The sequence below is a fragment of the Shewanella sp. DW31 genome (assembly GCF_015767295.1).
GTDB classification, from domain to species: domain Bacteria; phylum Pseudomonadota; class Gammaproteobacteria; order Enterobacterales; family Shewanellaceae; genus Shewanella; species Shewanella oncorhynchi.
Genome location: NZ_JADWMP020000006.1, coordinates 1 through 115,343 on the forward strand (window position 1 = coordinate 1; position 115,343 = coordinate 115,343).

Below are 115,343 nucleotides of genomic sequence, written 5' to 3' on the forward strand. Positions count from 1 at the left end.
GAGCGGTAGTTCAGTTGGTTAGAATACCGGCCTGTCACGCCGGGGGTCGCGGGTTCGAGTCCCGTCCGCTCCGCCAACATTTCGATAAGCCCTAACAGCAATGTTAGGGCTTTTTCGTATCTGGAATTTATCTATTTCAATCGTTGCGTCCGTCCCGTCTAACAACATCCCTGCTTAACAGCCCAGCTCAGCATCCATGCCTCTCGTTCATGAGCTCATCGCTGCGCGATATTTCACCCGCCAACATAAAGATGAAAGCTTCTACAGCAATGTAGAGGTTTTTTTCGTTGTGGAAAAATTAACATTATTGGTGATATCTCAAGCTGTTATTCGTTCAATTGTCCAAATTTCGTACTGCCTACTACTGTTTGCCTGATTGAATATTAACCTCTTTTCGCTTAATAAATGCTCTGGCTCACAAGGTTACAACTGTTTCTTGTCATTTTTAGCTGCTTAATAGGGCTTATTTAGGTGTGTTTATTGTTAAGCAAATACTTAAATTCCAAGAATGATTGAAATTGAATTATTTGCCCCAAGATAGTCATAAGTGCTGCAGTTTTGTAGCGTCCATCACTGAGGTCAATGCCATGCTTTATGATTTAACGGTTGTACAATTTAGCAAGATGCTGAAAAATTTAAGCGTTATTCTTGAAAAGGGCGAATGCTTCGCAAACCTCAAGAAAGTCGATATGGCGGTGCTATTAAACTCACGCTTAGCGCCGGATCAATTTAATCTTATTCGCCAAGTTCAAATTGCCTGCGATACTGCCAAAATTGGCGTGGCACGTTTGACCGATAACTTAGATACAGTGCCAAAGCACGATGATAGCGAGACGACGCTGGCTGAGTTGCAAGCGCGTATTAGCTCGGTTTTGGATTATTTAGCGACGTTTAAAGCGGATGATTTTGCTAATGCGGCCACGATCCATGTCTCACAACCACGATGGGAAGGAAAATATCTTACAGGTTATGAGTTTGCCATTGAGCACGCTATTCCGAACATTTACTTCCATGTAACAACAGCCTACGCGATTTTGCGCCACAACGGTGTTGAAATTGGCAAGAAAGATTACCTCGGCGCTATGCCATATAAGTCGTAAATCTAGGCTAGATGTAGTACTGTTGCGTAGCCTAATTGTTGCGCAGCAGCGCTTTGCCGCTCGAGCTTACCAACCTTTCTGCATTACTACCTGTTCTTTCTCTACCTATGTTATGCCGCTTTGTCGCCGGGAAATTTAGGACTCGTTAGGGTTATGTTGCGTCGATGAAGTCAATCAATACTCAGTTTTTCATTTCGACCTTATGTCTCGATCGTCTTCATCCTATCAGCATGTATTTAATCTTGTTGGCTTAGGTGAATGATATGGACCGTAAGTTTATGAGTCGCCAAATTATCTGTTACTTAAATAGTGAATGGCGAATTGACTCATTATAGATGACCTGTTTTTTCGTCTAGAGCAGGGATTTACTGGAAGAGCCTATTTAAGGTTCTAATTAAAGGAGTTAGCTATGTCTATCGAATCTCAAGCCGTCGAGAGTCCTACGGATGCAACGACAACTGATTTACCGATGAAGAGCAAGAAAGCCAAAAAAGCCGCCATTACTAGTGGTTTGCGCCTAAAAGACAAGTTGACCCAAGACACTCGCCGCCGAATTGAAATTCTGCACGAGCAACGCCAATTATCCAATCGTTTCGGCGTGGATATAGAAATTGACTAAAGCCTTTGGCTTGTCGCTAAGTATTGGATATCACATTTAGATATTTAGCCCGCATGTACAGCTTCACGACGTCCGTCGTGAAGCTTGCTCTCTTAACTTAGCAACTTTGCTGACTCAATTCATACTCCATAATCGTGACCATCTCGCCTTTATAATCTTCATGTGAAATCATTGACCAACCCAGCGCTCGATAAAAATCGGCTTTATCTGCAGTAAATAAATAGATTTTCTGTAAACGAATCGCTCTAGCATGCTCAATGACGGCATTGACTAGCAACTTACCTAATCCTTTATTTCGATGGTTTGCATTCACATACACATTGGCAAGCCAAGGGCTTAAGTCAGTTCGGCTGTCCATATCTGCGACGATTAATGAAGATGATCCCATCACTTGATTTTCCTGTTCGCAGATAAACATCTTGGGGATGGCGGCGTCAGTTAAATACTCGTTCATTTCCTCAATCAGCGTAGTGACGGTGGCATCCGCAGAACTCAAATGTGCCCATGCTTGATGATGCCACTCCGCCAATTGTGGAATGTGTTGCGGGGCCGATTTTAGGTCGATAACTTTCATATAAATCTCTAGACTGATTGGGGAAAGGGGTTTGAATGGGCAAATTATACCCTCTATTGGCTTGCATGAACTCAGTGGGCACAAGCCGAGTGAGTATACCGTTTAATTCGGGAGCGGCAGAAATACGCTGGCTTTAAGTCCGCCTTGTTTCGCATGGCTAAAACCGAGTTCGCCTTGATAACTGTCGACGATATCTTTGCAGATAGATAATCCTAAACCATGGCCTTGGATGCTTTCATCTAGCCGAATGCCGCGCTCAATGATAACGGACAGCGCGGCATCGGAGACACCTTCGCCATCATCACTCACTTCTATCCCATAGCCAGTAGCTGGCACGTTTTGCTGACTGATATGGATCTCAATATTTTTGCGACCATGCTTGCAGGCATTATCCAGCAAGTTGCCTAAGAGTTCGAGTAAGTCATCCCGATCAAACGGCATTACTAAGCCGCTCGTGTAATGGCTGTGAATAATGCGGTCTGGGTAAATGCGCTGCATTACTTGAATCAGCGGCGCAAGATCGTCATCGAGCACGGTATAACGCCCTGGAGTGGACAGGCCGACAATCTTAGTGCGCTTAAGCTCTCTCTCGATGATGTGGTGCAGGCTTGCGAGCACTTTACTGCCCTCACTTCGCTGTTCTGGTGGAAGGCTTTCTAGGTAGGACTGCAGCCCTTGTAACGGACGTTTCATTTCGTGGGCTAAGTTACCCAAGGCATTACGGGAGCGTTGTACTCGCTGGCCCAATTGATTAACTAAGCGATCTATCTCTTCGATCAGCGGGACTATCTCGCTTGGCACTTGGTCAGGATTGATTTCTTGCCCTTGGGTGCGCATTTGCCGGATAGCTTCTGGCATCTGCTCTAAGGGTTTAAAACCGCGTTTAAGTAATTGATACTGTGCTATTAATAGAATGACAATCGTGAGCAACACGGCTGCGCTGGCAAAGGCTAAAAACTGCACTTGGGTTTGTTCAAGCGAGCTAATATCTTCTGTCACCCACAGAGTAACTAATTGATCATCTTTGATAACGGCCTGACTGAACATCAGCCAGTGTTCTTTGCTGACAAACTCAGTGGCTTGGTGTTGCTCACCAGCGGTCAGTTTTGGCATGTTCACGTTATGGTCGAAAAGGGATCGTGAACGCAGAGTTTGCTCGCCGATTTGAATTGCAAAATAATGCCCAGAATTAACCCTGTGGTACACATTGGGTAAACGGTCGGTGGTGAGCGCCCATGTGCCATCGGGATTGTGATTCAGGGCGGAGATCAGGCTGTCGGCATCGTGTTGTAGACGCGAGGCAACAAAGTCTTGGGTTAATATTTGGATACCTTGGTATAAGAAATACAGTAACAGCACCATGGCAAAGGTGAGCGTGATCAGCAGATTGCGCGTCAGATAACCCTTGAGTGAATACACGCCTTTACTCCTTGAGTCGATAACCTTGGCCGCGGCGGGTTTCGATATAATCCTTGCCTAAGCGCTGGCGCAGGCGGTTGACGTACACTTCGATGACATTGCTGTCTTTGATTTGATCTTCTTCGTAAATGCGTTCACTGAGCTCTGACTTAGAGACGATTTTGCTGGGATTGACCATTAAGTAATGCAGCAGACGATATTCAATCTTAGTCAGCTCTATCACTGCACCATCAACATTAGTGACGGCTTGTTTGTCGACATCGAGGGAGACGCCTGCATGCTGCAACACATTGTCGGCACGGCCAAAGTGGCGGCGGATCAACACTTCGAGCCTTGCGAGTAGTTCTTCAATGTGAAAAGGCTTGCCGAGGTAATCATCGGCACCCGCCTTGAGGCCATCGACCCGCTCGTGCCACGCATCACGTGCGGTGAGGATCAGCACTGGCATGGCTAAGCCTTTTTGTCGCCATTGGCCGAGGACTTGTAAACCGGGTTTGCCGGGTAAACCGAGATCGAGGATCACGGCTTCGAAGTTTTCTTCTTCGCCTAAAAAGGCGCCATCAATACCGTTATCGGCGTGCTCGACGGTATAACCCGCCTTGTTAAGGGCGGGAATCAGGCGCGCGACCAGATCGGTATCATCTTCAATCAATAGCAAACGCATCAGTCGACCTTTTCCTTTAGCCACTCGCCGGTTTTGGCGTCAATTTTGATTTCATACACTATGCCATCGTCACGGAGGATCTCGAGCTCGTAGATGATCCTGCCATGTTTTTGTTCGACTTCTAAGTCCAGCAGCCGCCCCTGCAGGCGTGATTCGTAACGTTGCATTATGGTGTCAAAGGGCAAAACCTTGCCCTCCTTAACCCACTCGACCACCTTGCTGGAAAGATCATCGTCGTGGGCATCAGTGCTTGGACTGCTAATCATCCCAGCGGCCAAAACCAGGAATATTAACGGTATCTTCATCGAATATGCCCTTCTCTGCGAGGTTGTGACAATTGCTGCATTGACTGAATGAGCCGACTTTGGGGTTATCTTGCACCATACGTCTTGGGATCTCATCGTGTTTGCCAATAAAAAATGCCTGTTCTGTGATCTTCTGCGGCCCAGACCCTACGAGCAGCGGCGTGCTGTTTTTCATCACCTTACCATTTTGCGCCGCATGTTGAACCAGATATTCCTCAATTCTAGCAGTGACTTGAGGATCTAGACTGGCGTTGTCACCAAAGTGATTATCAAGATTTGCGGTAATGGCGCGCCACTTGTCGGCGGGGAGTAAGTTCGCGGGATAAGCCATGTGGCAGCTGCCACATTCTGCCGTATATTCCGCATTTTGTGGAACAGCGCGGCTGAGCTCGCGGCCATCGTCGGCATAGCCTGTGCCGGTTAAGGTTAGGCTGATGCCGATAACGCCAATGGCTAATGCCGCAGCTGTGAGTGATGAACCTAAGAACCAGCTAATAGGGTGTGCTTGTTGAGTCATGACATCTTCCTTTTTGTGCCGTTACCTTCTGTGGAAGGTATTGAAATTAATTGATCTCATTGAATGAGTTATAAAGTCGAAATTTGGCGGTTATTGCAGGCTTAACCAGAGTAAAGCATCGCCTTTTTCCTGTGGCGTGCAGTCGCGTTTAAAGGTCCAGTTACAGTTACGGGTAAACCATTTCTCGATTTTGGCTGAGTCGGTTAACCGATCTGCGGTAATCGACGGCGCCATAGGGTCAATGGGTTTACGGGTATTTTGGTGCATCCCCATGTCGGTGACTTTAGCGGTATGACAACTGGCGCAGCTGCGACCGTCCATGTCCTGTAGCCAAAGCTTTTGTCCTGCGGCGGCGGTAAAGGGTCCAGCGCCTTGGGCTTGATAGCTTTGCAACTGCGTGCCAATACGCTCGGCGCTAAGTGGCAGGCTTTGCACTTTACTGTTGGCGGCGCTAACGCTGAGGCTAGTCAGCAGCAAGGTGGCAATTGCGACTGTGGCAAGGCGACTCGTATTCGTGTGTCTGGTGAATTTGTTCATAGGGCATTCCTTTTGGGCTTGATGTCTTGTGGCTAAGCAAAATGGCTAATGGATTAATCTTTTTGTTCCACAGGGCGTTGTTTCTTGCCCGTGACCATGGCTCTGACTAAGTTTTCTTTGTGTAACAGGCTGCTGACGATGACGCCGCCAACATGGATGACCACAAGGAACACGGTGAAGTTGGCAAAGAATTCATGGACTTCTTTTATGGCGCCTTCAGGCCAAGTGGCGAAAAAGCTCGTAGCTAATGGGCCGTGTCCGTCGGTGGCGTACAGCGCCATGCCTGAGAATCCCGCGATGGCTATGCTGGCAATCAAGGCCACTATCATCATTGCCCCAGCGGGGTTATGGCCTATGTAGTCTTTGGCTTTGCCCGTGACGAGTCCTTTGAGGTACACCAGCACTTCTTTAGGGCGAGTGATAAAGTTGCTAAAGCGCGCATTGTGGGTACCCATCACGCCCCAGAGCAGGCGAAACACCAGTAAAATTAAGATGCTATAACCTGCGTAACTGTGGATGGTCATCCACTCGTCTTCGCCTTCAGTGAGGTAGGCTAAGGCAAAAAAGCCGACGAGTGACCAATGGAATATGCGGATCAACAGGTCCCAGACTTTGATGGTTTGCAGTGTGTTTGATGACATGATGTGACGCTCCTAAGTGGGTTTAGGTGTAGGCTACTTAACCCAAACTTAAACCTCGCTTAAATTTTGAGGCGCGAACATTTATTCGAATTGATAGGCTTGAGTGGCGCGGTTGCTCGGGTGGTGAGCCTTAAATGTCAACGAAAACTCACTTGTTAACCTATTGGTATTACGGTAGATTCTGCCACCTCAATCGAGTGAAGGGATTAACTTATTTATGTCTACCGCCGTTATTCGCGCTTTTATCAGCCGCAATCCGAGTCGTAAATCCTTTTGTATTTATGCCGTTTTATTATTTTTGACTGAAGTCTTAATCGCTTTATATGCACCTGCGGGTTTTATTCGTGGTTTTGTGGGCGATGTACTAGTAGTGATCTTACTGTTTTGTATGGTGCGGGCTGTCGTTCCGGTTGACAGCCCAGCAGAAAAGTCCCTAGCACAAAACACAGGCGAGGGCATGAAGCGTTTTTTTCAAACTCCTTGGTTGGCGTTTTCGGTATTGCTGTTTGCCTTTGCTATCGAGTTTGGTCAGTATTGGGGTTTAGTCGACAAGCTAGGCTTGGGCGGAAATCGCTTGGCGCGAATAGTGATAGGCAGCCATTTTGATCCACTCGATCTCGTGGCGTATTTTGTCGGCTATTTGATCTTACTGGGCTGTTATTGGAAAAGCCGTCAGTCCTAGTGCTTTGAATCCGCAAGAGTTGCGTGACGTGTATTTTCGCAGATAGACGAGATAAGTGGGGTTAGGGATGCAACCGATAACGGGGTTTTCACTGCTAACAGAGCATGCCGATGGGGTTGAGCCTCATCCACTGAAAATGCCTCTGTATTTTAATGGCCAACCTACTCACACTTTTATTGCAGGCCTAGTGATTGAAGCCCAATATCGCTGCGTTTTATCCAATAAAACCTTGGGGTATTTGGTCATCACTTCTTTCGATTGTCCCTTCGAAGAATCGACCGAGTTTAGTCTGCTTGATGAAGGGTTTAAGCTCATTGCGACAACCTCTTTGGCGCAAATGTACGATTCTTTTCTGCTTTATGCCCATTGGCCTATGACGGATAACCGACTGAGATTGCACTATTATGGTCAGTTTGTGCTGGATTTAGTGATGACAACGGGCAGTTCTTGGTTACCTTTTCAGCCAAAACTTAAACTGGTTGAAGTTATCGATCCCCAAAGCGATCCACAAACAGCCTCCTCTCTTGCTGAATTAGCTCAGCGTTTAGCGCGGATTGATAATATAAACTGAGTGAGGTTTGAATTAAATTCAGTTAAAAAAGAAAGGGCTATTCGCCCTTTCATGTTTATCACTTGTATCGATTACTCATGCGGAAAGTTTAATAAGCTTGCTTGCAAAGACGTTTAAAAACCGAAATAAAAGCTTCCTCACATCAGCTTGTTTGAGCCCCAAAAACCTTAGAAGAAACCTAAAGGATTCACATCGTAACTCACCAAGAGATTCTTGGTATTTTGATAGTGGTTGAGCATCATCTTATGGGTTTCGCGGCCGATGCCGGATTTTTTGTATCCACCAAAGGCGGCATGGGCTGGATAGGCGTGATAACAGTTAATCCACACGCGGCCCGCTTGAATGCCACGTCCCATGCGTTGAGCCGTGTTCATGTCCCGTGTCCACACACCAGCGCCTAGGCCGTACTCAGTATCGTTCGCGATCGCTAAGGCTTCGGCTTCATCTTTAAAAGTGGTGACCGAAATGACGGGGCCGAAGATCTCTTCTTGGAAGATACGCATCTTATTGTGGCCTTTCATAATCGTCGGGCTGATATAATAACCTTCGCTTTGACCGCCATCGAGTTGGCAAAGTGTGCCGCCCAATAGTACTTCTGCACCTTCAGCCTTACCTATGGCTAAGTAACTTAAGATTTTATCGAATTGCTCTTTAGAGGCTTGAGCGCCGACTTGAGTGTCGGTATCTAAGGGATCGCCTTGTTTAATGGTTTGCGCGCGGGCGAGCACTTTTTCGATAAAGCGATCGAAAATCGATTCTTGGACTAGCACCCGAGATGGGCAAGTACAGACTTCACCTTGGTTAAAGAAGGCCAGCAACATACCTTCGACGGCTTTATTTAAATATTCGTCCTCATGGTCCATCACATCGGCAAAAAACACGTTAGGCGACTTACCGCCAAGCTCAACGGTCGATGGAATTAAGGATTCGGCGGCGCATTTTAAAATGTGATAGCCAATTTCGGTGGAGCCCGTAAAGGCCAATTTAGCGATGCGTTTGCTGGTGGCCAAAGCTTGTCCTGCTTCGGCGCCAAAGCCGTTGACTACGTTAAGAATACCCGCGGGTAATAGGTCTTCAATCAGCTCGAGCAAGACCAGAATCGAGACTGGCGTCTGCTCCGCAGGCTTGAGTACCACACAGTTACCCGCCGCTAGCGCAGGTGCGATTTTCCATGCGGCCATTAAGAGTGGAAAGTTCCAAGGAATGATCTGGCCGACCACGCCTAAAGGCTCTGGGAAGTGATAACTGACTGTGTTGCCATCGATATCGGCAGCGCTGCCTTCCTGTGCGCGGATACAACCCGCAAAGTAGCGGAAGTGATCGACGAATAAGGGCAAGTCGGCATTTAAGGTTTCACGCACCGCTTTACCGTTTTCCCAGGTTTCGGCAACGGCTAAGTATTCGAGATTTTGCTCGACCCGATCGGCAATGCGCAGTAACAGGTTTGAGCGTTCGGTAACTGAGGTTTTACCCCATGCTTCTTTCGCTGCGTGAGCGGCATCTAAGGCTAATTCAATATCTTGGGCATCGGAGCGTGGGATTTGGCAAAAGTTTTGGCCATTCACGGGGGAGCGATTGTCGAAGTATTTACCATTGACTGGGGCGACCCATTTTCCGCCGATAAAGTTGGCGTATTTTTCTTTGAAGTTAACGATTGCGCCTGCGGTTCCGGGTTGAGCATAAATCATAGAATCATTCCTTCTTGTGGATGGCATGCTGGGCGTTGGCGATTTTTACGCTCTTGGCTTCAGCAAGGGAGTCTTGTTGATGCATCTCTGCTGGATGTCTTTTTAAATATTTTTCGTTTTGCTTTAAGCCAATCCTATTGATTGGCTTAGTGTTCTCTTATGCAACACCTGAGGCTTGCATACCAAGGGTGCATCGCAAGGAGAGTGCCAAACTGGCAGGAGTTGTACACTTGTTGTGCTAACAGTATGATGAAAAGCTAATTTTGCAGATTTGAATAAGTATGGGCACTCAGGGAGAGAAGTGTGTCCTGTGGTTACTTTGTCATTGAGTGGCACACAGCAATTGTGCTGAAACGGAACACAGCTCGGGGGAGCACGGCTATGGCAGTTAAACCGCATTTACCATCGACACAGGCGTGGTTGGCCGATTCGTGGCAGCGCAGCATTGGCGCTGGCTTGTCAGAATTTCAGTTACCCCAAGAGCTTAGGCTCGACGCCAGCGAACTAAAGCAGAAACATGAGCAATATCAAATGCTCATTGCATTAGTGCAATCCCATGCTTTGCCCTTGTTCAATCAGTTGATGGCGCATTCTAATAGCCGACTCTTGCTCTCCGATGCCGAGGGTTATGTGCTTAGGCACTGGGGCGTGAGCCGCTACTCCACAAAACTGGCGGACGTGGCTTTGGATATCGGGGTGAATTGGCTCGAACAGCACAAAGGCACCAATGCGATAGGGACGGCACTCACCGCCAAGCAAGCAGTATCTGTAGTGGGTGAGCAGCATTTTATTCGTCAGAATCGTTTTATGAGTTGCACCGCCTGCCCAATATTTTCCCCCCAAGGTGAGATGCTCGGGGTGATAGATATCACCAGCGAGCAGCAAAGACACACTCAGCAGACGCTGATGTTAGTGTCGAGTTTGGCGCAGCAGGTCGAGACCGCGCTCTTGTGTCACTTGCCCGATAGCCGTTATCGAATCGATTTAGCGGCGCAGCCAAATTTACTGAATTCGGGTTGGCAGGGCATAGTGATTGCCGATAGTGATGGTCGCATTGTGGGGTGCAATCCCATGGCGAAACAATTGCTTAGTCATGCCAAGGTTGGCGATTCCGTCGAGCAGTACTTAGGCGATAATTGGAGCCGTGCGGGTGGCTTTAATCAGCATTTAGACTTGCATCTACAGACTCAGCCCTTAAATATTCCCAGCATCAAGAGTCGGGTAGCGACTAGTAATAAATCGCTTAATCAACTGGGCGTGCGGTTTCGCGACCCTCAACTTGAGCGCGCATGGCAACATGCCAATAAGGTGATCACCAAGCAAATTCCGCTGTTAGTGCTCGGTGAAACTGGCGTCGGTAAAGAGCAGTTTGTTAAAAAACTCCACGCCCAGAGCGCGCGTCGCACCGAGCCTTTAGTGGCGGTGAACTGCGCGGCATTGCCTGCCGAGTTAGTCGAATCTGAACTCTTTGGTTATCAGGCGGGCGCGTTTACTGGGGCAAATCGTACTGGATTTATCGGTAAAATTCGCCAAGCCCACGGCGGTTTTTTGTTTTTAGATGAAATTGGCGAAATGCCGCTGGCAGCCCAGAGTCGTTTACTCAGAGTATTGCAAGAGCGCGAAGTGGTACCCGTTGGCAGTAATCAAAGCTTTAAAGTCGATATCCAAATCATTGCCGCAACCCATATGGATTTAGAACAACAGGTGACTCAAGGGCTGTTTCGGCAGGATCTGTTCTACCGACTCAATGGCTTGCAAGTGCGCTTGCCTGCGCTGCGGGAGCGGCTGGATATCGAGCGTATTATCCATAAATTGCATCGTAAACATCATATCGCTGCGCAGGATATCTGCCCAGAACTGTTAGGGAAAATGATGCAATACGACTGGCCGGGGAATTTGCGTGAGCTGGATAACCTCATGCAAGTCGCTTGCTTGATGGCTGAAGGCGATGACACTTTAACTTGGCAGCATTTACCTGATTATCTGGCGGCCAAACTCACATGCGAGCCGTTAAAAGTAGACCTGTTACAAGCTGCATCTTTATGTGATGAATTTAAAGAGGTAAGCCGTCAATGTTCTGCATCACCCCTGCAAAGTGGTAAGTTCGCTGTGGAGCCAAATGCCACAAAGGCTCAATCGGATTCCCTAAATGAGGCGATTTATAGCAATGTGCTGCAGGCATACCAAGCCTGTAATGGCAATGTGAGCCAATGCGCTAAGCGTTTAGGGATCAGCCGTAATGCCTTGTACCGGCGATTAAAAAAGATGAGGCTTAAGGATTAATGCTAGCTTACGGCTCTTGTTGCGAAGCTCAATCAATCGCCAAATATCTCTTCATCACCCCACGTTTATCCACTTCGCAATAGACTAAAACCGAGAGGTTTTAGTCCACAATATCTAGCTTCAGTATCTGACAATGTGACTTTTTGTTGTTGCCAATTTATGTCTAATAGGTTTTATTGATTCGTATAATCGATAAAGATCGTTTCTTCTAATTACAAATTCAGAACTATACTGCGGGCAGGCAGAAAAGAGCTTGGCGTTATGCATAGAAGAGGAACTGTTATGCATCTTACTAAAAGCCTTTTAATTATTTCTATGGGTCTGACATTGAATGTACAGGCTCAAACTTTACCAACAAATACCCTGACACGTGACAATGGTGCACCTGTGGGTGATAACCAAAACTCGGCCACAGCGGGCAGTAATGGCAGCGTGTTATTGCAAGATGTGCAGCTTATCCAGAAGCTACAACGCTTTGCCCGTGAACGTATTCCTGAGCGTGTCGTCCACGCCAGAGGCACAGGTGTCCATGGTGAGTTTGTATCGAGTGGCGATTTTAGTAACCTAACCCAAGCGGCACCCTTTGCACAAAAAGGTAAAGTGACGCCCGTATTTGTGCGCTTTTCTACTGTGATCCACTCGAAAGGTTCGCCAGAAACGCTGCGTGATCCCCGTGGGTTTGCGACCAAATTTTATTCGGACCAAGGTAACTGGGACTTAGTCGGTAATAACTTACCCGTATTCTTCATTCGCGATGCGATCAAGTTTCCTGACATGGTGCATTCACTCAAACCATCGCCAGTGACCAATATGCAAGATCCGAATCGTTTCTTCGATTTTTTCAGTCACGAAGCGGGTTCAACCCATATGTTGACTCAGGTTTACAGTAACTTAGGTGTACCTGCCAGTTATCGTGAAATGGACGGTTTCGGTGTGCATGCGTACAAATTTGTGAATCGAGATAACCAAGTTAAATACGTGAAATTTAACTGGAAGAGTCTGCAAGGTGTTAAAGGCTTACGTCCCGATGAAGTGGTTAAAGTCCAAGGGCAAAACTTTAACCATTTAACTGATGATCTTTATAGTGAGATCAACAAGGGTAACTATCCTAAGTGGGATCTGTACGTTCAATTACTCGACCCGACTGAGCTTAATAAGTTTGATTACAACCCGTTAGATGCCACTAAGGTGTGGCTAGATGTGCCAGAACAAAAAGTGGGCACTATGACGCTGAACCGCATGCCTGCAAACTTCTTCCAAGAGACTGAGCAGGCGGCATTTGCGCCATCGAATTTGATCCCAGGGATTGAGCCGTCGGAAGACAGATTACTGCAAGGCCGTATGTTCTCCTACGCCGATACTCAGCTGTATCGACTCGGCGCGAATTTGTCGCAATTGCCGATTAATAAACCCTTAGTGGCGGTGGCAAACCACAACCAAGAAGGTGCGGGCAATATGGGGCATACCCAGTCCGATGTGAACTATCAACCGAGCGTACATTTAGCCTTGGCCGAAGATAATCGTTATCGTGCGGTAACAACTGCGCTGACGGGGACTGTGCAACAAACGGCTATTAGCAAGCAGGATAACTTTAGCCAAGCGGGCGTCTTTTATCGCAGCTTGAGCAAGCAAGATAGAGCAGATCTGATCACTAACTTGGCCGGAGACTTAGGCAAAGTGAACGATGCCAATGTGAAACATCAGATGCTCAGTCACTTTTATCGTGCAGACCCAGAGTTTGGCGAGCGTTTAACCAAGGCCGTAAAGGGTGATCTGGCCGAGGTTAAACAGCGTTCAATCTGATTTTGTTATTTTTAGGACTGTTTGGGTCGCAGAGATTTGCGCGTTAACAGTCCGAACCTAGTAAGTCCCGCAAGACGTAAACAAGCTCTTTTCTGCCCAGTTTAAGAGGGCGTCTTGCGGGCATTTCGTCACGTCTCATTGTTTAAATCTCTATTTTAGCTGTGCTGGGAGCCATTGATGAAACACACTATTGCTATCTTATTATTGATTATTGTGGCCCTGAGTATGTCGGTGGCAATGGGGGCGGGTTCGCTTCAAGCGCCATTGGTTACATCCACAACTGTCAGTCAAACGGACGAGCCCGATACCGCACAAGTACAATTGCTGGTGGACTACTTTTTTGCTGCAGCGCGTACCGGCGATATCACAGTGCTTGAGCATTTTCTCGATGCAGGCTTCCCTATTGACCAGAGAAATAGTCAAACCTATACCGCGCTAATGGTGGCGGCTTATAACGGCCAAGAGGCTGCAACGGATTTATTGCTTGAGCATGGTGCTAATGCTTGTTTGCAAGATAAGCGTGGTAATACGGCAATGATGGGCGCTGTGATTAAGGCCGAATTCACTATCGTAAAGCGGCTATACGCGAAAGAATGCGATGTGAACCTAACGAATAATGCCGGAATGACCTTGACTGAGTTTGCCCGCTACTGGGGTCAAAGTGGCGCTTTACAGCAAGCGAGTTTAAAGCAATAAAGACGCTAAATCTTGCTATCTCTTGCGCTCGATCACTCTTGGTCATTATCTTTAATCTGTTTAGATCTCAGCATTTACTATTAGCAATAAGTCTGCTTGTTAATGATGTCTATGCCTTTTATGGTAACTTTTTGAATATCGTTTAATACGGCTTGGCCTTCGGAGAGCGATTCATGTTTGATGCCTTACTACTGACGCAAGAAGATAAACGCACGTTTGCTCAAGTTTCACAAATTACAGAAGCTGATTTGCCAGAAGGGGAAGTCTTGGTTGATGTCGCCTATTCCTCGCTGAATTATAAAGATGGTTTAGCTGTGAGCGGTGCTGGCAAAATCATTCGTCAGTTTCCTATGGTACCAGGCATCGATTTTGCGGGCGTGGTGCGCGAATCGACTGATGCGAGATACCAAGTTGGCGATCAGGTGATTTTGACGGGCTGGGGCGTGGGCGAAAATCACTGGGGTGGAATGGCGCAAAAAGCGCGAGTTAAAGCCGACTGGCTGGTGCCCATGCCGCAAGGTTGTGATGCCGCTAAATCCATGATGATAGGCACGGCTGGGCTTACGGCTATGTTGTGCGTACAAGCGCTGCAGCAGGCTGGGGTAACACCGCAAAGTGGGGATATTCTTGTTACAGGTGCCAGTGGTGGTGTGGGTTCTGTGGCGGTGACTTTGCTCGCCAATGCTGGCTATCGTGTGGTCGCCTGCAGTGGTCGGGTTGAACAGAATGCGCCTTTATTGAAGGAGCTTGGTGCCGCAGAAGTGATTGATCGCAGTGAGCTTGAACAAGATGCTAAGCCGCTTGAGGCGCAGCGCTGGGCGGGTGTGGTCGATACCGTTGGCAACAAGATCCTCGCCAAAGCATTAGCGCAAATGCAATACGGTGGTGCAGCCGCTATCTGTGGTTTAGCGGGCGGTTTTGCATTACCAACAACCGTTATGCCGTTTATTTTACGGGGTGTGAGTTTACTGGGAATCGACTCTGTTTCTTGTCCATTTGAGAAGCGAAAATCGGCGTGGGAAGCTGTGATTAAAGCACTACCCGCACATTTTTATCAGCAAGCTTGCCAGCAGATATCATTGGCAGAGGTGCCTGATTTCGCGAATAAAATTATCCAAGGCCAAGTCACAGGGCGTGTATTAGTTAAGCTGTAATCCCGTTTCCTACGTTTTAACACGATGGCAACACTGAGGTGTTGCCAATTACGACTAATTAGTTCTGCCTCCTGTACTTGTTCTTCATATCGGCTATTTCGGCAGTGTAATCGTCACTTCAAGACCGGTTGGTACACGGTTCTCGGCTTTAATCTTACCTTTGTGGGCGGTAATCGCCGCTTCAGTGATTGCCAGCCCAAGTCCCCAGCCGCCGCTTTCTCTCTGTCTTGCCGAGTCGGGGCGGTAGAAAGGTTTAAAAATGGCATCGAGTTCGGCGGCATCTATGCCTGGACCATCGTCTTTTATGGTAACTTGTACTTGATCAGCCGTCGCACTCGCCTGCAGGTGAATATCGCTTGCGGCATAACGGATCGCGTTACGCAGTAGGTTTTCAATCGCGCGGGAAAGTGATTTAGGAAAATGCGCTAACTCAATTTCTTCATCGATATCGATAGTAATGCTTTTACCTTGCTGTTCTGCTTCAAATTCCGCATCGTCTAAAACTTGGCTCAGGGATTCTGCCAACCCTAAATGTACCTTAGTTTCGTTAGTGCTGAGCTTGACCCGCGAGAGCTCTAACAATTCACTGATAAGCTTTTCGAGTTGCTCAGCTTCATAACCTATGCGTTCCGTTTCGGTGGTCTGCTGACCTTTTTTACGGGCGAGGGCAAGGGATAACTGTAGCCGCGTCAATGGGGTGCGTAGTTCATGGGAAATATCCCCCATGAGCCGCTGCTGATTATTCACCATAGCTTCGATGGAGTCGGCCATGCTGTTAAAAGCCGTGGCGAGCTGACCAATTTCATCGTTGCGCTGAGTGGTGGACTTATCGACTCGGTGACTTAAGTCACCTTCGGCGAGGGCATTTGCACTTTTTTTTAGTGAATTTAATGCCTTACCTAAATGCCACGCGAGCAAGCCACATAATAATCCCGAAAGGAAAATCGCCAGACTTAAGGTTAATAACTTATTTTCGGCGAAGAAAAAGAACCAAGGCCGTGGATGGTTATCCGGTAGGCGGCCATAAAGTGAATAGGTTTCAGCGCCCAGATTAAATTGATAGGGACCAAACACCAGCTCATCTTTAAACTGATGGCTAATCGGTTGTTTTTCTTCATCTGCCATCAGCATAAAGCTGCGTACACCGCGACTCACCCTGTGTGTGTTGACGACTTGGCCCTGGCTGTTGACGAGATAAACTCGTAGTGGTTTGCCTTCCATGTCTCTGTGTCTTTCCCAGCGCCGAAGAAAATCGGATTCCAGTAAGGCGGGGTTTTCTTGAATGCGCTTAGCTATCGTCGATAGGACTTTTTCAAGGTGAGGTGGCAGTGGCGCACGGTCGTGATTTTGTTGCAGCAATGGTAACAGACCCACTAAGGCAATGATTAGCGAGCTGCAAAGCCAAAATCCGAGCAATAATTTGATAAATAAACGATTAGGCACAGTCGATACCGCCGTTATGGGAGCCAAATATAACCTTTGCCACGGATGGTTTTCACCCTTGGCCGACCATCGCTACGCTCGGGGAGTTTTTTACGTAGATTCGATAAATGCATGTCTAAGCTGCGATCGAAGGGCATGAGTTTTTTGCCGAGCACTTTCTCGTTTAACTCTTCTTTGTTCATCAACTCTCCAGCGTGCAGTGCTAGGGTGTGCAGCAGAGTGAATTCGGTGCCTGTGAGTATGATTAATTGCTCATTACAGTAAGCTTCTTGGCGCGATGGGTCTAAGCGTAGATCGCCAAACTCTTGGGCGGGCGCGGCATGGATTTCTTGGGTTGTTAAGTTCGAACGACGAATAATGGCGCGGATACGGGCGATTAACTCTCTGTCATTAAACGGCTTTGGCAGGTAATCGTCGGCGCCGATCTCAAGCCCAACCACGCGATCGATTTCATCGCCACGGGCGGTCAACATTAATACTGGGGTTTGTTTATGTTGGCGCAGTGCGCGTAGCACTTCAAAACCGTTTAATTTAGGTAGCATGACATCGAGTAGGATCAGATCGTAATCTGCGGTCAGTGCCAGATCTAAACCTTGTTTACCGTCGTAGGCCAAGGTTAATTGAAACCCTTCTAACTCGAGCAGTTGCCCTAGTAGCTCAGATAACCCCAGATCGTCATCGATTAATAATATCCGACTCATACTGTTCCTTAATCTCTGTAATGTGGCCTCGTATGCCTGTTTATCATAGGCACTTTTAGCGCTTTGGCTGAGTATACCTGTTTTGATGTCAATTGCTGTGTAGCAATGTAAGCCAAAGTAAAGAATAGAGTTATTGCCGCAACTTTACAGTGATTTACTCAGGCAACGCCCTCACTTACATATAGGGGTTTAGACTGGAAGGGTCGAAAGTGACTCGGCTTAAAAGGGTCGTCACTGTGTCTTATTACTTGCCATATTAAAGTTGAACCATCGAGGTTAACACTATGAAAACATTATCACCTTTGAAAGCGAGCCTGTTTGCCATTCTAGCGAGTTCTGCGGTTTTCGCGACGGCAGTTAATGCAGCACCTAAGGATGCTGGCTGCGACTTCTCTAAATCTGAATTCCATAAAGGCGACCGCATGGAACATGGCGGCCGACATATGGACCACGGTGGCATGCATCGTATGTTTGAAGGGCTCGATTTAACGGATGCCCAGAAAGCTGACGTCAAAAAGTTGTTTGCCGATCAGAAAGCCACGCGCGCTGATAATCGTCCAACGAAAGAGGAACGCTTGGCCCATCGCACTGAGATGCAGGCCTTAATTACCGCGCCTAGTTTTGATGAAACACAAGCAAAGGCACTGATGAGTGCGCAGCAAGAGCAGCGTCAAATTCAAGCCATTGAACGTATGAAGCTGCATAATCAAATATTTAATCTGCTGACACCAGAGCAGCAAGCTAAGTTTAAAGCGCGATTTGAAGCACAAGCTGGTAAAGAACCTCGCGGTTAAGCGTCTTAGCTGATATACAATAGGGTCATAGCTTCCCAAGATAGATCCCTTATGACTCAAACTTCCCAATACGATTTTTGGGTCAAACTGGCTAGCCGCGCTTCCGTGGCTACCGCTTTGATCCTTATTCTTATCAAGATGTTCGCTTGGCTTTATTCCGGCTCTGCCAGTATGTTGGCATCTTTGACGGATTCCTTTGCCGATGCTCTCGCTTCTATTATCAATTTTATTGCCATTCGTTACGCGCTTGTGCCGCCGGATCATGACCACAGATATGGCCATGGTAAGGCTGAGCCGTTAGCGTCTCTAGCGCAATCCGCCTTTATTATGGGCTCCGCATTTTTATTACTTTTCTATGGTGGCGAGCGTCTATTAACACCTGTTCCGGTTGAAAATGCCACCATAGGTGTAGTTGTTTCTATCATAGCGATTGTGATGACGTTAGCTTTAGTCATGTTGCAGAAACGCGCATTAGCGGCGACAAAAAGTACTGTGGTTGAAGCTGATTCGCTGCACTATAAATCAGATTTATTCCTTAATGGTGCGGTATTGTTGGCATTAGTATTAGCGCAATACGGTTGGTGGTGGGCTGACGGTTTATTTGCGGTAATGATTGCATTTTATATTGGTCATCAAGCCTTTGGCTTAGGTTATCGCTCAATTCAAGCCTTGTTAGACAGAGAGCTAGACGAAGAAACTCGCCAGCAAATAACGCAAATCGCGATGGAAGATCCACGGGTGCAAGGGCTGCATGATTTACGCACTCGTCAAGCAGGCAAAACTGTTTTTATTCAATTTCATTTAGAACTCGATGGCAATTTGAGTTTGAATGAAGCCCACAGTATTGCTGATACAACAGGGATAAGAGTCAAAGCCGCCTTCGAAGATGCTGAGGTGATTATTCACCAAGATCCAGTCAAACCTGAAGTCAACGAAACATAAATTAAGGGCAAGCTATGGCATGGATGCAGATGCAAAGTCACAGATGGGATCATTCCACTCGATTGATATGCCGCTATCATAGGCTATCGACTCGCTTTGAGTTGATAGCCGAATCTGTGATTTCTGACATTAGCATTCCTATGAGTACAGAAATCACGCTCCTGATGGAACAGAAACCTTCGATAGTAAATCAAGCGGATAGTACCGTATCTCCTGTGATAGCGGGGGCTTGGAGTCAGTTAGTCCTGCGTAAACATCTTTATTACTTACCGCAGAAAATTGATCTCGACATTGCTAACCAAGCTTATCGAGTCCATATTTGGCCATTATTCCTTTGGTGCACCCGTATTACTTGTGTGGCGACTAGCAGAGTTGTCGTATCCGAATGTTTGGATGTGAGAAGGCGTCGTTCCCTCATCCGTTGGCTATATGCAAGTTTTATAGGATTGTTGCGGGTGCTAAGTTAAAATCGTTAGTTGTTTCAATTTAAAAAATAATACCTACAGTAAATATGGTTTTGTTACATAACGAATAACTATAACTTCCATTTTCCGACTCAAGCTGAATCAATGCTGTATGATTTGTATTTTGATAATTTAAACCATGACACTTCTGAATTGCTTATTGTAATATCCGCGCCGTCTAATACTTTCGTTAAATCATTAGGGAATTATGATGAATAAATTATCAATTGTTGCTATCTCTTTACTATCAGCATTAGCGGCCACTCAAGTCTCTGCTGCAACCGACACTACTGGATTTTATGTGGGTGGTGCATTAAATAGAGTCACAGCTGATGCTTTTGATGGTTCAGAAACCGGTACTGGTGTAGGCGTATACGGTGGCTATAACTTCAATGAATGGTTTGGTTTAGAAGCTAACCTGTTTGCCACTGGTGACTTAGGCGATAAGGATGTTGATATTAGTGCAGGTGCATTAAGCTTCACACCTAAATTTACTGCACAAATTAATGATATTTTTTCTGCCTATGCCAAAGTGGGTATTGCATCTATGGCGGCGAATGTTGATGGCTATGGTTACGATGAAGACTTTACTGGTTTTGGTTGGACTTATGGTGTAGGTGTTAATGCCGCCGTAACAGAGCACTTAAATATCCGTGTAAGCTATGATGTCACTACAGGTGATTTAGATGCCGACCGTAGCTATTTAGGATTAAAAGATATTGACACTGATATTAAGCAATTCGCTGTAGGTATGCATTATCAATTCTAATTTTTTAGATTTGGCATATTTAATTCATGCCAATGAAAATTAATTTCAAATAGAAAGGGATGTGAAGATATCCCTTTTTATTGTTTGATATGAATAAGCTTGTATTGATATAACGAGTAGTAACGTTATTTTATCTACTCAATCCATCGACAGTTCTTTTAATTTCCGCGTTAAGGTATTTCGTCCCCAGCCTAAACGTTTCGCCGCTTCTTGTTTATGGCCTTGAGTATGGCGCAGCGCAGTTTCTAACAGTATGCGTTCGAATGCGGGCTGCACCTCAGTTAACAGATCGCTGTTTCCTTCCGAGAGTTTTTGGTCTATCCACTCAGTCAGTGCCGATTGCCAATCTTGGCTGCCTTTTGCCGTGTGGGTGACACTCACAGGGTCTTTCAGTAATTCTGGCGGTAAATCTTGGGGTAAAATTTCTTGCCCCGATGCCATTACGGTTAACCAACGACAGGTGTTTTCGAGTTGTCGGACATTACCGGGCCAAGGTAATTGGGAGAGTTTTACCGCAGTCTCCTTGGTCATGATCTTAGTTTCCACGCCAATTTCCTTTGCTGCAGAGGCGAGGAAATGGGTAGCGAGCTGGGGAATGTCCTCCCGTCTTTGTGATAGTGGCGGCAAGTGCACGCGGATCACGTTGAGGCGATGGAACAAGTCCTCTCTAAAGCCACCTTTTTGTACTAATAATTCAAGATCTTGGTGGGTCGCCGCTATGATACGCACATCGACTTGCACCGCATTATGACCTCCGACGCGGTAGAACTGACCATCGGCGAGCACTCTGAGTAATCGTGTTTGTACATCTAGCGGCATATCGCCGATTTCATCTAAAAAGAGCGTGCCACCGTTTGCTTGTTCGAAGCGACCTTGGCGCACATTGGCTGCGCCAGTGAAGGCACCTTTTTCGTGGCCGAATAGCTCAGATTCGATTAAATCCTTAGGGATCGCTGCCATGTTCAGCGCGATAAACGGCTTATCTTTACGTGGGCTGTGCTTGTGTAACGCGCCAGCCACTAACTCTTTTCCCGTACCCGATTGACCATTGATCAGCACGCTGATCGATGAGCGTGAAAGTCTGCCTATGGCGCGAAACACTTCCTGCATCGCTGGCGCTTCACCTATGATTTCGGGTGTTTTGACTTGGGTTTCTTGCGCGGGTGCAGGGCTCTGTTCAGTGGCATGGGTAAGTGCGCGCTCAACCAGAGAGATAGCCTCATCGATGTCGAAGGGTTTAGGCAGATACTCAAATGCGCCCGCTTGATAGGCACTCACTGCACTGTCTAAGTCTGAGTGCGCTGTCATAATGATCACGGGAATATGGGGATAATGCACCTGCAATCGTTCGAGCAGGCTTAAACCATCCGTGCCGGGCATACGGATGTCCGACACTATCACGTGCGGTTGCGATATTTCTAATGCCTGCCACAGGGATTCGGCGGCGGCAAAGCTGGCGGTGCTGAGCTTAGCACCTTGCAGTGCCTTTTCGAGTACCCAGCGTATCGAGCTGTCATCGTCGAGGATCCACACTTGTTCACTAATTCGCATCTTGCTTCCTCATACGGTATGGGTAGGTACTGTCGAAATTATTTAGCGCTTAAAATTGGTAATGAAATGATAAATTCTGTGTGCCCTGCGCTGGAGAGGCAATCGATCCTTCCCGAGTGTAAACGGGCAATATTATGGGCAATCGAGAGGCCTAAACCTGAACCTTGCTCACGGCTTGTCACCATAGGATAAAATAATGTGTCCATTAGCTCAGGCGGTATACCGGGGCCATTGTCGATAATCGATAGGGTTAACACTAGCTTGTGGCGCTGTGAACCTATAGTGACTTGGTGTTGAGTGCGAGTGCGGATCAAAATTTCGCCGCCCGTATGTTCAAGCGCCTGCACCGCATTTTGTAAAATGTTCAGCACAGCTTGCTGCATTTGGTCAGGATCCATCTCGATATCGGGAATGGATGGATCGTAATCCCGTTTGAGCTGAATGTTAGCGGGCAGCGCCATTTCAACTAACTTATAGACCTTTTGCACCACTTGATGGATGTTGTGCAGACTGTGCTGTGTCGGCCTTTGAGGGCCGAGCAGACGGTCCACTAAATTACGCAGCCGATCGGCCTGCTCTATGATGAGCGTAGTGAATTCCTTCAGCGCCGGATCATCCAGCTCCCGCGATAACAACTGCGCCGCACCGCGAAGGCCGCCTAAAGGATTCTTGATTTCATGGGCTAAGTTGCGCACCAAAAACTGCGCCGCTTGTTGCTGTGCATCTTGACTCAACTGCTGATGAATGCGTCTTTGTTGGTCAACTTGGCGCAGTTCGAGCAGGCTGAGTTCAGCCTCGTCATCGAGGGGAATAAGGGTTAAATCAACGGTATGATGTTGGCCATCGAGCGTGACTAGCGCTGCCGTATTGACCGTTAAGCCTTGGCTGGCTGTTACTGCATCCATTAATAGCTTGGCGTCGACACCGAGGATTTGATAATGATCAGGCAAAGTTTGTTCTATGAGTCTATGGCTACCAACACCTAATAATTGCTCTGCTGCTGCGTTGGCATAACAAGGCTTGAGATCCTTATCTATGACAAGTACAGCGGTAACTAAATGATTGAGCAGTGTCTCTTTATCCATCGACCGTTCCTAGAAATAGGGTTGCACCACTATGGTGCACCAATCTGGTGCAAGCTGCAACTTGTCTTCATCAAACGGTTTAGTCAGGAGGCGTTAATCTAACTTCATGTATTTAAAGTTTTTATACTAACTTTTACTATACAAATAGTGACATTAACGCTTAGCTGCTTGATGAAGAAATATCTTTCTTGGTGAACTTGATGCAAAGACTTTGCCGTTTTGAGTCAAAGCGTCAACGACTAAGGTATGTTCACCTCTGTCGATGTTTTTGAGTTTGAAGGTACCGCCAATTTGCGGCTGACCGACGGGGTTGCCATCGAGCTTGAGGGCCATCAAATACTGACTTTTTAGCTCTGGGGTGATAGTCGCAACGACGTCGAAATCGCCATTGTTATCTCTGACGGTTTCCTCTTCGGTCGGAGAGGTAATATTGACTTGATATTGAATAGATTCAATTGCTTGATTTGAGCTGTTTAAGTCTGTTTTGGGTAGAGGAAGGGCAATTTGATTTAAGGTCTTATCTTTTAGCTCAACGACTTGGGCATTTGGCTGCGGCTCATCGGAGTAATGGACTTTGCCATCCTTATCGACCCATTTATAAACAGTCGCTTGCGCTAACATGCTAAATAGCACTAAGCCGATGAGTGTGAGTGAACGCATGCTAAAGTCCCTGTAGCCTTGAGATAGAGTTAATCAAGATTAGTCTCTTTTACATCAAAAATCATGGTGTTTGTTGCGCTAAGTGGTTAAGGATGTCACCACAGAGAAGGTATAAAGTCGACAGAAAATGGGGAGGCAGAAACAGGGGTTAGTTAAAGTGGGTTAAGCTCGGGCACTAACATGTGCCCGAATTCGATCCATCAATTACAGGCTTGCATCGAGTTGTTTCTCGATCTCACTCGCTTTGACCCAAGCGGCATGTTGGGATAATTGAGTGGCATAGCGTTCAATGTGTTCAAATTTCGCGAGATCGCCACTGTTAGCCAGTAGCTCCACCACGAAGGACATCATTATATCCGCACCCGTGAGCTTGTCTGCAACAAGATAGGTTTTATCAGCCAACATATCATTGAAGTAATGACTAATCTTACTGACTTCCGTCGCGGCATAACCTTCAAGGAAATTGGTTTTACAACCGTCCTTTTGCACGAACATACGCAGTAACAAAGGCAGCATGGCTGAGCTTTCGGCAAAGTGTAGCCATTGCAGATAACTGACATAGTCTGCGCTGTCTCTGGCGGGGGCTAAGGAATCCGCCGCATATTTTTCAATAAGATATTCGGTGATCGCACCCGATTCGGCTATCACTTGACCGTCCATTTCGATAACGGGTGATTTGCCTAACGGATGAATTTGCTTAAGTTCGGGTGGCGCGAGAAAAGTCTGGCTATCACGTTGATAACTTTTAATTTCATAGGGTTGACCGAGTTCCTCTAGCAACCAGATGATACGTTTAGAGCGTGATTTATTGAGATGGTGCAAGGTGATCATGGGCTTTCCTTTGGACAGTGAGAGTACATTTTGGCTATCGCACCATTATGGTGCGATAGCTCTTTTTAACGTATTTAGCACACTTGTGCGCCTGTCTTTGTTCATTTCAAGCTGAGCGTCGCGTATTTATCGCTTAGCCTCTCGCATTCAATTGCGCAACTATGGTTTCGGCTACGGCTTCGGATGATCCCGGATTTTGGCCTGTGATCAAATGGCCATCTGCGACGACAAAGCTTGTCCAGTCATCACCTTTGACATAATTGCCACCATTTTTCTTCAGCATGTCTTCAACCAAAAATGGCACGACATGAGTGAGTTGCACGGCTTCTTCTTCAGAGTTGCTGAAACCGGTAACACGCTTGCCGCTGACCAATGGCTTGCCATCACTGGTTTTAGGGTGCAGCAATGCAGCAGGCGCATGACAGACGAGCCCTAGGGGTTTATTGGCTTGATAAAACTGTTCAATCAAGACGATAGAATGTTTATCTTCGGCAAGATCCCACAGTGGGCCGTGACCGCCCGGATAGAAAACCGCATCATAATCGGCTGCATTGATTTCACTTAAGCGAGTGGTATTCGCTAGCAGTGCTTGCGCCTCAGGATCTTTGCTAAAGCGCGCAGTAGCTTCGGTCTGAAAGTCTGGCTCATCACTTTTTGGATCGAGTGGTGGTTGACCGCCCAGTGGCGAGGCTAAGGTAATGTCAAAACCTTTATCTTTAAAAACATAAAAAGGTGAGGCAAATTCTTCGAGCCAAAAGCCGGTTTTTAAACCCGTATCACCGAGTTTATCGTGCGACGTGAGTACCATTAATATATTCATTTTCACACCTTTACCTAAGTTTCTCACATCAATCTGTGTGAGCTTTGGGTTTATTTCATTTGACGTTAGAGGGCTAAAGTCAAAATGTCACGGCTCATGGCTGGGTCAATATTGCCATGTTCGCCGAGTGCCACCATGCCATGCAGTTCAAGCTGTTTCACTAGGGTATCAACGTGGCTGGCATCGAGATCATAGGCAGATAAATGTGTCGGTATGCCCATGGCTTCGAAGAAAGCCTTGGTTTTTGCGATAGCGGCGTTGATACGCTCGTCATCTGTACCTGTGTTGATGTGCCACACACGGTCGGCGTACTGGAGTAGCTTTTCGCGTTTAGCCTCTTTTGTACATTTCAACAGAGCAGGCAGTACGACTGCCAATGTGCGCGCATGGTCGATATCGTAAAGTGCAGTTAGTTCATGGCCAATCATATGGGTTGCCCAGTCGTGAGGAACACCGACGCCAATCGTGCCGTTGAGTGCCATAGTGGCAACCCACATTAAGTTCGCGCGAATGTCGTAATCTTCGGGTTGAACTAGCACTTGTGGACCAAGCTCAATCAAGGTTTGTAAAAGACCTTCGGCAAATCTGTCCTGCACGGCGGCGTTAACTGGGTAAGTGAGGTATTGCTCTGTGATATGTACAAAAGCATCGACAACACCGTTGGCCACTTGGCGCTCTGGCAGAGTGAAAGTTTTTGTTGGATCGAGTATGGAGAATTGTGGATAAACCAAATCATTACGGAATGGCAGTTTAGCCTGTAGTGATTTACGGGTCACTACGCTGGCGTTGTTCATTTCGGAACCCGTCGCAGGTAAGGTTAAGACTGAGCCAAAAGGCATAGCTTGAGTCACATTGGCGCCCCAGCTAGTGAGAATGTCCCAAGGTTCGCCTTCAAATACCGCTGCAGCGGCCACAAATTTAGTGCCATCGATAACCGAACCACCGCCAACCGCGAGGAGGAAGTCGATATTCTGCTCACGCACTTGGGCGACGGCTTTCATTAAGGTTTCATAGGTTGGGTTTGGCTCAATGCCATCGAACTCGACGACGAAACGATTGCCCAATGAGTGTTTTACTTCGTCTAACGTGCCTGTTTTTCTGGCGCTGCTGCCGCCAAAGAGGATCATCACTCTAGCATCGCTCGGTACTAGGGAATCAATTTCGGCGATAGTGTCTTTACCAAAACGGATGCGGGTCGGGTTGTAATAGTTAAAATTTAGCATGGATGATGTTATTCCTATTATTACTTTAAATGAGCAGCGTTAATTGAGCTGCATTAATTAATCGCCCGTTAAATTAGTAGACCAGTCGTCTAATTTTGGGGCGTGAAAATGTATTCTTTAAAAATCTGGGCTGATCGATATCAGCAAATATTAGTTTTGAGTCGGTATTAGGTTAAAGGGCCGTTTTAGGCGTTAAAATGGATTCAGTCGTTACGAGTGCACGTTCGAGTGCCGCAGGGCTGTGGCCCAACTTGTTCATTAAGCTGGCGCCTAACCACATGTGATACAACATTTCTGCGGTCGATTGCGGATCTTGCTCGGCGATTGATCTATCGGTTATGCCCACTTGAACACAAGTCGTTAACCTCTCTATGATGCCGGCGGAACCTTTAAGTAAGGCAACACGCATAGCTTCCGATAAATCGGCCACTTCGGCGCTGAGCTTAACGACTAGACACTTTTGATCTACGCAGCCATCGGCTTGTACGTGCAACCATTGTTGCCAGTATTGCATCAAGCGTTGATGGCCTGTCAGTGTTGAGTCATTGAATAATGCGTCTAAATCTAATTGATATTTTTCAAAATAATCAGTAATAAGCGCTTCGCCAAATTGTTCTTTGGATTTGAAGTAGTGATAAAACGAGCCTTTTGGCACTTCGGCCGCCTGCAGCAGTAGGGATAAGCCGACGCTGGAGAAGCCTTTGCGTACGATCAGCTTGTAGCCGATGTCGAGAATGTGCTGGCGAGTGGATTGAGTTTCAATTTTCATGTGGGTTAGGATAAATTAAATTAGACCGGTCGTCTAGTGTTGTTTTTATCGACGATCTCAACACATTCGATTTAGTATGCTTTGCATTGTGAGTTTTACGCTGCATTGAGTCAGGTTAATAAAATTGCCAAATTGATAAATGTCAGATGGATAAGGCATGCAGATGGTGAAATGGTTCGGTAGGACAACATACTCACAGTGCTGAGATAAACCGTCACTGTGAGCGTTCGATTAACGATTGATATGAAATATTAATCGCACTGTCACTTAATCGAGATGACTAGAGATAGCTACAGCAATATTCGGCAATGGCTGTGTTACGAATTTTAAAGCTAACATTTGCAGCCAGCTCAAATTGAGTGCCTTCTCTAAACTCCTGCCATACAGAGCTCTCCGGTAACAACACCTCAAAACGGCCACTGGTGACTTCCATTATTTCGCCTTGGGAGGTTGAGAACTCATATTCCCCTGGTAATACAACACCTAAGGTCTGCTTGCTGCCATCGGCAAAAAATACGCTACGGCTAGCCACTTTGCCATCAAAGTAGATGTTGGCTTTTTTAGATACTGACACTTGCTCGAGTAAACTCATTATTAATCCTCTATAAATTGTCTTGAGATGAATTTATATGCATATTTAATAAATTTCAATGCATCATTTGTCGCATGGATGTGCGCATTCAATATAAGTTGATGCTAACGTTCGGTTTATTGCTTATTTCCCACTATATCATTTTGTTTGAAATGGTCGGTATGGCTTGGCTGTCATTTAAAGTTATTAATCATTTTTCTACTTAAAAATAATGAGTTGTCGGAATTTTAGTGAACTTTTGATGAAAATAGTCGGCACCGCTTTGTTTAGCTGAGATTCTTCTCCTATAGTTTTAAGGCAGGTTTAATTCTGCAAAGATTGAAGGAATGGAATTCGACGCGCGACAAGGAGTCTCACCATGGGTTTTACTCGTAAAATTCAGCTTATCAGTTTATTGATTGTCCTATTACCCCTCATATTTGCCACCGCAATAGTGACTTACATTGCTCGGGATGAATTGTTTGCCGAGGCTCAGTCTCGTTTAGTAGCTGTGCGTGAGATCAAGCAACGGCAGATTGTTGGTATGTTTCAGGACTTTTCCGATAACCTGCAGGCCGTCAGCGCCGTAATTGCCAGCCAAAAAAGCCTCGATACTCTTACTGACATAGATCAAACCTTGCAGTCATTAAATAAATCCCTCGGTTTTTATGACCTATTTATTATTAGTGACGATGGCACCGTTTTATATACAGTGGCGAAGGAGTCTGATTTCGGCACCAATTTGCGTACTGGACCCTTCCATGATTCGGGATTAGCACAGTTATTCAATAAGGCATTGGGATCGGCGGGCACAGTATTACTACAAGATTTTTCCGCATACGCGCCTTCAAATGGTCAACCTGCGGCATTTATTGGCCAGTCGATTCAGTTCAATCAGCAAAGATTGGTGGTGGCGGCTCAAGTATCAATCGATCGCATCAACAGAGTTATGCAAATTCGTGAGGGTATGGGGCAAAGTGGTGAAACTTATCTTATTGGCCCAAATAATCGTATGCGTTCTGATTCCTTTCTCGACCCCATTAATCGCACTGTTACGGCTTCGTTTGCGGGAACGGTAGCTCAGAATGGTGTTGATACGCTGGCGGTAAAGGAGGCGCTGGCTGGTAAATCGGGTGTGATGCAAGTGAATGATTATAAAAATAATCCCGTTTTATCCGCTTATTCTCCTGTGGTTGAGCTCGGTTTACGTTGGGGTTTGATGGCTGAAATTGATGTGAGTGAAATAGCAGCTCCCGCCTACCGTATGATGTTTATCGGCTTATCTGTTTGTGCAGCAGCCTTAGTGTTGGCGTTCGCTGCCGCTAAGTTAGTTACAGGGTTTGTATTAAAGCCGCTCGGCGGTGAGCCTGAGGACATGTGTAACTTGACCAGTATGATCGCCTCTGGCGATTTAACTCATAATTTACCGCATGTTCAAACGGATAATCACCTGATGAGTTGGTTGGCGCGGATGCAAACTAAGCTCAAAGAAATCATCAGTCAGCTGGTGGGCGTTGGGCATGAACTTGAATCTGCCGCCGAACAAAACTCTGCCGCCATGACCCAAGCCGATTGCAGTATTCAGATGCAGGCCAAAGAAACCGATATGTTGGCCACTGCAGTTGAAGAAATGAGTTATGCCGCAGCTGAAATCAGCACGAATACGATGAGATCCTCCGATGAAGTGTCCGCTTGTACCCATTCGAGTGAAATTCTTTCGCAAAACTTGGCTAGTACTCGTAAAAGCTTAAAAGTGACCTTGAGCAGTTTTGCAACGATTCATCAACAGGTGGGCAGTCTTGAGGCGGATAGTCAGAAAATCGGCTCAGTATTAGCTGTGATAAATGCGATTGCGGAACAAACTAATCTCTTGTCTCTTAATGCGGCGATTGAAGCAGCGAGAGCTGGCGAGCATGGTCGTGGATTTGCTGTGGTTGCCGATGAGGTGCGTCAGTTAGCGGTGAAGGTTCAATTAGCAACTCAGGATATTGGGCAAGTGTTAAAAGGTATTCAGCAACAGTCAGGTGTGCTGGCGTTGCATAGTGTGACTTGTTCCACTGAAGCCTCTAAAACCGCAGAAGATGCGGATGGAATGCAGACCGCGGTGGATGATATTGCTTTGCGCTTAGAAACCTTAAAGGCATTAATGATTCAAACCGCAACCGCTGCGGAAGAACAAACAACGGTTTCGGCGACGATTGCGCAGGGGATTGCTGGCTTAAGCGTGGCGGCGGAGGAAAATAGTGCTGCTATCAGCCAAGTGGCAGCGAGTACGCGGAGTCTGTTGGGGTTAGCAAATCAGCTTGGTTTAACAACGGCACAGTTTAAGGTGTAGATATTTTTCGCTGCATTTACAGTGTTCTCACCTTAGTTGGTGCTGTAAATGTGACTGAGCTGGATGTTACACATCCGCCAGAAATGGATTTCTGGCGGATATTTTTATCAGGACTTCAGTTGGTTATCCCATAAGTGAGCATTAACGTTTACGCCAAATTGTCATTTCTGAGATGGAATGTTGGAATTTACGTTTAGTCTCGCGGATCACGAAGGGGATTTCCTTCACTGCGACCAGCTCAAATTGGCCGATCAAGGTTTCGGTCAAACCATCTAAGGTGGTGAAGTTCTCTCCTTTGACTTTAACGCCACCTAACCATTTATCCTTGGGCGTATAATCTTCAAGCCAAGTGTATGGCGAGGCAATCACAAGGTATCCACCTTGATTAATTCGCTGGGCAATACTGGTTAAAAAGTGTTTAGGCTCGTTCAACCTGTCGATAAGATTTGAGGCATAAACCAAATCATAACCTGTGTAGATGGGCTTTAAATTACAGGCATCACCTTGCATAAAGTTGACCTTTTTCGCCTCAAGCTCATATCCCAGTTTTGCGAGACTCGCACTCTTAAATTCCTGTAAGTCGCCTTCGGTGCGTATGGTGTAACGTTTTTCACCTTGTTCTGTCAGCGCATAGGCCTGTTGAATAAAGCGCGCCGAGAAGTCGATACCATCAACATGATCAAACACTTTTGCCAGCTCGAAACTCGCGCGACCAACGGAGCAGCCGATATCAAGGGCTTTAGCTGTATGAGTCAATTGAATTTCACTCAGCGCTTGCTGCACACCATTGACGCAGAAGTTAGCAACCCCGAAATATTCGGCGCCATAGTGGAATTCAAGGTATTGGGAAATCAGTTCATCCGTTTCGTACACATTGACCTCGGCCATTTGAGCTGGATTTTGGGTGGATTCCACATAGCGAAAGCCCGCGTGTTGATAAAAATGTCGACGAAACGCATAGCGTGATGAAGCAATTGCCTCATTACCCGTAGAGATCCACGAGCCGCCTTTGATGAGATTATGTTTGCCATCGAAGGTTGGGGTGGAGAAATCATCGTAAAGTGGGTGTACGGCGAAACCGTCAAAACCGTCGATTGCGGTTTCTGTCCATTGCCAAACATTACCGACAATATCGAAAAAGCCATTATGTTCGAAGCGATTCACTGGGCAAGAAGAGGCGTAATAAGCCAAAGCAATATTGCCCGGTACTTCATGCCAATCGGGCGCATCGGCGGGCACATTCTCACGTAAGATGTACCACTCAGCTTCAGTTAATAGACGTATATTGCTTTGCTTTTGTTCGGCTTTCCAATTACAGAAGGCCTTAGCTTCGAGCTGATTCACTTCAACAGGCCAGTTTAATGGCAGCGGAATTTCTTCCACTAAGTTACGTTGCCACCATTTATCTTGTCTTAAGCGCCAAAAACGCGGCATTTGTGCTTGGGTATAGGCAAGCCAAGCTTGGCCTTCTTCATTCCAAAATTGGGGTGAGCGATAGCCGCCAGCCTCGACGAATGCGAGATATTCTTGATTCGAGACTAAGAATTTAGCAGCCTTAAAGTCGTTAACGTTAAATATTTTATGGCCGTACTCATTGTCCCAACCGTAGGTTTGGTCTTGTTCTGTTTTGCCTAAGGTCACCTTTTGCCCTTTTACAGCCAATAAACTGTTAGTCTCGGCAGGGGCGGTGTCTTGGCACGCAGGCCAGAGGTGGTTGGGCGCGACATATTCCAGCGGCAGTTGGCGGATGATCACCGATGAGGTTTCTAAATGAATACGCTCATGTTCAATGCCCATCAAAATTATCCAAGCTGGGCTATTTTGAGTGATAGGTAACGCTAGAGGCATTTCATCGATAACACGATTGACGACAGCACTAACTTGTTGGCGATAGCTTCGCACCTCTGCCACATCCGGCCACGGATAATGTTGTTCGTTCAAATCATCCCAAGACATCTCATCGACACCAATGGCGAACATGGATTCGAAGTTGTCGTTTACCCGTTCATCGAGAAATTTACCGAGTTTGAGTTTGTTGATATAGAAAGTGGCCGTATGGCCAAAGTAAAAGATTAACGGATGGCGCAGCCGCTCGGCTTTGAGGTAATAGGCGCTATCTTCTTGGATCAAATCATACAGAGATTCGTATAAAGCCCATGTCTGATTAAAGTATTGCTTAAGCTCTTGACGCTTTCCGGCCTCAGTTTCACCAATGAGCTTAAGGGTTTGAGGGGGTTGCGTTATGGGCTTATCCATAGACAAGTAAACTCCGTATTTATCGGCCTGCGGTGCAAGCATGGGAAGATTAATCTATCGTGTGTGACTCTATACGCGATTACTGAGCTCAGGATCACTTTGTCAGCTTAATGTGTCGGTTTGAGGCAAAGTGTTTTACAAACTAACAGAAAGACCAATTGGGTCCAACATCAGTGCTGGAGCTTAAAGCATCTCAGGTATGACCCTCTGGTTTGGGATTATCTTACAAAGAAAGTGATGCTATCCCTTACAGGGATTAAAATTATTTTATCCCTGAAGAGTATTTTCTCTGTCGGGGTTAAGGCAGAATGATCCCGTCCGTAAAATTATTATGCAGGATATAACGGGATGACAATTAACGCATTATGGATACCCGCCTGGTATGAGCTTGATCCGTCGATCGTAGTGGGTGTGACTGAGGAGTTTGTTTTTCACAAGACTGCCGCAAACGAGGCGTTAAAGTTTTACAGCGGTGCAAAGGAAAACGATGCCGTTAAGGCAACCGGAACTATTTCGGCCATTAAGCACAATGTCTTGGGGGACATTGAAAGTGTCGATGCGCAGGGGCTCGATTATACGCTTGTGTTGCAAGATGGACGGCGTTTGTTAGTCAACGCAGAGGAAAACCCTGGCTTGGTTTATGAGTGGGTTGATGACAGTTGGCAGCCTTCAGATATGGTCATTACAGATTGGACATTAACAGTACAATTTGCGTCTTTATCACCATTGACGCCAATAAAGTAATTGAAGGTTTATCGTGAGTAACTAGATGGCAAAGTGCAGTTAGCGCTCGGGATCCGAGGTTGACTGCACTTTTACTTGTTCAGCAAGTTGTTGGTATTCTTGTTTGATTTCTGCAATATAAACATCGTGAAAATTCAATTCATTAAATTCTTCTATACAGAGCTGATAACGGCGTAGCTGCTCAGATTTTTCTTCGGCGGTATCCCATATTTCCATTAGCATAGCGTTTGATTCCATTCATAAATTTAATATATGTATCCAGCATGCATTTTAACTATGTCTACTGATAATTAATCGAGTCGGCTTCAAAATGGTTACGCTTCATTTTGTCCTGAGACGTTATCTTTTCTATAAATCGATTTTAAACAAAGTGTTAGAGTTAACAGCTGTGTTATACCGTATGGGTGTATAACTTTTTTCCTCGTCTTCTTCGGGACAAATGCTTACATCAAGGCGCTGCCATATCCTTATAGTGTTTCTATCTTGATGATTGGATTGTGCCTGTGAGCATTTTGCTCTAGATTGATATTTCTTTGTTTTTATCTTCTGGCCTTGATGCTTTTTTGCCCTTTGGAGCCGTGTAATGGCTAATATTCTGTTAGTTGCCAATCTCAACTGTGATCGGATCTTACTGCTTGATAAACCTTTAAAAACGGGTGGACGTTTCCATTATCAAGATGGCGGCCAAAGGCTCGGCGGCGGTGGAGCAAATACCGGATTAGGTTTAGTCTGGGCAGGGCATAGTGTCGCGCTGGTGAGCCAAGTGGGCCGTGATGATATGGGGGATTGGCTCATTGCAGAAGCCAGTACTCAAGGGCTCGATTGTCGTTTAGTGCAGCGCCGCGCCGGTAATACATGCGAAATGCTGCTTGTAATGACGCCAGACGGCGAGCGCACTATTATTCGGCCACAAAGACCCATATTTGAATTATCTGTACCACCGAAATGGCAGCAATGGGACGCGTTGTATTTTAATACTTCCGCTGAAGGCTCTGTCAGCTGGGCAAAAACAGCTTTAGAACATTGTCTTGTGGTCGCGCAATTAGCCAAGGACGACAGACTGAGACCTTGTCATATTTTATTGGCCTCCATGAGTGATATTCAGGGGCGTTGTGATGGCGCATCTTGGGAATATGGCAAAAGCATTGGTGGCGATTGTCTGCGTTACTTTATTGTCACCGATGGTATCAATGGGGCTAAGGTTTACACGCACGATCAAGTGCAGCATGTTGCCGCTATCCCTGCCACAGTTGTTGATACCACAGGCGCGGGTGATGCCTATGCGGCAGGGTTGATCCACAGTCTCTGCATCGGCCAGTCGATTACTGAGGCCATGGCAGAAGGGGCGATTTGGGCGGCATTTGCGGTGGCAACTGATAGTTCTATTCCGGGTGAGGCACTAAAACAGTATTTAGAGGCGAAGCAAATCGCATGATAAATCTGCGGGCGAGCAGTTTGAGTCATCTTTCTGTCATACGTTCTTGCTAGAGTATGTCTTGTGGCGCATAGCTTGTCCCTTAACGTTTTCTTGTACTTTTCTCCCATTTATTGGTTAGTATGTTTTTGCCTCGTTTCCCCAACGAGGCATTTTTTTGCTCAAAATAAAGTTATTCCATCGTAGAACGCTAATACGACAGAAATCTTGTGCGGCCATGGCGCAATTGCGTTAACATTTATTCAACTAAAATAGTTATCGTTAAATTAAAATAATAAGCCACTCAAGGTGTTCTGTAGTCTTTGGAGTTGAGAATGGGCAATAACGCTTGGAATGATAAAAATAAATTTATTTGGCTTCTGTCTGTTTTGCTTTTGGTCGCCTTTTTAGTGACCAGCGGTATCAGTTACAAAGTGGCCCATGATTCACTGAGCCAACAAATAGAGAGCAATACCTTACCGCTCACAAGTGACAATATTTATTCAGAAATTCAACAGGATTTGTTACGACCCATCTTTATTTCATCCTTGATGGCGCAGGATACCTTTGTTCGGGATTGGACCTTAAGTCATGAGCAAGAGCCCGAAAAACTCATTCGTTACCTTAAGGAAATTCAAGAAAAATACGGTACTGTCACTAGCTTTTTTGTGTCTGAGAAAAGTCGAAATTATTACCATTCCACGGGCATTTTAAAACAAATCCAAGATGTAGAGCCTGACGATGCTTGGTATTTTCGAGTGCGTTCTTTACCTGAATCTGAACATTATGAGGTCAATATTGATGCCGATACGGCAGACCGCAGTAAGACAACCGTATTTGTTAACTATAAAGTTTTTGATTTTGAAGGAAAATTCATTGGTGTTACCGGTGTGGGGTTGGCGGTTGAAAAGGTTAAAGCCTTAATTGAGTTATATCAAAAGCGTTATAACCGCCGAGTGTTCTTTACCGACCGGCAAGGTAATGTCACTTTGCATGGCGATCAATATGACGGTACGGATTCGCTGCAAACGAACGTAGGGCTTGATAATTTGGCTACGCGTATTTTAACCAGCCCAAGTGCCGCCTTCAGCTATCAGAAAAATGGGAAAACGGTTTATCTCAATAGTCGCTTAGTTCCTGAGTTTAAGTGGTATTTAATTGTTGAGCAGGAGGATGCGCCACAAGAGCGGGAACTGTTAAATACGTTTTGGGGTAATTTGGCGTTAAGCCTAATGGTGACTCTAGGTATTTTATTAATCTCAAACATGACCTTAGGTCGTTATCAGCGCAAACTAGAAATTATGGCGTCTACTGATAAGCTCACTGGCGCCGCTAACCGTCAGGTGTTTGATGAGTACTTTAGGCAGGCGTTAGATAAAGCTAAGCAGACACAATCGCCGATTTCAATACTCTTGTTGGATATCGACCACTTTAAAAAAGTGAACGACAGTTATGGGCATGGGATTGGTGACTTAGTATTAAAAACCATGACTAATATGCTGCGTGGCTTACTACAACAACAGGATATTTTATGTCGCTGGGGCGGTGAAGAATTTTTAATTTTACTCCCTGAGATGGATTTATCCCGAGCGGCAGAACTGGCAGAACAGATCCGTGACCTCATTTCCCAGCGGGAAATTAAAGTGAATGGATTACACATTTCTATTACTGCCAGTATTGGTGTTGCTGAGCATCAAGTGCAAGAGCCCGCAGAGGACCTTATCAAACGTGCCGATCTGGCCTTGTATCAGGCAAAAGAAGCGGGCCGAAATCAAGTGGTGTTAAATCATTCATAGACTCTACTCGGTTCTTCTTGGCAGCAATGTTTAGCCTACCTTTGTGGGTTATGGCGCGGGTTGATTGTGTTATTGGCGTATCGCGGTTTACACTCTGACAGTAATGCGCGATAGGTCATTGATTTGGAGTTGCAGATGTCAAAGTTGTTGATTAATAAATTGTCTGGATTGTACTTAGGAACTCATCTTCAAGAAATGTCCGGTGTTGCTACGGGGATTGATGGTAAGCAAGCGGCTCAACAACTGTTAGTGCATATCGACCATGTTGAAGGGGACGCGCAGGCCGATCCAAAACACCATGGCGGCCTTGATCGCGTGCTACATCATTTCCCCCGCGAGCACTACGGCCAATATCGTCGTTGGGACTTAATCACCCAGCTCGAAGATGCGCCCAGCATGGGAGAGAACATTAGCACAGTTGGACTGAACGAAACTCAAGTCAATATTGGCGATATCTTGCAAATTGGCGCAGTAAAAGTGCAAGTGACTCAGCCGCGTTCACCTTGTTTTAAATTGAATCTGCAATTTGGTCACAGAGAATTCGCCCTCGCCATGCAGCAAAGCCAATTATGTGGTTGGTTTTATAGAATCTTAACCCCAGGGATTATTCAGTTAAACGATAGGATTGAATTAGTTGAGCGTCGTACTGATATCAGTGTTGCCGAGGCCATGTCACTCTATTTCTCGCCAACGTTTAATGCCAGTGCCTATGATCGTTTAGCTTCCTGCGAGGGATTAGCGCTGAGTTGGGTTAATAGCCTACAACGCCGCTTAGCATTACAGACAGTAGAAGATTGGCAAATGCGTTTATATGGGCCGAGTGGAAAATAAGGCTTTATATTCAAAATGATAAAACAGGGATGACCTATGATTGAACCCGTTACAAAAAGTGATAAAGATTTTGGCTTACTGGTATACGCCTCAAGTTTTATTGGATACTTAGTGCCGTTGGGCTCTATTCTTGGTCCTTTGATCATTTGGCTGATGAAGCGTGAAGAGTCCGCATTTGTTGATCAATGTGGCCGTAGTTGCTTGAACTTTAAATTGAGCCTGTTGATTTATGTGATCATCAGTGGCGTATTAGCTTTGGTCGGAATAGGTTTCATCTTTTTAGCCATACTCGGCATATTCGATTTGGTGTGCACTGTGCTGGCGATTATTAAGGCCAGCGAAGGTAAAGTGTATCGCTATCCATTAACGATTAAATTTATTGCTATGGATTAATTGCCTCTGCGAGTTAAAGAAAAACGCCTTAGATGGAAACATCTAAGGCGTTTTTTATGGCGTAAGTTTTAAGGTTTTACACCTTAAACTTGGCCACTAAGGTATCTAAGCGGTGTGACAGTTGATTCAAGGCTAAACTCGCCTGTGCCGCCGCTTGGGCAGTATTGGCAGTACGTTGAGTAATGTCATTGATTTCAGTGACGTTACGGTTTATGTCCTCCACCACTGTGGATTGTTCTTCCGTTGCCGCAGCAACTTGGATGTTCATGTCGCTGATAAGACCAATGCGATCGCTAATGCCAATTAACGATTTGCTGGCTTCATCGACGGCCACAACGCCTTCGTGGGAGCGGGTACGACTCTGGGCCATCGCATTAACCGCGCGGCTGGCTTCCGATTGCAGCTTGTCGATCATGCCTTGCACTTCATTGGTCGATGCTGCTGTGCGTGAGGCTAAGTTACGCACTTCATCGGCCACGACAGCAAATCCGCGTCCAGCTTCGCCGGCACGTGCTGCTTCAATGGCCGCGTTGAGGGCTAACAAGTTAGTCTGCTCAGAGATAGCGCGGATCACATCTAAAATACCACCGATAGATTTAGTGTGGGTCGCGAGGGACTCAATCACTTCACCCACTTGGCCAACGTCTTTTGACAATTGGTTAATGGTATCGCGGGCACGGGTTACCACAACTTGCCCGCTGCTGGCTTCAGTATCTGCATCTCTGGCGGCAACCGCAGCTTGGGCGGCATTACTGGCAATTTCGTTAACCGTCGCGCCCATTTCATTAATGGCCGTTACCACCATCATAGTGCGATCTTTCTGCTCATGGCTGTCTTCTAAGGTTTGCTGTGCCTGATTCGACACATCCTTAGCCGAGAAACCGAGCTGTTCGCTGGTTTGTGCCACTTCGATGACCGAATCTTGGATCTTGCTGATAAAGCTGTTAAATCCCTTGGCGAGTTGCGCAATTTCATCTTCACCATTAACAGGTAAGCGTTGGCGTAAGTCACCTTCACCTTCGCCTATGTCGTGGAACATGGCGGCAACTTGGGCAATAGGACGACTCACAGAACCTGCCACCACGATGGCGAGTACAATAAAGCCCGCTGCAATGATTAGCGTCCAGATTAAGATCTGATAAGCCGCTTCGGTTAATAGTGCGAATACTTCGGCCTCTGGCACCTGTGCGACTAAGTACCAATCCATAGATGCGATATAACTACTGGCAACCAGCATGTTTTCGCCATTGATTTTGGTATTGATCAGATTGAAATCACTGCGGTTTAATAATGAGCTTGAACTCGCATCCTTGTATAAGTTGCTTAGGCTGCTCTTACCAATTTGACTCGTATCGGGGTGGAGTTTTACCTCACCTTTAGCATCCACTAAGTAGACTAAACCGGTTTCTTCAATCTTAAACGAGCTCAGCAAACGCACCATGTCATCGAGTGATTTAGCAAGCCCAACTAAGCCACGACCATTGGGTTGTTGGTAGTTGATGAAGAGTTTGACTTCGCCGTTGGCCTCAGTAAATACGTTCAACATACGTTCTTGGCCACTGTCTCGGTAACCAAAAAACCAGCCATCCTGCGCAGGAGTGAGCACGCGCAGAAAACCATCCTGAGTGTAGTAGGCGGCAGTTTGTCTATCTGCGTAGGAAGCTTGCGCTAGCTTATACTGACGAGTGATGTCTTTGAGTTGGGCTACGACTTGGGGTTCTTGGGCCTGTGGTCTACCGTCTTCGAGCCATTGCAGTAACATGCGGCTACTGGCCAATTGCTCTGCAGCATTCATTAAAGTGGAAATGTCGAGATCGATCTTATTGCGAATTTGCATCATTAAGCTCGGTAATTCCGAACCTAACATCCTTTGTTGTACGACATTTTTCGCGCTACGTTGGCTTAATACGCCGACGAGTATGGTCGACAACAGTACTGCAAATGTCACTGTTAACAGAATTTTCTGCTTAATGGTGAGGTTATTAAATATCATAAATATCAATATGCCTGTGTTGGACTATTTTGAGTTATCGGTCAACGCACTCTTGTACGGTAAAAGATTATCGGACAGAAATGTTAAAAGTTAACCTTAGTCTAGGCCGGTTGCCGAATAAAACAGCGTATAGAACACTTATTTGGCCTAACCTGTTGGTCTTGCTGTAGATCTAATTATGTAGAGTATAGATGGAAATGAGATGGTGATTGAAAACGAACTCTTTTTTGTGTGGCAATTGTGGCCAATGTCGCGAGTAAGGGCAAGCAAAAAAAGTGAACTATTCGTGTAAAAGGTGAAAAAAAAGGCGCTCCATTGAGCGCCATTATTTACATTTATCATCCAAATGTTACATATTGGGGTAGTTTGGACCACCACCGCCTTCCGGTGTAACCCAAGTGATGTTTTGGCTCGGATCTTTAATGTCGCAGGTTTTGCAATGAATGCAGTTTTGCGCATTGATTACAAACTTGGGTTGACCCGCCTCTTCGACGATTTCATACACGCCTGCTGGGCAGTAACGCTGTGCTGGCTCATTAAACTGAGTCAAGTTAATGCCCAGTGGAATGCTGCTGTCCTTGAGACGTAAATGGCAGGGCTGATCTTCCTCATGATAAGTGCTCGATAGATACACTGAGGACAGTTTATCGAAGCTAAGCTTGCCATCGGGTTTTGGATAATCAATCTTGCTGTAAGCGCTCACAGGTGCCATTTGCGCATAGTCTGGGTGCTCATCACGCAGTGTGATAGGGAACTTTCCGCCAAACCAGTTTTGATCTATATAGTTGAATGCGCCGCCTAAATAGGTACCAAATTTGTGCATCGCTGGACCAAAGTTGCGGGATTTATGCAATTCTTCGTATAGCCAGCTTTCTTCAAGGTGGGTTTGGTAACAGTCGAGATCTTTACCGCCTTCAACCCCAGCCATCATGGCTTTACCTAAGGTTTCTGCTGCAACAATTCCGCTCTTCATCGCAGTGTGAGTGCCTTTGATTTTCGCAAAGTTCAACGTACCCGCGTTGCAGCCTATGATAAGACCGCCAGGAAAACTCATCTTAGGTAGCGAGTTTAAGCCGCCTTTAGTAATCGCGCGGGCGCCATAACTAAGGCGTTCGCCACCCGTTAAATACTTAGCAATCACAGGGTGGGTTTTATAGCGCTGGAATTCGTCAAATGGGCTCAGATGCGGATTTTTGTAGTTCAAATCAATAATAAGGCCGACCGCAATTTGATTATCTTCCATGTGATAAAGGAAGCCGCCACCCGATGCGCCCTCGGTTAATGGCCAGCCACCTGTGTGAACGACTTTGCCTTGTTCGTGTTGCTCGGCGGGGACTTTCCAAATTTCTTTGAAGCCTAAACCGTAATGCTGTGGTGTTTTACCATTATCTAAATGGTATTTTTCGATAAGTTGCTTGCCTAAGTGGCCGCGGCAACCTTCGGAGAAAACGGTATATTTAGCGTGCAACTCCATGCCTGGCATAAAGCTGTCTTTGGGTTCGCCATCGGCACCCACTCCCATATCACCAATCAAAATACCTTTAACGCTGTTATCGGCGTTAAATAGCAGTTCACTGGCGGCAAAGCCGGGGAATATTTCGACACCGAGTTCTTCTGCGCGATTGGCAAGCCAGCGGGACAGATTACCGACGCTGATAATAAAATTGCCGTCGTTGTGCATGGTTTTTGGCACAAAAGCATTAGGCATGACTCTGCCGTCGGTGGCTGAGCTGAGTAGGTAGATTTCGTCGTGGGTGACAGCGGTTTTTATTGGGGCATCTTTTTCGCGCCAGTCGCTGAATAGCTCGTCTAGCACTTTTGTCTCGAACACTGCGCCTGACAGAATATGCGCGCCCACTTCTGAGCCTTTTTCTACCACACAGACGGTAATTTCTTTACCTGAATCCTGTGATATTTGCATTAATCGACATGCCGTGGCCAAGCCAGCTGGACCAGCACCGACGATAACAACATCGAATTCCATTGATTCGCGTTCCATCAGTTCACCTCTTCCTTCACGTTTCCCCGATTTTTATCGAGTGTTGTAGTTTGTAAACGGGCGTTTTATTGCTTGCACCACCTTACCTGAAAATAAGATAAGGTCACAGTGGATTACGCTGCTGTTTAGTCTAATTCAATACAAATCTTTAGGTGAGGACTGTCACAGATTATTCACGCTAGCGTGATCTAGGTTAATAAATACCTGTTTAGGGGTATAGCTAGTGAGTACTTTCGGCCTATAATCACCGACGACGGTTCTCCGAGCTTGCCTGCCTAAGTCGAAAGATATGGAGGTGTAGCCGTGGTAATAATGCCACCGGGGTGGGATAAGAAATGCTCTCACCTCCCACACTTGGAAAGGTGATCATGTCTCAATTACAAGACAGCTTTGGTCGAAAATTTCACTATTTACGGATGTCAGTCACTGACGTTTGTAACTTCAAATGCAGTTACTGCCTCCCTGATGGTTATCATCCTGAAGGTAAACCAAAATTCTTATCTCTCAATGAGATAGAAAACTTAGTCTCCGCATTTAGCCAAGTCGGCACCCAAAAAATCCGCATTACAGGCGGTGAACCTACCCTGCGTAAAGACTTTACCGACATCATTCGTGTCGTCGCTGATAACCCGCGCATTCATACTATTGCGACGACCACTAATGGATATCGACTCGAAAAGCATGCCAAAGAATGGTTCGATGCTGGCTTACGTCGTATCAATGTGTCCGTGGATAGTTTAGATCCCAAAATGTTTTACCAGATCACCGGCGAAAATAAGTTTGATGAAGTGATGCGGGGGATTGATGCCGCCTTGTCAGCAGGTTTCGAGCGAGTAAAAATCAACGCCGTACTGCTTAAAGGCTTAAACGATAAAGATTTGCCACGTTTTTTACACTGGATTAAACACACGCCAATCGACCTGCGTTTTATCGAGCTGATGGAAACGGGTCTTGGTCGTGAGTATTTTGAAGCCCATCACCTAGCGGGCGCCGACATCAAAGCACAGTTACTGGCAGATGGCTGGCAATTAGATACGCCAAGTGCCTCCGATGGTCCAGCCCAAAATTTCAGCCGCAGCGATTATCAGGGCCGTATCGGCTTGATCATGCCCTATGCCAATAATTTTTGTGCTACCTGTAACCGTTTACGGGTATCTGCTAAGGGTAAATTGCACTTGTGCCTCTTTACGGAATCCGGTGTCGATTTACGTGATCTGCTACAGCATTCTAACCAGCAAGCGGAATTAATTGAGCGTCTGCACGGTCAATTAGCCCAGAAGAAAGAAACCCATTACTTGCATCAAGGCATCACAGGTGTCACTCAGCATCTTGCCTCTATTGGCGGCTAGACCTGATTTTAGGTCTGTTGCCATAGCCAATTTAGCGCGAGTATAAGCTCAATTTCCCTTGTACCCTGTTTTGACCTCAATTAAAGGATCGCTCCAATGAGCAATGTATTTACTCATATTAATGCCGATGGCAATGCCCATATGGTCGATGTAACTGAAAAAGCCGTTACCGAGCGCGAAGCCCGTGCAGAAGCTTTTATCGAGATGGCGAGCACGACACTCGAGATGATCATGAGTGGTAGCCACCACAAGGGTGATGTGTTTGCGACCGCGCGTATTGCGGGCATTCAAGCTGCGAAAAAAACCTCAGATCTTATCCCTCTCTGCCATCCGCTGATGCTAACGAAAGTTGAAGTCGATTTAGAGGCACAACCTGAACATAACCGCGTGCGTATTACTAGCCTGTGCAAGTTATCCGGCAAAACGGGCGTAGAGATGGAAGCGTTAACAGCAGCTTCAGTGGCGGCGTTAACTATCTATGACATGTGCAAGGCCGTGCAAAAAGATATGGTGATCTCCCAAGTCCGTCTGTTGGAAAAGCGTGGCGGCAAGTCGGGACATTTTAAGGTTTAGCAGATCAAAAACGAGAGAAGACTATGATTAACGTGTTGTTTTTTGCTCAAGTTCGAGAATTGTTGGGCACAGCTAAATTAAGCCTAGAGGCGAGCGAGCAGACACAAACTGCCGAAGCATTACGGGCAACGCTGGCGGCAACCGACGACAAATGGGCTAAAGTATTAACCTCTGACAAATTGCTGGTGGCGGTAAATCAGACCATTAGCCAATGGGATACACCTGTAAACGATGGTGATGAAGTCGCCTTTTTCCCACCGGTTACAGGAGGTTAATATGCGTTTATTACCTGCAGTTCGAGTGCAAGAGGTCGATTTTAGTGTTTCTGACGAATATCGCCAGCTAGCTCAAGATGATAGCGATGGTGCCGTAGTCACTTTTGTCGGCAAAGTGCGTGATTTTAACGATGGTGCCGTGGTGACAGATTTAACCTTAGAGCACTATCCGGGTATGACCGAAGCCGTGTTAGAACAAATCGTTGCCGAGGCGCGTAGCCGCTGGCCGCTCAATAAAGTGACGGTTATTCACCGTGTCGGTACTATGGCTCTGGGTGAGCAGATTGTGTTTATCGGCGTAACCAGCGCCCATCGCAAGGCCGCTTTTGCTGCTTGTGAATTCTTAATCGACTTTTTAAAAACCAAAGCGCCATTCTGGAAATTAGAAGCGGGCGAGCAAGGTAAAAGTTGGGTTGAAGCGAAAGATGCCGATGAACAAGCGGCTAAGCTATGGCAACACAAAGACTAGTCGCGTGACAGAGATACTCGTAGTCGCAACGCAGCTTGCCAGTTTAAGACCCGCGCGAATATTGCACTAAGGTGACCCAATGCAGAGTTTGACCCGTTTCTTTCATACCTGTGTTTTTGCATTACTCTGGTGCTTGGCGGTCGTGCCATCGACGAGTCGCGCGGCGGATAATACAGCGATTCCCGCAATTGCCGCTGCCTCTGATTTACGTTTTGCCCTCGATGATATTAGCCAAAAATTTACCAATGAAACTGGGCTAAAAGTAAAAATATCCTATGGGTCATCGGGCAATTTTGCTACTCAAATCCAAAATGGTGCGCCCTATGAATTATTTTTATCTGCGGATGAAAAATATATTCAGCAATTGCATAGTGCTGGCGTTGCCCGCGATGCTGGCGTGCTTTATGCCCAAGGGCAACTCGCTATTGTTGTACCTAAAACAGGTCGTTTGTCCGTTGATCCTGAACTTAAGGGGCTAGCCGAAGCACTCGCTGCAGGAAAAATTACCCGTTTTGCTATTGCTAATCCTGATCACGCTCCCTATGGCGAAAAGGCCAAAGAAGCATTGCAGTTTGTGCAGTTGTGGGATGCGATTCAACCTAAATTGATCCTTGGGGAAAATGTGTCCCAAGCAGGGCAGTTTGCGATTAGTGGTTCAACCCAGGGCGGGATTATTGCGCTCTCTTTAGCTATGTCTCCTACTTTTGCCAAACATAGTGATTACGCCATAGTGCCAGCAAAAATGCATAGTCCACTGTTTCAGCGTATGGCATTAATGGCCAAGGCGGGTGAAACAGCTCAGCATTTTTACGATTATTTAAGAGCTGATAGTGCTCGTCGTGTTTTGGCCGATTATGGTTTTGCATTGCCAGAGCAACCATGATGGATTGGCAGGCACTTTGGTTATCGGTCAAGCTGAGTGGCATCACAGTTTTAGTGTTGATTCCTTTAGCTATTTTGGCTGGACGAGCATTAGCCTATCGTCAATTTGTCGGCAAATCTTGGGTCGAGGCGCTGATCATGGTGCCCTTAGTATTACCGCCGACTGTGATTGGTTATTACTTGCTGGTGGGGCTTGGCAGTCAAAGTTGGCTCGGACAATGGATTGAGCAAGTCATGGGTCAGCAACTCGTGTTTCACTTTTCTGGTCTGGTTATCGCCTCCGTTTTAGTCAATATTCCCTTCGCAGTGCAGCCGATACAACGCGCCTTTGAAACTGTACCTAATGATGTTCGCGACGCAGCGGCTTGTTGCGGTATGAGTCGACTTAAAATTCTACTTAAAATTGAATTGCCTATGGTGTGGCCGGGTGTGCTAACGGCATTAGTTCTGTGCTTCTCCCATGTGCTTGGGGAGTTTGGCGTTGTGCTGATGATGGGAGGTAATATTGCTGGCGAGACTAAGACGATTTCGATTGCAATTTATGACAGTGTGCAATCATTCGATTTTAATGCCGCTGGCACTATGTCATTAGTCTTATTGCTGTTTGCCGTGACGGCGTTAGCACTAACAACCAGTCTATCGCGGCGTTTAGGAGGTCAGCGTGGCGCAAATCATCGCTGATCTGCAGTGTCAGATCCAAAATCATAAACACATTAAACTCAACGCCGATTTTCGCTGTAAAGCGGGTGAAGTACTTGCTGTGGTAGGGCCGTCTGGCGGTGGAAAAACCACGCTGCTACGGATGATCGCTGGGTTAAATCATCCCGATACGGGACAAATCCACTTTGGCGATCGGCCTTGGTTTGATGATAAAGCGCGTATCGCCTTAAGCCCGCAGCAACGCCATATCGGTTATATGCCGCAGCATTTTGGCTTATTTCCGAATCTCACTGCCTTAGAAAACGTAGTCGCTGGACTTGACCATATCCCCAAATCGGAGCGCATACCGCGCGCGAAAGATTGGCTCGAACGGGTCAATCTACAGGGATTACCCGATAGATTACCGGCGCATTTATCGGGCGGCCAGCGCCAGCGCGTTGCGCTTGCCAGAGCGCTTGCCCGTGAACCGTCGGTTTTGTTGCTGGATGAGCCTTTTTCTGCGGTGGACAGGGAAACCCGTGAGCGATTATACCTTGAGCTTGCGCGCCTCAAAGAGCTGTTACTCTGCCCAGTGATTATGGTCACCCACGACTTAAATGAAGCCTTACTGCTGGCTGATTCGATGATTTTGATCAGCCAAGGCAAGATGCTACAGCAAGGTGCACCTTTCGAGGTATTGTCGCGACCACGAAATGAAGCTGTGGCTAGGCAGATGGGGCTAAGAAATATTTTTGATGGTGAAGTGGTATTTCAAGACTGCACTAAAAATCTCACTTGGCTTAAATTTGGCGAGCAGCTTATTGCCTGCGACTATGGCAAAGATCGCCCTGTGGGAAGTCGAGTCCGTTGGGTTATCCCCAATCAAGGTATTCGTTTTAATTCGATATCCAAAGGGCGTTTATGCCGCAGTTTTAATAAATTAGATGTCACGATCGACGCTATGTTGGTGATGGGCGAATCCGTTCGGCTCATCTGCTACGTCACTGGCACCTCATTACAACTTAACACTGAAGTCTCGCTGCATTTTGCCCAAAAGCTTGCTCTTACTAAGGGGATGCAAACTACGGTGGCACTCAAATCCGAACAAATTCATATTTTGGAATAGCTTAGCCCTTAGTCCACCATGATAACTTTGAGTAAACCTGCCACCATATTAGGTGCGATTTCGCATTATCGTGTCTAGCTCACTTATCAATTGGGCTATTGTTGTTTGAAATTGAGCTAATTCCGCTTCAGCATTATTATTTCCCTGTTGCCTCATTTTTTCTTCGAGTATCCAAGCGTGCTCTGCTATTGATGTGAGCCCTAACATACTGATAGTTCCCGCACATCTATGGATCTTATCCGCAAGTTGAGGTGCTTTAAGTTGAATATCCTGAAGTGAGATTTCGAGCTCAGTTTTAAACATTAATAGCATTTTGCTTAATGTCTCTTCCCGACCAAAGGCATCCTCTAAAATTTTTATATCGATAAGTGCTGGTTTTGCAGAGGGTAGCCATTTCAAAAGCATTTCATACAACTCATCTAAGTGCAGTGGTTTTGCCAGTAAGTCATCCATCCCAACTGCCATGCACTTTTGTTTTTGCTCATTTAGCACGTTGGCCGTGAGTGCGATGATGGGAATATGTTGCCCCTCGATTTCCTGCGATCTCACTTGTTGGCAAAAAGTGTAGCCATCCATCACTGGCATGCGGCAATCGCATAACACTAAGTCATATTGAGTCTTTTGCATGAGGGCGAGCGCTTGGGCACCGTTATCTGCAATATCACATGTTAGGCGTAACTGTTTCAGCTGTCGCTGCACCAATATCTGATTAAGTTGATGATCTTCAACTAATAATATTTTGCATTCTGGCCAGTTAAACTTAAATTGAATATCCCTTTGCGGGGTTGAGACGATAGTATCAATCCACCCCATGTTGATGTAACAAACATCCTTCACAGCTTGCGATGTTAAGGGATTTGCATTCAATAAACATTGCTCATTTTGATATCTATAACCCAGTGCTTCATTAAAGTGAGTGCAGAGTATGTGTTGCCGATCATCCGAAGCATTATCAGTAAACAACAGGTCTGCATTGGCTTTATTCTCTGTTAATACAATGCCTAATGAAGCTAAATGCCAAGATAAAGTGTGACGTAGTTTTATATCGCCGATGGCGATATATGCTTTTAATCCCTGTAATTGCTCATCAAATTCATTCTGAGCCACCACAGGTAAGCGAATGCGTAAACCAATAAATGTGCCTAAATGAGGGGCGCTATTCAGGATGATGTCGCCGCCCATCATTTCGGCGAGTGTATGGCTAATGGCAAGGCCCAAACCTGCACCACCATAGCTACGTGTTGTCGAGACGTCAGCTTGCTCAAAAATATTGAATATTCGCGCTTGAGTCTCAGTGTTCATGCCGATACCCGTATCTTGTACGCCAATGAGTAGTAATTGTTGACCTTCTTGTTCGGCTTCAAGCTTGACTGAGACTTCAATAAACCCGCGTTCAGTGAATTTAATGGCGTTATTTACCCAGTTGAATAGGATTTGCTTTATGCGAAGACTGTCTCCTGTTACCCGTGCTGCTACGCCTTGGTCAACGTGTAAGTAGAGGCTTAAGCCTTTAGTGCGTAAATCATTCATGACCATATTAAGCGTACTATCGAGAACTTCACGCAATAGTATTGGTGTCGATTCTAGACGCATTTTTCCCATGTCTATTTTAGAAAAATCGAGAATATTATTAATGATTTGGAGGATTTCTTCCGCGCCATTACTAATGATTTGCACCATTTGTTTTTGTTCTATGCCAAGAGGGGTAAAGCTGAGTTGCTCTGCCATACCCACGAGTCCATTCATGGGCGTGCGGATCTCATGGCTCATGGCTGCGAGAAATTCAGCTTTTCTTTTAGTGGCTTGCTCGGCGTTTTCTTTTGCGATGGCTAGAGCATTTTCGACGATGCGCCGTTTATTGATTTCTTGCCTGAGTTTTAAATAGGCTATGGTTAAGCCGCCAATGAAAAGTAGTAACCCTATCGCAATCGGCAGTAGTGTTTTGAGTAAGGTGTGCCAAGAGATGCCTTCGCTGTAATTTACGGCTAGCCAAGTATTGCGGATCTGCTGTTTTTCTTTCTCACTCATACTGGAGAAAACACGGTTAATTAATGGGATAAGTGGCCAATAAGGTTCACGAACGGCAACCGCGAGTTCATCTTTATAAGGCGTTGGTGCCGCTACTCGTAATTCATCGTCAAATTTGTCGTCGATAAGCATGGTCACAACGGCCAAATTACCTATGTAAGCCGCTGCTTTGCCCTTTGCGACTAAGGTCAGGCCCTCGTCGGGATTGGCTGAAACTACAACATCGATATTCGGGTAGGCTTTTTTAATGCTTGGCAGCAGTAGATTATCTGTGATGACCACACGTTGAAAGTTCAGTTCTGACAGCCCCGCTATTCGCGGACTGTTGCGGGCAGTGGCTATAACAATAGGGAAAGACGTAAACACTTCGCTCATGTGCCAGTTTGGATATCGTGCTTTTAATCGCGTTGGAATAATGGCGAGATCAATCTCATGGTTAACGAGTGCGCTTTGGATTTCATCCCACGTTCTGGTTTTTTGTGCCGCATAATCTAGCCCTAGTTTTTCTCTAAATTGCTCAAGATAATCAGCAAGTAAACCAACCAAGATGCCTTTATTGTTAACCGAAGAGAATGGCATCCAATGACTTACAAATCCGACTCTGAGTGAAGGTAAACCTGCCAGCCATTCGCGTTCATTGGGTCTAAGTAGAAAATTACTGTGGCCTAAAAAATGAAGATCACCCATACCCAGCCAAGTCACTTCGAGAGCATTGCGCTCTTCTACACTCAGAGCCATTAAGGCGTTATCGAGTTGTGTTACAAGCAGGCTATTGTTCTTCGTGATCCCTAAATGTAAGTTTTCCATCATCAGGGGGGCTTGGGCAACGATAAGAAGTTCAGGGTGTGCACTAATGTATTGGTTAGCAACATGAAGATTACCGATATAGGCATCGGTCGTTTTATCAATGACGGAGGAAAGTGCTTGTTCTGTATTAGAAAATGTTACTTCTGTTACGGTTGGATAATGCAGTTTGACTAATTTCTCAGTCGAGAATCCTTTTTCAACGGCGATCCGAGCTTGGCCAAATTCACTCACATCGCGAAAAAATCGGCTGTCGTAACGAATAACGACAACAGTAGGGGAGGTGTAGTATGAGCGGCTAAACATAAGGCATTGAGTACGTTCAACAGTACGAAAAGCGTCAAGCAAGACATCGACTTCCCCATTGCAGCCAGCAGAATAGAGGCTCATCCAATTGGGATAAACCTTCCAGTCAATTTGGTAATTAAGATTTTTGGCGAGTAGTTGTATGAGTTCGACACTAAATCCCGTTGTTATCTGGTCATTAATTTGTTGAAAAGGTCCCCAGCCATTGGCGAGTACGCCTACTCTAATTGTTGTGGTTTTGGGCTGTTCGGCATGTGTGATAAAAGTCATGCATAGCAGGGATAAGCAACTGAAGATGCAAAGAAGTTGGTAACGCATTTTTTGAGTAGCACTCATCTCTATGACCAAAGTGTATTAAGTCTCGAAAAAAACACCGATGCCAAGTAGTATAGATAAGGCATCCATAAGTTCACATTATCACGAGGAGTTATATATGGCTTTTAAGATCATCCTTGCCGACGATCACCCTATTATACTCACTGGCGTGCGTAGTTTGATGGCTGAAATGCAGCCAAGTTGTGACATTGTTGCTGAAGCAAATAATGTTTCCGAATTATGGCGTACATTAGAACAACATGAATGTGACTTATTGATCACAGACTTTAGTATGCCTAATGATGACAATGTCGATGGTATGGCCATGATTAAACAGCTAAGACGAAAATATCCAAATTTACCCATAATAGTATTGACCCAAGTACATAATTTAGGTGTATTACAAGCGCTGTTACAGATTGGAATACAAGGCTTATTATTAAAAAAATCAGTCATTGCCGAATTAGAGAAAACAGTTAAAAAAGTATTATTAGGTTCTGTTTACATTGGCGAAACTGTCCGTGAATTATTAAATGAACAAGGTATTAATCAATATACCATCCCAGTTGAACTTTCACTGAAAGAAATAGAAGTGGTACGTTTACTGGCAAACGGCATGTCAGTGACTCAAGTTGCCAGCTATTTACACCGCAGTGTAAAAACCATAAGTACCCAAAAAACCAATGCGATGCAAAAACTCGGTTTAAAAAGTGACAGTGAATTGTTTCATTATGCACAGCAACAGGGATTATTTTAATGTTAAAATGGAGGGATTTCAGCCTCGAACATAATAGTTACATCCCCTTGGTAAGTGCTTCCTGGATATTTCATCATTTCAGTTAAGTTGGTTTTGTTAATTTCAAACAATAGCTTTCTTGCAACATTGATATATTCCCCATCTGTATTTGTAAAATGGTACTTTGATGTCGATAGCGGCACTGATTTTCCTATACCATTTATATAACTGATTTCTATATTTGTTTTGTGACTGTTTTTAATGTTTTTAAGTTGGCACTGGCCATTGTTTTGATATTGGCAATAACTCAATGAAACATCAAATGGTGCGCTAAACCAAAGCTTAAACGGCAATTCAGCTTTCAAGTTGGTGGGTGTTTTACCGCTGTTAATCCATGGTGCCCAACCTTTGGGTGGTTGCAAGATCACTTTATTGCTACCAGCAGGGAACTCAACCTTAAGTTGATGCGTGACCCTTAAGGTAAATTCTATGGTTACGTTTGAGTCTGAATAGGTTGCATCACCAAAGTCGAGATCTTTATTGCGTCCAAGGCTCAAGGTTAAGCTGCCCTTATAAGTGCCATTTTCCATTTTTAAAGGATCGGGAGGTTGCAGTTTATAACCAATATAAATCCTTTGAAGGGTGATATTCTTTGATGATGTGAATTCCGGGTTAAATTTATTGTTGTAACAAATGCCTCCAGACTGTTGGTTAGCATTTTTTATATCATAAAAATAATCTAAAATACCAATGCTTGCCCATATTTCCAATCTAAGATTGCAATCGCCTTGAACGCTATTCAACCAATATGATCCTGTATTTCCAGCTTCTTTAACTGCATTCGGAGTTTGAGATGCCCCAATTTGTGTTAGTTTGAACTTCATTTTATGTGTTGTGCTGCTCCCTTTTTTTATTAGCTCTACTGTTTTTTCACCAGAAAACTTCTGATAGGTAATAGCATGTTCGAGTTTTTGATCATTCTTTATTAATTTTTCTAATATTTTAGTCTCTACTTTTATTGCTTGTTCTTTGTCTAAAGATGCTGTGCCATTACACCAAAATTCAGGACCTGAGCTGTTTGTTGATACTGAGCAAGGGGTGGTATTAATAAACTTACTACCATTAATATCATAGGGCGCAGGTTTATATTCAGCAGTAACCTGAATGGTGGCGGCTTGTGTTAATGGGTTAAGTAATAGATATCCCATTAAAATATATAAAGTGTAACGATAGTTCACTTGGCTAGGCTCTCTGTTAATGTTTGCTGTGCCCATGCTTGGGTGTTGCAAGTGATATTGCCTAATAGCAACAGGTTCTGTTCACGTTTAACACGGTGTAAATCGAGTTCAAGGTTGCACTCTTGTATACCTTGATACTCCACTTGCAGGCTTGGGTGGCGTTCACTCATTTCAACGGCAAAAAAGCCATCGGCCTCACTCAAGCTGCGCCCCGCATGGTTGGCGATAAGCGCGCCTTTAAGTGGTAATCCCTGCTGATTCACTAAGCGGCCAATCACAGTAACAGTCTTCATGACTTTGATTTGCTGGTAACTGACGCCTCCCTTATTGAGGTGGTAGTGCAATACGCTCGGTTGGATAACCGAGGGGGTATCGTCGTAATCCTCTAAGGCGAGTTGTACGCTACCATTGCGATAGGCTGTTACTGGTACTAAATTGCGTCCGGGTTTTAAGGTAACACTGCCACCATGCTCATCTTCTGCCAGTAAAATGATGTCAGGGCTGTCTGCCATCACATCGATTATCATGCCTGCATCGTAGTTTTGGCTCTGACCAGAGAGACTGAGCTCACCCTGTTGTCCTACAGCAAGCATACTATCGAGGTTTATGCCGCCTGTGATGCCACTGTTATAGGAGGATGACTGTGCATAGGCATCGCCGCTGATTATGTCGTTATGAAAGCGGCTATTGACGGTTGCACCAACGCCATAGCTATCCGTGTTTAGTCCCATCCCTATGGTTTCAATACCACGCCAGTCTAATTGTTGTTGGTAATCAACATAGGCATGCTGTTCTTGCCCGCCAGAACGTGAAGTTCTGCTGCCTAAGCCACCACCGATTCGGCGTGTTTGATCGCCTAAGTTCATACTGAAATAAAGTGCTCCGCCTTGGTCGCGCTGACCTAAGGTGTTAATACTGCCGGGACGATCGAACGCATTTAAACTCCAACTCATTTGGCGTCCCCAGAGTTTGCCGCTGTACTGCCAACCTAAATCAATTCCTTGACCTTGCTCAGATTGATGTGACAAATAGGCCGAAACAGAGTGACCTCCGCCTAAGTTATGTTGCAGCGATACACTCGACTTTTGAGGATTAGAGTTCGTAATATCACTGCTTTGCGATTGGCTGAGTTGTTGCTGATGGCTGAGTACAAAACTACCTTGCCTGTAGCTATAAACTGCTTGCAAATCAAAATCGCTGCCCTGTTGTTCATTCATCACCCAATTACCAAAAAAGCGCAGTTGTTGGTTCCAGTCCCAATCGGCCGAAACGCTGTAGTGCCAGCCTTTATCCATAAATTGAGCCGCGGCGCCAAGGATGATCGCCGGTGTTAATAAGTAGTTTGCGAGTACCCCCGTGCTGAGTCCGCGTCTGCTTTCATCATCCCAATTCGTTATGTCTTGTAACTTTTCTCCAGCAAACAAGTTCACCCGAAAGGGTTCTTCAGTGTTTTGCCATTGAATGGGTTTGTTAATGATTTCTCGACGACGTTCAGTGACTTGGCCATCTTCTAGAATCCGAATTTCAACTTCATATATGCCAGATGGTAATACTTTAGTATCAATGGCTTGTAAGCCTGCGTTAATCTGTTGTGAGTTGATCAATTGTCCATTTTGGTAGATTTCTACCACACCTGCACGATTCGGAGTGACATAAATGGGTGTTGCACTGGCATAGGCTTGATCGACCAATAACTGATTAGAGTCACCCAACATCACCCCCATCACAGCTTGTGAGCTGCCGCTATAAATGATGGGCTGACGAACTAAACCTTGGGCATAAGGGGAGAAATACCCGAGTCGATAGAAGTGTCCTTCGTTTTGACGTTCTGTATACAACTGTTGAATAGTCGAGTTGAGTGTCTCTTCATTATTTTGAGTGACTTCACCTTCAAGTAGTGTGGTCCACTGGCCTAAACTTGCTTGGGCTTGCAAATTATAACGGCCTGCGTAATCGCTCTCATTGGATTGACTCCAATTGAGTTGTTGTCGAAATAGCGCGCCGTAGCTTCCCTGTTCAGGCAAGGCATAGTAGTGTGAGTTTGATGGCTGCTTTTCGATATTGGCCGTTAAAATAGATAATTGAGAGTTCTCCAAATTATATTCAATCGCTAATATGCCGCCCTGACAGCCTTTTGAGCACAAACCCAACTTATGTTTTTGGTTTAATTGCGCTATCCATAATTGTTGCTGACGTTCGTCAAGATCGCTTTCGCTCACGTCAACGAGTTTTAATAGTTGCACACTGGTATCGAGTCCTAACACTATTTCACCTTCGCCAAGCAATTTATTATCGATGGTGATTCTTACTGTTAATGGGGCATTAAAAAAATGCTCATAAAATCCATCAGGCAAGTCTTGATATTGCTTTAGCAGCTTGAGTGAGTCTGATGGCGTATTATTAGCTAAAGAGCAAGAGCTAAAGATTAGCGTTGCGATCAGAATCGTCAGGATCAAAGATGACAAGTGTGCTGCCTCATATCGAAAAAATGAAAAGCATGAGTCGTTAACTTGAAAATTAATAAAGCTCCCTTTGCGGGAGCTTTTTTGAAATTTAACTTAATAAATCTCTATGGTTTTTTAGGTGGTGTTTCAGATTCGAAAATCATATTGACCATACCTTGGTAGTTACCTGCGACATAGCCGCTTGCTGGGACAGTTGGAATGATCTCTAGTGCAAGGGTTTTACCCGTTTTAGCATTGTCGACATCGACTAATTCTGTCGCAGATGTCTTCAGTTCAATACCGCCCACTTTAACTGTTAGTGCAATATTATCATTGCCACTGGCGATAATGGCTGGGTTTGATAAGTAACCCGTAATAGCACCAATGGTACTTTTCACTTCTAGTTGCTTATTTAATTGATCTAGCTTTTTTGTATGGACGTTATATGCTAACTTTTGCTGGCTGTTGATCCAGTTATCATTGCCTGTTGGTTGCACAAAAAAGTTCTCTGACGGAATTTGTGCAATCACAGTGACTTGATGTTCAATCTTTTCAGCCGCAAATGAGTTCATGGCCACTAATAAGGTTATTGGGGCCGCCTTCCATATTTTCATTACAGTCTCCTTTTAGGGATGCATTAGTTACCAATAACTATGCTTTTGGTTTTATCACCTTCAATCAATTGAAAGTGATAGCTTTCGTTACTATTTTTTACCAGTTGTTTTTTTGAACCGGGTAAGATGTGCAATTTGGTCGCTGTGGAACACTCTTTGGTTTTTTTGTTACATGATTCAAAAAAATCTAAAATAATAGTTGTATTCCCGTTATTTTTTATTTCTGCGTTATTTGTGTCTTCCGTTATTTCAGTCGAGTATTTAGGTTCTTCTGGGGTGATAAATAAAAATGCCCCATAACCTGTTAGTATTTGTATTCCGGCAGTGAGTTCTTCATGCGTTTGTTCAGTTTTTTGCTCATCAAATCCATCATTGTTTTTTGGCTGCACTGGTACAAAGCGAACTCTAAAGTAACGTTCTGTGTCTTTTTTATCTAAGAATAACAATCTCGTTGCTTGTACTCCCTTGGCTGGAATAATTAAGCGAGACGGGCTAGCTATCAAGGCGCGGTTTTCTGTCTCTTGTTCAGGTACTTCATAGGGCAGGCCATTTTCATCATATTTTATTTCGTTAATCGATATTTTAATAAATGCAGTTGAATCGCCCATGTTCATTATTTTTTTCAAATAAGTGGTTTTATTGCTAGGCATATAGTCAAATAAGGTGCCTATGCTTATTTCTGCCGCAGCATAAACTTGAGAGCTATAAAAAATAATACCAAAAAGCGCTAAATATAATCGCATTATTATTGAGTTACCTTGTATTGAGTTGCCTTGATTTCATTTTTGGTTGATGTTGCTGTTAGATTGGAAAAACATTTTAGCTGTATTTTATATGGGTGATTTTTATGCGTTAATAGGAATAGTCCTATAATTAAAGTGCAGTGATTTTTTGTTTTTAGGATTTATCTGATAGAAGCGAGTGCCAATTTAGTTAAAAATAAGTCAGATATATTAATATTCTGTAGGTATCTATGCTGTCAGTTAAGCGTAAAAAAGTGAGTGAAGATATTGCAAGCTGCATTATGTCTGATGTGGTTATGCCTTTTTATCAGCCTATTATCGGGGTTGATAAAACCGTTATAGGATATGAAGCACTTGCACGCCGTTGGGATGCCAAGTGTCATGCATATACAGGTATTGATTTTTTATTGTTAGATAAAAATGCTTCTTTGCATATTGATATATGGATGTTGAGGTCGATTATCAAAGACTTACCTCGATTAGCCGATCAAGGCGTTGGCATACTGTCCATTAATTTAAATCCCATGCCATATAGTGTGACTTATCAAAATTTATTACAAATGCTGTTACTTCAAGCAAAAGTGCTGTGCATCAAAATTTGGTTTGAAGTGTTAGAACACACTTTATTAGACGATAAACAGCATGAATTGATTGAAATGTTACGGGCACGAGGAGCCAGCATCGTACTGGATGATTTTGGCACCCAAGAATGTAATTTCTTACGTATGATGGTATTGCCCTATGATGTCATCAAGTTAGACCGTTCCCTTTTGCTGCAAGCTTGTCGCTCTTCACATTCAATGCGTATGTTGACGAGCTTAGTTGAGTATTTACAGCGATTAGGAATGCAGGTTGTTTGTGAAGGTGTGGAGACTTTGACGCACATTGATGTGGCAACCTTATTGGGATGCGATTATCAACAGGGGTATGCCCATGCTATGCCTGCGCCGATTTCACACTGGGATAGTTAGGACGAATCACGCACTAGCTGCAAATTAACTGAGGCTGTTTATTTCGTTTTTCGCTTACCGAGTAATCCAATCCAAAATGTCCCTTCCAATAGCATGCCTAAGATGATGAACACCAATGCACTGGTGGCGCTGCCATAGGCATAAGCGCTTAATGCTGCTATTAATAACAAGCTTAAGCTTATCCATCGTATGACTGGTTTCATTTTCGCTCCGATTTAAAAATACCGTTACCTGACGCTAAGTTATCTGACTTTAGTCGAGGGAGATTTATTTGCCAATTCCACTTTGTAATGACACAGATAGACTAAAATACCCGCTAAAATTCAATCCTCTTGATTCTAAATGGCGAAATTGAGGGTTATCACTGAAAATGTCATGTTTAAAAATCCTCAGATGATCAAAGCTTAATCTTGTTTCCATCGGTGTTTAAGCTGGTATTAGGTAGACTTAACACATTAGCCACAAAATGATTTAGTGTTTGGCTTATCAGCGATGTAGGTGCTGTTGACGTTGGATTTCAGATCAATTGATGGCCGAACCAGAGTTAACGCTGACACAGTGTGATTCGATATCCAGTGGTAAATTGTGAGGGATTAGCTTGGAATTGTATACAGGCGCAATAGGTCCATCGACTTCTAACTGATTGTCTCATAAGATACAAACTTAGCTGATTTAAATGGAGGGGCCATGAGACTATGGTTGCTAGGATTCATGTTGGTATCTGGTGTCGCAACGGCGGCTCAGAGCATGTATTCGATGTTTGCGGGTGGAGACTATGTACCGCCGTTGAGCGTTATGCAGCAGATTGAAAAAGGGTTCTCCGGTGTGATTGCCGAATTTCATATGGAAGAGCAAGAGGGTGAATTAGTCTATCAATTTGAGTTGATTAATCCTTTAGCAAACTCTATAACGCGGTTTGAATATCGTGCCCGTGATGGTAAGTTACTGAAACAAAAGGCGAGTAAAGTAAGCGCCGATGATCTGGGTGAGGTTGAGGCAACGCGTATGATCGCGGCAAAAGATCAAACCTTTTCAGGTCTAATCATTAAGGCCACTAAAGATCATAAAGCCTTCTTAACCGAAGCAAAATTAGACCACGACTTAGGTATCAGTTACTTAGAACTTAAGCTGCTAGACGATACGGGTAAGTTTAAGTTGGCCTTTGATGTCGAAAATTTACGACCGTTACCTTTACTTAAGTGGGATTGAAATATCTAAGTCAATCGAGTGCTCACACGAGTGCTTAAGATTGAGGAGCGCAACATACAGATGAAAATACTTTTAGTTGAAGATGATGCGACGACGATTGATTACATCGTCAAAGGATTTCTTGAGCAGGGCCACAATATCGAAACGGCGAGCGATGGCCACCAAGGTCTGTCACTCGCGACGAGTAGTCAGTACGATCTCGTGATCCTTGACCGCATGTTACCTCAGCTCGATGGCTTAAAATTGCTGGCCGCCTTAAGGGCAACGGGTAATCAAACACCAGTGCTGATTTTATCCGCTTTAGCGCACGTTGATGAGCGAGTAAAAGGCTTGCGGGCAGGTGGTGACGACTATATGACTAAGCCGTTTGCTTTCTCCGAGTTATTAGTCCGCGCTGAAAAACTGATGCACCGTGGGCAATCTGTGCCTGTGACCACTGATCTCGTTGTTGGTGGTTTGAAGATGGAGTTACTGACCCGTAATGTCACTTTAGACGGGCAGGAGTTGATGCTACAGCCAAAAGAGTTCCAGTTACTTAAGTATCTGATGGAACATGCTAATCAAGTTATTAGCCGCACCTTATTGTTCGAAGCAGTGTGGGATTATCACTTCGATCCGCGCACGAACGTCATCGATGTGCATATCGCAAAATTACGCCGTAAATTTGAAGAGTTAGGCCATGGCGAGCTTATCGAAACCGTGAGGGGAGCGGGTTATCGCTTACGACAAAGGCATTAAGCCTTACCAAAGCAGCGCCTGGCGCATCACAATCGTTTTTTCGACCTTAGTGATAGTGATCATCGGGGCGTTGCTATTTGCCCTTTATCGACAGTTGATTATTGAGCAGCAGTATCAAGTGACTCAATATTTAGAGTCAGAGACCCAACGTTATCAGCAACTTGCCCTAACGGTTGATCGCCGTAGTTTTGCCGCTCAAATCCGCGCCGCCGATCCACAAACGGCCCTGATCGCTTGGCGTAATAGCTACGATATGGTCGGTGCCTTGAGCTTTATGCCCGAAGGCATGCCCATGCTGCCGCAAACGCGGGATTTTCCTATCTTAACCGGTGGCCCGGATAAGCTGCATATTCTTACTGGCGGCCTAGTGATGACCCGCTACGGCCCTGTGTTGATTGCGACCCGTACTGATAACTTAGCGACGTTAATTGATAAGTTTATCAGTGCCGCCGCGACGGCTGTCATGCTTACCGTAGTGTTGACTTTAGCGCTCGGCTATCTGTTTTCTAAGGCGATTTTACGTCGATTAGTGCAATACAACCGCTTGAGTGAACAGATTGAACGCGGTCATTATGATACCCGCTTACCCTTGAGTTGGCGTCAGGATGAGTTCGATATGTTGGCGCTGCAGTTTAATAATGTGCTGGATATTCTCGAAAATAACCTGATGGCAGTGCGTGGTGCGACCGATAATATTGCCCATGATTTACGTACTCCACTGTCACATATCCGTATTGGTATTGAAGAGTTGGCGAGTAAGCCGAGCAATGAGATTAGCGAAGGTTGCGCCATTTTGACCGAGGAGCTCGATCATTGTTTAGCGACGTTTGATGCCATGTTATCGCTCACGCGTATCGAAGAAGGTCAGCAGACACTCGATTTGCAGGAGCTAAGCCTAGCGCAACTGTGTACTGACTTATTGGATATGGCCGATGCTGTGGCTGAATCTAACGAGCAAACCTTGAGTTTATCGCTACTGACAGATCATAAGGTTTTTGGGGACAAATACTTATTATTCCAAGCCTTATATAATCTTGTCGATAATGCGATGAAGTATTCTGGCCAAGGTGCGCGGATTGAGATTATTCAGTCAGGCCCACAAATTCAGATCCGTGATAATGGCCCTGGTATTCCAGACGAGAGTAAAGAAAGAGTGTTCGAACGTTTAGTGCGCCTCGACCCTAGCCGGCATTTACAGGGCACTGGTTTAGGATTATCTATGGTCAAAGCGATTCTCTCACGGCACAATGCCAAAATTAATCTCACGGATAATCATCCTGGCTTAGTCGTCACTATTCAGTTTTAAGTCGATGATCCGCATTACAACGCCGAGTACTCCATGTATCGAATCATAGCCGATGAGGCTGATTTTATTGTTATTTCCAAATCAGCCAAAATGCATTTCCACAGTCAGGATGGGACTGCAGGCGTGGTGGCGCAGGCTGAGCAAGATTTAGGGATTAAGCTTTTTGCTGTTCATCGACTCGATACGCCCACGTCCGGTCTGTTGATTCTGGCTAAGAGCGCGGTCGCCGCCAAGCAATTTACAGAGCTGTTTACCGCCCATAAAGTGCAGAAATATTACCTCGCCCTCGCGAAAGGCAAGCCGAAGAAGAAGCAAGGCTGGGTGATTGGGGACATGGCAAAGTCGCGTCGTAGCATGTTTAAGTTACTGCGGACTAAAGAGAATCCAGCGATTACGCAGTTTTTCTCCTTGAGTGTTGGCGAGGGATTGCGTTTATATTTGCTTAAACCTCACTCAGGTAAAACCCATCAATTAAGAGTCGCCTTGGCGAGCTTAGGTGTACCCATTTTAGGGGATGATTTATACGGCGGAGAGGCCGCGGATCGGTGTTATCTGCATGCATATTGTCTGCATTTTCGCTATGGTGATGACGTGACAGGTTGGCGTGATTACGCTTATCGGGATTTGCCGACTCAAGGTGAGCATTTTGACGCTGAAGGTGTCACTGAGGCGCTAGTTTCATGGCGTGAGCCCGATACTTTGGCTTGGCCTGCGAAAGGAGATTAATCTTTGCAGCGTTATGTTGCAAAAGCCTAACAAGCTTGGCAAATACGGTCTCGGCCCTCAGATTTTGCGCGGTACATAGCTTGGTCTGCTTGAATGAGTAGTTTGTCAGGTTGGCATCCTTGATAAATCGTGGCGTAACCTAAACTGGCATGAATTTTTATCGTAACACCTTGCCAGATAAATGAATTGTCCTTAAGTACTTGATGTAATTTCTCGGCGACGACTCTGGCCGCGGGGGCATCAGTTGCGGGTAAAATTACCAGAAACTCCTCTCCACCGTGACGACATAGGGCGTCATTTTCTCGCAATACTGATCCAAACAGTCTCGCCGCCGTCAGCAGGGCGAGATCGCCCGCATCGTGCCCGTATTGATCGTTGATGTCTTTAAAATGATCAAGATCCAATAAAATCATACTGTAAGGTACTTTATCCCGCAGCCAGCGTTGATGGATATTGTTTAAAAACTTATGCATAGCACGGCGATTCCACAGGCCTGTGAGTTGGTCTCGCTCCGCTAACATGCGGATTTTACTGACAAGCCGCGTCATGGCATTACCTATCATCACGATATTGATCAATAGGGCCAGAAATACATAGAACCAAAGCACAGGTATGGCTTCTTGCGTGTGCATGGCGATAAACATCGGACTTTCTTCGGGAGAAAGCAGGGCGATGAAGATACGAATGATAAAAATACCCACCATGGCGACTAAGGGCATGACCATAGCGATGGCAACTCGATTTCCCGTATCGCGTTTGATGGCAAGATAGTTATCTCGAGTTAACATGGCGAAAATGAGCGCGGCGCAGGCTGAGAATGCGATGGCCAAAATGCGTTCGGAGCTGAAATTAGGTGGAACCAAGAGCATCACACCAGCGGTGAGTGCTAAAAGAATAAGATCCGATTTTACGCTGGGCTTGAGTCTAAAAAGCGCCTTCGTTCCCCAACGCGCTAGAATGAAGCCAAATAAAATCGCCATATCCGAGCAGAACCAAAAAAAGTAACTGGAGGCTTCTGTGCGTTGGCTGTTGAGTATGATGCCAAGGAGGACGAACAAGTTCGCCAGAGAAAAGCGCATACTGGCTTGAGTGGCAATTTTTAACGGTTGTGCAATGAGTCCCCATGCGATGGCAGCCGTGCTAGTAAGCAGGCAAATAAACTTGATGAGTAATAAGGCTTGGGGATCAAATATCATTCTTTTACTTCATATTTTTCTTTAACTATAGATGCTTTTAGGGATTTTCGGTTGGAGTTTAGTGGATATCTTAGTCTACTCTGGACAGATAATGGGTTGAATATCCTTTTTCATTTTAGGGAATGGTAAGGGCCTTCATTTAGGCTGCGGCTGGGATTATTTACGCCTTGCAAACTAAAAGGTTTGCAAATTCTGAGTCTTCCTGCGAAGTTAGATCTTGTTGATTTGCCTACAATCTCCGTTTTGAGGATGTTCTGTTATGGATACAAATAAACTACTTTTAGTCATTATTGCGATTTTATTGCCCCCAGTTGCTGTATTTTTGAAGGCGGGAGCGAGTAAAGATCTGCTAATAAACATAGTGTTATGTTTACTGTTCTGGTTCCCTGGTTTATTACACGCACTCTGGGTCGTGACCAAGGCATAATTTGCTTTCTTCCACACAATAAAAAAGCGCAATGTAATTGCGCTTTTTTATGTTTCAAAATGGGCCTTTCATTTAGAAAGGCAAGGTGTAGCCTATTGTTGCAGTACGCCCCATCCCTTTGAAATAACGATCATTTGTACCCATGGTTTGTGAGTAATAATTGAAATAATCCTTATTAAATAGATTTTGCAAACCTAGGCTCAGGGTGCCAGTGTAAAGCGGCATTGAGAAGGAAGCATCGACTGTCGTGTAGCCATCAAACTCTGCATACTTGTTGCCCGCCGCGTTTTTAAAATCGCGGTCCATGTAGTAATTGGCTTGAACGCGGGTCGACATTTCATTATCGAAGCTATGGGTCCAGAACAGGTTGATACGGTTTGGCGAAATATTTGCACCATCGAGATCGGTATCGACTTGGCTATCACCATTTGAATCGTATTCGCCCTGCTGGAAGGCGATATTCATGCCGAGATCATCATTGCTGGTAATGTAGGCGGTGACATTGGCTTCAATACCATCGATCACACTCTTTTCGCGCTTCACGTCGTAGAAACCATCACTATTTAAGGCCAAACGTGAACCAAAATCAGTGGCGGAACGATAGTAAGCTAGCTTAGCGCTTAAGTATTTACCTTGGTAATCGGCGCCGACTTCAACGTTATCTGTGACGATCGGTGTGAGCGCCAGTGAGCCATCTATGCTGGGATTGTCGCCGGGGAAGCTTTTACCATCACGCAGAATTCGGCCGATATCCGGCATGCCAAAACCTTGGTTATAGCTGGTATAAACACGAATGTCAGGAGTGATTTTATAAGAGATACCGACGTTAAATAAGGTTTCATCGAAGGTGGCTGAACCGCCCGCAATTTGCTTATTGCCTGCACCCCATAGGGTTTTGTAGTCATCGACACTTAACTCGGCATGTTCGTAACGAACACCAGTCGATAAGGTTAAATTTTCAATTAAGTCATAATCTAACTGTAAGTAAGGCGCAACGTTGTCATAGGTACTTTCGGGAACCCATGAAAAGCCAGTTTTTACTAAGTCTTGCTCAGTGGTGTCGCGGAAAAGGTCGACACCGTAGGCCGCATCAATTCCTGAGCCGGCAATATCCTTAGCGATCAAGGCGCTTTTTAAACCCCATTTAACCGAAGAGTTACGCGATTGCTCGTAGTACAAGCTTTCGCCTTTACTGCCAACACCGCATTGGATGACTTGATCGCTGCCTTCGAAGGATGGATCGTAGAAGCTATCGAAACAGCCACCGCCATAAACTGCTTTAAAATCTTGATTAAAGAGTTGCAGGCTAAGTTGTTGACCACCAATGTTGGCGTGGGTGTAAGTCAAACTTGTGGTGGTCACTTGGTTGTTGGCGGCTTCCCATGGCTGAGTTTCTTTAACTGCACCTGTGGGTACACCATTGGGCTTGTCACCTGCAACGGGCATCCAATCGCCATTGTTGTCTGCATTGTAATGGTTAACCATTAATTCAAGGCGAGACTCATCGAAGTTATGGCCAAGCTTAATGAAGAAGTCTTTACTCTGACTATCCATCGACTCGCCTTGAGTCGTGTCGACACCCACTACGTTATGATTAGCATCGTAATAGACGCCATTATTGCGGTAGCTAACCGAACCTATCATGTCGATAAATTCTGACTCGCCAGAAAACGCATAGCTAGCACCAAAGCTTAAGCCATTGGATTTCATTGAATCAGGCACTGTGACATCGAAACTAGCAACCTGTTCGCTGTCGCCTGTAGGCTTTTTAGTGATGTAGTTGATGATGCCGCCTTGGGCACCGAGACCGTGCATGGCATTGGCGCCGTGAATGATTTCGATGCGCTCAATCATGGCAGGATCTATAGTTTGTCCCTCTCTACCACCACTGCGAAGTGGGTTCGATTGAGGCACGCCGTCGATCATAATCAATGGCGGACGACCACGCAGGGTTTCACCTGTGTTACTCATCTTCTGGCGGCTCGGTGAAAAGCTAGGCGCTAAGTTACCGATAATAGTCGATAAATCTTTAGTGGTGCGGAACTGTTCTTCTAATTGGGCGCGGTCGATGATAGTGACAGTATTGGGGATCGAGCTGGGGGATTTATCCATTCGACTTGCGGTGACAGTGATTTTTTCTATGTCTTTATTTTTGTTGTTTGGACTGTTGTCGGTGGCATCTTGGGCCGCAGCGGATTGGGTTAACGCTGCTAATACGGCTAAAGCAACAAACGAGGTTTTGAATGTCATATAACTTCCTGCTAAGGGTGAATGAGTTTGTTACACCGGCTCCCTTGGCATAGGTTAATATTCCATTAAATTGTATTACAAATGATAACGATTTTTATTATTCGCGATTTTAGGGGAGGAATTACAGCTTGTCTAGTCACGCCATACAGGAAATTGCATGATTTGACGACAGTATGAATAAATTGCGACACAGCACTCGGTATCGAGAGGTTTTACCGTAAAGGACATACATATAGTGCGAGTTTATGTCGGTAAGGCATTACCTTGTTTGGCATTTGTCTTTGATTTAGGAGACCTATGCTTTAGTCGCAGGTTTGATTATTTGATTGGGCTACGCGTTTGCCTTAGTGCTTTCGATTGTCTGGCGTGTTGATGGAAGGCTATAATCGCGCCCCTTTATACCGTATCTCGCATTGGTGCCCTGATGAACCGTAAAAAGAAGATTAATCAAACCTTGAAGAGCAAGGCAAAAAAGGCCAATGCCAAACTGCAATCTAGCAATAAACCTAAATATATTGCGAAGGCAGAGAGAGAAGCATTAGCTGCGGCAGTTGAGCATGAAACCCCATCAAAAACCGCAGAACCTCAGCTTGATATTGCACTGCCAATAAGCTGATTAAAGTAAGTCGTTAAACCTATCGTGCAGTTAAATACTCGATAGGGTTTTGATAAAAGGCCTTTTTATAACCTTGGGTTGAAGTATCCATCAGCCACGGTTTAGGCAATAAGCTCAAAATGGAATAGTGCAAATGGGGCGGTTTACCTTGTGCATTACCCGTATCGCCGACAGTGCCCAAAGTGTCACCTTGGTAGGTAATCAATCCTGTGGCTGATTCAATTTGGGCTAAATGGGCAAAGTAATGAATTTGCCATTTAGGACCTAAACCAACCACCACATTTCCTCCTTTGAAGAAGTCACCTCGATACAAGATCAGCATAGGCGTTGGCGCAATCACTGCGGTGTTTTTGGCGGCGAAAATATCTATCCCCTTGTGAACGCCCGATGGACCCCAAGGTTCATACCAAAAGGTTTGGCTGTTCCAATCTTTACTGCTGGCACCTTTTACTGGGATCGCGGGTGACTCAGGGATCAGATAACCACCAAGTAGCAGTAACGTCAGTGCTAATCCAACATATTTCAATTTCATTTTTTATCCTGCATTAAGTGTTTGCGTACCTTAAGTTTTAATGAAACTCGCTAAATTCCCGCCAACTTTCAGGATATTGCAAGCGCTCAGTTTCTGAGAGTGATAGCCAATAGGGGCGCCAAAAATAGCTGCACCAAAAGTCGATATTACCTTGAAGACTGCCGAGAGTATCGGGATCGATATTGGGAAAGCTTTCCCATGGATTGGGCGGGGCAGATTTGAATCTGATTAATGCTTCTAGCAAGGGTTTGTCATTGGTCACTAAGGTTATGCACACACCCGCAAAATCGTCATATTGGTTCAGTAATACGCAGGTCGCTTGGGTTGGATGTTCGATAAAACCGTTAAAGTTGACCGTTTGCTCGGGCAATGTGTTAAAGCCTGCCTGGCTAAGTAAAGTGTTTAAGGCCTCTTTCCCTTGGTAAGTCAGCAAGCAATGCAATTGATAAGCAAAAATATCTGCTCTGTCCATAGGTACAACGAGTGGATAGGTTTGTATGATTGGCAAGCTGATATTGGGCATCTGGGCTTGATGAAAAACAGTGTGTAACTCAGTTTGTGGCCTAGATTGCTTGAGGCTATCACTATTACGCGCAAGGCGTTGTTTAATCCAAGTTAATACTGACATTATTGTTATTTCTCAGTGAACCTTACTGGGGAATGGCGTATTTGCGGATTCTGCAATCGGGGATGTTGTGATTTCCTGGGCCTGCCATCTTAACCAACCTTTTACTCGAGGCGCATCAATATACCAGAGGCCGTTTTGTTGAATTAATGCCAACCGTTCGCGTGATGGGCCAAAGGGGCCGGGATTTTGCTGGGCAATTTCAATACTGCTATCGGTAACTGAGGCAATGATCGCAACATGACCATAGGGGTTAAATATCCATGGAGAAAACACGAGTAGATCATCCTGCATAGGTTTGGTCTGACTCGCATTAGTGTATTGCCGCATAGCGCGTTTTTCATTCCACATGCCATCGCTTAACTTGTTATCAAAAAAGTCTCTAGCATGGCCTAAAGCGTCAGGCATTTTATGCTGGTAGCGTTGGTAAAAGTAGCGCTTAACAAATTCAACACATTGATATTGAATACCTAAGTTATAACCATCTATAGATAGGTTACGTCCTGAATGAGTATTAACTCCTCCGTTATAATAGATATTAACCCCGTTTAGAGTGTCGATGACTTCTCCTACTTGATGGTGGGAATTAAAGTTAATCCGAGTTATCAGACTGTAGGCACAGTATACGAGCCCCATCAGTATCGCGAAAAAAGCTAATAAAATGGATAAGCGTCTAATCATCTTTAGTACGGCAAGCTAAAAAGCGTTGTTGAGTAAGATACTTATCTCACTTTCGGGCTGCGTATTTTATGTTCTGAAGAACATGGACGTCTAGGGTATGGATTTTATATTGGCACAGGTTAATACTTTTGTGTGATCTAAGGTTATCTAAAACAAAGGCCGCATCAGCGGCCTTTGTTATTTGTGGAGGTTAGAGTAAAGCGGTTGCGAGTAGATAACCGACAGCCGATGCTGTCGCTACACCGATAAAGCCTGGAATGATAAAGCTGTGGTTAATAATGAACTTACCTATTTTAGTCGTACCTGAACGGTCAAAGCCGATACAGGCCAGATCACTTGGATAGGTTGGTAGCACGAAATAACCGTAGCTTGCAGGGAGGAAGGCGATTAAGAGTTTTGGATCGACCCCTAAGGCGAGTCCCATAGGTGCGATTGCTGTAAGTGCTGCCGCTTGGCTATTAACAAGCTTAGAGATGAGAAACAGCACTAAGGCATAGGTCCAAGGCTGGCTTTGTACTACATGGGATAGGTTTTCCTGCAGTACATCCATATGGCTGATGAAGAAAGTATCACTCATCCAAGCCACACCAAATACTGAGAAAATTGCCACCATGCCCGCTTTAAAAACGGGGCCATTAGAGATGTTGGTCGGTTTGACTTTACAGGTCATCAGAATAAAAGCACCTGCAATTAACATCATCATCTGGATCACTAAGTTCATCGAGAGTAAGGTCGACTTACCTTTAACGTCAAAGGCGGGACGCAATTCACTAAATGAACCTAACAGTACCACAGCAGCGATAGCGGTGAAGAAAATCCCCGTTGCCCAGTAAGCTTCCTTCGGATATTTTTGATTTAACAGGGTTTCGCTCTTGTCATAGATAAAGGCTCTTTGGACTGGATCTTTTATGCGTTCTTGAAATTCTTCATCTTTATCTAAATCTTTACCACGACGCAGACTCCAAAGTGCAGCAGCCATGACACCGCAAAGCGATGCTGGCACTGACACCATTAAAATTTCGAGCAGATTGTAAGCGCGGCCTACACCCTGTTGTGATGCCAGAATCGACACCATAGACACCACTGCTACCGACACAGGCGAAGCGCAAATCGCCATTTGTGAGGCGACAGAGGCCACCGCCATTGGGCGCTCTGGGCGAATATTTTTCTTCAGCGCGATATCGGAAATAATTGGGAACATGGTGTAAACCACATGGCCAGTACCGCAAAGGAAGGTCAGCGTCCACGTGGTCAGCGGCGCTAGAATCGTGATGTATTGTGGATGACGGCGCAGTAAGCGCTCGGCATACTGCATCATCACATCTAATCCACCCGCGGTTTGCAATACGGCTGCACAGCCAATGACTGCAAGTATGGTTAGCATAACTTGCACTGGCGGTTGTCCCGGCGCTAAACCGAAAACAAAAATCAGTAAAAATAAGCCAATACCGCTGATGAGGCCGAGTCCCATGCCGCCGTAGCGGGTACCTAGCAGTAGGCAGCTAAGCACTACTATAAATTCCATTAAAATCATCCGATTTACCTCTGCGGAACTTACCGCTTAGCTATTAGTTGAGTGATGAGTGTCTTCAGGAACATTCTGCGGAGTAAAAGTGTTTGAAAAATTGCGCTGGCGCATGGTGTAAATAAAAAATGGCATTAGTTTTTTCGGAAATTTGACCTAACGCTAGAAACACGTGGCGATAAGTTGCATTCTGGTTACGAGTTTTACGGATTGGGCTAACGCTTTGAGCTCACTCCGTTTAAAAGAACGATAACAATACTCAAGGATAAGCCCGTGAAACCTGCCACCTTTAATACCGAAGCCTTTGATGATTGGATCCGCAGCCGCTTTGTGGAACTCAATTCCGAGCTAGAACTGCTTTACTACCAACAAACAGATCGGGCCAATGTGCTCGATATCGGCGCAGAAGCTAAGTTGGCGCTGGAGAGCGAAGGGCGAGAGTTGATTAAAACCTTGCTCGATGAGGGGAATACTGATGAAGGTTTCGACAGTGCCTTCGATTTACTCGGCAATGTGGGCTTGTATATGGCGGCCTGTCGGCGCCATGAAATTACCGAGCCCTCGCGGGAAACAACATCGCCATTAGCTGAGGCTTCTGCGCTCGCCATGCATATTGGCGCTTCAATAGGCGTCACGCCGCGCTTTGCCACCGCACATTTAACCACGCACAATCGTGCCCACAATGGCATTTATAAGCGCTTTACCGATCTGAGCGCCGAAAAGCTGTTTGTGGATTACAACACTAAAGGCATTTTGGCCTATAAACGCGCCGCCGATGCGCTATTAAAGATCCAGCCTTTGGGCATTTCCCATCCCATCAGTCACGATTTACTGCGAGTCGCTAAACAGGCATTGCAAGATGTGATTGAGTCGAATACTCAATTATTCAACCGATTAGATACTGACCGTTTCTTTTACTGTGTTCGTCCTTACTACAAACCTTATCGGGTGGGTTCAGTAATCTATCGCGGTGCCAATGCAGGTGATTTTGCTGGAATTAATGTCATCGATTTAACGCTAGGTCTTTGTTTTGCAAACGAAGCCTCCTATTCACAAATGCTGGTGGACAAGTTTTTATACATGATGCCGGAGGATCAACAGATATTGCGCGAGTGCATGCGTCGGCCGAATTTGATGGATGACTTCCTGCAGGCAAAAGACTGCTCAACCCAAGATTGGTATCAAGAAAACTTGCGACTCTTTATCGAAGTCTGCGAATTACATGGCGAGACTGCGATTCAGCACCATAATGAGTTAGTAACTAAATATATTGCTGAGCCTTCGACAAGTATGGAGCAGCAGCATTTAGCTAAAGTTACCGCGAGTGGTCCGCCACTGCATGTGCTACTCGGCTCATTGGAGCGACTCAGAGACAGACGCGCCGCCGTTCAGCGCAGCGATATTCGGACTCGTTATTGTGATATTAAAAAACTAAAAGAGAGTTTGAGATAACACTATGTTTGAAGATTTTAAAAAGGACTTTTACCTAGCAGGTCCAGGATATCTATTAAACCATTCCGTTGGCCGGCCATTAAAATCGACCGAGCAGGTCTTTAAAGAAGCCTTTTTTGCGCCTTGGCAAGAGTCGGGGCGTGAACCTTGGGGCCAGTGGTTGGGTGTGATTGATGATTTTACCTTTGCTTTATCTAAGTTATTTAATGGCCACCAAAAGGATTTTTGCCCTCAGGTCAATCTTTCCAGTGCGCTGACTAAAATTGTCATGTCCCTCGACAGATTGAACCGCGAACACGCCGTTGTGTTAATGAGTGAGATTGATTTTCCCAGCATGGGTTTTGCCCTTAAAAAAGCGCTGCCTGCCAGTTGCGAAGTACGCTTTATTTCTAAAGGGCTCGATATCACCGACCCGAATGTGTGGGATGCGCATATCAGCCGCGATGTGGATCTGGTGTTTGTCAGCCATGCTTACTCGAATACGGGGCAGCAGGCGCCATTAGCCAATATTTTCACTATAGCCCGTGAGCGAGGTTGTTTGAGCTTAGTGGATGTAGCGCAATCGGCGGGGATTATTCCGCTGGATCTTGCGCGCCTACAACCCGATTTTTTAATCGGTTCGAGTGTGAAATGGCTCTGCGGCGGCCCTGGTGCTGCCTATCTTTGGGTTAATCCCGCCATATTGGAGAGTTGTCAGCCTAAAGATGTGGGTTGGTTTAGCCACGAGAATCCGTTCGAATTTGATATCCATGATTTTCGTTACCAGCATTCCGCACTGCGCTTTTGGGGAGGGACACCATCAATCGCGCCTTATGCCATTGCCACCCATAGCATTCATTATCTTGCTGGTTTAGGTACTCCGTTGCTGCGTAAATACAATCAGCAATTGATTGATGCTGTGGCGCAAGAGCTCGACCATGAGTTTGTGTCGCCGCGGGATACTGAAAAGCGCAGCGGCACGCTTATTCTACAGTTTGGTAAACAGCAGCATCAAATGATGACGGCATTGGCGAACGCGAATATTAGTGTCGACGCCCGCAGTATGGGGATCCGGATTTCTCCGCATATTTATAACAATATGGCTGATATCAAGTTGTTACTTGATGTGATTAAAGCAAATCGCTAACTTAAATGATTTAAAATGGCTTACTAGGCTAGGTTGTACTACGTAATTACAACTAACAAGGCACAACACTCATGGAGGCAAACCGCGACATGGTCGTTCCCGTATGCCGGCGTTAACTCACCGTCACACAGGCAACTTGAGGTTATTTATTGGGTGCGATCATGCTTAAATCTTGTAGTCATAGCGGCAGACCATGGGGCGTGGGGTGTGGAGCTTGGGATCGCTGGGCGTGATCGCTAAATCTGCAGGTAGCATAACAGTATCGATGATCAACGCACTGCTCATATCAACGAGTGTCAGCGGGATGGTAAAGAGCAGCAAGGGCGGGGCCGCCAACGCGGAGATAATCATACACTCCTCGCCATTATCAACAGCCGTTTGCACACTTGAGAAAGAATGACCCCAAGTTGAATCTTCTCCCATCCTCGACGTTATCGTTGCACATCCCGTGAGAGAACAGCACACGACCAACCAAGTCAACCAACGCATAACCACTCCATTGTTTATATGTGAAAAACTGCATTGCTTCGGTATGATCTACTCACTTGATCAACTGAGAGCGTTAGTGATGTGGAACCAGATCTGGTTTCATTTGACGCCAACCTGTTCTGTTTCAACAGCTTGGCATTCTAGCTATATGATTATATCTGTCAATTATTCATCAACAGAAACGAGATACAGCCAACCTCAATAACCTAGTTGTTATTCAAGGCATTTTAGCCAGAGCTGGTTGTAGGCAAACTGAAAGTGCATTATGTTTTTGATCTAAAATGGATGGCCGGATTTTTTGTTGATATTAGTAATACCAATAGGTCACATATGTTAAATTGTATATATTGTGAACATGAAAAATTTGAATCAGGGAAAGGCTCAGAAGAGCACGCCATTTTGTCTTCGTTAGGTGGACGAAAGCTATCTAGAAACGTTTGCTGTGAACGTTGTAATAATAGGCTAGGCAAAGCTATTGATGACGGATTATCTTCTAGGCTTAGTATCATTTCGACTTTATTGAATATAAAAACTGGTCGTAATAAGGGGGTGCCAGTTCAACAAGGTATAGTTAAATTGGGGGACGAATCCTATAACCTGTTACCTACAGGGGAGATGATTAGAGGAAAAGTCGAAAAGCAATGGAAAACAGAACTTGGGAAAACGAAGTTTCATATTGTGGCTAATACGGAAGAGCAAGCACTAAAAATTATTGAAGGTCAATTAAAGTCTCGTGGAAAATCTCTTGATGATATAGAAATGGGGACAGTAACCGAAGTTACTCAATATGGAGCTACAATTGATGGAATATTTTCATTTTGTGAAAACGATCTAAGATCAGTAGCCAAAATGGCATTAACAATGTTAGCTACTAAGGTATCACCTTCAAGGTTGCGTGGCTCTGAGTTTACTAATGTTATTAATTATATTAATGGTAGTGACTTAAACGCAGAAGATATTGTATTTTCGGATACCAACACGATTTTTCCATCTCAATATAAGGTTTCTAATATTAACCACCGTATATTTATATACTCTTCTCAAACTGAAGGTTTAGTTGTTGCTTTAGTCGAGTTATATGGTGGATTTAGGTTTAGTATATTGCTTTCTAGACAGTGGACAGGGCCTAGTATTTCTTGTTGCTATGCCATAGACCCTGTGTCACAAGATAAAATCGATTCAAACATAGAGGCTAATCTTGAATTAGAAGCTGTATTAGCTAGTCGAGGCTGCGTTATGTCGAAAGCGATTGAACAATTAAAACCTTTATTTGATCATATTAGCGCTTTAGATATTCAGCGAGAGGAGCAGCGAATTATTGATTCGGCGATGGCAAAATATGGAATAGAAGTTTTGGATGAGCATTGTGATGACGTGGTCTTCCAAACCATAGTAAAGGATCTAGTTGATATGTATTTAAAAAGGTCGAGTACGCAGAGTCGTAAATTATTCTAACAAACCTGAGATCGGTTTAACGAGCCATAACTGTAATAGCATTAAACTCCCCGTTAGTGAGGTTCAGTTGTGGCTTATTGTCTTTCAATTGATAGGCGATGAGTCCCCCAATCATATTGAGCATAAAACCATGTACGCTGCGGTGTCTAGAGTGCTCTATTTGAGAGATATTTTTTAACTGGTCGTTGATGGTTTCTATGATGAAGCGTCTCGACAGCATCGCTCTATCCCACAACGACATCGCTTTTGCTTTCATATTCTTACGCACGTTTGTCACCAGTGTGACGCCTTTCTCCAGCAATTCACTGGACAGCGCTTTACTGATATACCCTTTATCTGCATAGAGTTTGTTCATGTCACGGTGCACCATCTCGTTCACCAGTTTTGTGTCATGTACATTCGCTGGGGTCACTTTGGCTGCCACTATTCCGCCTTGATGATTCACAATCAAATGCAGCTTAAAGCCATAGAACCACCCCATGGTGCCTTTACCTCTGCACGCCAGTCCCGCCAAGGTTTTATGCCGATGAATACGTAGGTTATGGCACACTTTGATGTTAGTTGAATCAACAAATTCAATGCCAGTGGGGTCACTCTTGAGGCTGGCAAAGTAGCTGCAAAGCGGCACTAAAGCCTTGGGCATCACCTCAAGAAAGCGGGTATAGCTGAGTAAATTAGGAAAAGCAGATTTGTAGAAATGAGCCAGATAGCCGATGTAGAAGTTCTTGAAATCACGGTGGTGGGACATCTGAAAAAGTATGATGATGGTCATCACTTCGCTCATCGTCATACGGCCAGCGCGTTGACGCTTGCGTGTGCCATCGGTTAACAGCGTTTTTTCCCATTCTGGAATGAAAACAGCGCAAAAATCATCGACATCGCAAAACACTTCCACTAATTTATGCATAGGCCCTCCGGTGTGATGGGGTTTCTCTTGGTCGAAAGATCCGATCACTTGGAGGGCTATTAGTTCAACATTTCTTATCCCGAGTTCAGGTTAACAAATGTGTTGAATGAGTTTTTACATTCCTGAGATAATTCATTGTCAGCTAATGCAGCAAGGCAATCAGTACACTTCTGTCCCCAAATGAGTTAGTGAATCACTCTCCAGACTGATTCACGCTCACTCCTAAAAGCCCCATTTTCGCGCTGTTTATGGCTGTTCTGAGGCGGTTTTTTTTCCCTTAAGATGAATCAAATCTCTGGAGAACTGATTCAACAGTAGTTTGATTTCGTTGCATTATTAAAATAGCAATACAAAAAAGCCCCAACAGCAAAACTCTTGGGGCTTTTATACTTTATGCATGCATTTATACTGTGAGTAATTACATGCAGTTAGCCATTACAGGCTGTAGTACATTTCAAACTCAAGTGGGTGAGTTGTACGTGCTACGCGCTCAGCTTCTGCTGTTTTCAGTACGATATAAGATTGGATGAAATCTTCACTGAACACGCCGCCTTTTGTCAGGAACTCATGGTCAGCTTGCAGATTTTCAAGGGCGTTTTCTAATGACGTTGCCACTTGTGGGATTTCAGCCGCTTCTTCTGGAGGCAGATCGTACAGATCTTTGTCCATCGCTTCACCTGGGTGGATCTTGTTTTGGATACCGTCAAGACCCGCCATTAGTAGCGCTGCGAAACCTAAGTATGGGTTTGCATGTGGATCAGGGAAACGTGCTTCGATACGACGGCCTTTAGGGCTTGGTACCACTGGAATACGGATTGATGCAGAGCGGTTACGGGCAGAGTAGGCCAACATAACAGGTGCTTCAAAGTGTGGCACTAAACGCTTGTAAGAGTTCGTGCTTGGGTTAGTGAAAGCGTTCAGCGCGCGAGCGTGCTTGATGATACCACCTATGTAGTACAGAGCCGTTTCACTTAAACCTGCGTATTTGTCGCCAGCGAACAAGTTAACACCGTCTTTCGCCAGAGATTGGTGAACGTGCATGCCGCTACCGTTGTCACCAACGATGGGTTTAGGCATGAAAGTCGCCGTCTTACCGTAAGCGTGTGCCATGTTGTGCACTACGTACTTCAGAATCTGGATTTCATCCGCTTTCTTAGTCAAGGTGTTGAAGCGAGTTGCGATTTCGTTTTGACCTGCAGTCGCCACTTCATGGTGATGCGCTTCAACCACTTGGCCCATTTCTTCTAACACTAAACACATAGCGCTACGTAGGTCTTGTGATGAGTCAACCGGTGCAACTGGGAAGTAACCGCCTTTAACAAATGGACGGTGACCTGTGTTGCCGCCTTCGTAGCTAGTGCCTGAGTTCCAAGCCGCTTCTTTAGCGTCGATCTTAACGAAACAACCTGACATGTCAGTACCGAAACGGACATCGTCAAATAGGAAGAATTCTGGTTCTGGTCCAATCAATACAGTATCAGCGATACCAGTAGAGATCAGGTAAGCTTCTGCTTTTTTAGCAATTGAACGTGGGTCACGGTCGTAACCTGTCATAGTGCCGGGTTCAAGAATGTCACAACGGATCAGCGCTGTGGTTTCTTCGGTGAAAGGATCCAGTACGAATGTCGTTGGATCTGGCATCAGTACCATGTCTGATTCGTTAATGCCCTTCCAACCTGCGATAGAAGAACCGTCAAACATTTTGCCGTCTTCGAAGAAATCAGCATCTACCTGATGAGAAGGAATAGATACGTGCTGCTCTTTACCTTTAGTGTCGGTAAAACGTAAATCAACGAACTTAACTTCTAATTCTTCAAGTTGCTTTAAAACTGATTCAACTGACATTCTCAAGCCTCCGGTAGGGTAAAGGGATGCCCCTTCTATAATCTTTTAACTCAAGTGATTTATCTTGAGCCAAACTTACGAGCTATAAAGCGATATCCATGCCAATAATTTAACTTACTGATTAACATGGTTTAAAATCTTTGTTGCACTTAATTGGATTCGCGTGTGCACCATAATAGTGCTTTTGTCTGTGGCATTTTGGTGCATTACTCCATTTTGGTGCGCACTGAATTGATTCATGCAAACCTTAAGCTGGGATGCACAGCGATAACATGCACCGCTTATATGGCAATGAGATGGCAATGACACTTTGGCTTTCACTATCTCAGTAAGTACTGCCTCTGTGAAGCTCGCACATACTTTTAGCACAGAACGGGACTATTTATCACCGCATAACCGCCGCATAATTGTCATAAAACCACGCTAGTCTGTCCAACTATGCCACGCATTATCAATCCAATAGTGGTTTATTATCATATTATTAGGAAAGAGTTCGTTCTCATGTGCGAAATGTCTTTGCTGTTCACAGGCCAAGTGAAATCAGTGATGCGTAAAAAGGTATCCCGTGACAATGAAGTGAGTCTTAATGTCATCGGGTGTAAACGCCAACATGAACGTTAGATCAAGTGTGCCGCAGAATTTATTGCAGTGTGTTCACGTGGTAATTTCTCTGTACCTAAGTCGATTTTGCTGATGCTTAAATCGACATTAGCAGGGCTAACATTGAATACGAAAAATAGCAAATTCAGCTGCTTAACTCAGATTTTTCCTATGAATATGACAATTAAACAGAGCGTTAACTCTGGCTACAGAGGATTTCACTCAGTGGATGATTGGCAGGAATTACCCAAGGATTGGCGGATTGTTTTATAAGTGTTCAAAAATAATCCTGTGCGCCAAGGCCGCTCTGGAGTAGAATGGCACGCTTTTTATTGTGGTAGATCGAGCTAGATCACCATAACGAATTACTGAAATATCCCTATTTTTGTTTGATGGTAAGAGGTTTATCCGTGCTAGAGAATTTACGTAACATCGCCATTATTGCACACGTTGACCATGGCAAAACGACCCTGGTAGACAAGTTGCTGTCACAGTCAGGCACCCTTGCAACCCGAGGAGAAGCCACTGAGCGGGTGATGGACTCCAACGATCTTGAAAAGGAACGTGGGATCACGATTCTGGCAAAGAATACTGCCATCAAGTGGAACGACTACCGTATTAACATCGTTGATACCCCAGGCCACGCCGATTTCGGTGGTGAGGTTGAGCGTGTTCTATCTATGGTTGACTCAGTATTATTGCTGGTTGATGCCGTTGACGGTCCAATGCCACAAACTCGCTTCGTAACGAAGAAAGCGTTTGCTCAAGGCCTAAAGCCAATTGTTGTTATTAACAAAATTGACCGTCCAGGTGCACGCCCAGATTGGGTTATTGACCAAGTATTCGACCTGTTCGATAACTTAGGTGCAACTGACGAGCAGCTAGATTTCCCAATCGTCTACGCTTCTGCGTTAAACGGTTTTGCAACTTTAGATCCGGATGTAGCGAGCGATGATATGACGCCGCTGTTCCAAACTATCGTTGAAAAAGTATCTTTCCCAGATGCTGACGCCGAAGGCGCGTTCCAGATGCAAATTTCGCAAATCGACTACAACTCATACGTGGGTGTTATCGGTATCGGCCGCATCAAGCGTGGTAGCGTTAAAACTAACCAACAAGTGACTATTATTGGCGCTGATGGCAAAACTCGTAACGGTAAAATGGGCCAAGTATTAGGTTACATGGGTCTAGACCGTACTGAAGTTGAAATTGCTAACGCTGGCGACATCGTTGCTATCACTGGTTTAGGCGAGCTGAAAATTTCTGACACTATCTGTGCCGTTGGTGCAGTAGAAGCTATGCCACCTTTGACTGTTGATGAACCTACTCTGACCATGACTTTCCAAGTTAATACTTCACCTTTTGCAGGTAAAGAAGGTAAGTATGTGACTTCACGTAACATTCTGGAGCGTCTGCAAACAGAATTAGTCCACAACGTGGCACTGCGTGTTGAAGAAACAGAAAGTCCAGACCGCTTCCGTGTATCTGGCCGTGGTGAATTGCATTTATCAATCTTGATTGAAAACATGCGTCGTGAAGGTTACGAGTTAGCCGTATCACGTCCAGAAGTTATTCTGAAAACTATCGACGGTGAACTGTGTGAACCATTTGAAACGTTAACTGTTGACGTTGAAGAAGAAGATCAAGGCACAGTAATCGAGAAATTAGGTACCCGTAAAGCTGAAATGAAAGACATGCAGCTTGATGGTAAAGGTCGTGTACGTATCGACTTCATCATCCCAAGCCGTGGTTTAATCGGTTTCCAAACTGAGTTTATGACTGCGACTTCTGGTACTGGTCTAATTTATCACTCATTCGACCATTACGGTCCGCACAAAGGTGGCGATATCGGTCAACGCGCTAACGGCGTATTGATCTCTAACGCAACGGGTAAGGCATTGACCTTCGCACTGTTCGGTCTGCAAGATCGCGGTCGTCTCTTTATCGGCCACGCCGCTGAAGTATACGAAGGCCAAGTGGTTGGTATTCACGCTCGCTCAAACGATCTGACAGTTAACTGTTTGAAAGGTAAGCAGCTGACCAACATGCGTGCTTCTGGTACTGACGAAGCCCAAGTGCTGACTACGCCAATCACAATGACACTTGAGCAAGCGCTTGAGTTCATTGATGATGATGAATTAGTTGAAGTAACGCCTAAGAACATTCGTGTTCGTAAGAGACACTTGACTGAAAACGATCGTAAGCGCTTTAACCGCGGTTAATGCCAGCCTGTTGATTCAGGTGACACGCCCTTAAGGTGAGTCTATCGGTTTAAAAAGCCCTGCATAGGAAACTGTGCGGGGCTTTTTGTTAGGATAAATTGAGTAATGGGTATTAGTAGTCCTCATCCATCACCCGTATGCAATTGCGGCCAGCGGATTTTGCGCGGTAGAGGGCGGCGTCCGCTTGGCGAACGAGTTCTAAAGCATTTTGTTTGTTAGAGGGTTGCAGATAGGCGACGCCTGCGCTCACTGTTACAATCCCAAGGTCGGTATTTGCATGCGGAATGGCAATGGCTTGGATCAGTTGATGGATGTGCTGTGCTGTCTCAAGTACGGTTTGATTATCGACATTTGGTAATAGAATGACAAATTCTTCGCCGCCGTAGCGAGCGACTAATTCGCCCGCTCTGCGACCGGACTGGGACAGTGTACTCGCTAATTGTTTAAGGCAATCATCTCCGGCGAGGTGGCCATAGTGATCGTTAAATTGTTTAAAGTGGTCAATATCGAGCATGATGAGGGCCAGTGATGAATTGCTCCTTTGTCCACGACTCCACTCCGTTTGTAACATCATGTCAAATAGGCGGCGATTGCCGATATTGGTTAAACCGTCGGTATTGCTGAGTATTTCAAGTTGCCTATTGGCTTCTGCCAGTTCACTAGTTCGAGCTGTGATCATGGATTCAAGTTCGACGTTACGCTCCTCTAATCGCGCGATCGGGTAAATCTCCCCTTTGTGGGCTAAGCCGTAGGGGATGGATATGCCACTGTGGACAATCATCCAGTCGTTGTTTTCTCGGTGAAATATCAACACTAGCCGTGCTGTTTCGCGGGAAAGCATAGGATTAGGGATAGGTAAGTGGATATGGAAAAAGGCAGTCACAACCACGAGGTTGTCGGCAAGGTCTTGTAAAGAAAGATCTAACATTTCGATGTGGATTCGCTCAGGCACTTGTGCAAAGTCCTGACGAGTGATTCGCACCCACTCTTCCCTGCTGGTGACAAGCTGGTCACTGCTCCCTGCATAGCCGCTAAAGTTATCACTAAAGCGACGAGTTAGCCTGTCATCACGGGAGGCATACATCTCAATATATTCGTCAAATAACGAATGGATCAATTGCTGTCGGTCGGGTCGCATAGGTTAGCTCCGTTGGGGAACATAAAACCATTTTTCTAATATCCGTATAGGAATATTATCTGCGATAAAGTCTAGCTGTTGCCTGATTGTAATCAATTTTATGACGTATATATTAAAAATACTGTAGAGAGTGATGTAAGCCATTATCTGCAGTATGTTTTGTGAGACAAAATTTTTGCATTCACCTAATGTATCATTTAGCCCAAGTATTATTTAACACAAGCCTGCTGGGATTATTCAAAATCAGGCAAAGCTTGTTGGTATTGCTTAGCAGGGGTTGCTGATGAGAGGTTACTGGATTGCGTTAGCTGAGTGTGTCACTAGGCGGCACGTGAGGTCTTTTCTGGATAGTATTACTTGGCAGTGGCTTTATTGCTGACGCCTATCATCGCTGTGGTGCGACCGAGGACGTCGGGATACTCGATAGGACTTAGAGCCCTATCGAGTGAGCAGTCAAGCTTATGACTTAGCTTTATCTGCCAATTTTACCGCATTGACACTTTCACCTTTGAAACTGATAGTCACATTTTTCTGAGCGACTTCATTATCTTTTAGCAAAGTCTTAGTGGTTTCTGCCAGCATTGGAGAAGCTGCATTTAACGCACTAAGATCATAGGCCCAAACTTCTAGATCCGCTTCATTATAAGTACTAGCAGGCGCACCTAATTTTTCAGTGATTGTTTGCTTGGTTGAGCCTTCTTTAATGCCGAATGTATTTTTAATCGCTTCATTCGTTGCGCTGTCTAACGCATTGGTTGCCGTATCATTCACTGTGTCAGTGACAGATTGAGTTGCTGATTTAACGATTGAATCGAATGGGCCAGCATAAGCAAATAATGGCAGAGCAGTAAGAGCGATCAATAATGATTTTTTCACACAATAATTCCTTTGGTTAATACATTCCTTTATTAAATGCGCGCGAATTAGACCAGTAATTAGATTTCGTGTCAATTAAGCATCTGTTCTATATGATTTTATTTTAATCCTTTCAGATTATTCCTACTAAGTGGGTCAACCTTTAGTTGTACCTAAAGGTTTCCATTTTGAGGTTTTCTAGTCTTATCTGCTGCTGTTTTTCAATTTCGTTAGTGTTTTATTCCATCGCAATTGGATCCCATCATATGTGTCATTTTAGGTGTTCTAGTGCCCAATTCTATTAATCACTTGGATCAATTCCATGCGGATGTTGTCTGGTGTTTGGCTATGCCAGAAACCTGCTAAGTAAGCGCCCAGCGGTAGGATAAATAATGCGATAAGCACTAATGCGAGCAATCCCTTATGACCGAGTCTATGGCCTGATTTCAGCCCAAGGCCGAGGGCGGCGGATTTAGGGCAAGCCGCGACACAGCGCATGCAGGCTTGGCACTCGTCACTGCGAACCGTGGTTTTAGTGTGCACTATGATGTTTGCTGGGCAAGCGCGGGTACACTTGTCGCATTTCATCCCTTTTGCTTCGATAAGGCAGTGCTGGGTATTGCGGCGGATTTTTAATGGGCTCGCAAAGCTTAAGATCCCAAGCATTGCACCATAGGGACACAAGTAACGGCAGAATCCCTGACGACGCCATGCAGCTAAAGCGAGGATCAGCGCAAATACCAGTAGCGTGATTAGGCTGGGTGTTAGGAAGAACAATGCCATCTTCAAGTCGGCAATCTTATGATAATTACCTTCAAGATAATGGGGGATGGATTGTGCTGGCATACCAATGACTATGTAGCAAAGTGCTAGGAGTAATAGATATTTCAACATTCGCAGTGGCCAATCTAGCCAAGCGGGTGGTGTAAGCTCTGATTTAATAAAGCGTTTTCTAAAGGAATACAGATATTCCCCTGCCAGACCTAATGGGCAAGCCCAACCGCAAAATGCCCGCTTGCAGAGTAAACCTGTGAGTAATACCGCCGCTAGCATGACTGCTGCCGCAGGATGGGTTTGATCCCACAAATTGAGGCTGATAATGGCTTTAAGCTCAATGCCACCCGCAATCGGTAAAAAGGCATCGACTACGTCTGGGCGCATTAGCCAAGGTGTGATTCCTTGCTTAAGCAGTACGGTATTGATTGTGTATTGTATGGCAACCAGCAAGAGCGATAGCGCTAAAACATGTTGAGTCCCTTCACGAAGGGTATTGATTTTAATTTCACCCTTGAGTGCATCAGGCGCAAATTTATGCCCAAGTAGCATCAGTGGCAGTGCAATAAGAAGCCCGAGAGCCAGTGGCCAATAAAGACTCATTGCCACCGCACCGATACTGAGCAACAGTGTGGCGACCGCGCCCCATTTCTGGCCGCTCCAATAGCTGAGGGAGGCGAGATACATGAGTGCCAACATCAGCGTGAGTGATTCGATAAAAGTCATAGTGATGAATACAGCTAATAAGTTACAAGTACAGGCTCTGAGTGGTGAACTGAGGATAAGTTTTTGAGTAATAAGTGAAATTGTGCGTCAGATCTAAGATTCGCGCTATCAATCAATTAAAGCGCGCCATAGCTCACAAAGCTAAGTGTTTTAGTCTTGCACAAATAAAGTATGGCTTGCAGGGACAGCGTGCGAGGTCACACAAAGAATAAAAAGCCCTAGCAATTTAGTTTGCTAGGGCTTAGGCGTTCAGTGGGGTATTTGGATTAATTTTTTGATTTTTCGAGTGCTTCGATAAATTTGCTCGATTCGTTAATCGAGGTGTTCATCTCTTTAATCAGGCCAGAAATATCGGTTTGCAGACTCGCAAATTCGCTTTTAATCGCACCAATGGCTTGGGCGTTCAAGTTATGCTTGAGATACAGCATATTGTCTTTCATGGCGGTGAGTATCGGCGGCATTTTTGACTCGGCACGGCGCATACTTTTGATCAATTGTTCATAGGCTCGGCGCGTTTCTTTGAGTTTAGCTTCACTGTTGCGGCGTAGGTTGGCTTTACTGATCTCGCTAATTTCATTTTGCCACTCATCGAACAGTGCTTCGGCTACATCTTCGACTTTATTGATACGGTTGCTGACGTTGTCGGCGGCACTTTGAGCCGATTCGTATTCATCTTTGGCTCTGCTATAGGCTTTTTCTAAGTTGCCATCACTGTAATTGAGCAGTGCTTGCATTTCTTCTAGGGCAGAGCTGAACTCTTTTTGAGCATCCTGTTGGGATTTTTTCGCATCTTTAACTCTGTCGACCATAATATCGCGTTTATGGTAACCGACCTTTTCCATTGCGCCGTAGTAGGCACTCTGGCAACCACTAAGCAGGAGACTTGTGGCAATCAGCCCTGAAGCTATCAGTCTTTTCATTGGGGGTTCCGTCGCTGAATGAAATTAATTAATCGGCTTTAAATCGAGCCGCATCGATAATGCTCCACAGATGAAAGATAGCACCTATTACCGCGGGCACAATCAGCCACCAGAGGGCATAACCCACCACTGTGATAATGAAAAATAACAGTGCGGCCATTATTCTGCCTTGCAATAATTGGCCTAGCCCAGGAAAAAATAGGCTAGCAATAGCGGAAATAACGTTACCTGCAGATCCTTGTTGAGACATCAATTCACTCCTTAGACTTGTAAATTAAGTGTTTATTGTACGAAGATAACGAGTCTATACCAACAGAATCAAGAGAAACCCGTGACTAAGAAGATAGAACTGGCACAAATTCGCGCCTTATTCCTCGGGATCTGGCAATTCCTGCTGCATTTGAGACGGCGTTTAGTGGAAGATCAAATCAATATCCGCGCCGGACATTTAGCCTATGTCACACTGTTGTCACTCGTGCCTATGGTGGCGGTGACTATGTCTATGCTGTCAGCTTTTCCGGTATTTAAGGGGATACGTGGACAGATAGAAGGTTTCGTTTATCAGAATTTTTTACCCGCCGCTGGCGACACAGTGCAAGTGTATATCAATGAGTTTGTGGCCAATGCCTCTAAGGGGACTGCGGTTGGGATTGCGGCCTTAGTTGTGGTTGCCATTTTGCTGATTTCCGCCATTGATAAATCGCTCAATAACATTTGGCGTACTAAAGAGAAGCGTTCAGTGGTGGTGGCTTTTTCTATGTATTGGATGGTCATCACTTTGGGCCCGGTATTGGTGGGGGCCAGTTTGGTCGCCACTTCCTACGTGGTGTCACTGAAGGTCTTTGACGGTCAGTTGTCGGGTGTGGTGCCCGTGTTTCTTGAGCGTTTACCTATGCTTTTCTCTGTGGCGGCATTTTTATTGTTGTATATGGTGGTGCCTAATCAAAAAGTGAAGTTTCTACATGCACTATTAGGGGCGATTGTTGCCGCAATCTTGTTTGAGTTAGGTAAAAAAGCCTTTGCTTTGTATGTCACTCAGTTTCCGAGTTATGAAGCGATTTATGGTGCTTTAGCCGTGATCCCCATTATCTTTGTCTGGGTGTATTTATCGTGGATGATAGTATTACTCGGCGCGGAAATTACCGCCGCTATGCCTGAATATTTAGATTATGAGTCGATCTCAGATGATGACGAAACAGCTCTGAATGCTAAGCCTCTAGAAAATGCCTCCCAAGATAATTCCGCTGCGGTGTTAACTTCGGCTGAGGTGACGGCACTCAAGGCGGTGGCTAAATCTGAATGACTCCATTAGAGGATTATTAATGGCGATGACACTGAATGCCTGAATCCTTCCCATCTTTTATCCGTCGCGACTGGTTTAACGTTGGCAATGGTCAGCAATTGCATCTGGCGCAATACGGTAATCCACAAGGTATCCCGCTGCTGTATTTGCACGGCGGTCCAGGAGCGGGTTGTGATATCGGTGATTTAGCTTTATTTAATGGCGATCAATATTGGATTTTGCTTTTAGATCAACGCGGTTCTGGACAATCTTTACCCTTTGGCGATTTAGCAAATAACCATCTCACTGGTTTGATTAGTGATATTGAGGCGATTCGCCTTGCATTGGGTATTGAGCGTTGGTGTTTAGCTGGTGGCTCTTTTGGGGCCACATTAGGCTTAATTTACAGCGGATTATTTCCAGAGCGGGTGATTGCACAGGTACTGTGGGCGTTATTTATTCCATCCAAAGAAGGTCTCGACTGGCTCTATGGCGCTGACGGCGCGGCAAAATTGCAACCTGCTGCTTATCGACTCTTCAATGACATTTTTCCGGTTCAGTTATCGCTGATTGAATTACTGGATTCGTACCATCAAGGTTTGGCATCAGCCGATGAAAATGTGCGATACCATTTTGCGCGGCGTTGGGTGCAGTGGGAGTTGCAGCTTGCGGGGGCGAGGTTAGTGCTACCAAGGCTGTTACCCGAATCCGTATTAGCATTAGCCAATATCGAGTTACACTTTGCTCGACATAATTACTTCAATGCCATGAATGTGTTACAGCGCGTGACGCCTAGAGTGAAGGCGCGTAGTGTGTTATTGCAAGGAATGCAGGATGCGATTTGTCCAGCGGCGCTATTACGCGATTTTTTGGCTGGGTTGGAGCATGCTATTACAATTCAATCTGTTGTCGATGGCGGACATATGCTCAATAGTGAGTCTTTGTTTTTGGCGGTTACAGCAGAAATCCATGCTATGTGGTCGTGGATACATCAAAGGGAAATACAATGAAAACATTGCTCATCAGTGCCACTTTACTCGGATTAACCGCCTGTGCCGCTACGTCGCCCTCGCAAACCAGCGCGATTGACCCTGTGGTGGCTCAGGAGGTCGTGAGTGCCCCTGTCGCGCCCAAAGTTGTTGAACTCGGTGGGTTGACCAATGAAACTGCCGCTGATCGCTTGTACCAAGCGCTGATTAACGCAAATTATCTCGCCACCCAAGTTGCGCCGACTAAAGTGGCTGTGCAGTTTGGCAATAACCAATTCTTGCTTGAGCCGAGTATCAATTCGGCGGGCATTGACCGTATTTTAATGAATCGCTTCTATGCTGTGCACCCGCAATTGCAGGCTAGCCAAGAGTTGCCTGCCGTGATTGGCACCTTGAATCAGAAGCTTAATTTTGCCAAGTTTGTGTTGTTGGACCAAGGCGCAGTGATCCAAGTACAAGGTACAGTGACCTTTGCCGACCGTATTGAAATAGAAGAGTTACGTCGTTTTATGCTGTGGACGAATGGCGGCTTAGCGCAGGTCGTACAATCTTTGCCTGATGGCGTAGAGCAATATATCCGCCCGCTCCCGCTAATGCCGCAAATGGTTCCCGTTAAGCCTTAATCTAAAAGGAAAAGTTGTGATTGCGTTAATTCAAAGAGTGAGTCGCGCCAGTGTGGTGGTTGATAACCAAACCCTAGGTGAAATCAATAAAGGCTTGTTGGTTCTGCTCGGTGTCGAGCAAGAAGATACCCGCGAGAAGATGGAAAAGTTGGCGACTAAAGTCATGAGTTATCGCGTTTTTTCCGATGAAAATGGCAAGATGAATCTCAATCTAGAACAAGTCGGTGGGTCTTTGTTAGTCGTGTCACAATTTACCTTGGCTGCCGATACGGGTCGTGGCTTGAGGCCGAGTTTTTCAGGGGCGGGTACGCCGGAACAAGCTTTAGGCTTGTATGAAGAGTTTGTCGCATTCTGCCGCGCTAAGGGCGTTCATACAGAAACCGGACAGTTCGGCGCCGATATGCAAGTGTCCTTAGTCAATGATGGCCCAGTGACCTTTAATCTGCAGGTGTAGCTTCTATCGTGATGTTTATCTAGGGGTCTAGGTGATGGGGTACTAGGCATAATCAATGTCGCTTGTACCAAGGGAGTATTAAGGGAATGCACATGGATCAATTACTCATTAAATTACACCAGACTTGGCACAGTACGATCCCCGTTAGCGAGTTTATGCAGATAGTGCCACTCGATTATATCGAGGGAGAGTTTCGAGTCACAGCGCCGATGACGCCCAATCTTAATCTGCATCAGACCATGTTTGCGGGCAGCATTTATACCTTGATGACCTTAACAGGCTGGGGTGCCGTGTGGCTAAATCAACAGTTGGTGGGCGTGGCGGGTGATATTGTGCTCGCCGATGCCCATATTCGTTATCTTGCTCCTGTGACTTGTGACCCTGTGGTAAAAGTACAATGGCCAGATGTGGATCTCAGCCCGTTACAAAGGGGGCGCAGAGTTAAGGTGAAGCTGGAAGTGCAATTGTATTGTATGGATTCACTGTGTGCGGTTTTTGAAGGCCTGTATGTTAGTAAGTCGAAAGCATGAATGCGTCGAAAACAACTTAGTGTATCTGTACGTCGAAGATGACGTATAACCTTTCTAAAAAATCGAAGCTAATCTCAGATTTTATCCGCTTTATTTCTTTTTTATGGGCTAATACACTAGCGTCATAGAGTTGAGATATTCCATCTGACTCTGAGTCATTTACCTATTTTCGGAGCAGATTATGTCTAAAGTCTTAATTTTAAAATCAAGCATTCTTGGCGGTTATTCACAATCTGCCGTGTTAATTGACCACTTAGCGAGCCACTGGGAAAACCAAGGCGCCGCTATTACAGTACGTGATTTAGGCGGTAAAGACGTACTGCCTATGGTAGACGGTGAAATCGCTTCTGGGTTACGCGGTGGTGCAGAATTATCGGCACGTCAGCAAGAAATGCTCGCCTTATCAGATACCTTAGTCGCTGAATTAAAAGCGAACGATACGATTGTTATCGCTGCACCTATGTACAACTTTACGATTCCGGTTCAACTTAAAAACTGGATCGATTTTGTCGCCCGTGCCGGTGTGACTTTTACTTACACTGAAACGGGTCCAAAAGGATTAGTGGAAGGTAAACGCGCTGTGTTAGTGACGACCCGTGGCGGCGCTCACAAAGATGGCCCAACGGATCACGTTGTACCTTACTTGAAAACGGTTTTAGGCTTTATTGGTATCACTAATGTTGAAGTTGTTTACGCCGAAGCGTTGAACATGGGCCCTGAAGCCCACGACAAAGGCATGAGCGAAGCGAAACACAGTATCGATCAGCTGAAAGCTTAATTGTCCCATTGATTAGCTGAGCCATTTGATTTGGCTGAATAAATAATGCCAGCCTTTAATAGGCTGGCATTTTTGTATGTGCATTTCAGCTAAGCACGCTTTGCTTAAGTGGCTAGGTTTGAGCAACTAGACTCGAGCGGCTAGGTTTAAGTGGCACGCTAAGCTGTTTATTCGCAAAGGCTGCAGCCTTTGGCGAGGGTGCTTGTCTCAACATAACGCATCTTAGTGCTGGCTTGGTCGCGGTTACGACTGATGCTAAAGCGTGTATGGCGTTCAGTTTCAAGCGGCTTTTCAGCAGTGTTACTCTGTGTGGCTTCAAACTGTAACGCTTTGGTATGATTTGTTTTATGCATACACCACCTCGCAGATATTTAAGTCATCGCAATATACAGACTGGCCTGATTAGCGCCGTACAACCAAGGCTTAAATTAGCTCGGCTGGCAGCAGACTAAATCTTTAAGCGAACCACCATTTACTACGCAGCTAAAGCCATTGGCCTTGAGAATGTCGCAGCCCTTTTGTGCTCGAATCCCTGCGCCGCAGTAGAGCACGAAGGGATGTTGCTTATTGTCGACTTGGTGTAACCATTGGTCGAGCGTTGGCAATGGCACATTAATGGCTTGGGGCAAATGACCTGAGGCAAATTCCTCTGGTGAACGCACATCAATCACCCGTGCGCCTTGCTCAATCAATTGCCAACATTTTTCGCCCGAGTGGCTGCCGGATAACTTAGCCAGTAAAGATTGAAACATTGCATTGCCCCTACCATTAGGAAATTTTCAATAAGTTTATTCTAATGAATTGGCGAGTGCAAGCGCTGCAGATTATCGGCAGTGAATGGTTTTTGGCATTGCCGGCACTAGGCAAGTAGTTAGAGGCTAGACACATTAGCTCTTTGATAGTGAATGATGTCGTGGAATACCACGGTTTGCTCGTTTAGATTGCGATAGCCATGGGGTTTGTCGGCCGCAAATCGTACTGCTTCACCTTGCTTGAGTGGTTGCCACTCGCCATCGACTAGCACTTCCATAGTACCGCTCAAGACAATGACATGCTCAGTGACACCCGTTTCATGGGGCTCAGAAAGGCGCTGATAGTTTGGCTGCAGGGTGAGTTCAAACATCTCGAAACCGAAGCGCTCTTCAAAGGGGAAGAGTGAGGCGACTAGCATGCCGTCGGTAGCGGGTTGTTGGCGTAACTCGTCGGGCTTACGGAATACTGCGCCTTGGCACTGGGGCGTGGGTTCGAGAAAGGTCGACAGCGAGATATTGAATCCACTGGCTATTTTCCATAGCGTCGCAATGGTTGGGCTTGATTCACCGCGCTCGATTTGTCCTATCATGGCCTTACTAACGCCCGTCTCTTGGGCGGCTTTATCTAAACTCCATCCCTTTTGGTTGCGAAGTGCTTTAAGCGTGGTGGCGAGATAGCTGTTTATCGTCTGCACAATGGCCCCATCATTTTTATGAAAATTTAGTTTGTACGTTATAACGCACGGGTGTTATCTTGTCCATCTCGTACGTTATAACGCACAAAAAACTATCTTGTTCATTTTATAAGTTATAGCGCACAAAATAATGGCGACACTAATTGCAGAGAAAGGGAGTGGATATGTGGCGAGATGCAGGGAGTTTATCAAAAATATCAGCGGGTTTTATTGCGGTATTAGTGGGTTATAGCAGCTCGGCTGTGATCATCTTTCAAGCGGCGGAGGCTGTGGGTGCGACACCTGCACAGATCAGTTCATGGCTGTGGGCTTTAGGTTTGGGCATGGGCGTGACCAGCATAGGGTTATCGCTTTACTACAAGAATCCTATTCTAACGGCTTGGTCTACACCGGGCGCGGCGCTGATGGTGACTAGCCTAGCGGGGTTGAGCGTAAACCAAGCCATAGGCGCTTTTCTGGTGAGTTCGATTTTAATCACTCTTTGCGGGGTGGCGGGCTGGATGGATAAACTTATTCGTATCATGCCGCAGTCAGTCGCTTCAGCCATGTTGGCGGGGATTCTGCTGCAATTTGGCCTAGGGCTATTTCAGGCGATGCAAACCCAGCTGAGTCTAATTTTGATCATGTTGTTGGTGTTTGTCGTCGTTAAGCCTTTTGCGCCGCGTTACATCATCTTGCTGACCTTGTTGGTGGGTATAGGCATGAGTTTTCAATTAGATTTACTCAAGCTAGATGCGGTTCAGTTGCAACTGGCTATGCCAGTGTGGACCACGCCTGAGTTTTCGCTGGCGAGTGTGATTGGCGTGGCGCTACCGCTGTTTGTAGTGACTATGGCCTCGCAAAATATGCCGGGCGTTGCTGCGCTGCACGGTAATGGCTACAGGCCGCCCATTTCACCTTTGATCACGACTACAGGATTCATCGGGGTTATCCTCGCGCCCTTTGGCGGTTTTGCCTTTAACTTATCCGCCATCACAGCGGCGATTTGTATGGGTAAAGAAGCTGACCCGAATCCCGCGACCCGCTACTGGGCGGCAGTGTGGGGCGGCGTATTTTACTTTATCACTGGGTTACTCGGCGCCACTGTGGTCGGCCTGTTTTCCGCTTTACCTAAGGAATTAGTACTGGCCATCGCCGGATTAGCCCTGCTTGGCACTATCGCCAATAGCCTGACCGCCGCATTAGCTAAAACTGAAGATCGCGAAGTGGCAGTGATCACTTTTTTGGTCACGGCCTCGGGTTTTAGTGTGCTGGGCATCGGCAGCGCATTTTGGGGGCTGTTGCTTGGGTTTATTATCCATTGGTGGAACGGGCACAGAACTGTATCAGTAGTTAAGCGAGCGAATACTTAACTGCAGCAAAGCGCCTTAGAGATGAATTTCAAAGACTAAGGCGCATGTTTTTTAGATTTTCTTTGTCATAAACACACTATTGGGATCGAGTTGATAGGTGTCGAAGGGGCCGCAGCTTTCGAAGCCAAATTTGGTGTAGAGCATTCGGGCGGGGTTAAAGAAGTCCATCGAACCTGTCTCTAGACTCAGGTGTTTAATGCCTGTGGCTTTAGCATCGTTAATTAAGTGCTGCAATATTTTAGACGCTATACCTTGCTGCTTATAGGGCGCGGCGGTGCGCATGGATTTGATCTCGGCGTGCTCGGCATCTAACCATTTTAGTGCACCGCAGCCCGCTAAATTATTGCCATCCCACAGGGTCCAAAAGCGAATATTGGGCTGACGCAGGCCGTCAAGATCTAATGCGTGAACGCTTTCAGGCGGAGAGGTTGCCCGCATATCGTCGAGGTGTTCCTGCAGTAAAGCCGCAATCTCAGGCCCTTTAAGGTCATCTAAGGTGATTTTCATGGCTCTTGTGGTGGATTTCATGGCAGATCGGGTGCTCCCTATTATTGTGGCTTATCCATAATGGCGTCATCGCACTTTGTCGTCTGTTTGCCAATGCGCCATGGTGGATAAGCAAATCCTAAGCCATTAGCTAAGTCATCTCTGAGGAGTTTTAGATTGCCTTATTTTGCTCGATACCTATCGTCAAATTTTTGCAGTAAAAAATGCTGTTATCTTCTCGGTTTCCTTGTGTAGTAAAATAGTTAAACCTGATTCGATGGCGGTGATAACTTACTGCCATGTTTAAATCATTTACCCATAAAAGTTTGAATTCTAGTCTATTTGGACTTAACGGGAAGTTCGATTTTCTGCAAGGAAACGTATGCGAAATCTTCTAAAAACACAAATAGTTGCAGAGGACCTGAAGCGGCTGTACTACGAAATAAATAATTCTAGAAGGTACCCTTTTCGATTTCGACAGGCATTTGAACAGTACATATATAAAAGCCAGCAGCTAACAGAAACAATGCGTAAGGAGTTCCGCTCTCTAACAGGAAATAACTGGGCTGCAGGAGAATTTGAGGGCTGGAATGCATATACAAATATTTTAAAAGCACTGCGGAACGCCACTTATCATGGTTATCCTTTAGCCTTACACGGAACTGCTCTTGCCTTGTATCAGGGAGTTGAATTCGCTACCGATATTGAGCCCCCATCTGAGTTAGATTTTGTGCGTGGCTATCGAGTTATGGAGTCTACGTTATTCGTTGAACTACCTTTCGATGAAGAGTTATTTTCAATTAGCGCTGGCTTTCCGATAAAGAATATAACTCAAAGTGGTTCCACACATGCATTCCCACTTAAAGAATTCATAAGCTATAAGATAACATGGCGCCTTCTCGATGAAGGCGTGCGGAAAGCCACAGATAAAGCTGGAACTACAGATGCGGTCAAAATTACGTTACACAGCTATCCTGCTCTAGTTGCGTACAGCAAATATTACGCAAGTGTTCTAAATAAGAATAAAATTAACGAAGACGTCCATAGCTAAAACCGTCAACTAATGCCTTTTACTCATATGCCGTAGTTCTATTTACGGCAAAGTGGCTTGTTGAGTATGTTGTTTTTAAATTGATGGACTGACTTCGTTCGAGGTTAACAAGATATTTATTGTGAATTTTTTTAAATATTTGGCTGAATATGCCATCGTTAAATGTTAGCTCTCGTCTTTTGAACTTAAAGGCTACGTTAATGCTCGAAAGGTAGGTCATAGTGATTGGCGAGACGACCGTCCGCCCCATGGACGGGGCGGTCGAGCATCCAAGAATGGACTTGCTGCGTGTCGTCGAGCCTGTACTATGGTTAGCTTCACTCTGAACAATATCTATGTTTCATTGCCTCTTCGCCTTCGGTAACTCTCGTTTATCAACTTAGAGCCTCTAGGTTCTTTCACAGTGTAGTGAGTGATTACCATGGCAAGCCTGTATAGGTGAATATAAAAATGGCCGAGGATAAGCTCGGCCATGATTTACTCGATTAAGCGTAAAACGGGCAGGTTTAGTAGTACTTCTTTAAATAACTCTCGGCGTAGTTTTTGAGTTTTTTGTTTGAGCTTGCGGTTGCCATATTTTCAATCACATTGCGGTAAGCGGTATTCCCCGAACTAGCTAGCGCTTTTGCCATGTTGGCATAGGTATCGATGGCGAGTTTGTCATCGGCCATTAAGCGTGGTGTTTTCAATTCGTTACTGAGTACGGCTAGGATAAAATCATCGTACTGGCGGTCATCTATGATGCGTTTAGCCGCGAGACGCATTAATTCTAAATCATTGCTGCGTAGGGCATTGGCAAAGGCATTATTTTGCTGACTTTGATCGGCAGTATATTGGCTTTTGTCCGCAAGAATCGCATTCCATTTTTTATATATCGTTATGTTTTCTAAAGCTTGACCTGCGTATTTCTTGAGTTTTTTAGGATAATCACCATTAACAATCTTATTGATGGTTTCGCTGTACTTATCATTGCCTGAATAAGCTAAGCCTTTGACTAACCAAGCACTGTAGTCAATGGCATTTTTTTCAGTGGCTTGGGGCAAAGATGCGAGTAGCTTGGCTTCGAGCGCATCAAAAATGGCAGGATCGGATAAACCAGCGATGGTGAGTGATTCAATGGCTTCTTTTTGCTTGAATTGGTTATCACCCTTAAAGATTTCTTGATAGGTTTCAACCGTATATTCCTGAGACAATAAAGGCGAGCTTAATAAACTGATGCTAAGCAGCATACCTGCAAACAGTGGTTTCATGGTGATATCCTTATGTGGTTTTTATATGTTGTTATTGGGCCCAGCGTTTAAAAATCAGCGAGGTATTAATGCCGCCAAAGGCGAAATTATTACTCATCACATAATCTGTGTCGATTGGGCGCAGTTCGTTACGGATATAGTCCAAATCAGCGCATTGTGGGTCGATACTTTCAAGATTGAGTGTCGGCGCAAACCAGCCCGCATTCATCATCTCAATACTCACCCAAGCTTCTAACGCGCCGCATGCGCCTAAGGTGTGGCCCGTGTAGCTTTTAAGGGATGAAATCGGCATACCAGCACCAAATACTGCGTGGGTCGCGTGGCTTTCGGCGATGTCACCGCGATCCGTTGCCGTGCCGTGGGCGTTCACATAACCTATGGCGCTAGGCTCAAGCTGGGCGTCTTTGAGCGCCAACCTGATGGCGATTTCCATGGTCTGCGCATTCGGTTGGGTGACGTGTTGGCCATCTGAATTCGTGCCAAAACCGATTAACTCAGCGTAAATCTTGGCGCCGCGCGCCTTGGCGTGTTCGAGCTCTTCGAGTACCAGCGTACAAGCCCCTTCGCCAATCACGAGGCCATCACGGCTCGCATCGAAGGGGCGTGGCGTGAGTTCGGGAGTGCTGTTTTTAGTGCTAGTGGCAAACAGGGTATCGAACACGACGGCTTCAGTGGGGCAGAGTTCTTCACCGCCGCCCGCCAACATTAAGGTTTGATGACCGTATTTGATGGCTTCATAGGCGTAACCTATGCCTTGGCTCCCCGAGGTACAGGCGCTGCTCGTGGTGTGAATTCGGCCCTTTAAGCCGAAAAATACCCCCACATTCACCGCTGTGGTGTGTGCCATCATGCGGATATAACTTGTGGCGGTGACGCCCGACATATCGCCGGTTTTCAACATATCGCCAAAGGCGATGATGGCATCGGTACTGCCAGTGGACGAGCCATAGGCGATACCCATTTCACCCGAGGACACGATAGGATCGTCCAATAATCCCGCATCAATAAGGGCAAGCTCGCTGGCGCGGGTCGCCATGATAGAAACCCGACCCATAGAACGAATTTTCTTGCGCGAATAATGGCTTGGCACTTCAAAGTCGCTAATGGGCGCGGCTAAGCGGGTATTGAGGCCATCGTATTTATCCCATTCGCCCATAGCGATAACACAGTTTTTCTGCGCCTTAAGGCTCGCTGCTATCGCCTCCCAATCATGTCCCAGGGCTGTAATGCCGCCAATGCCGGTGACGACCACTCGTTTCCCTAAGCGGGTTTGATTTGTCGGCTCGCTCATTTAGATCATGCCTCCATTGACTGATATCACTTGGCGAGTGATATAGGCGGCATCGTCAGACATTAAAAATGCGGCTAAGGCGGCGATTTCACTGGGTTTACCCATGCGGCGCATCGGCACTAATTGCTCGACCATATCCTTAGGAATATCGGTCACCATGTCGGTTTCAATCAAGCCGGGAGCGATACAGTTGACGGTAATTTTGCGTTTTGCCAGTTCTAATGACAATGCCTTAGTCGCGCCGATAATACCCGCTTTTGAGGCGCTGTAATTCACTTGGCCACGGTTGCCCGCAATGCCAGAAACTGAGGCTAAGGTGATGATGCGCCCGCCCTTTCTACCTTGTACCATAGGCATGACACAGGGGTGGATAACATTATAAAAGCCGTCTAAGTTAGTGTGGATGACGCTGTCCCACTCGCTTTCTGTCATAGCAGGAAAGGCGGTATCGCGGTTGATACCAGCATTGAGGATCACGCCATAATAGGCACCATTGGCCTCAATGTCGGTTTCAATGGCGGCTCTGACGGTTTCGCGGTCGGCGACATCAAATTTCAGCAGGCTCACATTCACCCCAAGCGCGCGGATTTGCGCGGCAGTGTCATCAGCAGCTGCTTGGTTACTGTGGTAATGCAGGGCGATATCGAAACCCGCTGCGGCGAGTTTTAAGGCGATGGCTTTACCAATACCGCGGCTCGAACCGGTAACTAATACTCTGTTATTCATCTGTTTTCTCCACCCCATTTTATCGTTATGTGTCGGTATGGGGTTTCATGTATTTATGGTAAAAAGGTCGCTTGTTAAGGCGCTTTAAGGCTTTTTTATCTACATCATTGCTTTAGTGCCCAAGACTTCTATTTGCCGCGTCTTGATTGCCTGCAAGGTAGGCTTGTGTGTCTTGAGGCTGGAACACATTCACATTGGCTTGGGCCACTAAGCTCTTTTCTAGCTCAGTGCCGGTTTCGGGCAGCAGATAAATTTGGCAATCGAATACCGCTAATCCTGATTCCTCTTGATAGAGGCGGCTGACTTGGGTGCGATAGGTGCGCCCGAGCTGATATTGCTTTGCATACAAGGTTAATTTGCGCGATCCCAATAGAAAACCGACGCGGATTTTATCATTGCGAAGTTTTGCCTCAACCCCAGCAAGGGCGGCAATACTTTGAGCCATATATTCGATACCCACATAATTGGGTACGGCTTGATATTTATCATCGAAATAAGGGCTTTGCGCCGTGATAGTGACTTCGGTCTCTAGGTTATCGCGCCGATAACCAATGATTTTATCGAGCAAAATCATCGGTACCCTATGGGGAATAAAATCGGCAATATCCTGTTCGGCAAAGGGTTGGTTAATCTTAAGTAACTGCATAGTACTAGGCCTCGTTACGGCAGAAAATCAGGCTGGCATTACTGCCGCCAAAGGCGAAGGAATTGCTCATCACATAATTAAGTGCGCCCTTAGCCGCGACTTGATGGCGCTCGACCAAGGCAATGGGCGGATCCTGTGGATCGACTTGTCCGTCCCATTGATGGGGCGGCAGGGCTTGGCCGTGATTATGTGCTGAAAGTAATAAATAACAGAAGGCGGCTTCAATGGCGCCAGCGGCACCTAAGGTATGGCCGACTAAGGGCTTGGTCGAGCTACAAGGGGGCGTGTTCACGCCAAACACTTCAACCACGGCGCGGCTTTCCATCGCATCATTTTTAGGCGTGGCTGTACCGTGTAAGTTTATGTAACTAATGTCTTTTGCTGCAATGTGTGCATCTTGCAACGCCGCGTGCATGGCAGCGATGGCGCCTGCGCCTTCGGGATGTGGCGCCGACATATGGTGCGCATCGCTCGACTCGCCAATACCCGCTAGCATGACCTCTGACTCGCCCAACGTCAGGACGAAAAGCGCCGCGCCTTCGCCGATATTGATGCCATCACGGTTGATACTAAAAGGATTGCAGTGGCCTTTCGAGACAGATTCTAAGGCGTGAAAACCATTGACTGTGAGTTGGCATAAACTGTCGACACCGCCGACAATCACCATATCGCAGAGGTTAGCCTGTAATAGGCGTTTGGCACTGGCAAACACTTTGGCGCTGGATGAGCAGGCGGTTGAAATTGTGTAGCAAGGGCCATCTAGCTCAAAATATTGGCGTAAAAAGTCGCTGGTGCTGCCGAGCTCCTGCTGGAAATAGTGGTAATCCGCCGGAAAGTACCCGTGTTGATTGCGGTAGCTCAGCGCGGCTTCACCTTTTGAAATCCCTGACGTGCTTGTGCCTAGCACAACACCAATACGGGCATGACCAAAATCCCGTTTCGCTTGTTCAACTGTGGTCGCAATTTGCAGTGCGGCGCACAGCAGTAATTGGTTGTTACGGCAATCGAACTGAATGAGTTTTTCGGGAATGGTTGGTAGCGCTGCCGTCACTGGTGCAACTAAGGTTGGGTGTTCGAACAGGAGAGTGTCACTGCGCAGCATCGCACTGGTATCACCGGCGATCAGGCGGTCTAAAACCTGCTGGGGATCTTGCCCTAGCGGGGTACACAATCCAATCTGTGTAATAGCAACTCTGTTCATCATTGTGTGTCTTTTTACCATGGCACAGTTAAGTGCGGATGCTAACAGATTAAATAGGTTCGATTTCTAGCTCAAATTTAGCTTGTGGCATAGTTAAGCTGATGTGGGCTTGCCAAAGAGCATCGCCGATATTTTGTTGATAACGGATTTGCACCACATGGGTTTGCTGGCCGCTTTTACTGATCAAGGTATCTTGACTATAGATCTGGCGACAGGGGATTGTATTCACTCGGGTGCCTACAAGTGCATCGCCCTGATTTCCCCCAACCGTATCGCAAAGGCCTGTGACTAAATGACCACCTTCTAAATGGGCGCGAATACTCTGCTCAGGCCAATAGATCAGTTGCATCATCGCCATTAAATACTCAGCTTTAAAACTGTCCCCTAGCAGCACGCTTTGTTCACTGCTGAGTGTATTACCATCATAAACTAAGGTAAACAAAGCCTGTCCGAGTGGCGCTAAGCCAACGAGCGTCATACGCTCATCCTCTAACTCTAATTGAGTGAGTAACTCGTGGGACTTATCACCCACTTTAATGCTGACCTTTTGGCTAAAGGACTGGGGTGAAGTTAGCTTAACTTTGCTGTCGGTTTGCTGGCTGCTAATGTCGGCGGGTTTGGCCGTCGGCTTAGTCAGAGGTTTATCGGCTGCGGGGGCAAAATCATGGGGCAGTGGCGCCAAGCAATAACGCATGTCTTTAGCGAGGCCGACACAGGTTTGCCTAAATAGTAGTTCGCTACATCCCGTCAGCCCCAGACTGATGATCAGTAGCGCGAGGAACACTCGCCATTTCGCGTTAAAGTTGAGCGACATGCGGTTACGCCTCTGCAAATTCAGGAATGACAACTTGGTTTTGGCACAATTCGACCACCATGTTCAGGCGGCGCTCCGAGTCTTTAACGAAGGGATTATTGAGGTCCCAAGCGTAGCCCGCCAGAATCGAGCAAATCATTTGCTTGATGCGTGGATTCGGTTCTTCATAGAAGATCACATCCTGAAAGCGGCCATCATACCAAGCTTGCACATAGGTGCGGAAGGTATTCACCCCCTGCATTAAAGGTGCTGAGTAATCGGCTTGCCAGTCAACCGTTTCGCCATTGAGTTGTTTAGTCACACATTTTGCCGCCATCGATGCCGATTGCATGGCGATAGTGACGCCGGAGGAAAATACCGGATCAAGGAACTCACCGGCATTACCCAGTAGGGCGAACTTGTCGGTCGCAAGGCGTGACACATTGGCGGAATAGCCCTTGAGAGTGGCGCATTCTTGCACCACCTTAGCGTTTGCCAGTAGGGCTTTTAGTCCTGGTTCTTCATTGACTATGTTCATCAATTGTTGCTCAAGCGAACCTTGTAAACGCGCAAGTAATTGCGGTTCTGCCACTACGCCGAGTGAACAACGGCCATTGCTAAAGGGAATGAGCCAATACCAAATGTCCTTATGCTCAGGGTGGACACTGATCAAAATCTTATTTCGATCAAAGTTGGGATCGCTGATGTTATCTTCCACATGGGTAAAGATGGCGCTGCGCTGTGGTAGGCAAGATGGACTTTCTAAGTCGAGCAAGCGGGGTAACACACGGCCAAAACCACTGGCATCAAGCACATATTGGGCGCTGATTTGATAAAGCTCGCCCTGTTCATTGCGCACCATTAAGCATGGATTCTCGGTTAAATCTATCGCCTCGACGGTTTCGCCGTAGCGGATGTCGACCCCTTGGCTTTGGGCGGTATCGGCTAACAGTTTATCAAAACTGGCGCGCTGCACTTGGAATGTGGTGCCCGGCCCTGGGGTAAATTTATCGGTAAAATCGAAGGTAGTGTAAGTGCCATTGCGACGAAAGGCGGCGCCATTTTTATGCTGGAATCCAGCGGCATTGAGTGCGTCTAACATGCCGGCTTCTTCGATGAATTGCATGCAGCAGGGCAGTAAACTTTCACCGATGGAAAAACGGGGGAAATGTTGTTTTTCTAACACCAGCACGCGCTTGCCTTGTTGGTGTAGCAAGCTGGCGGCAATGGCGCCTGAAGGTCCTGCGCCGATAATAGCCACATCGACGGCAAGTGAATTTGGCATAGCCGATAAATCGTGAGCGGGTGTAGGCATGTAAAGTACGTTCCTTGTCGTTATCAGGACTTTTTAGTCGTTAAAATCAGTGGCGAAAGTAAAAAGGTTAAACCTATACCTAGTGACAGGGTTAAACCAAAATAATGAATCGCTTGGGTCTGGCTAAAGGCGAGTAAACCAAAGGCTAATAGGGTCGAGCAGGCGGACATAAATACCGCCATCATCACTGCCTTGCCGTGGTTTTGAGCAGAGGCAAAGAACAAGCTGTAGTCTATCCCAATCCCGAAAACTAAAATGAGCGCGAGTGCATGGAACAGACTCAGCGGCGAGCCCGTTAAGCCTAAGGTTGCAAGCGTTAGCAAGGCCGCAAGGGCTGGAACGGCAACGACAACCGCAGCTTTTTTAATGCCAAAATTCAGGCTAAACAACAAGAGTGCGATACCGAGTGCGAGCGCTAACAGCTTTAGAGTTAACTGTCGGTAATGGCCCATGACGGCGGATATATCCGCGACTTTATCGATAAGTTGTACGCTTTGATCATGGGCAAAGCGCGTCTTGAGCGCGTCGATCTGTTTAATGCCGCCAAGCAAGACAATGGCACCATACTCAGCGCTCGCCCCATCATCATTTATCGCGCCGCCATCATTTAGCGCGTCATCGTCGGTGGCCTTGCCATTTGGTGCTAGCCACAGCGGTGCGAGTTGCTTGCCTGCCTCTAGCTTAAAGAAATCTGCTGGGGCGATATATTGCTCTTTAGCTGCTAAGTAGCTTGCTTGCAGCTCTGGCTTTAAGTTCTCATCCAACCCAAGGCTTGTGAGCACAGTATCTATCTGAGTTTGATAGATATCACCCTGTAAGCGATAAGCCGTGTCTTGCCTTTGATGGCTGGGAATATATCGGCTGAGGCTGACGTAGTTGCCTAACTCTTGGTTCGCAATAGCGGCATCGAGCAGTGGCGACACTCGCTCAAGCTGTTGTAGTAGTGCTTCTTCACTCGCGGCGCGTACCAGTAAGAATTGATTATCTGTGCCGCCGCTGAGTAGCTGCCTGAGCTGATTTTCAGGTTCAGTTACGCTCGCGGGGCTTTGCTGCAAATGGCGAATATCGTCATCGACGGTTAACTTGGTTACGCCAACCAGACACCACATTACTATCACTAAAGCAAACATGCTCATGCCTAAAGGCGTGGTCAATCTGTTGGATAACTGAGTGAGGTTGGCAAGATACTTCCCCGCTAACGCTAATGGGCGGGAGCCAGATGGCAAACGACTTCCCGCTAACAGTGGGTAGGCGAGAATGAGGGTGAGATAGGCCCCGAGCAGCCCCGCGGCGCAGAAAATCGCCACTTGCTGCATTCCTGGAAACGGCGCTAAACCTATGCCCACATAAGCTAACGCACTGGTGATAAAGGCAAGCGTCACAGTGGGGAAGATATACGCGACCGTCGCCTTTGCGTTGCGTTCGGTATCGCTTAAGCGCTCGCAGTAAAAATGAAAGCTGTAGTCGATGGCAATGCCAATTAAGCTAGTGCCAAATACTAAGGTGAGTAAATGCAGCTCGCCAAACACGCTTAAGGTAAAAGTTACGGCCAGCAACAGCCCGCTAGAAATGGTAACGATGGCCAACAGTAGTGGCATCACAGAACGAAACGCCAGCCAGACTAAAGCTATTACCCCGAGTAAAGATGCAAGACCAAGGATCGAGATTTCACTCTTAGCCGTTTGTGTCGCCGCAATCGCGTGAAACAGGGCACCAGCCTTATGCAGGGTAATATCTGGGTAGTTTTTTTCAACCGCATCCAACCCTAGGGTTAATGCCGTCATCTGCGCTAATTGCGCATTGGGATTAAAGGCACTTTCTTGGCCCTTTGCCATAACAACCGCAGCAACATTATCGCCTTGATTAGCCAGCAGAATACCTTGGCTGGCTCTGACTTTTGAACTCGGCGCGAGGTCGAGTAAATTGGCGGGGAATAACAGCAGCGGATCTTGGGCAAGCAAGTTGCTATTGGCGTAACTAAAGGCGTTGTAAAGCTGCGCTGTGGCCGCTTCAATCAGATTTCCAATGTCTTTCGTTGCTAACGCCTCAGCTTGTGGCGCTGTCAGTAATTTAAATCTGTGGGGGAAATAATATTGCCCCAACGCTTCACCGAGCTGCATATCGGCGCTGCGAATATCTGTAAGTGCAGCATTTTTTCCAGTAGAAACAAGGTCAGTTTCAAGCTTTTGCATCAACAACTTAGCCGCAGCGATTGCCGTGGTTTCATCCTTGGCGACGAGCGCAATATAGACTTGGTCGGCGAGCGTCGCTTCAACTTGGTTAAGGGCGCGTTCTGTGAGTTTGTCCTGCTGTAAATGGGGCAGCATAGCGAGAATATCGCTCTGCACCCGTGCGCCGTTTTGCCAGAGTTGCAACGTCCACAGACTGGCAGACAGCATTAATAGCAACCAAATGGTGAGGCGCCACTTGGGGGACGATTGTATTAGCGCTTGATTGGCGCGCGCGGTGAAGTTGGCGGCCATGGTTAAGGTTTATTCGCCTCTATCGCCACAGCATACTGCGTCAATTCGGTTTCGCTGAGTTTGCCCTGGGAAAGCGCACTAAAGTCGATGCGGGTCATATCCTGTGGGCTCACACGCGGCGCTGCGCTCAGTAGCACTAAGGATTGCAACACATCGCTCCCCTCTAACACCATATTGGCGATGGCTTTTTTCATTAAGGGATCTTTGGGCGTTAGGCCTAATTGCCATTGGCCGTCTGTGTTCAAGCTTTCTGTTATGAGGAAGTGCAGTTCGAAGTTCTCACTTAAACCGGAAATATCACCGCCGAGCATAGCGCGCACTAGGCTGGGCAATAAATCCCCCATAACGGCTGCGCTCGTCGAGGCATCGGCCTTGCTGACCTGTACTCTACCTTGGCTATCACGCTGAATCAGTTGCTTATCTTTTAAAATTAGCAGGGATTCGAAGGGCTTTATTTGCTGCCAAATAAGTCCTTGGGTCTGATCGAAGATAAACTGTCCTTGGCTGATTAGCGGCTTTTTGAGTACCTTCAACTGCCGAGATTGCACAAACTGACCTCGCACTGTTTCGCCTAGATTAAGCTTTTGGCTTAAGGCGACAAGCTGCGCGGTATCCGCACTTTGGCTAAAGAGTGTTTGATAAACGCCGGGCGCGGCAAGCTTGTCACTTAAGGTTTCTGCCTTGAGTGGCTGGCTGCTTATCAAAGCAAAAGCTAAGCAGAGAAATAATGCACACTTCGTCAGCGCAGAGCTCTTGGCGAGTACTGAGTTCATTAGTCTTCCACCTTAGCGAGCAGGGGGGCTATTTTGTCACGGAACACCTCTGGGGTGACAAAACACAATTCTTGGGTGCACATATCGACCGCAGCTTGAATGGTATAACCCTTAGTGATGCGCGCACCGGTTTCGACATCGCGAATTTGATAATTGATCTTTAAGCGGTTTTCCCACTCAACTAACTCTGCACGCACTGTGATTTTTTGCTCGAAGGTGCTGGCTTTGACGTACTTAATCTGCAAATCGATAATAGGCCATGCATAGTTAGATGCTTGCATTTGGCGGTAGTTGTAGCCCAGCTCATCGAGCAGTTTACAGCGGGCTATTTCGAAATAACGCAGGTAATTGCCATGCCAAGTGATCCCCATGGAATCCACATCGTGGAAGGGGATTTGCATTTCCATATCGATAGTGAGCAATGATTTCATCGGCACACTTCCCATTCGCCCGCTTGGATTTTAGCTATGGTTTGGCGCAGCACGGCTTCAAGCGGTCGGTCTTCGATTAAGGTCTCAAAATCACCGCGCACTTGAGCGAGGGTTTTCGCCAATGACGGGGTGAGCGAGGCTTCGTCGAGTTCATTTTGGGCGATACGCAGGCCAATACCTTGGGTCATGGCGAGCAGGGCTGCCGCCGCGACTTGTTCGGTCAATTGCAGCACGCGCATACAGTCGCGGGCGGCGATAGTGCCCATGCTCACCTTGTCTTGGTTGTGGCATTCGGTCGAGCGCGAGAATACGCTGGCGGGCATAGTGTGCTTGAGCGCTTCTGCTGTCCACGCCGATACCCCAATTTGCACCGCTTTAAAGCCATGATTAATTGCGCGGCGCGGGCCGGTTGAGCCGGATAAGTTAGCGGGTAAGCCATTATTAAACTTAGGGTCCATTACCAGTGCCATTTGGCGATCGATAAGGTCTGCTAAGTTAGCCACAGTATTTTTCAGCGAATCCATCGCAAAGGCGATATGGCCGCCGTAAAAATGGCCACCGTGGAGAATATGCTCGCCTTCGCCGTCGACAATCGGGTTGTCGTTGGCGCTGTTGACTTCGGTTTCGATAAACTGACGCATAAAGGGCAGCGCATCCTGCAACACGCCGATAATGTGCGGTGCGCAGCGGATGGAATATCTGTCCTGCAGCCTGTCCGAATTGCGCGGATGTTCGTGGTGATTTAAATCTTCCCGTATCCAAGTGGCGATTTGGTTTTGTCCCGGATGCGGTTTGGCGGCAAATAAGATTTCATCAAAATGGTTCGAGTTGCCTTTTAACGTTAACGAAGCCATAGCGGTAATGCGGCTACTTAAGCGGGCAAGATATTGGGCGCGATCGAAGGCTAAACAGGCCAAGGCCGTCATCACAGCCGTGCCGTTCATCAGGGCTAAGCCTTCTTTTGGACGCAGGACATGCGGGATAATGTTGAGCTTAGCGTACACTGCTTGAGTCGCTTGGCGCTCACCTTGGTAAATCACTTCGCGCTCGCCGACTAACACGGCGGCTAAATACGACAGCGGTGTTAAGTCACCGCTGGCGCCGACCGAACCTTCTTCTGGGATTACAGGGACTATGTTGAGATTGAGCAAAGTTTCGATGCGCTTTAATAGTTCATAGGTCACGCCAGATTTGCCAATAGCTAAGGAGTTTAAACGGCAAGCCATCACAGCGCGGGCCTGCATTATGCTTAAGGTCTCGCCTAAACCGCAGCCGTGGAAGCGGGTTAAATGCAGTGGTAATTCGTGGACCAGATCTAAGCTCACATTGACTGTGCAAGAGTCGCCATAACCAGTTGTTACACCATAAACCACGCCTTCTTCGTGCAGCAGGCTATCGATAAAGCGCGCACCTTTTTGGATATATTCTTGATAATCCGCATCGTCACAGAGCTTGACTGGTGCGCCCTTGGCGACGGCAACCACTTGTTCTAAGGTAAGAAATTGACGGCCGAACTCAACAGTCTTTAAGTCTGATTGATTCTTTGAGTCGGCGGCTTGGGTGTGGCTCATGAATGACTAGTCCTGTCTGTCTTATGATCCTGCTCTGGGATCTGCGGTGATGCTGATTCTGTTGTTACAGCATCGGCTTGTACTGAATTGGCTGATGCGCGTTCTAACTCGCTGTCTTTACACCAGAAATCGAAGAAGTTAAACCATTGCAAAGGCTCGCGTCTGGCAAAGTATTCTAAACGTTCGCTGTAGCGATTTACCGCCTGCTGTAATCTGTCCATTCTGCCCGCTCGCGGGCCTTTTAGTGTTTCTGCGAAGCGCTCTAAATGCACCCGATAACGGCCCTGTTCCCGCAGGCAAAACATTAAAAATACAGGGCAATCGAGTAAACCTGCCAAAATAAACGGCCCTTGGGGAAACGCTGCGTCTTGCCCCATAAAGGGCGCGTACAGGACGCGACCTTGGGTATTCGGCGAGGTTCTATCGCCCGCGATCACCACCAGTTCACCGGCTTCTATCTTTTGCTGCAACAGCATAGACGTCGCGGGGTTAAGCTCGGTCACTTGAATAAGATTAAGCGTGCTATCAGGGTTTAACTGCTTGAGTACCTTATTGAAATTTTCCGCATGGCTCGTTAACACCATGACATTCACTTTGACTTTGCGCTGGTGGATTGAAATGGCGCGGCAGAGTTCTAAATTGCCAAGGTGCGACACTAATAACACGGCGCCTTTACCGCTTTCGAGTTGGTCGGCCAGCACTTGGCGATCGGGGAAATCCACTTGGCTCAATTGGATGCGATCGCACCAGGCATCAATTCTATCGAGAGCGGCATTTCCAAAGGCTAAAAAGTGATTCAGGCTATCGCGCCAGCCTACGGGCTGATTCAGCTTAGGATGTTGCGGCTCAAGCGTTTGCACGCGGCGCAGGAAATCTAACGAGGCTTCGCGGGTGACTTTGCCCGTGAGGAAGAAATAGCAAATCACAGGATACATAATGGCGCGGCACAACCAATGGCCGCCAATACGATAGCTCTCGGCTAACAGTTTGATGCCCCAGTAACTGCCGCGCTCCTTCATGCCCGACCAATGGGTGGCTGAAGTTGATGATGTTGCTGACGAGCAATGGGAGTTTTGCGCGGCTTGTCGCAACGGCTTTCGCTGCAACAGCCAAGGGAGGCGTTTGAGCATGCCGAAAAACAACTTGGTATGCAGCTGAGTGATGCGCACATTGTCGGCCACACCTTGAAAGTGACTGACGCCGCCTTCGGGATAAATCACCTTAGTCGGCTGGAATAAAATTTCCACCCCTTGCCAGTAAAGTTTGACGAGGATTTCAATATCAAAATCCATTCGCTCCGTTAATGCTTGCTGGCACAGTAATCGCTCGGTGGCGGCGAGGGGATAAACGCGAAAGCCACACATAGAATCTTTAATATCAAAGCTTAAGGTTTCGACCCATACCCAAAAATGGGTGATATAACGGCCATAAAGCCTGCCCTTAGGCACGGATTCATCGTACTCGGGTTTGCCTGAAATCAGTGCATCGGGTTTAGCCTGCGCCCTTGCTACCATAGCTGGAATATCGGCCAGATTGTGTTGACCATCGGCATCGACCTGCAGTGCATGACTAAAGCCATCGCGGTAGGCTCGGCGTAGGCCCGTCATCACAGCAGCGCCTTTACCACGATTGTAAGGATGCAGCAGCAAAGTCACCCAAGGATAGGTTTGGGCTAAGGATTGCAGTAGATAACGGGTTTCGTCATTGCTGCCATCATCAATCAAATAACAGGGCAGATTAAATTGGGCGAGTTCGGCCAAGGTCTGGGCAATTGCGGCACTGTGATTGTAATTGGGGATCACTAAGGCGAGCTTGATGGGTGCCGACTCAACTAAGTCGCTGGGAGGTGTTAGCACTGGCTCGCCCCATCGCTGCTGTTGGTATCAGAAGGCTTGCTGTTAACGGGCGAGATATCGAAGGCGATACGACCTGACGCGTAGCGGTTTTCACCATCGCTATAGGCGAAGGTGAGTTTTCCCTTAGCGGCATTATTGCTAATGCTTAAGGTGACTTCTTGCCCCGGCAGTATGAGTTGCTGAAACTTAAGCACTTCTAAGTTGGCTACGGCTTCGCAATAGCCGAAATATTGGCAGCCTAAACGCACCGCCCAATCTAATTGCGTCACGCCCGGTAGCACGGCTTGCTCGGGAAAATGTCCCTTAAAAGATTCAAGGTCGGCCGCCACTAACAGACGTAATTCAATATTATCCATGCCGATATTGGAATGCAGGATCGGCGGTAAACTCGATTTAATCATGATCAAATAACTCGACTAACTGGGCAGTGACACGCTTACCCTGAGTGTTCAGCGGCAAAATATCCGGATAACGCCAGCGGCGTGGCAGGGTGACTCGCTCAAATTGCGTCAGTAAATGTGCTTTTAGGGCATTGTTAATGCTGAGTTTCCCCTGCTCTTGGTGCACGCTGCGGCCAAGTGCTGAGAGAGTTATCACAGCGCCCAGTTGGGATTTAAACTGCGGCAATACGACAAGTGCGGCTTGCTCAACATAGGCGTGACTGCAGAGCAGCGTTTCCATTTGTGCCAGCGACAGACGTTTTTCTTCAATCTTAACGATGCGATCGAGTCGGCCCTTGAGTCTAAACTGGCCATTTTCGGTCGGCTCGATTTTATCTTCGCAGCGCAGCCATTCATCGTCCGCCAAATAGGGCGATTTTAGCAACAAGGCGCCGTCGGTCGGATCTTGGTCTATCGAGATGCGTTCAAACACTTGCCAAGGTTCATCCGCCTCATGCTGACGGCGATAGGCGATGCCGCCCGTTTCTGTGCTGCCAAAGATTTCGATGGGCAGATGGCCATAGCATTGGCTGATCCCTTGAGCCGCCGCAAAACTTAAGGGCCCGCCAGAACTGAACACTAAGCTAGGTGAGCGCAGTTGGCGCTCGTGCTCTAAGGCCTTAGGTAAACGCGATAACTGGGCAGGGCTACTGATCAAGCACAGGTTTGGCAGTAAGGCAGTGTAATAGCTTAAGGTTTCTGGGTATTCAATCTGCTCACTTAAAAACGGCCGACTGGCGGCGAGTGGCCACAAAATCTTGAATAACAGGCCATAGATATGCTGGTGGGAAACCGTTGAAACCACACTGCAATGGGGTAAATGTTCGGCAAAGGTATGTTCGAGCACTGAGACTTCAACGTCTAATTGCTGAAGTGTTTTACGGATCGCCTTAGGTTCGCCACTGCTGCCGGAGGTAAATAGCACAAGTTCACCGATAGCCTCGCTCGCCGGCCAAGGCTTGCTCGGCAGGCTCAGCTCTTTTCTCAGTAGAATAAAGGCCTGACTTTCACACAATGGCTTGTCCGACAATATGCCTTCAAACTGGTGGGTTAACTCGCTCAGCGTGCCTGTTTGGGTGTTGGCTGGTAAGATAATTTCCTTGCCTGCTAACAGCGCCGCACACAAACCCACAGCAAACAGATCGCTGGTATCACTCGCGAGCAGCCATTTTTTCTCTGGCGCGGCCAGCAGTTGCTCGTAAAAATACGCCACCTGATTGGTAAATAATGCACCTGTGACTATGTCGTGGTGATTAAAGCTGATCAGTTGTTGGGCAAAGGGCCCTTGGGTTAACCAGTTTTTGAGTAGCTGTGTCATGTTTTCTTCAACCAAAAGCTGCGATATAACCATTCCCCACCGAGGAGCAGTCCCATGAGTACGTATGCAATCAAACCGTTATACAAGGTCCAGGTTGCTAAGCTAGTAAAGCCAGCGGTGTAAGCCGCCATAGTGCCATTGAAGATAAATAAGCCGCACCAAAGTAGCGTGACTTTTTTAAGATACCCAGTGGCTTCATCCGGTAAATCGGGTTCTTTCAAACGGGCTAAACGTTCGATCATGCTAGGGCCAGTGTGCAGTGAATAACTGAACAGCGCCAGCATAGTGAGATTTATCACTACTGGGTAATACAGCAGCCAGTCACTGCGCTTGGCAAGATAACTGCCTGCCGTGAGCACAATCCCCACTAATAGTGGTAAAACTAATGTCTTAACCTTTTGCTTTTGTAGCATTAGCCGCACTATCAGCAATAAACACAGCACGAGCGCTATGGTGCCAGCAGGCAAGTAACTGAGCCCTAAATACACGGCAACGGGGTAGGCCAGCAAAGTTAGGGCGGTTAAGACCTGTAGCAAGGCTCGCATTAGGTTTTAACTAAACCTTCGATAGCATTAATCACATCGTTGATTGTGCGAACTGATTTAAATTCATCGGGTTGGATCTTTTTACCTGTCAGTTGCTGCAGTTTTATCACTAAGTCGACGGCATCAATGCTGTCGAGATCGAGCTCTTCATACAGGTTGGCCTCAGGCGTAATCGCCTCGGCATCAATTTCGAATTCGTCCACTAAAATAGTGGTCAGCATAGCGAGGATTTGTTCACGATTTTGCATATTCCTCTCCTATGGACGCTGTGATTCGATAAAGCGAGCTAAGCTGGCAACACTGTGGAAATGGGCCTTAGTGGCATCCGAATTGGCTTCGATTTTGACATCAAATTTTTTCTTGATGGCTAAGCCGAGCTCGAGGGCGTCGATAGAATCTAAGCCTAAACCTTCGCCAAATAGCGGCGCATCGGTTTCAATATCATCAATGCTGACGTCTTCTAGATCGAGACAGTCGATGATTAACTGCTTTATTTCATTGTTTAAGTTCATAATTATTTTCGAGTTGTTGTTTATAGTAATGTTCAAGATCCCGCGTCAGCTGCCGGGCCATTTTTGCATGCTCACCTAAAGCCGCTTGGTACTTCTGGTAAGAAACGATTGTGCCGATTTCAACGGCCATTCCCATGGTTTGCCTTGGGATTTCATACCAAGGTTGCTCCTTTGTCAAACCACGCACATTGGTACGTAGCACCACAGGTAAAATATCCGCTTCGGCCCTTAAGGCGATATTGGCAGCGCCGCGGGCAAAGTGGTTAATGGTCGTACCGACCACCGTACGCGTGCCCTCGGGGAAGATAATTAAATTGGTGCCTCTTGCGAGCACTTCGCGGCAATCCTCTAGCATGAGTTCGGCGCCGCGATTGGGAATATAACCCGCGCAGGACACCACACCACGCAAAAATGGATTACGCCACAAAGCTTGTTTGACTATGCAGCCCGCATTGGGCATGAGACTTATCAATACCACCACATCCACTAAACTGGGGTGGTTGGCAATGACGATAACGCCTTTGGCATCATGTAATTTTTGGGCATCGTGGCTGCTGACCTTAATCACACCAGCCCAAGTGAGCATGGCGACAAAGCCTTTGAACATTAAATGCACGGCCTTTTGTACCCGAATAATCCGCGCCTCTGGTGTGCCTGGCCAAAAACGCAGTAGCGGCAGAATGGTCAAGGAGCTTAATAAGCCGCCTAAGCCAAAGGCGATATAACAACTCACGCCACCTAGCCAACGTGGCACATAATTCAGCCCTTTGCGGCGAGTTTCCGGCAAGGTATAAGCGGCATTGAGCATTGAATCTTGATGATCCTTAGCGGCGTCATGGCTGTGGGCTGCATCAAACATGCTCAAGTCTCCAATGCCATTGGGATAAGCAGCCTGAAATATTTTGCGCCGTTGCTAGGGCGTGGATAAATGCACCATAGGTCAGCGGATTTAAAGCTGTTGCCTTAGAAATGTGGCTCACCGTGAGCTTGGCCGAAGCGGGTGTATCGAAGGGCGCGAGTTGTAGGCCTAGGGCCAAAGGTAATTCAAATTCTTGGGTAAACTCATCGTACACAGGAGGCACTGGATCATCACCGAAGACCAATAACAATGGTTCTGGCGATTGATGTAATTGGGCGAAGGCTTCGACCATAGCTTGGGACAGGGTTTCTGTGCCCGCCGCAACTGAGGTTGAAGGCGCGGTATTGGCCGCCACTATGCCAAAAATGCCGCTGGCGGTGTTGTGCACTGACTGACTAAAACCTAAGGGCGATAAGGGTTGTTTGGCGATAATGTCTTCGAGTAGGCCAATGGTGCGCTGCAACTCTCCATGGCGCGAGGCAAAAATAGAGCGACAATTTGCAGGCATTTCGCACTGAAAACTCACCTCTAACATCATCTTAGTCAAGCGACTAAAACGGCGGCGCTGCATGGCGGGAATTTGTTTGAGTGCGGGAGCGGTGGTATCCGACTGTGGTGGCGTATCGAGATTGAGCTCAGCCGAACTCTCGCACCAAGTTTGCCAACTTTGATGGTGCTGATATTGGGGGGCCCAAGCGCCCCAAGAGAGAATGCTGAATGTTAGTTGCACTACTTTGCCTCGACACTAAATTTAAGCTGTCTTAGTTATCCCTAACTAAGTTAGAACATTAATGGATTGTCATACCATAGTGAGGAGTATACGCGTTAGAAGAATGACGCTCGAAATGCCCTCTACAGCGTGGTCATTCTACACTATGCCCCTTCTTTTTATGAAGCCATTTGCATTGTGCGGGTTAACGGAATGGGATCAAGTGCTGTGATTTGCAGCGCTTATTTGACATTGAATAACAAATATCGCAGTGGCTATCTGATTGTGCAGACACTTTAACTTACAGGTTAAAATGAAAAAAGGCGCACTGAGCGCCTTTTGGCATGAGCTTGATAACCTATTGCGACAATTGACTCTCGATTTTACGCAGCGCTACTTTCAACTTGCGAGTATTTTCTGGACCCATACGGATCAACAGTTTTTGTGCACTGGGTAGTGCCTCTAAGTTAGGGTCAACGAATTGATAGTTAACGCTAATTGAATTCAGCTCAATCGGATCTTCAATAATAGGTGCTGCGAGTAACATTTTAATTGCTTGCAGCATTCTGTCGTTAAATTTGGCGTTGCTGTAGCCGAGTTCGGTAAAAGCTTCCTCTAGGAGCGGCGTCAGTTGCTTGTAAGTTGTGATTAAGCTCTGTTCGTCCATTTTGGCAATCGAGTCAACATAGGCGTCGTATCTGTGGAACCCCTCAGGATTTAAATACACTTTGTTGGTGATTTCTGAGACTGAGAACAGCTTCTCTGGTCCTTTAAGTGGGCTAACTTTACGGGTTAATTCACCCTGAGCTAGGTTATCCACGAATACCACAAATTGGCGGACGAGATCTTGCTGCACTAACGAAGAACTCAGCACATTGTTATTGATCATGGCGAGAGCTTTTTGTTGCACAAATGCATCACTTTCAGCCAGCACAGGCACAGGTTCTACGACAACTTCAGGCTCTGCCACTGCAGTGGTTTCAGTGCTATTGATGTTCGTTTCTGTAACGGCAGGCGTCGTCTCTGTGGTTTCAGGCTCTGGCGCACTTTCGAGCGTCATAGGTTCAGATGGCGGTGTTTCAGGCAATACAATAGGGGCGTTAGGAATGAGTTTAGGTGAGTCAGAATCACCGCTGTAGTAATAATATCCTCCGGCAGAAAGTAGCACGACGAGCACTATCGCAAAAAGCGCAAAGCGATTGCTGCTAGAAGAAGTCTCTTGAGGTGTTATTCTATCATCTTGATTAACTTGCATTTTACATCCTTCGCTTGAGTGTCAAGGTAACTTGGTGAATACATGCAGCTAACATTAAAGTGCAAGAGCGGGCTATTTGAAGGCCGCAGGTTCATTTTGCAAGTTTCCATGCGCTTGTCTATAGCGCTTAGCTGAACATAAACAATTTATTTCGAGTAAAGGCAGATGTTACGCCTCGTTCTTTACCCTTTAATATTTACGGCTTAAGCCTGCACATAGTGCTGTCTGTGCCCGAGCCAACGTAAAATAATTGCATCGACTTTTTCGGGAGCTTGCGCCATTACATGGCTCGCTAATTTCTGAATGTGTGGGATCAAAGCTTGATCGCGCACTAGATCGGCAATTTTGAGCTCAGCCAGTCCCGTCTGCTTAGTGCCAAGCACTTCACCTGGGCCACGAATTTCTAAATCTTTCTGCGCTATGATGAAACCATCATTGCTTTGTCTGAGTACACTCAGTCTTTGGGTGGCGGTATGGCTCAACGGCGCCTTGTAGAGTAACACACAATGGCTTGCGATGGCGCCTCGACCGACTCGTCCGCGCAGTTGATGCAGCTGTGCTAGACCTAAACGTTCAGGGTTTTCAATGATCATCAGGCTGGCATTCGGCACGTCGACGCCCACTTCAATCACGGTTGTCGCTACCAGTAGATGAATAATGCCTGCCTTAAAGTCGGCCATGATTTGCTGTTTCTCGGCGCTCTTCAACCTGCCATGCACTAGGCCAATATTGAGCTCGGGCAGGGCGAGGCGCAGTTCTTCGGCTGTGTCTTCGGCGGCTTGGCATTCGAGCACTTCGGATTCTTCAATCAGAGTACACACCCAATAGGCCTGACGTTTATCTGTGATGACGGCGTTACGCACCCGTTCAAGCACTTCGTTGCGGCGTGAATCAGCAATCGCCACTGTGGTTACTGGAGTTCGCCCCGGCGGCAGTTCATCGATAATGGACGTGTCGAGATCTGCATAGGCCGTCATCGCCAGCGTGCGGGGAATGGGTGTGGCTGTCATGATCAATTGATGCGGGTGGAAACCTTGGCTCACGCCCTTTTCCCGCAGGCCTAAGCGTTGGTGTACGCCGAATCTGTGTTGCTCATCGATAATAATTAACGCGAGTTTGCTAAAGACCACATGCTGCTGGAAGATGGCATGGGTGCCAATCACCATTTGGGCTGCGCCGGATTCAATATCCGCAAGGGATTGGGTTCTGGCCTTGCCTTTAAGTTTTCCCGCCAGCCAACCTACCTTAAGTCCGAGTGGCTCAAACCAAGCGGCAAAGTTAGTTGCATGTTGCTCGGCCAATAACTCGGTCGGTGCCATCATGGCAACTTGATAACCGTTTTCAATCGCTTGTAATGCCGCCATCGCCGCGACTAAGGTTTTGCCAGAGCCAACATCCCCTTGCACTAAGCGCATCATAGGGTGCGGTTTTTCTAAATCTTTGCCTATATCAGCCACGACTCTTTGCTGGGCGCCAGTCGGCTTAAAGGGCAGAGCCGCGAGGAAGGGATTGAGCAACTGCCCCGTGGCTTGCATGGTGACAGCGGCATCTAAATTACTGCGCTGCCTTAGGCGTAACATGCTGAGATTGTGGGCGAGTAATTCTTCCTGCACGAGTCGTTGCTGGGCTGGGTGTTGACCTAGCTCTAAATCGAACTGAGAGATCCCCGCAGGAGGGCGATGTAGCGTCTGCAGCGCTTGTTTAAGGCTGATGTTGTTAGGTTGCAATTGTGGTGGCAGAAGTTCAGTTAAGCCACCCTCTTCCAGCAATACCAAGGCTTGCTCGGTCAGCTTTAGCCAACTCGTCTGTTTTAAGCCCTCAGTCGTGGGATAAATCGGCGTTAGGGTATCACTCAGGTGAACATCTTCACCGGGATACACCACTTTATATTCTGGATGCACTATCTCAGCTTGATGACTACCACGGCGCACTTCACCATAGGCGCGGATCATCAAACCATTCTGCATGGCATTACGCTGAGCAACGGAAAAGTTAAAGAAGCGCAGGCTTAAGCTGCCCGTATCGTCGCGCACATTGCAGACCAGCATGCGCTTGCGGCCTTGGATGATTTGTGTCGATTGGATTTCAGCTTCTATAGTGCCATAACCGCCTAGGCTGAGGGCGGCAATAGGATAGATTTGGGTTCTATCTTCGTAGCGCAGGGGTAAGTGAAACAGTAGATCTTGTACTGTTGTGATGCCGAGCTTTGCGAGTTTCTCCGCGACCTTTTTGGCGACGCCTTTGAGGTCGGTGATCGGAACAAGATCCAATTGCTGCAAGTCGTTAGCACTCAATCACTGTGAATTTATACATATATTAACAGAGAATAAGCGTAAGGCAATCTCAAGGGGAATTAGGGTGTTATCAAATTTTGTTTGGAAGCATAGCTAATATCCTTCTGTGGCCTTAAGACCACAAAATTGTTGATAAGATATCGTTAGGCTGAAAGCGTGGTTAACTGTGAGTGTTATTACAACCAGCCTTTTTGCTTGGCAATGCGGGCTGCATCGATTCGATTACTGGCATTGAGTTTGGCTATGGCTTCTGAGAGGTAGTTGCGAACAGTCCCTTCGGCGATAAAAAGAGTTTCGGCGATGTCGGAGGTGGATTTGCCTTCGCTAGCGAGGCGAAGAGCGCGGCGTTCTTTGTCGTTGAGCGGGTCGACATCGCCAATCGCCATCATGGCAAGTTCAGGATCGATCACTCGTTTTCCCGCCATCACTTGTTGAATCGCGTTGACTAAGGTTTCCGAGGGCGCATCTTTAAGCAGAAAGCCGCCCACACCCGCTTCGATGGCACGTTTAATATAGCCCGCACGGCCGAAGGTGGTAATGACCACAACCTTAGTTTGGCTATGTTGCTCCTTTAACCATGTGGCCAGCTCTAAG

113 protein-coding genes and 1 riboswitch (1 of these 114 running past the window's edge) are annotated in these 115,343 nt (G+C 46.2%); of the genes, 45 read left to right on the forward strand and 68 right to left on the reverse strand.

The window, feature by feature from the left end; all coding sequences use genetic code 11:
• The first annotated feature begins 587 nt into the window (after positions 1–587).
• Together GWI56_RS06700 and GWI56_RS06705 are read left to right on the forward strand one after the other, a co-directional pair.
• On the forward strand, positions 588–1,100 hold the full coding sequence (locus GWI56_RS06700; RefSeq protein WP_063885021.1) for a DUF1993 domain-containing protein: 513 nt from the start codon (positions 588–590) through the stop codon (positions 1,098–1,100).
• A gap of 409 nt (positions 1,101–1,509) precedes the next feature.
• A complete protein-coding gene (locus tag GWI56_RS06705) occupies positions 1,510–1,719 on the forward strand; it encodes a hypothetical protein (protein ID WP_105251048.1) in 210 nt (69 codons plus the stop codon).
• Between the two features lie 97 nt (positions 1,720–1,816).
• Here the strand turns inward: GWI56_RS06705 and GWI56_RS06710 are convergent, their stop codons facing one another.
• From GWI56_RS06710 to GWI56_RS06740, 7 genes are all read right to left on the reverse strand, one after another.
• The gene (locus tag GWI56_RS06710; protein ID WP_198572473.1) at positions 1,817–2,293 is read right to left on the reverse strand and encodes a GNAT family N-acetyltransferase; all 477 of its coding nucleotides are present in this window, start codon (positions 2,291–2,293) and stop codon (positions 1,817–1,819) included.
• Between the two features lie 102 nt (positions 2,294–2,395).
• Entirely contained in the window at positions 2,396–3,712 is a 1,317-nt protein-coding gene (locus GWI56_RS06715) for a sensor histidine kinase (protein ID WP_198572474.1), read from the reverse strand.
• A gap of 4 nt (positions 3,713–3,716) precedes the next feature.
• Complete coding sequence (locus tag GWI56_RS06720; RefSeq protein WP_011787606.1) at positions 3,717–4,376, reverse strand: response regulator transcription factor; 660 nt, start codon at positions 4,374–4,376, stop codon at positions 3,717–3,719.
• The gene (locus GWI56_RS06725; RefSeq protein ID WP_011787607.1) at positions 4,376–4,642 is read right to left on the reverse strand and encodes a PepSY domain-containing protein; all 267 of its coding nucleotides are present in this window, start codon (positions 4,640–4,642) and stop codon (positions 4,376–4,378) included. Before GWI56_RS06725 ends, GWI56_RS06720 begins: the two co-directional genes overlap by 1 nt.
• Entirely contained in the window at positions 4,635–5,198 is a 564-nt protein-coding gene (locus tag GWI56_RS06730) for a diheme cytochrome c (protein WP_198572475.1), read from the reverse strand. Before GWI56_RS06730 ends, GWI56_RS06725 begins: the two co-directional genes overlap by 8 nt.
• Positions 5,199–5,288: 90 nt before the next feature.
• Complete coding sequence (locus GWI56_RS06735) at positions 5,289–5,735, reverse strand: DUF1924 domain-containing protein (RefSeq protein ID WP_198572476.1); 447 nt, start codon at positions 5,733–5,735, stop codon at positions 5,289–5,291.
• 53 nt (positions 5,736–5,788) lie between these two features.
• Positions 5,789–6,376 (reverse strand): cytochrome b/b6 domain-containing protein, encoded by a 588-nt coding sequence (locus GWI56_RS06740; RefSeq protein WP_198572477.1) that lies wholly within the window; start codon positions 6,374–6,376, stop codon positions 5,789–5,791.
• A 217-nt stretch (positions 6,377–6,593) separates the two neighbouring features.
• On the opposite strand from GWI56_RS06740, the gene GWI56_RS06745 reads away from it, so the two are divergent.
• Together GWI56_RS06745 and GWI56_RS06750 are read left to right on the forward strand one after the other, a co-directional pair.
• Positions 6,594–7,058, forward strand: coding sequence for a DUF2809 domain-containing protein (locus tag GWI56_RS06745; RefSeq protein ID WP_198572478.1), 465 nt, complete (start codon positions 6,594–6,596; stop codon positions 7,056–7,058).
• A 67-nt stretch (positions 7,059–7,125) separates the two neighbouring features.
• Positions 7,126–7,629 (forward strand): hypothetical protein, encoded by a 504-nt coding sequence (locus GWI56_RS06750; protein ID WP_173497776.1) that lies wholly within the window; start codon positions 7,126–7,128, stop codon positions 7,627–7,629.
• 167 nt (positions 7,630–7,796) lie between these two features.
• On the opposite strand, the gene GWI56_RS06755 is transcribed toward GWI56_RS06750, so the two are convergent.
• Entirely contained in the window at positions 7,797–9,317 is a 1,521-nt protein-coding gene (locus tag GWI56_RS06755; RefSeq protein ID WP_006079725.1) for an aldehyde dehydrogenase family protein, read from the reverse strand.
• A 381-nt stretch (positions 9,318–9,698) separates the two neighbouring features.
• Here GWI56_RS06755 and GWI56_RS06760 point away from each other — a divergent pair, with 381 nt between their 5' ends.
• The 4 genes from GWI56_RS06760 to GWI56_RS06775 all read left to right on the forward strand — a co-directional run bounded on the left by GWI56_RS06760 (position 9,699) and on the right by GWI56_RS06775 (position 15,253).
• Positions 9,699–11,600, forward strand: a complete 1,902-nt coding sequence (locus tag GWI56_RS06760; protein ID WP_198572479.1) for a sigma-54-dependent Fis family transcriptional regulator — start codon at positions 9,699–9,701, stop codon at positions 11,598–11,600.
• Positions 11,601–11,882: 282 nt separating this feature from the next.
• Positions 11,883–13,403, forward strand: coding sequence for a catalase (locus GWI56_RS06765; RefSeq protein ID WP_277925173.1), 1,521 nt, complete (start codon positions 11,883–11,885; stop codon positions 13,401–13,403).
• A gap of 177 nt (positions 13,404–13,580) precedes the next feature.
• Positions 13,581–14,099 (forward strand): ankyrin repeat domain-containing protein, encoded by a 519-nt coding sequence (locus GWI56_RS06770; RefSeq protein WP_198572480.1) that lies wholly within the window; start codon positions 13,581–13,583, stop codon positions 14,097–14,099.
• Positions 14,100–14,272: 173 nt separating this feature from the next.
• Positions 14,273–15,253, forward strand: a complete 981-nt coding sequence (locus GWI56_RS06775) for an MDR family oxidoreductase (protein ID WP_198572481.1) — start codon at positions 14,273–14,275, stop codon at positions 15,251–15,253.
• A gap of 93 nt (positions 15,254–15,346) precedes the next feature.
• On the opposite strand, the gene GWI56_RS06780 is transcribed toward GWI56_RS06775, so the two are convergent.
• Both GWI56_RS06780 and GWI56_RS06785 read right to left on the reverse strand, forming a co-directional pair.
• Positions 15,347–16,696, reverse strand: a complete 1,350-nt coding sequence (locus tag GWI56_RS06780; RefSeq protein WP_198572584.1) for an ATP-binding protein — start codon at positions 16,694–16,696, stop codon at positions 15,347–15,349.
• A gap of 14 nt (positions 16,697–16,710) precedes the next feature.
• Positions 16,711–17,397, reverse strand: a complete 687-nt coding sequence (locus GWI56_RS06785; protein ID WP_105251061.1) for a response regulator — start codon at positions 17,395–17,397, stop codon at positions 16,711–16,713.
• Between the two features lie 284 nt (positions 17,398–17,681).
• Here GWI56_RS06785 and GWI56_RS06790 point away from each other — a divergent pair, with 284 nt between their 5' ends.
• The 4 genes from GWI56_RS06790 to GWI56_RS06805 all read left to right on the forward strand — a co-directional run bounded on the left by GWI56_RS06790 (position 17,682) and on the right by GWI56_RS06805 (position 20,366).
• Positions 17,682–18,191 (forward strand): Spy/CpxP family protein refolding chaperone, encoded by a 510-nt coding sequence (locus tag GWI56_RS06790; RefSeq protein ID WP_106648427.1) that lies wholly within the window; start codon positions 17,682–17,684, stop codon positions 18,189–18,191.
• Between the two features lie 51 nt (positions 18,192–18,242).
• On the forward strand, positions 18,243–19,133 hold the full coding sequence (locus GWI56_RS06795) for a cation diffusion facilitator family transporter (RefSeq protein ID WP_131525141.1): 891 nt from the start codon (positions 18,243–18,245) through the stop codon (positions 19,131–19,133).
• 14 nt (positions 19,134–19,147) lie between these two features.
• Positions 19,148–19,600, forward strand: a complete 453-nt coding sequence (locus GWI56_RS06800) for a hypothetical protein (RefSeq protein ID WP_198572482.1) — start codon at positions 19,148–19,150, stop codon at positions 19,598–19,600.
• 208 nt (positions 19,601–19,808) lie between these two features.
• Positions 19,809–20,366, forward strand: a complete 558-nt coding sequence (locus GWI56_RS06805; RefSeq protein WP_131525140.1) for a porin family protein — start codon at positions 19,809–19,811, stop codon at positions 20,364–20,366.
• A 138-nt stretch (positions 20,367–20,504) separates the two neighbouring features.
• Here the strand turns inward: GWI56_RS06805 and glnG are convergent, their stop codons facing one another.
• The 8 genes from glnG to GWI56_RS06845 all read right to left on the reverse strand — a co-directional run bounded on the left by glnG (position 20,505) and on the right by GWI56_RS06845 (position 27,897).
• A complete protein-coding gene (glnG, locus tag GWI56_RS06810) occupies positions 20,505–21,917 on the reverse strand; it encodes a nitrogen regulation protein NR(I) (protein ID WP_198572483.1) in 1,413 nt (470 codons plus the stop codon).
• A 38-nt stretch (positions 21,918–21,955) separates the two neighbouring features.
• The gene (gene glnL / locus GWI56_RS06815) at positions 21,956–23,002 is read right to left on the reverse strand and encodes a nitrogen regulation protein NR(II) (protein ID WP_198572484.1); all 1,047 of its coding nucleotides are present in this window, start codon (positions 23,000–23,002) and stop codon (positions 21,956–21,958) included.
• Between the two features lie 153 nt (positions 23,003–23,155).
• A complete protein-coding gene (locus GWI56_RS06820; RefSeq protein ID WP_198572485.1) occupies positions 23,156–23,662 on the reverse strand; it encodes a DUF4124 domain-containing protein in 507 nt (168 codons plus the stop codon).
• Positions 23,663–23,866: 204 nt separating this feature from the next.
• Positions 23,867–24,493: a glutathione S-transferase gene (locus GWI56_RS06825; RefSeq protein ID WP_198572486.1), complete on the reverse strand. Its 627-nt coding sequence runs from the start codon at positions 24,491–24,493 to the stop codon at positions 23,867–23,869.
• 133 nt (positions 24,494–24,626) lie between these two features.
• Entirely contained in the window at positions 24,627–25,319 is a 693-nt protein-coding gene (locus GWI56_RS06830) for a type 1 glutamine amidotransferase domain-containing protein (protein ID WP_113941362.1), read from the reverse strand.
• 59 nt (positions 25,320–25,378) lie between these two features.
• The gene (locus GWI56_RS06835) at positions 25,379–26,536 is read right to left on the reverse strand and encodes an iron-containing alcohol dehydrogenase (RefSeq protein ID WP_198572487.1); all 1,158 of its coding nucleotides are present in this window, start codon (positions 26,534–26,536) and stop codon (positions 25,379–25,381) included.
• Between the two features lie 172 nt (positions 26,537–26,708).
• Positions 26,709–27,305: a TetR/AcrR family transcriptional regulator gene (locus GWI56_RS06840; RefSeq protein ID WP_168826407.1), complete on the reverse strand. Its 597-nt coding sequence runs from the start codon at positions 27,303–27,305 to the stop codon at positions 26,709–26,711.
• Between the two features lie 280 nt (positions 27,306–27,585).
• Positions 27,586–27,897: a pyrimidine/purine nucleoside phosphorylase gene (locus GWI56_RS06845; RefSeq protein WP_173242664.1), complete on the reverse strand. Its 312-nt coding sequence runs from the start codon at positions 27,895–27,897 to the stop codon at positions 27,586–27,588.
• Positions 27,898–28,255: 358 nt separating this feature from the next.
• Here GWI56_RS06845 and GWI56_RS06850 point away from each other — a divergent pair, with 358 nt between their 5' ends.
• On the forward strand, positions 28,256–30,211 hold the full coding sequence (locus tag GWI56_RS06850) for a methyl-accepting chemotaxis protein (protein WP_198572488.1): 1,956 nt from the start codon (positions 28,256–28,258) through the stop codon (positions 30,209–30,211).
• A gap of 141 nt (positions 30,212–30,352) precedes the next feature.
• On the opposite strand, the gene ovoA is transcribed toward GWI56_RS06850, so the two are convergent.
• Positions 30,353–32,467, reverse strand: coding sequence for a 5-histidylcysteine sulfoxide synthase (gene ovoA, locus GWI56_RS06855; protein WP_198572489.1), 2,115 nt, complete (start codon positions 32,465–32,467; stop codon positions 30,353–30,355).
• A gap of 348 nt (positions 32,468–32,815) precedes the next feature.
• Here ovoA and GWI56_RS06860 point away from each other — a divergent pair, with 348 nt between their 5' ends.
• The gene (locus tag GWI56_RS06860) at positions 32,816–33,211 is read left to right on the forward strand and encodes a hypothetical protein (RefSeq protein WP_198572490.1); all 396 of its coding nucleotides are present in this window, start codon (positions 32,816–32,818) and stop codon (positions 33,209–33,211) included.
• A 39-nt stretch (positions 33,212–33,250) separates the two neighbouring features.
• Here the strand turns inward: GWI56_RS06860 and GWI56_RS06865 are convergent, their stop codons facing one another.
• Entirely contained in the window at positions 33,251–33,433 is a 183-nt protein-coding gene (locus GWI56_RS06865) for a hypothetical protein (RefSeq protein WP_105251075.1), read from the reverse strand.
• Between the two features lie 361 nt (positions 33,434–33,794).
• Between GWI56_RS06865 and GWI56_RS06870 the strand changes: the two genes are divergently transcribed.
• The 4 genes from GWI56_RS06870 to GWI56_RS06885 all read left to right on the forward strand — a co-directional run bounded on the left by GWI56_RS06870 (position 33,795) and on the right by GWI56_RS06885 (position 37,645).
• On the forward strand, positions 33,795–34,646 hold the full coding sequence (locus tag GWI56_RS06870; RefSeq protein ID WP_198572491.1) for a PfkB family carbohydrate kinase: 852 nt from the start codon (positions 33,795–33,797) through the stop codon (positions 34,644–34,646).
• A 314-nt stretch (positions 34,647–34,960) separates the two neighbouring features.
• Positions 34,961–36,421: a diguanylate cyclase gene (locus GWI56_RS06875; protein WP_198572492.1), complete on the forward strand. Its 1,461-nt coding sequence runs from the start codon at positions 34,961–34,963 to the stop codon at positions 36,419–36,421.
• A gap of 135 nt (positions 36,422–36,556) precedes the next feature.
• Positions 36,557–37,252 carry an MOSC domain-containing protein gene (locus tag GWI56_RS06880; protein WP_198572493.1) on the forward strand — a complete coding sequence of 232 codons (696 nt, stop codon included), beginning with the start codon at positions 36,557–36,559 and terminating at the stop codon, positions 37,250–37,252.
• 36 nt (positions 37,253–37,288) lie between these two features.
• Positions 37,289–37,645, forward strand: coding sequence for a DUF4870 domain-containing protein (locus GWI56_RS06885; RefSeq protein WP_105251079.1), 357 nt, complete (start codon positions 37,289–37,291; stop codon positions 37,643–37,645).
• Between the two features lie 76 nt (positions 37,646–37,721).
• On the opposite strand, the gene GWI56_RS06890 is transcribed toward GWI56_RS06885, so the two are convergent.
• Together GWI56_RS06890 and GWI56_RS06895 are read right to left on the reverse strand one after the other, a co-directional pair.
• On the reverse strand, positions 37,722–39,638 hold the full coding sequence (locus GWI56_RS06890) for a methyl-accepting chemotaxis protein (RefSeq protein ID WP_168826417.1): 1,917 nt from the start codon (positions 39,636–39,638) through the stop codon (positions 37,722–37,724).
• 349 nt (positions 39,639–39,987) lie between these two features.
• A complete protein-coding gene (locus tag GWI56_RS06895) occupies positions 39,988–41,637 on the reverse strand; it encodes an electron transfer flavoprotein-ubiquinone oxidoreductase (RefSeq protein ID WP_105251081.1) in 1,650 nt (549 codons plus the stop codon).
• Positions 41,638–41,884: 247 nt separating this feature from the next.
• Positions 41,885–42,018, forward strand: a riboswitch (molybdenum cofactor riboswitch).
• Between GWI56_RS06895 and moaA the strand changes: the two genes are divergently transcribed.
• From moaA to GWI56_RS06930, 7 genes are all read left to right on the forward strand, one after another.
• Positions 42,006–42,986: a GTP 3',8-cyclase MoaA gene (gene moaA / locus GWI56_RS06900; protein ID WP_105251082.1), complete on the forward strand. Its 981-nt coding sequence runs from the start codon at positions 42,006–42,008 to the stop codon at positions 42,984–42,986. (Overlaps the previous riboswitch by 13 nt.)
• A 96-nt stretch (positions 42,987–43,082) precedes the next feature.
• Entirely contained in the window at positions 43,083–43,559 is a 477-nt protein-coding gene (gene moaC / locus GWI56_RS06905) for a cyclic pyranopterin monophosphate synthase MoaC (RefSeq protein WP_006079755.1), read from the forward strand.
• A 23-nt stretch (positions 43,560–43,582) separates the two neighbouring features.
• Positions 43,583–43,834, forward strand: coding sequence for a molybdopterin synthase sulfur carrier subunit (gene moaD / locus GWI56_RS06910; protein ID WP_006079756.1), 252 nt, complete (start codon positions 43,583–43,585; stop codon positions 43,832–43,834).
• 1 nt (position 43,835) lies between these two features.
• Complete coding sequence (moaE, locus tag GWI56_RS06915; protein ID WP_198572494.1) at positions 43,836–44,303, forward strand: molybdopterin synthase catalytic subunit MoaE; 468 nt, start codon at positions 43,836–43,838, stop codon at positions 44,301–44,303.
• A 79-nt stretch (positions 44,304–44,382) separates the two neighbouring features.
• Positions 44,383–45,186 carry a molybdate ABC transporter substrate-binding protein gene (modA, locus tag GWI56_RS06920; protein WP_198572495.1) on the forward strand — a complete coding sequence of 268 codons (804 nt, stop codon included), beginning with the start codon at positions 44,383–44,385 and terminating at the stop codon, positions 45,184–45,186.
• Positions 45,186–45,866 (forward strand): molybdate ABC transporter permease subunit, encoded by a 681-nt coding sequence (modB, locus tag GWI56_RS06925; RefSeq protein ID WP_105251087.1) that lies wholly within the window; start codon positions 45,186–45,188, stop codon positions 45,864–45,866. The genes modA and modB overlap by 1 nt, the downstream gene beginning before the upstream one ends.
• Complete coding sequence (locus GWI56_RS06930) at positions 45,847–46,950, forward strand: ABC transporter ATP-binding protein (RefSeq protein WP_113941347.1); 1,104 nt, start codon at positions 45,847–45,849, stop codon at positions 46,948–46,950. The genes modB and GWI56_RS06930 overlap by 20 nt, the downstream gene beginning before the upstream one ends.
• 48 nt (positions 46,951–46,998) lie before the next feature.
• Here GWI56_RS06930 and GWI56_RS06935 read toward each other — a convergent pair whose 3' ends face one another.
• On the reverse strand, positions 46,999–50,358 hold the full coding sequence (locus tag GWI56_RS06935; RefSeq protein ID WP_242068370.1) for a transporter substrate-binding domain-containing protein: 3,360 nt from the start codon (positions 50,356–50,358) through the stop codon (positions 46,999–47,001).
• A 163-nt stretch (positions 50,359–50,521) separates the two neighbouring features.
• Here GWI56_RS06935 and GWI56_RS06940 point away from each other — a divergent pair, with 163 nt between their 5' ends.
• On the forward strand, positions 50,522–51,160 hold the full coding sequence (locus tag GWI56_RS06940) for a response regulator transcription factor (protein ID WP_168826430.1): 639 nt from the start codon (positions 50,522–50,524) through the stop codon (positions 51,158–51,160).
• Between the two features lie 2 nt (positions 51,161–51,162).
• Here the strand turns inward: GWI56_RS06940 and GWI56_RS06945 are convergent, their stop codons facing one another.
• From GWI56_RS06945 to GWI56_RS06960, 4 genes are all read right to left on the reverse strand, one after another.
• Complete coding sequence (locus tag GWI56_RS06945; protein WP_198572497.1) at positions 51,163–52,377, reverse strand: hypothetical protein; 1,215 nt, start codon at positions 52,375–52,377, stop codon at positions 51,163–51,165.
• A complete protein-coding gene (locus tag GWI56_RS06950) occupies positions 52,374–54,842 on the reverse strand; it encodes a CS1-pili formation C-terminal domain-containing protein (protein WP_198572498.1) in 2,469 nt (822 codons plus the stop codon). Before GWI56_RS06950 ends, GWI56_RS06945 begins: the two co-directional genes overlap by 4 nt.
• Before the next feature lie 104 nt (positions 54,843–54,946).
• Positions 54,947–55,435 (reverse strand): CS1 type fimbrial major subunit, encoded by a 489-nt coding sequence (locus GWI56_RS06955; RefSeq protein ID WP_198572499.1) that lies wholly within the window; start codon positions 55,433–55,435, stop codon positions 54,947–54,949.
• A 23-nt stretch (positions 55,436–55,458) separates the two neighbouring features.
• Entirely contained in the window at positions 55,459–56,178 is a 720-nt protein-coding gene (locus GWI56_RS06960; RefSeq protein ID WP_198572500.1) for a hypothetical protein, read from the reverse strand.
• Between the two features lie 230 nt (positions 56,179–56,408).
• Between GWI56_RS06960 and GWI56_RS06965 the strand changes: the two genes are divergently transcribed.
• Positions 56,409–57,149, forward strand: a complete 741-nt coding sequence (locus tag GWI56_RS06965) for an EAL domain-containing protein (RefSeq protein ID WP_028759552.1) — start codon at positions 56,409–56,411, stop codon at positions 57,147–57,149.
• A gap of 38 nt (positions 57,150–57,187) precedes the next feature.
• Here GWI56_RS06965 and GWI56_RS06970 read toward each other — a convergent pair whose 3' ends face one another.
• The gene (locus tag GWI56_RS06970) at positions 57,188–57,352 is read right to left on the reverse strand and encodes a hypothetical protein (RefSeq protein WP_105251095.1); all 165 of its coding nucleotides are present in this window, start codon (positions 57,350–57,352) and stop codon (positions 57,188–57,190) included.
• A 484-nt stretch (positions 57,353–57,836) separates the two neighbouring features.
• Between GWI56_RS06970 and GWI56_RS06975 the strand changes: the two genes are divergently transcribed.
• Genes GWI56_RS06975 through GWI56_RS06990 form a run of 4 tightly spaced genes read left to right on the forward strand, consistent with a single transcriptional unit; the run spans position 57,837 to position 61,128 of the window.
• On the forward strand, positions 57,837–58,358 hold the full coding sequence (locus GWI56_RS06975; protein ID WP_131524044.1) for a hypothetical protein: 522 nt from the start codon (positions 57,837–57,839) through the stop codon (positions 58,356–58,358).
• 60 nt (positions 58,359–58,418) lie between these two features.
• Positions 58,419–59,096, forward strand: coding sequence for a response regulator transcription factor (locus tag GWI56_RS06980; RefSeq protein WP_006079763.1), 678 nt, complete (start codon positions 58,419–58,421; stop codon positions 59,094–59,096).
• Positions 59,097–59,145: 49 nt separating this feature from the next.
• The gene (locus GWI56_RS06985) at positions 59,146–60,402 is read left to right on the forward strand and encodes a HAMP domain-containing histidine kinase (protein ID WP_105251097.1); all 1,257 of its coding nucleotides are present in this window, start codon (positions 59,146–59,148) and stop codon (positions 60,400–60,402) included.
• A 33-nt stretch (positions 60,403–60,435) separates the two neighbouring features.
• Entirely contained in the window at positions 60,436–61,128 is a 693-nt protein-coding gene (locus GWI56_RS06990) for a TIGR01621 family pseudouridine synthase (protein ID WP_198572501.1), read from the forward strand.
• A gap of 26 nt (positions 61,129–61,154) precedes the next feature.
• On the opposite strand, the gene GWI56_RS06995 is transcribed toward GWI56_RS06990, so the two are convergent.
• Entirely contained in the window at positions 61,155–62,324 is a 1,170-nt protein-coding gene (locus GWI56_RS06995; RefSeq protein ID WP_198572502.1) for a GGDEF domain-containing protein, read from the reverse strand.
• A gap of 259 nt (positions 62,325–62,583) precedes the next feature.
• Here GWI56_RS06995 and GWI56_RS07000 point away from each other — a divergent pair, with 259 nt between their 5' ends.
• Complete coding sequence (locus GWI56_RS07000) at positions 62,584–62,751, forward strand: YqaE/Pmp3 family membrane protein (protein ID WP_198572503.1); 168 nt, start codon at positions 62,584–62,586, stop codon at positions 62,749–62,751.
• A gap of 72 nt (positions 62,752–62,823) precedes the next feature.
• Here GWI56_RS07000 and GWI56_RS07005 read toward each other — a convergent pair whose 3' ends face one another.
• On the reverse strand, positions 62,824–65,001 hold the full coding sequence (locus tag GWI56_RS07005) for a TonB-dependent receptor (protein WP_168826443.1): 2,178 nt from the start codon (positions 64,999–65,001) through the stop codon (positions 62,824–62,826).
• 424 nt (positions 65,002–65,425) lie between these two features.
• On the opposite strand from GWI56_RS07005, the gene GWI56_RS07010 reads away from it, so the two are divergent.
• Positions 65,426–65,617: a DUF2986 domain-containing protein gene (locus GWI56_RS07010; protein ID WP_113941341.1), complete on the forward strand. Its 192-nt coding sequence runs from the start codon at positions 65,426–65,428 to the stop codon at positions 65,615–65,617.
• Positions 65,618–65,636: 19 nt separating this feature from the next.
• On the opposite strand, the gene GWI56_RS07015 is transcribed toward GWI56_RS07010, so the two are convergent.
• From GWI56_RS07015 to GWI56_RS07030, 4 genes are all read right to left on the reverse strand, one after another.
• Entirely contained in the window at positions 65,637–66,149 is a 513-nt protein-coding gene (locus tag GWI56_RS07015; protein ID WP_198572504.1) for a M23 family metallopeptidase, read from the reverse strand.
• Between the two features lie 37 nt (positions 66,150–66,186).
• Positions 66,187–66,777, reverse strand: a complete 591-nt coding sequence (locus GWI56_RS07020) for a hypothetical protein (RefSeq protein ID WP_198572505.1) — start codon at positions 66,775–66,777, stop codon at positions 66,187–66,189.
• Positions 66,778–66,789: 12 nt separating this feature from the next.
• Positions 66,790–67,455, reverse strand: a complete 666-nt coding sequence (locus tag GWI56_RS07025) for a CHAP domain-containing protein (RefSeq protein WP_198572506.1) — start codon at positions 67,453–67,455, stop codon at positions 66,790–66,792.
• Positions 67,456–67,645: 190 nt separating this feature from the next.
• The gene (locus tag GWI56_RS07030) at positions 67,646–68,989 is read right to left on the reverse strand and encodes an anaerobic C4-dicarboxylate transporter (protein ID WP_105251110.1); all 1,344 of its coding nucleotides are present in this window, start codon (positions 68,987–68,989) and stop codon (positions 67,646–67,648) included.
• Positions 68,990–69,253: 264 nt separating this feature from the next.
• Here GWI56_RS07030 and GWI56_RS07035 point away from each other — a divergent pair, with 264 nt between their 5' ends.
• Together GWI56_RS07035 and GWI56_RS07040 are read left to right on the forward strand one after the other, a co-directional pair.
• The gene (locus tag GWI56_RS07035) at positions 69,254–70,432 is read left to right on the forward strand and encodes a monodechloroaminopyrrolnitrin synthase PrnB family protein (RefSeq protein ID WP_198572507.1); all 1,179 of its coding nucleotides are present in this window, start codon (positions 69,254–69,256) and stop codon (positions 70,430–70,432) included.
• Positions 70,433–70,436: 4 nt separating this feature from the next.
• Entirely contained in the window at positions 70,437–71,558 is a 1,122-nt protein-coding gene (locus GWI56_RS07040) for an aminotransferase class V-fold PLP-dependent enzyme (protein ID WP_198572508.1), read from the forward strand.
• 165 nt (positions 71,559–71,723) lie between these two features.
• Here the strand turns inward: GWI56_RS07040 and GWI56_RS21695 are convergent, their stop codons facing one another.
• Positions 71,724–72,047 (reverse strand): YceK/YidQ family lipoprotein, encoded by a 324-nt coding sequence (locus GWI56_RS21695; protein ID WP_105251113.1) that lies wholly within the window; start codon positions 72,045–72,047, stop codon positions 71,724–71,726.
• A 258-nt stretch (positions 72,048–72,305) separates the two neighbouring features.
• On the opposite strand from GWI56_RS21695, the gene GWI56_RS07050 reads away from it, so the two are divergent.
• Positions 72,306–73,502: an HNH endonuclease gene (locus tag GWI56_RS07050; protein WP_198572509.1), complete on the forward strand. Its 1,197-nt coding sequence runs from the start codon at positions 72,306–72,308 to the stop codon at positions 73,500–73,502.
• A gap of 16 nt (positions 73,503–73,518) precedes the next feature.
• Here GWI56_RS07050 and GWI56_RS07055 read toward each other — a convergent pair whose 3' ends face one another.
• Complete coding sequence (locus tag GWI56_RS07055; RefSeq protein ID WP_198572510.1) at positions 73,519–74,409, reverse strand: IS982 family transposase; 891 nt, start codon at positions 74,407–74,409, stop codon at positions 73,519–73,521.
• A gap of 435 nt (positions 74,410–74,844) precedes the next feature.
• Positions 74,845–76,254 (reverse strand): glutamate--ammonia ligase, encoded by a 1,410-nt coding sequence (glnA, locus tag GWI56_RS07060; RefSeq protein ID WP_113941334.1) that lies wholly within the window; start codon positions 76,252–76,254, stop codon positions 74,845–74,847.
• A gap of 1,010 nt (positions 76,255–77,264) precedes the next feature.
• Here glnA and typA point away from each other — a divergent pair.
• On the forward strand, positions 77,265–79,076 hold the full coding sequence (gene typA, locus GWI56_RS07065) for a translational GTPase TypA (RefSeq protein ID WP_105251119.1): 1,812 nt from the start codon (positions 77,265–77,267) through the stop codon (positions 79,074–79,076).
• Between the two features lie 112 nt (positions 79,077–79,188).
• Here typA and GWI56_RS07070 read toward each other — a convergent pair whose 3' ends face one another.
• The 5 genes from GWI56_RS07070 to GWI56_RS07090 all read right to left on the reverse strand — a co-directional run bounded on the left by GWI56_RS07070 (position 79,189) and on the right by GWI56_RS07090 (position 83,739).
• The gene (locus GWI56_RS07070) at positions 79,189–80,214 is read right to left on the reverse strand and encodes a diguanylate cyclase (protein WP_198572511.1); all 1,026 of its coding nucleotides are present in this window, start codon (positions 80,212–80,214) and stop codon (positions 79,189–79,191) included.
• A 459-nt stretch (positions 80,215–80,673) separates the two neighbouring features.
• Positions 80,674–81,090, reverse strand: coding sequence for a hypothetical protein (locus tag GWI56_RS07075; RefSeq protein ID WP_105251122.1), 417 nt, complete (start codon positions 81,088–81,090; stop codon positions 80,674–80,676).
• A gap of 264 nt (positions 81,091–81,354) precedes the next feature.
• The gene (locus tag GWI56_RS07080) at positions 81,355–82,569 is read right to left on the reverse strand and encodes a 4Fe-4S binding protein (RefSeq protein WP_105251123.1); all 1,215 of its coding nucleotides are present in this window, start codon (positions 82,567–82,569) and stop codon (positions 81,355–81,357) included.
• Positions 82,570–82,835: 266 nt separating this feature from the next.
• The gene (locus GWI56_RS07085) at positions 82,836–83,489 is read right to left on the reverse strand and encodes a DUF2959 domain-containing protein (protein WP_173497437.1); all 654 of its coding nucleotides are present in this window, start codon (positions 83,487–83,489) and stop codon (positions 82,836–82,838) included.
• Between the two features lie 28 nt (positions 83,490–83,517).
• Positions 83,518–83,739, reverse strand: coding sequence for a hypothetical protein (locus GWI56_RS07090; protein ID WP_006079786.1), 222 nt, complete (start codon positions 83,737–83,739; stop codon positions 83,518–83,520).
• A gap of 81 nt (positions 83,740–83,820) precedes the next feature.
• Between GWI56_RS07090 and GWI56_RS07095 the strand changes: the two genes are divergently transcribed.
• The 6 genes from GWI56_RS07095 (at position 83,821) to azoR (ending at position 88,145) form a co-directional block, all read left to right on the forward strand.
• Positions 83,821–84,792, forward strand: coding sequence for a virulence factor BrkB family protein (locus GWI56_RS07095; protein WP_198572512.1), 972 nt, complete (start codon positions 83,821–83,823; stop codon positions 84,790–84,792).
• A gap of 35 nt (positions 84,793–84,827) precedes the next feature.
• Positions 84,828–85,781 carry an alpha/beta fold hydrolase gene (locus GWI56_RS07100; RefSeq protein WP_198572513.1) on the forward strand — a complete coding sequence of 318 codons (954 nt, stop codon included), beginning with the start codon at positions 84,828–84,830 and terminating at the stop codon, positions 85,779–85,781.
• A complete protein-coding gene (locus GWI56_RS07105) occupies positions 85,778–86,383 on the forward strand; it encodes a hypothetical protein (protein WP_198572514.1) in 606 nt (201 codons plus the stop codon). Before GWI56_RS07100 ends, GWI56_RS07105 begins: the two co-directional genes overlap by 4 nt.
• Before the next feature lie 16 nt (positions 86,384–86,399).
• Positions 86,400–86,837: a D-aminoacyl-tRNA deacylase gene (gene dtd, locus GWI56_RS07110; RefSeq protein WP_131524019.1), complete on the forward strand. Its 438-nt coding sequence runs from the start codon at positions 86,400–86,402 to the stop codon at positions 86,835–86,837.
• A 92-nt stretch (positions 86,838–86,929) separates the two neighbouring features.
• The gene (locus GWI56_RS07115; RefSeq protein ID WP_198572515.1) at positions 86,930–87,367 is read left to right on the forward strand and encodes a thioesterase domain-containing protein; all 438 of its coding nucleotides are present in this window, start codon (positions 86,930–86,932) and stop codon (positions 87,365–87,367) included.
• Positions 87,368–87,548: 181 nt separating this feature from the next.
• Complete coding sequence (gene azoR / locus GWI56_RS07120; RefSeq protein ID WP_198572516.1) at positions 87,549–88,145, forward strand: FMN-dependent NADH-azoreductase; 597 nt, start codon at positions 87,549–87,551, stop codon at positions 88,143–88,145.
• A gap of 167 nt (positions 88,146–88,312) precedes the next feature.
• Here the strand turns inward: azoR and GWI56_RS07125 are convergent, their stop codons facing one another.
• The 3 genes from GWI56_RS07125 to GWI56_RS07135 form a co-directional block, all read right to left on the reverse strand.
• Positions 88,313–88,498 carry a hypothetical protein gene (locus GWI56_RS07125; RefSeq protein ID WP_198572517.1) on the reverse strand — a complete coding sequence of 62 codons (186 nt, stop codon included), beginning with the start codon at positions 88,496–88,498 and terminating at the stop codon, positions 88,313–88,315.
• A 75-nt stretch (positions 88,499–88,573) separates the two neighbouring features.
• A complete protein-coding gene (locus GWI56_RS07130) occupies positions 88,574–88,897 on the reverse strand; it encodes a rhodanese-like domain-containing protein (RefSeq protein ID WP_105251132.1) in 324 nt (107 codons plus the stop codon).
• A 119-nt stretch (positions 88,898–89,016) separates the two neighbouring features.
• Positions 89,017–89,592, reverse strand: a complete 576-nt coding sequence (locus GWI56_RS07135) for an XRE family transcriptional regulator (RefSeq protein WP_198572518.1) — start codon at positions 89,590–89,592, stop codon at positions 89,017–89,019.
• A 164-nt stretch (positions 89,593–89,756) separates the two neighbouring features.
• Between GWI56_RS07135 and GWI56_RS07140 the strand changes: the two genes are divergently transcribed.
• On the forward strand, positions 89,757–90,944 hold the full coding sequence (locus GWI56_RS07140; RefSeq protein WP_198572519.1) for a benzoate/H(+) symporter BenE family transporter: 1,188 nt from the start codon (positions 89,757–89,759) through the stop codon (positions 90,942–90,944).
• Between the two features lie 51 nt (positions 90,945–90,995).
• Here the strand turns inward: GWI56_RS07140 and GWI56_RS07145 are convergent, their stop codons facing one another.
• The gene (locus tag GWI56_RS07145) at positions 90,996–91,472 is read right to left on the reverse strand and encodes a GNAT family N-acetyltransferase (RefSeq protein WP_198572520.1); all 477 of its coding nucleotides are present in this window, start codon (positions 91,470–91,472) and stop codon (positions 90,996–90,998) included.
• A 340-nt stretch (positions 91,473–91,812) separates the two neighbouring features.
• On the opposite strand from GWI56_RS07145, the gene GWI56_RS07150 reads away from it, so the two are divergent.
• The gene (locus tag GWI56_RS07150; protein ID WP_198572521.1) at positions 91,813–92,481 is read left to right on the forward strand and encodes a hypothetical protein; all 669 of its coding nucleotides are present in this window, start codon (positions 91,813–91,815) and stop codon (positions 92,479–92,481) included.
• A gap of 506 nt (positions 92,482–92,987) precedes the next feature.
• On the opposite strand, the gene GWI56_RS07155 is transcribed toward GWI56_RS07150, so the two are convergent.
• The 22 genes from GWI56_RS07155 to GWI56_RS07260 form a co-directional block, all read right to left on the reverse strand.
• Positions 92,988–93,731, reverse strand: a complete 744-nt coding sequence (locus tag GWI56_RS07155) for a hypothetical protein (protein ID WP_198572522.1) — start codon at positions 93,729–93,731, stop codon at positions 92,988–92,990.
• 31 nt (positions 93,732–93,762) lie between these two features.
• A complete protein-coding gene (locus GWI56_RS07160; protein WP_198572523.1) occupies positions 93,763–95,022 on the reverse strand; it encodes a beta-ketoacyl-ACP synthase in 1,260 nt (419 codons plus the stop codon).
• Positions 95,023–95,748: a 3-ketoacyl-ACP reductase FabG2 gene (locus GWI56_RS07165; protein ID WP_198572524.1), complete on the reverse strand. Its 726-nt coding sequence runs from the start codon at positions 95,746–95,748 to the stop codon at positions 95,023–95,025. It abuts the gene before it with no gap.
• A gap of 112 nt (positions 95,749–95,860) precedes the next feature.
• Complete coding sequence (locus GWI56_RS07170) at positions 95,861–96,394, reverse strand: hotdog family protein (protein ID WP_198572525.1); 534 nt, start codon at positions 96,392–96,394, stop codon at positions 95,861–95,863.
• Positions 96,395–96,398: 4 nt separating this feature from the next.
• A complete protein-coding gene (locus tag GWI56_RS07175; protein ID WP_198572526.1) occupies positions 96,399–97,598 on the reverse strand; it encodes a beta-ketoacyl-[acyl-carrier-protein] synthase family protein in 1,200 nt (399 codons plus the stop codon).
• Positions 97,599–97,644: 46 nt separating this feature from the next.
• Positions 97,645–98,409, reverse strand: coding sequence for a DUF3261 domain-containing protein (locus GWI56_RS07180; RefSeq protein WP_198572527.1), 765 nt, complete (start codon positions 98,407–98,409; stop codon positions 97,645–97,647).
• 4 nt (positions 98,410–98,413) lie between these two features.
• On the reverse strand, positions 98,414–99,703 hold the full coding sequence (locus GWI56_RS07185; RefSeq protein WP_198572528.1) for an NAD(P)/FAD-dependent oxidoreductase: 1,290 nt from the start codon (positions 99,701–99,703) through the stop codon (positions 98,414–98,416).
• Positions 99,704–99,726: 23 nt separating this feature from the next.
• Positions 99,727–102,186 carry an MMPL family transporter gene (locus GWI56_RS07190; protein ID WP_198572529.1) on the reverse strand — a complete coding sequence of 820 codons (2,460 nt, stop codon included), beginning with the start codon at positions 102,184–102,186 and terminating at the stop codon, positions 99,727–99,729.
• Positions 102,187–102,188: 2 nt separating this feature from the next.
• Positions 102,189–102,959, reverse strand: a complete 771-nt coding sequence (locus tag GWI56_RS07195) for an outer membrane lipoprotein carrier protein LolA (RefSeq protein ID WP_198572530.1) — start codon at positions 102,957–102,959, stop codon at positions 102,189–102,191.
• Complete coding sequence (locus tag GWI56_RS07200; protein ID WP_198572531.1) at positions 102,959–103,390, reverse strand: acyl-CoA thioesterase; 432 nt, start codon at positions 103,388–103,390, stop codon at positions 102,959–102,961. The genes GWI56_RS07195 and GWI56_RS07200 overlap by 1 nt, the downstream gene beginning before the upstream one ends.
• A complete protein-coding gene (locus GWI56_RS07205; protein WP_025008040.1) occupies positions 103,387–104,961 on the reverse strand; it encodes an aromatic amino acid ammonia-lyase in 1,575 nt (524 codons plus the stop codon). Before GWI56_RS07205 ends, GWI56_RS07200 begins: the two co-directional genes overlap by 4 nt.
• On the reverse strand, positions 104,958–106,817 hold the full coding sequence (locus tag GWI56_RS07210; RefSeq protein WP_198572532.1) for a glycosyltransferase family 2 protein: 1,860 nt from the start codon (positions 106,815–106,817) through the stop codon (positions 104,958–104,960). The genes GWI56_RS07205 and GWI56_RS07210 overlap by 4 nt, the downstream gene beginning before the upstream one ends.
• Positions 106,811–107,218: a thioester dehydrase gene (locus GWI56_RS07215; protein WP_113941117.1), complete on the reverse strand. Its 408-nt coding sequence runs from the start codon at positions 107,216–107,218 to the stop codon at positions 106,811–106,813. Before GWI56_RS07215 ends, GWI56_RS07210 begins: the two co-directional genes overlap by 7 nt.
• The gene (locus tag GWI56_RS07220) at positions 107,211–108,575 is read right to left on the reverse strand and encodes an AMP-binding protein (protein WP_198572533.1); all 1,365 of its coding nucleotides are present in this window, start codon (positions 108,573–108,575) and stop codon (positions 107,211–107,213) included. Before GWI56_RS07220 ends, GWI56_RS07215 begins: the two co-directional genes overlap by 8 nt.
• Complete coding sequence (locus GWI56_RS07225; RefSeq protein ID WP_011787695.1) at positions 108,572–109,120, reverse strand: hypothetical protein; 549 nt, start codon at positions 109,118–109,120, stop codon at positions 108,572–108,574. Before GWI56_RS07225 ends, GWI56_RS07220 begins: the two co-directional genes overlap by 4 nt.
• Complete coding sequence (locus GWI56_RS07230) at positions 109,120–109,368, reverse strand: acyl carrier protein (RefSeq protein WP_011787696.1); 249 nt, start codon at positions 109,366–109,368, stop codon at positions 109,120–109,122. The genes GWI56_RS07225 and GWI56_RS07230 overlap by 1 nt, the downstream gene beginning before the upstream one ends.
• A 9-nt stretch (positions 109,369–109,377) precedes the next feature.
• Complete coding sequence (locus GWI56_RS07235; RefSeq protein ID WP_011787697.1) at positions 109,378–109,632, reverse strand: phosphopantetheine-binding protein; 255 nt, start codon at positions 109,630–109,632, stop codon at positions 109,378–109,380.
• A complete protein-coding gene (locus tag GWI56_RS07240) occupies positions 109,616–110,491 on the reverse strand; it encodes a lysophospholipid acyltransferase family protein (RefSeq protein ID WP_198572534.1) in 876 nt (291 codons plus the stop codon). The genes GWI56_RS07235 and GWI56_RS07240 overlap by 17 nt, the downstream gene beginning before the upstream one ends.
• Entirely contained in the window at positions 110,484–111,221 is a 738-nt protein-coding gene (locus tag GWI56_RS07245; RefSeq protein WP_168826517.1) for a beta-ketoacyl synthase chain length factor, read from the reverse strand. The genes GWI56_RS07240 and GWI56_RS07245 overlap by 8 nt, the downstream gene beginning before the upstream one ends.
• A gap of 337 nt (positions 111,222–111,558) precedes the next feature.
• The gene (locus GWI56_RS07250) at positions 111,559–112,455 is read right to left on the reverse strand and encodes a DUF3014 domain-containing protein (protein WP_198572535.1); all 897 of its coding nucleotides are present in this window, start codon (positions 112,453–112,455) and stop codon (positions 111,559–111,561) included.
• 203 nt (positions 112,456–112,658) lie between these two features.
• Positions 112,659–114,734: an ATP-dependent DNA helicase RecG gene (recG, locus tag GWI56_RS07255; protein ID WP_198572536.1), complete on the reverse strand. Its 2,076-nt coding sequence runs from the start codon at positions 114,732–114,734 to the stop codon at positions 112,659–112,661.
• Between the two features lie 191 nt (positions 114,735–114,925).
• On the reverse strand, positions 114,926–115,343 hold the 3' portion of the coding sequence (locus tag GWI56_RS07260) for a response regulator transcription factor (RefSeq protein ID WP_198572537.1). Its footprint extends 179 nt past the window's final position; 418 of the gene's 597 nt are visible here — the last part of the coding sequence; its start codon lies off the right edge, out of view; its stop codon occupies positions 114,926–114,928.

Coding starts and splice junctions, on each gene's coding strand:
- GWI56_RS07235 (WP_011787697.1), bottom strand. CDS start 109,632: ATGAACTTAAACAATGAAATAAAGCAGTTAATCATCGACTGTCTCGAT.
- GWI56_RS07025 (WP_198572506.1), bottom strand. CDS start 67,455: ATGATTAGACGCTTATCCATTTTATTAGCTTTTTTCGCGATACTGATG.
- GWI56_RS07055 (WP_198572510.1), bottom strand. CDS start 74,409: ATGCATAAATTAGTGGAAGTGTTTTGCGATGTCGATGATTTTTGCGCT.
- GWI56_RS06735 (WP_198572476.1), bottom strand. CDS start 5,735: ATGAACAAATTCACCAGACACACGAATACGAGTCGCCTTGCCACAGTC.
- GWI56_RS07020 (WP_198572505.1), bottom strand. CDS start 66,777: ATGTCAGTATTAACTTGGATTAAACAACGCCTTGCGCGTAATAGTGAT.
- GWI56_RS07040 (WP_198572508.1), top strand. CDS start 70,437: ATGTTTGAAGATTTTAAAAAGGACTTTTACCTAGCAGGTCCAGGATAT.
- glnG (WP_198572483.1), bottom strand. CDS start 21,917: ATGCGAATTAGTGAACAAGTGTGGATCCTCGACGATGACAGCTCGATA.
- GWI56_RS06700 (WP_063885021.1), top strand. CDS start 588: ATGCTTTATGATTTAACGGTTGTACAATTTAGCAAGATGCTGAAAAAT.
- GWI56_RS07200 (WP_198572531.1), bottom strand. CDS start 103,390: ATGAAATCATTGCTCACTATCGATATGGAAATGCAAATCCCCTTCCAC.
- GWI56_RS06790 (WP_106648427.1), top strand. CDS start 17,682: ATGAAAACATTATCACCTTTGAAAGCGAGCCTGTTTGCCATTCTAGCG.
- GWI56_RS06710 (WP_198572473.1), bottom strand. CDS start 2,293: ATGAAAGTTATCGACCTAAAATCGGCCCCGCAACACATTCCACAATTG.
- GWI56_RS06730 (WP_198572475.1), bottom strand. CDS start 5,198: ATGACTCAACAAGCACACCCTATTAGCTGGTTCTTAGGTTCATCACTC.
- modA (WP_198572495.1), top strand. CDS start 44,383: ATGCAGAGTTTGACCCGTTTCTTTCATACCTGTGTTTTTGCATTACTC.
- azoR (WP_198572516.1), top strand. CDS start 87,549: ATGTCTAAAGTCTTAATTTTAAAATCAAGCATTCTTGGCGGTTATTCA.
- GWI56_RS07005 (WP_168826443.1), bottom strand. CDS start 65,001: ATGACATTCAAAACCTCGTTTGTTGCTTTAGCCGTATTAGCAGCGTTA.
- GWI56_RS06955 (WP_198572499.1), bottom strand. CDS start 55,435: ATGAAAATATGGAAGGCGGCCCCAATAACCTTATTAGTGGCCATGAAC.
- GWI56_RS06835 (WP_198572487.1), bottom strand. CDS start 26,536: ATGCTAAATTTTAACTATTACAACCCGACCCGCATCCGTTTTGGTAAA.
- GWI56_RS06840 (WP_168826407.1), bottom strand. CDS start 27,305: ATGAAAATTGAAACTCAATCCACTCGCCAGCACATTCTCGACATCGGC.
- GWI56_RS06725 (WP_011787607.1), bottom strand. CDS start 4,642: ATGATTAGCAGTCCAAGCACTGATGCCCACGACGATGATCTTTCCAGC.
- GWI56_RS07195 (WP_198572530.1), bottom strand. CDS start 102,959: ATGAACTCAGTACTCGCCAAGAGCTCTGCGCTGACGAAGTGTGCATTA.
- GWI56_RS06880 (WP_198572493.1), top strand. CDS start 36,557: ATGTCAAAGTTGTTGATTAATAAATTGTCTGGATTGTACTTAGGAACT.
- GWI56_RS06850 (WP_198572488.1), top strand. CDS start 28,256: ATGGGTTTTACTCGTAAAATTCAGCTTATCAGTTTATTGATTGTCCTA.
- GWI56_RS07205 (WP_025008040.1), bottom strand. CDS start 104,961: ATGAGCCACACCCAAGCCGCCGACTCAAAGAATCAATCAGACTTAAAG.
- GWI56_RS06860 (WP_198572490.1), top strand. CDS start 32,816: ATGACAATTAACGCATTATGGATACCCGCCTGGTATGAGCTTGATCCG.
- GWI56_RS06935 (WP_242068370.1), bottom strand. CDS start 50,358: ATGACTTTTATCACACATGCCGAACAGCCCAAAACCACAACAATTAGA.
- GWI56_RS07170 (WP_198572525.1), bottom strand. CDS start 96,394: ATGCAGTTACTTAAGATTAACCAACCCTTTGCCGAACAGGATATTGCC.
- GWI56_RS06770 (WP_198572480.1), top strand. CDS start 13,581: ATGAAACACACTATTGCTATCTTATTATTGATTATTGTGGCCCTGAGT.
- GWI56_RS07145 (WP_198572520.1), bottom strand. CDS start 91,472: ATGAAATCCACCACAAGAGCCATGAAAATCACCTTAGATGACCTTAAA.
- GWI56_RS07100 (WP_198572513.1), top strand. CDS start 84,828: ATGCCTGAATCCTTCCCATCTTTTATCCGTCGCGACTGGTTTAACGTT.
- GWI56_RS06875 (WP_198572492.1), top strand. CDS start 34,961: ATGGGCAATAACGCTTGGAATGATAAAAATAAATTTATTTGGCTTCTG.
- GWI56_RS06965 (WP_028759552.1), top strand. CDS start 56,409: ATGCTGTCAGTTAAGCGTAAAAAAGTGAGTGAAGATATTGCAAGCTGC.
- GWI56_RS06895 (WP_105251081.1), bottom strand. CDS start 41,637: ATGGAACGCGAATCAATGGAATTCGATGTTGTTATCGTCGGTGCTGGT.
- GWI56_RS06805 (WP_131525140.1), top strand. CDS start 19,809: ATGAATAAATTATCAATTGTTGCTATCTCTTTACTATCAGCATTAGCG.
- GWI56_RS07140 (WP_198572519.1), top strand. CDS start 89,757: ATGTGGCGAGATGCAGGGAGTTTATCAAAAATATCAGCGGGTTTTATT.
- GWI56_RS07165 (WP_198572524.1), bottom strand. CDS start 95,748: ATGAATAACAGAGTATTAGTTACCGGTTCGAGCCGCGGTATTGGTAAA.
- GWI56_RS06820 (WP_198572485.1), bottom strand. CDS start 23,662: ATGCGTTCACTCACACTCATCGGCTTAGTGCTATTTAGCATGTTAGCG.
- GWI56_RS06975 (WP_131524044.1), top strand. CDS start 57,837: ATGAGACTATGGTTGCTAGGATTCATGTTGGTATCTGGTGTCGCAACG.
- GWI56_RS06750 (WP_173497776.1), top strand. CDS start 7,126: ATGCAACCGATAACGGGGTTTTCACTGCTAACAGAGCATGCCGATGGG.
- GWI56_RS06800 (WP_198572482.1), top strand. CDS start 19,148: ATGGCATGGATGCAGATGCAAAGTCACAGATGGGATCATTCCACTCGA.
- GWI56_RS07215 (WP_113941117.1), bottom strand. CDS start 107,218: ATGATTAAATCGAGTTTACCGCCGATCCTGCATTCCAATATCGGCATG.
- GWI56_RS21695 (WP_105251113.1), bottom strand. CDS start 72,047: ATGCGTTGGTTGACTTGGTTGGTCGTGTGCTGTTCTCTCACGGGATGT.
- GWI56_RS06980 (WP_006079763.1), top strand. CDS start 58,419: ATGAAAATACTTTTAGTTGAAGATGATGCGACGACGATTGATTACATC.
- GWI56_RS06775 (WP_198572481.1), top strand. CDS start 14,273: ATGTTTGATGCCTTACTACTGACGCAAGAAGATAAACGCACGTTTGCT.
- GWI56_RS06825 (WP_198572486.1), bottom strand. CDS start 24,493: ATGATCACCTTGCACCATCTCAATAAATCACGCTCTAAACGTATCATC.
- GWI56_RS07015 (WP_198572504.1), bottom strand. CDS start 66,149: ATGAAATTGAAATATGTTGGATTAGCACTGACGTTACTGCTACTTGGT.
- GWI56_RS06720 (WP_011787606.1), bottom strand. CDS start 4,376: ATGCGTTTGCTATTGATTGAAGATGATACCGATCTGGTCGCGCGCCTG.
- GWI56_RS07160 (WP_198572523.1), bottom strand. CDS start 95,022: ATGAGCGAGCCGACAAATCAAACCCGCTTAGGGAAACGAGTGGTCGTC.
- GWI56_RS07240 (WP_198572534.1), bottom strand. CDS start 110,491: ATGTTTGATGCAGCCCACAGCCATGACGCCGCTAAGGATCATCAAGAT.
- GWI56_RS07190 (WP_198572529.1), bottom strand. CDS start 102,186: ATGGCCGCCAACTTCACCGCGCGCGCCAATCAAGCGCTAATACAATCG.
- GWI56_RS07125 (WP_198572517.1), bottom strand. CDS start 88,498: ATGCATAAAACAAATCATACCAAAGCGTTACAGTTTGAAGCCACACAG.
- GWI56_RS06740 (WP_198572477.1), bottom strand. CDS start 6,376: ATGTCATCAAACACACTGCAAACCATCAAAGTCTGGGACCTGTTGATC.
- GWI56_RS07105 (WP_198572514.1), top strand. CDS start 85,778: ATGAAAACATTGCTCATCAGTGCCACTTTACTCGGATTAACCGCCTGT.
- GWI56_RS07085 (WP_173497437.1), bottom strand. CDS start 83,489: ATGAAAAGACTGATAGCTTCAGGGCTGATTGCCACAAGTCTCCTGCTT.
- GWI56_RS07250 (WP_198572535.1), bottom strand. CDS start 112,455: ATGCAAGTTAATCAAGATGATAGAATAACACCTCAAGAGACTTCTTCT.
- moaE (WP_198572494.1), top strand. CDS start 43,836: ATGCGTTTATTACCTGCAGTTCGAGTGCAAGAGGTCGATTTTAGTGTT.
- GWI56_RS07130 (WP_105251132.1), bottom strand. CDS start 88,897: ATGTTTCAATCTTTACTGGCTAAGTTATCCGGCAGCCACTCGGGCGAA.
- GWI56_RS06745 (WP_198572478.1), top strand. CDS start 6,594: ATGTCTACCGCCGTTATTCGCGCTTTTATCAGCCGCAATCCGAGTCGT.
- GWI56_RS07225 (WP_011787695.1), bottom strand. CDS start 109,120: ATGCGAGCCTTGCTACAGGTCTTAACCGCCCTAACTTTGCTGGCCTAC.
- GWI56_RS07070 (WP_198572511.1), bottom strand. CDS start 80,214: ATGCGACCCGACCGACAGCAATTGATCCATTCGTTATTTGACGAATAT.
- glnA (WP_113941334.1), bottom strand. CDS start 76,254: ATGTCAGTTGAATCAGTTTTAAAGCAACTTGAAGAATTAGAAGTTAAG.
- GWI56_RS06785 (WP_105251061.1), bottom strand. CDS start 17,397: ATGAGTCGGATATTATTAATCGATGACGATCTGGGGTTATCTGAGCTA.
- GWI56_RS07115 (WP_198572515.1), top strand. CDS start 86,930: ATGGATCAATTACTCATTAAATTACACCAGACTTGGCACAGTACGATC.
- GWI56_RS07185 (WP_198572528.1), bottom strand. CDS start 99,703: ATGCCTACACCCGCTCACGATTTATCGGCTATGCCAAATTCACTTGCC.
- GWI56_RS06890 (WP_168826417.1), bottom strand. CDS start 39,638: ATGATATTTAATAACCTCACCATTAAGCAGAAAATTCTGTTAACAGTG.
- GWI56_RS06765 (WP_277925173.1), top strand. CDS start 11,883: ATGCATCTTACTAAAAGCCTTTTAATTATTTCTATGGGTCTGACATTG.
- GWI56_RS06970 (WP_105251095.1), bottom strand. CDS start 57,352: ATGAAACCAGTCATACGATGGATAAGCTTAAGCTTGTTATTAATAGCA.
- GWI56_RS07180 (WP_198572527.1), bottom strand. CDS start 98,409: ATGTCGCTCAACTTTAACGCGAAATGGCGAGTGTTCCTCGCGCTACTG.
- GWI56_RS07220 (WP_198572533.1), bottom strand. CDS start 108,575: ATGACACAGCTACTCAAAAACTGGTTAACCCAAGGGCCCTTTGCCCAA.
- GWI56_RS07175 (WP_198572526.1), bottom strand. CDS start 97,598: ATGATGAACAGAGTTGCTATTACACAGATTGGATTGTGTACCCCGCTA.
- GWI56_RS06865 (WP_105251075.1), bottom strand. CDS start 33,433: ATGCTAATGGAAATATGGGATACCGCCGAAGAAAAATCTGAGCAGCTA.
- moaC (WP_006079755.1), top strand. CDS start 43,083: ATGAGCAATGTATTTACTCATATTAATGCCGATGGCAATGCCCATATG.
- GWI56_RS07030 (WP_105251110.1), bottom strand. CDS start 68,989: ATGATTTTAATGGAATTTATAGTAGTGCTTAGCTGCCTACTGCTAGGT.
- GWI56_RS06995 (WP_198572502.1), bottom strand. CDS start 62,324: ATGATATTTGATCCCCAAGCCTTATTACTCATCAAGTTTATTTGCCTG.
- modB (WP_105251087.1), top strand. CDS start 45,186: ATGGATTGGCAGGCACTTTGGTTATCGGTCAAGCTGAGTGGCATCACA.
- GWI56_RS06870 (WP_198572491.1), top strand. CDS start 33,795: ATGGCTAATATTCTGTTAGTTGCCAATCTCAACTGTGATCGGATCTTA.
- moaA (WP_105251082.1), top strand. CDS start 42,006: ATGTCTCAATTACAAGACAGCTTTGGTCGAAAATTTCACTATTTACGG.
- GWI56_RS07150 (WP_198572521.1), top strand. CDS start 91,813: ATGCGAAATCTTCTAAAAACACAAATAGTTGCAGAGGACCTGAAGCGG.
- ovoA (WP_198572489.1), bottom strand. CDS start 32,467: ATGGATAAGCCCATAACGCAACCCCCTCAAACCCTTAAGCTCATTGGT.
- GWI56_RS07080 (WP_105251123.1), bottom strand. CDS start 82,569: ATGACTTTTATCGAATCACTCACGCTGATGTTGGCACTCATGTATCTC.
- GWI56_RS06885 (WP_105251079.1), top strand. CDS start 37,289: ATGATTGAACCCGTTACAAAAAGTGATAAAGATTTTGGCTTACTGGTA.
- GWI56_RS06940 (WP_168826430.1), top strand. CDS start 50,522: ATGGCTTTTAAGATCATCCTTGCCGACGATCACCCTATTATACTCACT.
- GWI56_RS06760 (WP_198572479.1), top strand. CDS start 9,699: ATGGCAGTTAAACCGCATTTACCATCGACACAGGCGTGGTTGGCCGAT.
- GWI56_RS06990 (WP_198572501.1), top strand. CDS start 60,436: ATGTATCGAATCATAGCCGATGAGGCTGATTTTATTGTTATTTCCAAA.
- GWI56_RS06845 (WP_173242664.1), bottom strand. CDS start 27,897: ATGAGTTTACTCGAGCAAGTGTCAGTATCTAAAAAAGCCAACATCTAC.
- moaD (WP_006079756.1), top strand. CDS start 43,583: ATGATTAACGTGTTGTTTTTTGCTCAAGTTCGAGAATTGTTGGGCACA.
- GWI56_RS07000 (WP_198572503.1), top strand. CDS start 62,584: ATGGATACAAATAAACTACTTTTAGTCATTATTGCGATTTTATTGCCC.
- GWI56_RS06705 (WP_105251048.1), top strand. CDS start 1,510: ATGTCTATCGAATCTCAAGCCGTCGAGAGTCCTACGGATGCAACGACA.
- GWI56_RS07155 (WP_198572522.1), bottom strand. CDS start 93,731: ATGAAACCACTGTTTGCAGGTATGCTGCTTAGCATCAGTTTATTAAGC.
- GWI56_RS06960 (WP_198572500.1), bottom strand. CDS start 56,178: ATGCGATTATATTTAGCGCTTTTTGGTATTATTTTTTATAGCTCTCAA.
- GWI56_RS06755 (WP_006079725.1), bottom strand. CDS start 9,317: ATGATTTATGCTCAACCCGGAACCGCAGGCGCAATCGTTAACTTCAAA.
- glnL (WP_198572484.1), bottom strand. CDS start 23,002: ATGGATAAAGAGACACTGCTCAATCATTTAGTTACCGCTGTACTTGTC.
- GWI56_RS07230 (WP_011787696.1), bottom strand. CDS start 109,368: ATGCAAAATCGTGAACAAATCCTCGCTATGCTGACCACTATTTTAGTG.
- GWI56_RS07090 (WP_006079786.1), bottom strand. CDS start 83,739: ATGTCTCAACAAGGATCTGCAGGTAACGTTATTTCCGCTATTGCTAGC.
- GWI56_RS07010 (WP_113941341.1), top strand. CDS start 65,426: ATGAACCGTAAAAAGAAGATTAATCAAACCTTGAAGAGCAAGGCAAAA.
- GWI56_RS06795 (WP_131525141.1), top strand. CDS start 18,243: ATGACTCAAACTTCCCAATACGATTTTTGGGTCAAACTGGCTAGCCGC.